Consider the following 115,343-nt stretch of genomic DNA (forward strand, 5'->3'; position numbering starts at 1 on the left):
AGTGTTGAATAATCATTTGTTAATGCAACCAGTACATTTGTTTTAGCAAGTTTTCTAAACATAGTTAAGCAAGAACCTTTAGAGCCTTTCTTGTTAATTTTATAAGGGTTTGCCTTATCCATATTCTTAGGTGCATTCTTCAGCATGAACTCCCTAAGCGTATTGTATGGTAAATGATTTTCAGGATTTCGTATGCTTACAAACAAGTACTCTTTTATCTCACCATATACTCTTTTTGAATATGCTAATTGATCTTTTATGGCTTTTATCATTTCACTGGTTAATATTATTTTCTGTTCTTGTTGGTTTTTGGTTGGCCCTCTTTCTGTTGTGGTACTACCTGGTATTATCAAAACCTTCGGATCATCTAAATTATCTAAATAGCTGCTCTTTAATGTGCAAGCGCACTGAGGTCTCAATGCGGCAAAAATACGAAGCTTTAAAGCATTTACTAAATTTCTATTTTCGTTGTGTTCCAGGGTGATTAATAGCTTTGCTGTAGATTCATTATCTGTGTAGCCTTCATACTTTCTTATTTCACATCTTTTCTTAGATAAATATAAACTTTTGACATTATTAAAAGGGTTGTTCTTATAATTTAGTCTGTCTATTGAAAACTTAAATAAATCTTTAACGCGATGGAAAATGGTTTCTACATATTCCCTTGTAAGATCACTTTTTAATTTCGTAAATGCTAGTTGAATATCATCACTTGTAATATCAATAAACCTTTTATCAACACCAATGATAGTTGAAAATTTTCTAAGGTAGCATGAATATGTTCTAATGGTTCCATCTGAAAATAAACGACGATTACTCTTTTGCTCTTGTTTTAATTCTTCTATATACAGTTCAGCAACTTCTCCAAGCGTTTGACCATATAGGTGATTATCTAAAATTATGGCGCTAAGACTTGCAGCTTCAGCGACTGTCATTGTTTCAAAGTTACCTAAAAGAGTACTTTTTAACCCATCTATTTTAGGAAAATCTGCAAAAACTTTTACGACTCCATTTGGATAAAAAACGTATCTTAAGTTTTTTTCACTGTCATATTTAGACATCCTATGATCTTTTTTTGGTTGACCTGGTTCTGGTTCTGGGTATTCAATTGCTGCAGCGCATTCAGATAATATTAAAATATCTTTATCACTATATGGTGGTTTAATACTGTCGAATTTCGACTTGCTAATACACTCACTTTCACTTTGCTTCTCAGACTCATTTTCACTTGTTATCTTAGATAGTTTTTTAATTTTATCTAATATTCTGCTTATTTTATTTTTCTTAAACTTATTTATAGTTTTTTTCATATTTTATTAAGTCTTTATTACTTCATCTGGGATGAATTAACGTTGTCGCTTTTTTATTATGTTGAATGAGTTTTTTGATTGCTGCAAGAGGGGGAAGCCTTGCCAGCTATGGCTTTAAGCCTATGACTACTAAGATCATTTTGGTGGTGAAATTAAATGGCTTTGTTTAAGCTACTGATATGTCGTTTATAAGCTTATTATCAAATCTGAGCTTTTTGGTGGTGTATTAGTATGTTTTGGGTACTAAACTTTTTTAAATTTTTTTTAATAAAATTTTTTAACGATTTTTGTGTATTTTTTATAAATTCTTTGTAAGTTTATCAAAATTCAATACTTTTCTTCGTTCTACCGTTAAATTTATTTTTGCCAATACTATTTATTATTTTTGAGCGAAAAGTGTTCATTACCTTTGCTGTTGTACGAAAAATGACCCGGCTTTACGCTAAGTCATTATTTAGTTTCTATATGCTCTTTCAGTATACTTTTCGGATGAGTATTTAGCTTAAACAGCAATATCATCAAGGTAACTTTCGATTACAGTTCTACCATCTTTAGTCAGAATTAACTCTTTAACTGATTTTCCTGTATCGCCAAAAGGCTGATTTATGAATTGAATGTATGCACCTTTATGGACAAGAGATGCTTTTATTCGCTCTCTTAGCGCTTTCTTATGTTCCTTATCTTTGATTATTTTTTGTTGGTTTACCTGAAATGCTGTAGGCCTTAACTCTAAGCTTTGAAACTCATGGACTCGTTTTAAAATGCTGACCTCGTGTAACTTAAATACATTGAACTTAAGTTTTGTTGAAGTGCCGTAGAGCTCTTCAGATTTATCGTAGTTAAGCCCATTCGGATCATCAGACTTTCTCAAATGATGAAGTGCTAACCGGGTTAAATCTTCTGCATGCTTAAAGTGGTAGCCGTTTGATACCAACAGCTCTTTTGTATTGGATTTAAAAAAGCTTCTACACATAGTACAAAATGCACCCGCAGAGCCTTTCATTACAATCTGTTCGATATCGCCTTTTACTGCATCAAATGGAGAATAGTCTTTGATAATTTTATCGAGGGAGCGTTTAGAAAATTGCTTCATAGGGTCGCGAGGTTGCAGAAAAATGAACTCTTGATTGCAATTAGGTCGTGCCGATTCCATCCATGCCCTTTGTTCAAGGATAATAGTTCGCATCATTTTTGTTAGTGGGAGTCTGTATTCTTTTTGGTTTTTCATTTCACCACGTACACCTACGATAGATGACGGAAAAGTTATTAAGGTCGGAAAGGTAATACTATTCAGCCATGACCATTTCATTTGAGGAATGTTGATAGGCCTCAAGCCCGTTAAAATCATAAACCTGGCTGCGTTCTTCTGGTGAATGCATGGCGTAGTTGCAAGGTTGATCCACAACTCTGCAATTGAATCTAAGTCAGTGTAGGCTTGACACGGACGGGGAGTATCAACTCGATCCGAAACATAATAATCATCAATGTCAGCAGCAGGATTACGGCCATTGTTAAACTTATTTTTGGCAAACTTCCATATACGCCTTATTTGAGCAAATAGCTCTATGGCTTGGTTGTTGGATTCGCTAGCAATAATTTTATCAATGATTCGCTCAAGATCCCCTGCCGTAATACTTTGAAATCTCGTTTTCATATTAAAGTACTGCTTAAGCTTTTTTACTCTGCACTTATATGTTTTCAATGAACCGGCTGCAAACTTTGTTGGTGCGAGTAAATGTCGGTTTGTCAGGTTCTGCTCATATTCTTTAAAAATAGTGTTTAAATCGGCGAATATCGTTCTTCCCTCCAATATCGTTTTCGTAAGCTCTCTTGCTTTTGCAATGGTGAGTTCTGGTAACTCCCCTAGCTTTACGTTTCGAATCTCTAACTTTTTCGGGAAATTAGAATAGAAGATGACCTTACCTTTTGGGGTGAATACGAGCCGTAAATTGTGTTGTTGCTCATATTTAGACAAACGAACCAAGGGCTTATTTTTAATTCCTTGTTTTAAAGCAACTTTTCTCTCAAAATTTGAAATTATTTGAATCGCAGTAACACACTTTTTTATGTACAACATTGAAAAAGGTGCCTTCGTCTCTTTCCAAACTGCTTTTGCTTTGATGTATTCGGCTTTTGTAATGGGTTTATTCGTGTTTTTCATTTCTCTAAAACTCAGGTTTATTAAGCCCTGCAGGCCTGTCGTTTGATCTAGATCAACAAAATTTAGAGTGGGGTAAAGTAGAATGCGCGACCGCTTTTGTAACGGCTGCTCATAAACAGAGTGTGCTACGAATTGTGTTATTATTTATCGAATATTTTTCAAACTAAGCTTGTTTGAAAAATATATGTGTTACATACCGACTCATGTAACTATTTGTTTTATAGTGATTTATGTTCGAGGTCATTAAATGGCATTACTCATCAATAACAAATGTATTAACTGTGATATGTGTGATCCTGAGTGCCCGAATGAGGCTATTTATATGGGCGCGAAGATATATCAAATAGACCCAAATAAATGCACTGAGTGTGTTGGGCATTATGATAACCCTACATGTGTGAGTGTGTGTCCTATTGATTGCATTAAGCCAGATCCAAATCATCGTGAAACTTTAGATGAGTTGGCTGAGAAATACGTTAAATTGACCTCCCAAGCTTCTTAGTTAAATCACTTTTCTTAATTCTTTTTGCTTATCTTAAAGTAGCGCCCTGCGATAATTGTTCTACAATTTTATGAACAACAACACGTTAATAAAAAATCAGGGCGTTTTATGTGGTTTAGTAAATCCTTACAGGCTGAAATTGATGCGTTAAAAGCTGAGCTTTATCCGTTAAAAGATCTCACTTCAGGTATTGATGAAGAGATGTTGGTACTCAGGCTGCGTGCTGATGGCACAATGGCTTATATTAACCAGAATTTTTTAGATGAATTAGGCTACTCGCACAACCAGCTAATTGACTCGCCTTTCCAAGATATTATTACTGAACAATCTCGAAATACTGACCAGTTTAAAGACTTAAAAAACGCCATTGAAAATCAACAGCATGGAGTAGGGCACTTACAAATAACTCGCTATGACGGCAAGCTTGAGTGGCTCCGTTTGATTGCACACCCGGTACACACAGAGCAAGGTGAGCTCAATTACTTCGCTATTTACGGCACTGTGCTTACCGATGCCATTTCTACTTCTCGTGAACAGCGCGACACTATAAATGCCATCTATCGCTCGATGGCGGTTATTGAGTTTGACTTAGAGGGTAAGGTTATTAACGCAAATGAACCGTTTTTAGAGAGCATGGGTTATAAAAAAGAAGAGATAGTAGGTAAGCACCATAGTATGTTTTGTGAACCTGAACTGGCTGAGTCAGCTGAGTATGAGAAGTTTTGGCAGCGCTTAAGACGTGGTGAGTTTGTTGTTGATCGCTTTAAACGTGTTGACCGTCATGGCAATGAAGTGTGGCTTGAAGCTTCATACAACCCCATTTCAAATGATTTTGGTGAGCTTTACAAGGTGATGAAGTTTGCCACTGTGATCACTGAGCAAGTTAATCGTGAGCATGCAATTTCACAAGCGGCCGAAATTGCGTATGGCACATCAACAGAGACTGATAGGCTCGCTCAACAAGGGGCTGAGGTGTTACAAAACACCATGACAGTGATGAATGAATTAGCCCAGCAGATGGAGCAAGCAGCCCAAGAGATTTCAGCCCTTGATAAACAGTCACAGCAAATTGCAGCCATTGTGCAAAGTATTAGCAGCATTGCAGAGCAAACAAACTTGCTGGCGCTAAACGCAGCAATTGAAGCTGCCCGTGCCGGTGAGCAAGGTCGAGGTTTTGCGGTGGTTGCTGATGAAGTCAGACAGCTTGCTTCAAGAACCTCAAAAGCCACCGAAGAAATTGTTGAAGTGGTAAATAATAATCAGTCACTTACGCAAAATACAGTAAAGGTTATTGAGCAAGGTAAGGTGAAAGCTGAGCAAGGCGTGTCTTTATCAAATGAGTCTGGTCAAGTGATGGAAGACATACAACACGGTGCCCAGCAAGTGGTTGATGCAGTGGGGCAATTTGCTAACCAACTGAATCACTAATCTTTGTAATACTAGGTTTTAAGCCGTGTAAACTATCTATGTTTATATTGGGTTTTACAATAACCACGGGATATATCTGGATGGCGTAGTTTTAAGTGTTTGGTTTGCCTACCCGCTGCGCGTTTTCGCCAAAGTTTAAAACTCGAGCTTGTTAATTGCTCACGCATTAGCGCGATAACGCTTTTTTCATTTAAACCAAACTGTTGGTTTATTGCTTCAAACGGGGTTCTATCTTCCCACGCCATCTCTATGATGCGTGATATTTCATGATCTAAGTGCTGCATTACGGCTCCTTTTTGTAGCTTATACGTATTTGCAGCAGGTTTAGATTATAAAATATCGTGTTGCCAGTGCTCTGCTAAAAAGTCGATGAACGCTCTCACCACATTTTGTTGGAAGTTACGCGATAAATACACCGCCCATAAGTGAGAGCCCATAGTAGTATGCTCTGGCAGTACTTTTACAAGCTCACCTGATGCCAAATAGTCATTGGCGAGATCGCATGGTAGGTGAGCAATCCCCATTCCTTGTTTTGCTGCTTTTAAAAGCACGCCCATATCGTTGGCAACAATGTTGCCCTTAACCGTGACTTTTTGTGTGTTGTCGTCGTGTTGAAATTGCCAAATAGTGTGTTTGTTATGAACAAGGCAATTATGTGCGGTTAAGTCACTCGGCTCATTAATCGGTGGGTTTGCAGCTAAATAATCGTTAGAAGCACATACGGCGGTTGCGATATACATTAGCTTACGGGCAATAAGACCTTCATCGGGCTGGTGGATGTAACGCAAAGCGATATCAACGCGGTCATCAACCAGCTGCGATAAACTATCAGAAAGTAACAGTTCAAAGCGCGTCTGTGGATGGCGCTTGGTGAACACTTCAATGGCATCAAACAGTTTATGTTGGCCAAGCCCAATCGGAGAGGCAACTCGAATGGTACCTACCAATTCGTTGTTATGGCTGTGTGCTCGGCTTTGTAAATCAGACACTTGATTTAATATTTGCTGGCAATAGCTAAGGGCTTCTTCGCCTTGAATTGTTAAACTCACTTTGCGTGTTGTGCGATGAAACAATCTTAAATTTAGCCACTTTTCTATATCTTGAATATGTCTAGAAACTTGTAATCGGCTTAAACCTAAATGCTCAGCGGCTTGAGTAAAGCTGCCTGTACGGGCAACTTCGACAAAGCTAGTAATTGAATTGAGTTTATCCATTGGTATCTTCAAGTGAAACAATGTGTATCTATATAGTGTATTTATCAGTAATTAGTGAACAAGTAAACTGCAATCATTGAAACAAACAACGGAGAATTCCTCATGAAATTAGCAGTTATTGGCGCAACAGGTTGGATTGGCAGCCACATTACTTCAGAAGCAATCGCACGTGGTCATCAAGTAAATGCATTAGTTAGAGGCGCAGGTAAAGTAACCCAAGATAACGTTACTGTGACTGAATTTGATTTAACTAAAGACGAGATCGCAACTGCAGCTGCAGGTAGTGATGTTGTTATTGCTGCAATTGGTGGTCGTGCTTTAGGTAACCATGAAATTGTGGTAAATACAGCAAAACAATTACTAAACGCACTTGCAGGTACTAACACACGCATTTTATGGGTGGGCGGTGCAGGTAGCTTAGAAGTCGCACCCGGTGTAACACTGGTATCAAGCCCAGACTTTCCTGCTGAATACAAAGCAGAAGCCATAGCTCAAGGTGAAGCACTTGATGTATTTAGAGCATCAACAGCAGATACAGCTTGGACTTTTGTATCACCAGCTGCGGTCATTTACCCAGGTGAGTCAGAAGGCCCGTACCGTGTTGGTGGCGACAGCTTCTTTACTGATGCAAACGGCGAAAGCAAAATATCAGTCACTGATTATGCTAAAGCGATGCTTGATGAAGCACAATCGGCAGCTCATTTAAATCAACGTATTAGTATTGCTTACTAATAGCGAGCCTTTCTTCAGGCTCATAAAATGGTATTCTTTAGCGATGTGTTAAGTTACCTATTTAATTTATGAGCCTGTTATTTTCTATTGCACTTGCAACCATACCTGCCTTACCCGAACCCGTCGCGAACAATGCTGTTGCCAAAGTTGTTATTGATGAACAAGCCTACTTCCTAAGCTTTATGGGCTTGAGCTCAGGCAAAGCACATACCGATGTTCACAATAAAGTGTGGGTCCTTAAAGTGGGCGATAAGGCGTGGCAAGCAGCTAAAGCCGTACCAAGTACATTGCCTCTTACTGGTCGTTTGGCGAGTACCGCAGTGGGGGTTGGTCAGCATGCCTATGTATTTGGTGGGTATACGGTAAGTGCCGATCATCAAGAAATCTCAACACCCGATGTATATCGCTATGATGTGCTCTCTAATTCATATACGCAACTTGCCAATATGCCAGTGCCGGTGGATGACAGCGTGGCGCTTTCGTACCAGCAGCGTTATATCTATTTAGTCAGTGGTTGGCATAACGATGGTAATGTTAACCTTGTACAAGTGTATGATACGCAAACAGATACTTGGCAACAGGCTTCGCCATTTTTAGGTCAACCGGTGTTTGGCCAAGCGGCGGCAATTAGTGGAAACACTATTTTGGTGTGTGATGGCGTTAAAACACAGGCGAATGCTGATAAACGTCGTTCTTTTGCTGCGGTTGCACAGTGTTTAAAAGGCACGATTGATGCTGATAACCCATTAAAGATAGATTGGCGTACCGTGCCACACCCAACAGGTGTTGCCCATTACCGTATGGCAGCAACCAGTTTTAATGGCGACATTTATATGGTGGGCGGCTCTGATAACCCATATAACTACAATGGTATGGGGTACGATGGTAAACCAGCGCCAGCGAGTGATCATGTTTGGCGCTTTGATGTTGATAAAAACACGTGGCAAGTAATGCCAAAAGCCGATACCGCGAGCATGGATCATCGAGGTTTATTAGAGCACCAAGGAAGTTTGTATCGTCTTGGTGGTATGGATAATAATCAACAAGTGACAGCCGATGCACTTGGTTACAAGGTAAAGTTATCTCTATGAGTACACTCTATATTACTGGCGCGGGTGTGAGTGCCGCTAGCGGTATACCGACCTTTCGTGGCGAGGATGGTTATTGGACCATTGGCAGCAAAAATTATACGCCGATGGAAATGGCAACGCGTGCTATGTACGAAAATAATCCCCGCGAATTTTTAGCTTGGTATTATCATCGCTTTGCAACCTATCGCCATCACGGTCCTAATGAAGTGCATCATTGGTTGAGTGATAAAAATCTCATTACGCAAAATATCGATGGCCTTGATGGTAAAGCAGGTAACACCGATTTTATTGCTATTCATGGTCGCTTAGATCAAATGACACTGTTTCACCATCAAGGTGACGATGTGATGGCTTTTAACGCGCCGTGGGATAATGTCAACGAAGACAACCTCCACAACTCCTTGCTTGAGGTGTTCAATATTGATAATGAAAGCCCCAAGCTTAACGAATCGTTTAAGCCTTACGTGTTGTTATTTGACGAATACTACACTGAGCTTTATCGAATTTCAGAGGCGCAACAGCGTATGCTCGATGCCGATAAAATCGTCTTTATCGGCACCTCGTTTAGTGTCAATATAACGCAAATGGCACTCGATATTGCACGCAGTCAAGGCACGCCAATTGAGGTGGTTGACCCGGATCCTGCTCATGTATTTCATTCCAATGTGACATACCACAAGATGACTGCGCTTGAGTATGTTCAGCAGCAAGGATAAAAATAAGGCGCTTATATTAAGCGCCTTATTTGATTAATTTTCAGCTTTTGTTTCTGTGATGTTTAACCGAGCTTGTAAGGGATCCGGTAAAAACTCTGCAGTCCCTGATTTACTCATTTGCAGTATAAAAGATTCATCATTTTTATATGCTTGCCAAGTCGGTAAACCCGGGCCATTTGGTGTGCCTAATTTAATAAAATTAGTCACATAACGGTGCATTATTTTAGCGGCTTGCTTATCTTGCTCAGTGGTTACATGCCCATATTTCGCTGCCACAGTATTAAAAAAGTACGGAATTTCGCTAGCGTGCTCTGCACCGGGTTTATCTAAAGTTTGCGCCACATAACCAAAACGATATAAAAAGGCATCTTTACCCATATCTGTCACACGTTTTGCAACGAACCTTGCAGGCTCTTGCATTAAAGCATCTTGCCCAACTTGGTAATTGAGTAAAGGCAATGGAGTTTCGCCGCTTGCATCGTAAGTCATTTTTGCTTGTGTACTGTGCGGAGCAAAACTTGCGAATAACGCCCCTTTAGAAGCAAAATTAGCAAAGCCTAAATCCATATCTGTTGTGCCAACCATGGTCGCAACATGGCTAAATGTGCCTTTACTCAAGCGCGCTTCTGTCGCCGAATTGATGATGGTGCCATCAATAATTGGCCCGCCAACGTACGTAGGCTCATCATCATTTTGTCGGTTTAATGTGCTCAAATTTAGGTTATCAACCACCTCTTCGGCAGGTAACTCACGTAGTGCAGCAAGGGCGTTTTCATCACTGCCTAAAATAGTGTGTTGTTTTGCAAAGTTTTCGCCAATTTTTTCGGCGCTTAGCACAGTGTCATCATCACTAGTTAGAGGCAACTGCTTAAAAAGCTCTCGTCCACCCGCTGACATAATAATCGCTTGTTGGAATAAGCCATTAGCTGCAGGGGTTTGCATCATCGCGTGAACCGATGCGCCTCCTGCAGATTCACCCATGAGCGTCACTTTTGCAGCATCACCACCAAATTGAGCAATATTTTGTTTAACCCATTCAAGGGCCGCAATTTGATCCATTAAAGCGTAGTTGCCAAGCGCATCGTTCTCAAAACGACTAAGAGCAGGGTGCGCAAAAAAGCCAAATCGGCCTAGGCGATAATTAAAGCTAACAAAAATAACCCCTTGTTTAGCAAAGCTTTCACCTGAGTAAACAGCGGGTGATGCGCCACCATTTACAAAGCCACCACCGTGTATCCATACCACAACAGGGTAAGGGGTATCGCTGTGTTTAGTGGGTTTAAATACATTTAAATAAAGGCAATCTTCCGAAGGAGTTGTTGTAAGTGGTGCTGCATCGGCTGCAAACGGCTTTTGCATACAGTCAGGCGCGTAATCGTTAAGTACTTTTACATCTTGCCACTTGGGCACGGGCTCTGGTGCTCGCCAGCGTAACTCTCCCACCGGAGGTGCAGCATACGGAATGCCTTTATAGGCAATAAAACGCCCTTCATTTTGCCCTTGGATGAGCCCGCCAGTGACGGCGATTTGATCTGATTGAGGTTGTTCTTGGCAGCCTTGCAAAAATACGGCAGAGCCTAATAGAAAAGATGAGTAGAAAATCGATTTGAGAATACGCGAGGTCATAACAAAGCCTAGGCTGTTTGGGTAAGGCTTATAATATTATATATTTGCTCATTGTTTAAGAAAAAAGCGCTTGAGTGTTAGAACTGGCAGTTGGTTAACCTGTTAATCATTAAGAAAAAAGAACCATTTTGTAATTCTATTTCTTGTGCTACTGAGCTAATATTTATTTAACTACCCTAATAACTGGTGTTTCAATGTGGTTTAGTAAAAATAAAGATCAACTCATTGATGCCTTGCAGCATGATGTTGATAAAAGTCAGCAATATTTAGCTGGGATCAGAGAAAATATTGCTTATATCGAATTTACACCAGATGGAACTGTTCTCGAAGCCAATGATTTGTTTTGTAAAACAATGAAAGTGCAAGCTGGCGATATTATTGGTCAGCATCATAGTAAGTTTTGTGCGCCTGAATATAGCAGCTCAAAAGAGTATCAAACGTTTTGGCAAGATATCGCTAGAGGCCAAGCAAAGTCAGGGGTTTTCTCGCGCATAAATGGTGCCGGCGAAGATATTTGGCTGCGTGCAACGTATTTTCCTGTTCGCGGTGATGACGGCAAGGTGCGCTGTGCAATTAAGTTCGCTTCAGAGATTACTAAAGAAGTCGAAAAACTTGATGAAATGTCGGCAATCTATGATGCCGTTAATAAAAGCACCGCGATGATCCGCTTTACGCCGGATGGTCATATTATTTCTGCAAATGATAATTTCTTAAATGTTGTAGGTTACAGTCTCGCTGAAATCCAAGGTCAGCATCACAAACTGTTTTGCTATGATGACTTTTATCAAAAGAACCCCAACTTTTGGCAAGAGCTTGCAAACGGGCGTATTTTCTCTGGGCAATTTTCTCGTAAAAAACGTGATGGCAGCCCGCTTTACTTAGAGGCAACCTATAACCCTATTTTTAATAAACAGGGTAAAGTGACACAGATCATTAAGTTTGCATCTGATGTCACTGCCAGAGTTAACAGCACCGAAGAAGTTAAACATGCAGCAGAAAATGCCGGCCACACGTCTGAAGAAACCTCGCAAGTCGTTACCAATGGTCAGCAACGAATTTTAAGTAGTGTTGCGTCTTCAAAAAAAGTGAGCGAGCAGGTTCATCAAACCCGTGAACTGTCGGATGTGTTAGCGCAGCAGTCATCACAAATAGGTGAAATTGTTACAACCATTAATAGCATCGCAGAGCAAACAAACTTACTAGCCTTAAATGCAGCGATTGAAGCTGCCAGAGCCGGGGAGCATGGTCGCGGTTTTGCAGTGGTTGCCGATGAAGTAAGAAATTTATCGCAACGTACTTCTGTGTCGACCAGTGAAATATCTGGCCTGATTGGTAAGACGCAAGAAATCGCAGCAAAAATGACGGCTCTTATCGAAGAAATCGAAGCTCTGTCTGGTGAGTCTCAGCAAAATGTTGAAGAAGTCAGCATGATCATGGAAGATATTAAAACCGGTGCGGATAAAGTGGTAGATCAAATATCCGAAGTAATTATTCGTTACGACACATTATAAAAACAAAAGCCCGCAATGCGGGCTTATTAATGAGGTATTCCAATATTATTCAGAAACAGTGAAAGATACGTCTAAGTCTTCACCTGATGTTACTGTAATTGGTTTTACTTGATAAAGCGTAAATGCTTCGTCTTGCGTTTCTACGTCATCGATGTGCGCAGCGCAGGTATAAGCAAGTTGATAATCATCAGGTTGAATGAACGCAAGTTCAAATTCGTATTGGTTATCTTCGCTATCGAAAACAACATCCGCCGTTGCAAGAGGTGCATCTAATGGTGTTTCGTCTTCGTTAACTTCATAGTTGTCCATTGGCATTTCAACATCGCTGCTGTATAGGTAAACAGCATGACCGAATGAGCCATCTTCTAGTGCGATATCGATATTATCAGTTTCACAGTTAGCGATAAGTACGTCGCTTACAGTGCCTTCGATATCTTCAGATTCAGCAAGGTTTTCTAAGCGAACACCGCGTGGTTTTAAGAAGATCTCATCACTATTTTGTGGATCAACTAGTGACTTTTTAAGGTCAAATTCAATAACAAAGTCGTTACCAGCTTGGTTAAGGGTAAAGCCATCAAGTTGGATTTCACCGATACCATCGTTGCCTTTACGTTTAACAACCAGTGGTGCAATGCTGTCATCTTCGTAAACAACATGCGAAGTCATGGTTAAATCGTTTGTGTCACCATTGATAACATCTGCACGGATCCATTGATAATCGCCAGCAGCTACTTCTTCATCTTCTAATAAAGAAAATATATCATCACCTGTGTAATCTAATAAGTTAACCATTTCTGGCATGGTTTCATCATCATCTTCACGGGTCTCAAAAGTGAACTCTTCACCATCTTGGGTTTTCAATGTAATTGAATCAAACACAACATTAACAGCTTTTAAACCTGTTACAGGTGCATCAGACACACCTAACGTAAACTGTGCAGTTTGCGGCTGAGGATCAACCGAATCGTTCTTGTCGTTATCTGAGCCACAACCAACAAGTGCAAATAAAACGGCGCTGCTAAGTAATGTAGTTTTAAAGTTCATCATTTCTTCCCTTTGTGTTCTAAATTTTACTAATAGTGTAATAACTAAAACTTAATGTAACTTGAACTTTTAATAATAAGTTTCGGTTAACACCTTTGTACCTTTTATGTAACAAGTTGAAAGCCGCAAAAAACTACTAATAAAAATTAGACTGCTTTTAAGTAAATCCATTTTTCTTCCACATTTTGCTGACACCATAACAAAAAATAAGAACCTAGGAATGAAAATGAAGGTTATTGACTTGGAAAAGCGCTTTGAGCTTATGGGCTGGGCATTATTAAGTGCAATTAATGTGCTCTTACTGATGGGCTTTATGAGTAGTAAATCAGAGGTAAGTAATTTACTTTTTAGTTTTTTACTGTGCACTGTTTCCTTACTAATTGCTCTGTTGGTGTTTAATTCAAAGCGTAATTTAACGGTGTGCCGTCATGGTGTGCATTACCGTAATTTATTTGGGCAATGCCGCCATATGCACGCAAGACAAGTGCAGTTTATTCACCATTACTCATTTTTTGGTTTACGGTTAGTACTTATTATGGGTGAAAAATATATCTGCTTTGCACCGTTTTACAGTCTCAGCGATAAGCAACAACAGCGTCTTAAGCGCTACGATAATGACTTGTTCGATTGGTTAAAGAACTTACAAAAAACCAATGATTTTTGTTAAGCAGGCCGCAATGCCTGCTTAACCATCAATCAGTTATTAGGTTTTATAACGGCTTACATTTTGTTCTAACTGCGTTGCCGTGTCTGTTAGTTCATGCATGTATGACGTTGCTACATCGGTATCATTAGCGGTTTTGTTAGCAATATCGACAATGGTCGTCATGTTTTGATTAATCGCTTCAGACACTGACGTTTGCTCTTCAGCGGCTGTGGCAATTTGTGCATTTTGTGATGTGATGGTGTTAACCGAAAGCAGTACTTCATTAAGCGCTTTTTCGACTTCGCCTGCCTCATTAACACTAGTTGCACTGCCAGATTTAATTGACTGCATAATGCTATTTACAGTTGTTGTTCCTTGCTGTACTTGCTCGATCATCGCCTCTATCTCGTGAGTACTATCTTGCGTGCGTTTTGCTAGAGTTCGCACTTCATCAGCTACGACAGCAAAACCACGACCTGCTTCACCTGCTCGGGCAGATTCAATAGCTGCGTTCAGTGCCAGTAGATTTGTTTGCTCGGCAATATTTCTGATCACATCAAGCACACTACCAATTTGACTCGATTGTTGATTAAGCTGATCCACCGCATTAGCCCCTTCATCAACTTGTTTGGCAAGGCCATTAATCACTTTTATGGCAATGAGCAATTGATTGTTAGCTTGCTTAACTAAATGATCGGCATGTTCAGCAGCCGTTGAGGCCTCTTGGGCGCTGCGGGCAACTTCCATTGACGCCGCCGACATTTCGTTTATTGCGGTTGCAACTTGTTCACTTTCTTCATGTTGACGATTAATACCTGCGTGCATATTGGCAAGTAGCTCGTTGAGTTTGTGTGATGCTTGATTCATCGATTGCGATGATTGGCGAATATCAATAACCATCTTACCAACGTCATCGGCAAAGCGGTTAAACGAACTGCCAAGCTTGCCCAGTTCATCGTCCCGTTTCACCATTAAACGTTGGGTTAAATCGCCATCACCTTGTGATATATCGTTCATTGCTAGTACGGTTGTGTGCAAAGGGCTAGTAATACTGCGCGATACTACCACTGCAATCGCTGCGGTAATTGCAACTGCGAATACTGAAGCGATAACGGTGTTTATAAAGGCATTATCGATACCTTCATTAACCCGTTGCTCTGTCACTGCAACTTGTTGCTCAAGGCCACTGATCCAAAAGCCCGTTCCTAGCACCCAGTTCCATTTTGGTACCAAAGCGGCATAACCGAGTTTAGGGTTCACACTGCCATTGGTATTTTTCCAAGAATACTGCACATAACCACCGCCTTTCTTCGCAGCATCAATGAGCTCTCGTATCAGATAAACCCCATTAGGATCTTTAAAATCATATAGGTTTTTACCCTCAAGTGAGGCGTTAACGCCATGGGCAATATTGACACCTTTTACATCATAAACAAATACATAGCCTGTATCGCCAGCATCATCAAAACGCAAATTACGCAAAATGCTTTTTGCTTGGTTTTGCAGCTGTTCAGTATTAGAGCCATCATCTTGTGCGATGAGATGAGCAATCGAACTCATGGCAATTTTTTGATAGTTACTGACTTCTGCTTTTCGGTCGTTTTCCATTTGTGTAGCAAAACTTTCAACGGTTTGCGCACCACTGTGTTTTGACTGCACATAATTGTAGAGTGTCAGCATAATTGCAATGAGTAGGGGGGGAAGTAGGGCTAGAAAGAGTACCCGTTGCTGTATTGATAGCGCCATTTATCGCTCCTAATAAAAATCCGCAGTACTAGTTTAGTACGTTTATAGATTTTTATTAGTCGACTTTATGATTATATCAATTGGCTATAAAAGCAGATCTAGGCGACTTGCTTATAAAAATACACCGTTGCGTCAAATTCACCGGATGAACTTTTCGCAAAACCAGGAATCGTGCCAGCTTCAATATAATCGAGTTTGCGATACAAATATGAAGCAGTGTCACCTTGGCGGGTATCAAGAATTAATAATTGAATACCTAAGATACGGGCGTCGGTTTCTAGGCTATTCATCAATTGTTTTGCAATTCCTTTGCCTTGATGTTCGCTGTGCACCATGAGCTTTTCAACCTCGCCGCGGTGAGTGCCATTGGCTTTAGCGCACAAAGAAAGCTGCACTGAGCCAATCACCGTATCACCATCAAGGGCAAGATAAAGCCTGCGGTAAGGCGTTGCTAAATCCCCATCGACCCCTTGCCAGTAGTCATGTGCTGACTGTAATGATAGCGGGGCAATAAAGCCGATTGACGCGCCACTGGCAACGCTATCAATCAGTAAACTATTGAGTGATTTAGACACTCCTTTAATAGAGTGTACTGCTTTAATTTTCATTATTTATTCTTGTTGAAATGGATACACAGAGCCTAAGTTAAGTAAGCTGGTTAACTCATCAAGTGCCTGGTAGCTTTCGGTTAAAAGCATTGGATCGGCAAAGTCGTCGCTACTTAACGAGTCACGGTAATGCTTATTCGCCCAACTCACTAATTGGTTATATTTTTCTTCGCTGAATCGTACACCCGGATTGACCGCGGCTAGTTCGTCAGTATTGAGCGCAACACGCAAGCGTAAACAAGCAGGCCCACCGCCATTTTGCATGCTTTGGCGCAAGTCAAAAAAGCGCACTTGCTGAACTGGGTTATCTGCCAAAATCATTTCTTGAATGTAATCGTGAACAGCTTGATTACGCTGACATTCTTTAGGTGCAACCAGCATCATGCTGTCATCACTTAAGGTAATTAATTGGCTATTAAATAAATAGCTGCCTACAGCATCTGTTATGCTCACTTTATTGGTTGGCACTTCAATAATATGGAGTGGCTTGTTGCCAAGATAAGCTTGTTTAATTTGTTTTAACGTATCAGCTTGATGCAAAAAGGCTTGTTCGTGGCATAAAAGTACATTGCCATTGGCCACAGCGATTACATCGTTATGAAAGACACCTTGGTCTATTACATCAGGGTTTTGTTGAATAAATAACTGATTTTCTGGCTTTAGCTCATGTAAACGAGCAATTGCTTGCGAAGCTTCAAGAGATTGTCTTGCAGGAAATTTAACGGGTTTTGGTAAGGCGCTATTAAAACTACTTGCACCATAAACAAAGATCTCAAGCCCTGCATCTGCATGGCTGTCGCATAATCTATTATGATTTGCGGCGCCTTCATCACCAAAAAAACCTTGATCAGGTAAGTGCGTATGATGGCTAAAGTAACGCTCATCATTAAACATGGCTTTTAATAATGCTGTAGTTGTAACAGGTTCTAACGAGCGGTGAAATTTGTTATTTAAGTTAGCTGCGGTAAAGTGCATTTTGCCATCAAGCGTATCGACTGAAGGCGAGATAGTGCCAGCATTGGCTGTCCACATAGCCGATGCACTGTAACAAGCTCGCAGTAAAACAGGGTCGGCTTTAAATGCTTTTTCAATAATTTGGCTATCGCTGCCTGTAAAGCCTAAACGCTTTAGCACGTTAATGTCGGGGCGAGCATGAGGTGCAAAAATACCTTGTTCTAGCCCTAACTCGTGCATTGCCTTCATTTTTTCAAGGCCTTGTAGCACGGCCTCTTTAGGGTTTGAATGCGAAGAGGCGTGACTTAGTGAAGCGACATTGCCATACGATAATCCCGCGTAATTGTGAGTAGGCCCCACTAAGCCATCAAAATTTACTTCTACTGCGTGCATACTTAATCCATCATTATTGTGCGTGTATTTTAACCATACAGAAGTTATTTAGCTGAAGCTAGCTAACTCCATTTCTACATTACGTAGACTTTGTTGAAGGCGCTTCTGAGTGGCAATTAAATACGCTTTTTGTTTGTTCTGTTTAACTTGTTGCTGTCGTGCGGCTTTGTATAACACGCGCTTAGGAATGTCGTACTGCTCAGACGCTTCGGTGATTGTTAGTTGATGAACCGAAATTTTTTTAAGTGCTTCAATAAATGCGGGGTCATTATTTAACATAGCGGCGCTCCAAATCAGCCACATTATGCGGATCGTTTGCTTCATGCATATGCCATGTGCTGATGTCTAATCGCCAAAGTAGATAAAGAGTGTGAAAGAAGTTAGTCACGTTAGTCTCCTTGTTAGTGCCAGTTCATACTCACTATTGGAAGATCTGTGCCAAACCTTTATTAAAATTAAATACATTAAAAATCAATTGGTTAATATTCAGTGGTAAGGGCGTCCCTAAAAACAGGCACTAAAATAGTGAAAGGCAAGCGTAGTAATGCACTTTAATGATGCGTGTTATTATTGTTGAGTAAGGAAATAAGCGATGTGAAATCGCTGCTACAAGCTGGAGCCTCGTATCTCGTAACTTGAATCTTAATTTTTGTTTCGCGCACCAAGCAAGCGTGACGCCTACAGGTAGTACCGGCTTTATGCCGCAACATGGTTGAGGTAGGAGGATACGAGAATAAAACGCGATGTGAAATCGCTGCTACATGCTCGCACTTCGCACCTCGCTTCTTTACTCTCGTAACTTGAGTCTTAATTTTTTGTTTCGCGCCAAGCAAGCGTGACGCCTACAGGTAGTACCGGCTTTATGCCGCGACATGGGTGAGGTAGAGGAGATACGAGAACAAAACGCGATGTAAAATCGCTTCTCGCAGCTCGCTCCTTTACTCTCGTATCTCGTTTTTCGTAGCAGCGGCTTTATGCCGCGTCATTGGTGAGGTAGGGGCGATAAGAGAGTAAAACGCGATGTGAAATCGTTGCTACATACTCGCACCTCGCTTCTCGAAACTTTCCCCTCGCACCTCGTACCTCGCACCTCGCTTCTCGAAACTTTACTCTCGCTAACTTTCCCCTCGCACCTCGCACCTCGTATCTCGCAACTCGAAACTAATTCATTCCTCGTCACTCAAACCCCTCCAACACAAGCTTTCCGCGAGCTTTGTGAGACTCTAAAATCCCATGGGCTTTAATAAGGTTTGCTACGGTTATCTTACCTAAATGCTCACCCAATGTTGTTTTGATTGTGCCGTTATCAACTAAGCTAGCAAGCTCTGAAAGAAGCTGATGCTGGGCAATCATATCATCGGTTTGGAACATTGAGCGGGTATACATAAATTCCCAATGCAACGAAATACTTTTACGCTTTAACTTTAAAATATCAAAGCTTGCAGGGTCGTCGATCAGTGCCAATTTACCTTGTGGCTTGATCACTTCCATAATGCTATCAAGATGTTGGTCGGTGTGCGTTAAGCTCACTACGTAATCAAATTCATTCAAGTCGGCCGCAAGACGTTGCTCGTTAAGGTTTTTGCTATGATCAAGCACATGATCAACACCTAAACCTTTAAGCCAGTTGGCGCTTTCTTCTCGTGCAGCGGTACCAACAACCGTTAAATTGGTAAGCTGTTTGGCAAGCTGCACTAAAATTGAGCCTACACCACCTGCGGCACCTATCACTAATACAGAGGCTGGCTTATTGTTTTGAGATTTTTCAATCTGTAAGCGGTCAAACAATAACTCCCATGCCGTAATACTGGTTAATGGCAGGGCGGCTGCTTCACTATTACTCAGGCTTGTTGGTGCAAGACCGACAATGCGTTCATCAACAAGTTGCAGCTCAGCATTACTGCCTTGGCGCGTTAAGTCGCCAGCATAAAACACACGATCACCGACATTAAATAACGATACTTTATCGCCAACAGCTTTAACCGTCCCCACGGCATCCCAGCCAATAACTTTGTAGCCACTGTCTGGCGACACATTAGCGCGAATTTTAGTATCAACAGGGTTAACTGAAATTGCTTCTACGGCGACAAGAATGTCGTGACCTGTCGCAACGGGATCAGGTAATTCAATCGCTTGTAGTGATGAGTCTGATAACGTTGGGGTTGCTGTAGTGTATCCAAATGCTTTCATGATGGTTGGTGTCCGTATTGATGAGTTTTGAACACTATAGCGTATAGAATTATATTAAAAAGGGTTTAGATACCAGCTCGCAATAATACGTAATCATTTTGAGGGAGCAAACCTGTCGCTACCAGCGTTAAAAATTTCTCATTTAGAACAACTAAATAACGAAATTTTTGCCTTGTTATCAACGAGGTTTTCTTGCCTCAAAAAGCCCACTTTATTAAGCAAGCTGGTATTATCCAAATTCACTTTCAAATAATTTTTGTTAATTAAGGTCACTATTTACTAAATCGAGTAATTCAATCAGTTGCAGTGCTTGTTGTTCGTTAATGCTTGGGAAGCGACAACGAATTTGCGACGGTATATCGGCAGCTTGATCTTGCATCGCCTTGCCTTTGGCTTCGAGCTGCACGAGTCGTTTGCGTTTATCTTGGCTATCTTTGATGATCGACAACAATGCTTTATCGCTCATTTTTTTCAAAATTTGCGTCATCGCACCACCATCAATGGCAGTTTTTTCAAGTAATTCAGCAATGCTGATCTGATCTTTTTCCCACAGCGCCATCATTACGACGTATTGCGGGTAGGTTAAATCTAATTGATTGAGAGAATCTCGATACGCACGGGCAATCCCATTCGATGCCATATATAAGCGATGGCATAGCTGGTTATCTAATTTTAGTTGTGGGTATTTCATACTCGATCCTCAAAATTCAATACGAGTATTTTAATTTGCATACAAAGTATTTGCAATCCCGAAAAAGCTGATCTAATATATTTTGCATGCAAAATATATATTCACTCAATTAGGAGAGTAATCATGAAAGAACTACAAAGCGTCGCATACACAGCAAAAGCAACAGCAACAGGTGGCCGTGAAGGCACAGCAAAATCAGATGATGGTCGTTTAGATGTGGCACTATCAACTCCTAAGGGGTTAGGTGGTGATGATGGTCAAGGTACAAACCCTGAGCAATTATTTGCAGCAGGTTACGCGACTTGTTTTATCGGTGCATTAAAGTTAGTGGCTGGCCAAGCAAAAGTTAAATTACCAGCAGATACTCATATTAACTCTGAAGTATCAATTGGTCCTATTGAAGGTGGTTTTGGTATTGCTGTTAAGCTTGCGGTATCGGTAGGTGATCTGGATAAAGACACCGCTCTTGCACTTGTTAATAAAGCGCACGAAGTATGCCCATACTCAAACGCAACGCGCGGTAACATTGCTGTAGAGTTATCAGTGATCTAATCGCTATTTATCAAAATAGGCCGTGCTTTATGCACGGCTTTTTTGTTTTTCAGCAATCGATTTTGCTAAATCACCAGAACCAGTAAGCGCAGATACTAGACCTTCGCGTGGTTCACTAAATTGTATTGGCTTTATCTTGCTTGCTCGGGCTGCATCGAATACCGGCACTTGGCTCATTGCATATTCCGACAATGCGGTAATGGTTAATGATGGGTTTACCCCTAAATTACCCGGTATGATTGAGCCGTCAATAACTCGTAGGTTTTGATAGCCGAACACTTCTCCAGAGCTATCAACTACGCCGTTAGAGGCATCAGTTCCCATGGCGACTCCACTCATTATATGCGCCGTCATTGGGGCACCAAATAGCACTTCAGATAAGGCAGACCCCGGCACGCCACCGAGTTTTTCGGCGTAGAGTTTGGTTGCTTCTTCTGCTTTTGGAAAACTAACGCTAAGCGGCGTGTCATTGTCTTTTTGCACCGCAGTAATGCCGTTTTTAAATAATCGATACCATTTACGTCGCCATTCTAGGTGAATAAACGCCTCGGATTTTTGCATCACCAAAAATAAAATCGAGCTGCGGGCTTTACCTTTTGGCCGTAATACTTTGGCTGTTTTTATTGGATGGCGCAGTGTATTCACTAAGAACTTAGCAATACGCTTGAGGCCTTTTCCAGTCACCATAGGAACGTAAGGTAAATAAAGCCATGTGCCATCGGCGCCTTCTCTAAAGCGGCAAATTTCAATGTTAGTGTCTTTGTCGACCGAAATAAATGAGCTGATCGCAACGCCATCATCAACTTTTTTAGTGGTGTTATTCGCGGTGGTGAGGGTTTCTGAATTAGTGCGAATTTGCTGACCAAGCCAAGCTGAAATATTGGGCAATGTTTTGTCTTTATCGCGCATTTTTAAAAGCAAAGGCACGGTGCCCATGACCCCTGCGCTTAGCACAACGCCTCGTGTTGTTAGCGTATAAATATGGCTATTGCGATGACTGGTATCTTTAATCTTAATTTTGTATCCGGCGCTGCCATCTGCATTGAGCGGGGTGATTTTGATTACTTCAGAGCTTGGCCTTATCTCTACGCCATTGCGCTCAGCAAAGTATAAATAGTTTTTCATTAAGGTGTTTTTGGCATTATGGCGACAACCTATCATGCAGCTACCACAGTAATGGCAGGTATTTCGCCTTGGACCATCGCCATTAAAGTATGGATCGGGTAGCTCTTTGTTATAGGCTTCGCCGGGTTTTGCAAAAAGTACCCCAGTGTTCACGGTTTTGAATGAGTCACCTTGACCCATCTGCTCAGCAATGTCTTTTAGAGTGTGATCGGCAACATTGGTATAGGTATTTTTGGCACTACCTAACATGCGCTGTGCAAGGCCGTAGTAGGGCATTAGGCTGTTTTTCCAGTCTGATTTTATTCGTGTCCACGCTGGAGATTGAAACACTTCATCATCAGGAATAAGGTGCACATTGGCATAAATTTGTGAGCCACCACCCACACCCACACCATGCAGCACAGTAACTTTGCTGGTAAACGAAAATTGAATGCAGCCTTTTAGGCCAATTTCTGGCTGCCACATATAATTTTTGATATCTAGGTTGGTCTTTGGAAACTCCTTATCGTCGCGCCGTAGGCCTTTTTCGAGTACTAAAACCCGGTTGCCTTTTTCGCTTAGGCGAAGCGCACTAACAGAGCCACCAAATCCAGAGCCTATAATAATTTGGTCAAAATCAAATGTGTGTTGCTGCATTATTATCACCTGTTGGTGTTTATTATTATGAATTTAATTTACTTAAAAAGGCTAAAAGCTTATCGGCAAATCTGCCGTAAGGCGGCATTAAAAATTTCACGCTCGAAAACTTGGCTTGATAAAACACCGGACGTAATTTTGAAAAAGTTAAAAAGCCTTCATAGCCATGGTAATGCCCCATACCACTGGCACCTACGCCACCAAAAGGTAAGTCGTGCTGACCGACATGAAAAAGGGCATCATTAACGCTTACACCACCCGACATCACCTGCTCAATATAAAAGTTAATAAGCTGTTTGTTGTAGCTAAACGGGTAAAACGCTAAAGGCCTATCTCGCCCTGCAATATAATCAACGACCTGCTGCGATTCTTGATAGGTTTTTACCATTAAAATAGGGCCAAATGTCTCGCGGGTATCAATGCTCATACTGTCATTGCTGTTTAAAATTAATGTCAGAGGCAGTTTTCGCGTGTTGGCATCTGCCTCTTGGTCGCTAAGCGTAATAACGTCAGCGCCTAGTTGTTTGGCTTCTTCAATACAGGTTGTAAGGCGTTTAAATGCGCGGTCATCAATAATGGCTGTGTAATCTTGGCTATGAATATCTGGCACATGTTTCTTCGCCCAGCGTGTGGCTGTATCGATAAATAGTGCAAGTTGAGACTGATGCACAAATACATAATCAACATTGGTACAAATTTGCCCCGCGTTCATTTGCTTTACATACATGATGCGCTCAACAGCTTTTTGCATCGGGTAATCAGTAGCAATAACAGCAGGAGATTTACCACCTAACTCAAGGGTTACAGGCGTTAGATTTTGCGCTGCTGCAGCCATCACTTTTTTACCGGTTTCACCTGAGCCTGTGAACATCAAATGATCAAAGGGGAGCTTTGAAAAGGCGATGCCTACTTCACTTGTCTCACAGTAAAATTTCAGCTTTTCTGGTTTGAAATAGTGGCCTACAAGCTCACCTAAAAGCGCACTTAAATGCCTAGAGTTTTCAGACATTTTAACCATCGCCTTGTTACCTGCTGCAAATGCAGCAGCTAATTGACTAAAGGCTAAATTTATCGGGAAATTCCACGGCACAATTAACCCCACAACACCAAGCGGCTGGGGAATAACTCGGTTTTTTGCCCCTAAATACATACGATGATCAACATGTCGCTTTTGCACTTTCATCCACTTTTTAAGGTGCTTTAAAGTGCTATTGATATCTGCACAGGCATTAATGATTTCAGCAAGTAAGGTTTCATGGCGAGAGCGATTACCATAGTCTTGATTAATAGCCTCGATAATACGTGCTTGGTTCTCAGTGACCATGGCTTTTAACGCAAGTAAGTGTTCACGTCTTTGCTGGTAGTTTTCAATACCCTCAGCTTTAGCGTGGCTGCGCTGCGCGACTAAGTCGGCCATTAAAATGTTGTCTATGTTTATCGGTTTTGCTGCAATGTTCATCTGTATGTTCTGTTTGTCAGAGTTTGTTCTAGCATAAATAAATCGCTTGCAGTTAATTTGACTTTTTGGGACACTGAAATGACTCTTTAGGACAAAAGGCACACTGCGTGGAAAGTTTAATTCGCTCTTCTAGTTTAGCTGGGTTTGAGAATTTAGTGAGGCAATATGGCGTAAATCCAATTACTTTGTTGGAGAAAGCAGGTATTTTACCCGCACAGTTACGCGACCCAGACAGTTTTGTTGTTTACGCTCATTACCTTGAATTACTTGAACTTGCAGCCCAAGCCTGTGATGAGCCATGTTTTGGCTTAAAGCTTGGCGCATCACAAAGTATGAGTACGGTAGGCTTGATTGGTGCTTACATGTCGCGCCAGCCTACGATTCTTGATGCCCTTAATGTTGCTCAAAAATACATCTACCTGCATGCCGAAGGCATTGTGCTAAACCTTGCCCTGCTTGGGCAAACGAGTTGTGAGGTCCGTTTTGTCCGACTGTCTGACGAAAAACACGAGTTTGAGCAAAAGTCTCAGTTGGCAGTGTGTTTGGTCAATAAAATATTAAAAGAATTAGTTGGCCCGAAATGGCGCGCCGATAAAGTGTGCTTACGGCAATCTGTCGCAGTGAAACAGCGGCCATTATTTAATAAAGTGCTTAATTGCGAGGTTGAGTTTAACAGTGACGTTGATGCGATTTACTTTTCAAGCGCATTTTTATCCTATAAACCCCAGCTCAATGATGCCATTTTAGACACCCTAATAGCCGACCAACTTGAGCTACAACGCCTTAATAAACTCCCCGATGAAATGCTGCAAATAGAAAGTGCGATGAAAATGTTGCTAGCAACCGGTGAGTGTAATAAAGAAAATACCGCGAAAAGTGTAGGGCTACACCCCAAAAAGCTTCAGCGAATATTAACTGAGCATAACACCAGTTATCGGCAATTGTTGGACGAAGTACGAAAGTCAGAGGCAATGCGGCTATTACAACAAAAGCATATCAATATGACCGACTTAGCACTGCGTTTAGGCTATGCGGAGCTGTCGATTTTTAGTCGTCGCTTTAAGTTATGGTTTGGTATGTCACCCACCGAATGGCAGCAAAACTTGGGCTAACTTAACAAAGCGGCTCAATCACAGTAAAACTTCATACTTTTTTTCTAATTGTCCCTGTGTAGTCATGCAAATGGTCTAAACTATTAGTAAACCTACAATAAAAACAGGAAATGTCGATGCGGCAGTTAGCATTAGCGAAAAAGTTATTATGGCTTACGGTAGGCAGTATTTTTATTACTGTGTTTGTTTTATCAAGTGTTTTATGGTGGCAGCTGTCAAGCAGCAACCAGCAGCTAGCTGAGCAATCAGAAAAGCTGATTGTTGCAGAGGTGGAGGATAAGCTCGCTTCAAATGCCGCCGCATATGGTGAACAAGTTGCTGGGTTTATTAACGAAGCGTACCGAGTGCCTTATTCATTTGCCGCAATTTTAGGCGATCATGATGCGGCAGCTACCTTAACCCGAGATGCTGTGGTTGAGTTGAATCGCTCGTTACTACAAAAAAATGATATTCTTTCATCTATCTACTCGCAATTCGAAGCAAATGCGTTTGATGGCCGTGATGCTAACTTTATCAGCGGTTACGACCACTCTGTAGCAGGTGCTGGCACATTAGAAATTTATTTTACGCGCAATCGAGATGGTGCCATTGAACAACAGGTGGTTGACGATGTAGCTGAGAAATATGTCGACACCCTTAATGAATTTGGCCAGCGGGAAGCTGAGTGGTACTTGTGTGTAAAAGACACCAAAGTGCCATGCATTATGGAACCCTACCTATACGAAATCACCCCAGGTTATTCTGAAATGATGACCTCTCTAACTGTGCCCATTCTTCGTGATAACGAATTTATAGGTGTTGCTGGGGTTGATTTAACATTGCCTGTATTTCAAAGCATGACCGAAAAGCTCTCAAAAGAGCTGTATAACGGTAAAGCCCGTGTTACCTTACTAAGTTCACTCGATTTAGTGGTTGGTAGTAGCCATTACAAAGATAAGCTAGGCAGACCGTTAAAAGAGGCGGTGACTAAAAGCATTTTAGACAATTACGTAAAAGCGAAAAAACAAAGTGGTGTATTTAAAGCTGGTGATGAGTATTTAGTTAACTACCCAATTAGCATTAAGCTTGCGAAAACACAGTGGAACTTATTGATTGAAGTACCCGCTGAGCTTGCCCTTGAAGGGCCGCATGCACTGGCAAATAGCATGAGTGAAAATGCCAATACACTAGGCGGTTTAATCTTGGTTACAGGTATTATTATTGCTGGTGCCGCCTTTGTTATCATGACCTTAGTGATCCGTACCATTGTGGCTCCATTACAGCAAATTCAACAACGCGTTGATAACCTTGCCAGTGCTGAAGGTGACCTAACCCAAACCTTGCATGTTGATACCCACGCTGAGCTAATCGCATTGGCAACTGGCTTTAATGCGTTTCTTGCTAAATTACGAGATTTAATTGGTGAGCTTAAAAATGTATCAACGCAAACCAAAGAGCAGGCTCACTTAGCGACCAGTGTTGCTGTTGATACTAAGCACAACGTTCAAGCGCAGTTCCAAGAAATTGAGAGTGTTGTGACCGCCATGAATGAAATGAGCGCAACAGCCCTCGAAGTAGCAAGAGCCTCAGAGCAGTCAGCGCAACAAGCCGATGAAATAAACAGCCTTGTGGTGAGCAGTGAATCGAGCTTGTCGTCTGCGGTTACCCAAGTTAAAACCATGTCAGATGAAATCAAAGAGGCCAATCAAGCGGTTGAAAAAGTTGCGGCTCGCAGTAACGACATTACACAAATTTTAGATGTGATTAGAACAATTGCAGAGCAAACAAACTTACTTGCACTGAATGCGGCAATTGAAGCAGCAAGGGCCGGTGAACAAGGCCGTGGCTTTGCGGTGGTGGCTGATGAAGTAAGGGCACTTGCTTCAAAAACACGTTCATCAACCGATGACATCAGCGGCCTAATCGACAGCTTACAGCTTGAAGTAGGTAACGCGTCTAAGGTTATTGAACAAGGAGTTGTGCGTGCACAAACCGCGGTAGATGAAACCTCCGTTGCATTTGATGCATTACACGAAGTTGTCGTCAAAGTGGATGAAATCACGCAGCAAATTACCCACATTGCAACGGCTGCAGAAGAGCAAAGCTCAGTCACAGAAGAGATAAACCGCAACCTGACATTAATTTCAGATGCGGCATCGCAACTAGCTGAGCTATCTACCCAAGCCGGAGATGGTAGCCAAACCCTCAATGCACTCGTTGCACAACAAGATGATGAGTTGAATAAGTTGAAGACGAAGTAGTTTTAAGGTGCTAGGTGGCAGCTGCTAGGCGCTAGGAGCTAGGAGCTAGGAGCTAGATACAAGGTTCGAGGTTCGAGAAAAACGCGATGTAAAATCGCTGCTACATGCTCGTGCCTCGCACCTCGTTTCTCGTATCTTTACTCTCGTAACTCGTAACTCGTACCTTATACCTTGTTTCGCGCGCCAAGCCTACAGGTAGCAGCGGCTTTATGCCGCGACAAAGGGTAAAAATATCGTTATGCGATGAAGTAATCGAATCTGAAATCGATTAAGGGTAGTTATACATCGCTCGTAATTGTTAGATATTTATTTTTACCAAAAGTAACGTAATAAATGGGTAAAAATAGACCCGATAGTAAGTTTCTGCTCATAGTGTTCGAAACAGTTACTTTATTTGATTGAATATCTTTGACAGAAAGTTTAGGGCTAGAGCACCAATCAATGGAGAACCAGATAAATTCAGCGTCATCAGGTATTGTGTAGTTGGCTAAAGAGTTGGGTTTGACTTTGCCTATTTTTTTAGAGTCGGCCCATAAAGTGTAATCTCTAATTTTATCATGATATTGTTTTGGTCTGTTTACTTCAATTTCCATTTGAACCTCACAAGGATAGTAATTCCATTAAACTTAACGGGCTTATAGCTCGTTTTCTTCTATAGTCAGTGTATTTTTATCAGAGCCGTTAATTAATTACTAGTCGTATAGTCCAAGGAATCTTAGGCTCATTCTCGCACCTCGCACCTCGCATCTCGTAGGAATGACTTTAGTCATGAATAATTAACCTCCACACAAAAGTTAAGCCCTTGGACGTAGGCGTGAAACTTGTTTCGCGCGCCAAGCCTACAGGTAGCAGCGGCTTTATGCCGCGACAAAGGGTAAAAACACCGTGATGTAATGGTTTGCTTTCACTATTGCTCTATGATTCGCTTCAGAAAACTTCGCTTTAATTTACATTCATTGAATAAGCTGGTAGTTAACTTAAAACCTAGTTTAGCTTCTTGCTTATTTGCACCCGTAAAAGTTAAAGAGTCATTGACACTACCCATCCCACCAAATGCTGCTAGTGAATGATATATACTCTTTTGAGGTTTACCCATATAGAGTAACCCTAACGATTTTTGAAAATAATTAGCCCAATGCTCTTCATTATATTTCCGAAGTAATTTTATGAGATTTTCTAAATTATCTTGATAATCGACATAATTAGATTTCATGAAAGTACTCGTCATTCGAAACATCTCGCTAATAATATTAGGCCTTGTTAGAGATAAGCAGAATTATCTTGGTTGCCCACTTTTCTAAAAGATTGCTAGGTGCAAAAGATAGGAAAAGACCAAACAGAGGAAATAGCGAAGTGAAAATTACTGCTCCAACTTTTGCTGTAAAATCCTTTGTTGGCACACCATTTATTTCAATGGCTGCATTTGGGTCTTGCGCAGCCTGAATAAAAAAGAAGACTAAAATACTCCCAATAATAATTAGCATAGCCCCAGCAAGGCGGCTTAACCCAACGACAACATCTACTTGTTTCTTTAATTCTTCATCCATAACCATCTTAATTAGAACATTTTTATAGCTATTTAAAGCTCTTTATTAATTGCCTATTTTTATCAGAGCCGTTAATTAATTACTAGTCGTATAGTGAAAGGAATCTTAGGCTCATGATCGCACCTCGCACCTCGCACCTCGCACCTCGCACCTCGCACCTCGCACCTCGCACCTCGCACCTCGCACCTCGCACCTCGCATCTCGCATCTCGCACCTCGCATCTCGTAGGAATGACTTTAGTCATGAATAATTAACCACCACACAAAAGTTAAACCCTTGGACGTAGGCGTGAAACTTGTTTCGCGCGCCAAGCCTACATGTAGCAGCGGCTTTATGCCGCTTTATTTTTGGGGTAAGGGAGATGTGTGATAAAACGCGATGTAAAATCGCTGCTACATGCTCGCACCTCGCACCTCGCTTCTCGTAACTTTACTCTCGTAACTTTACTCTCGTAACTTTACTCTCGTAACTTTACTCTCGCATCTCGTTTCTCGTAACTTTACTCTCGTAACTAGCAACTCGTAACTCATTCTAACTACATTGCGCCTGGTTACGTCCTCGATTTTTGGCTTGATACAACGCTTTGTCGGCACGTTTTAACATTGATTCTATATGCTGATCGCTTGCTTGTAAGGTGCTTACGCCAATACTCACGGTGAATTTAACGTGTTTGTTGTCGGCGATGATGTCTTGTTGTTCGATATCGGCTCTGATCTTTTCTGCGATAGCAAAGGCTGTGTGGTTATTTGCCATAGGTACAAACAAGACAAATTCTTCACCACCAATGCGTCCCGCAATATCTGATGCTTTGCTATGTTGGATGAGCTTATGTGCGGTGGTTCGTATTACTTCATCGCCAGTAGCGTGGCCAAACTTGTCGTTTATAGCTTTAAATTGGTCTAAGTCTAACAGTAATAAGGAGCAGGTACCTTGCGCGTCATGATATTTTGCAAACTGCTGATTAACCTTTTCGAAGAAACCACGGCGATTATAAAGTTGTGTTAAATGATCTGTCACAGATAAGGCTAATGCTTCATGCTTAGCACGTTCTAGTTCATATGTTCGTTCTTCTACTTTTTGTTCGAGCATGGTGGTCAGCTTTTGTTGCTCTTTCTTGCGCTGAATAAACACAGCTTGAATAAGCAATACCGCTGAAAGAGTAAATAAAAAGAAAAACTGCATGGTCACTTCTGCTGTTTTAGGATGATGATAATAAAAATACCCCCAGCCTTGATTACTTCCGACCCAAGCTGCAAAAAACACCAGCATATTCATGCAGCTGGTTGCAGTTGGTGATAACCGCGTAGCTGCATAAAGCAGCGGAAACAACAGTAATGCAGGTTGCAAAAATGGTAATGTCATAGCTGTGTATGCGGGGCCAAAAATAAAATAACACAACAAAACCACGGTCAAAGTTAGCAACAGAAGTTTAGAGAACTCACTAGGCGTGACCGGGTGCGGCCAATTTCGCCATAAAAAGTAAAGGGCAGGGGTGAATACAATCGCCGCTAAGGCATTGCTAATGCTCCAATTTAATATGCCAACATAGAAGCCATTAAACCACTCGATATCAACTAGTGAGTATATGCCCACACCGAAAAGCGCAGAAATCACGCCAATCGCTATGCAAGCAACAATAAACACTCTGGCTAAACTTGTGACGCTTGTCAGCAGTGTGTGTTGTTTAAGTTTTCGGTTAATTAGCCAAAATGCAGTTAAAGCAGCGAGTGTATTACCTGTGGTTGTCGCGGCATTTATTGCTATGTGTTTAAAAGTGAATGGATTTAAGTCGCTAAGATAAAAGTAACAAAGCACAACTAAACAGGTGCCTGATGCAACGCCCAACCAGGCTTTACGACCAAATAACATCAAGCCTGCTAATGCGACTCCTGCTGGTGGCCATACCGCCAGTGTTTTTAACACTTGCATAGTAAACAAGCCAAACAGCAGATAAACAGAGCAAACAATGATATTAAATTGCCAAGGCTTGAGCTGTGTGTTCATACATCCCTTTATGTGCTTATGTAAGAAAGCCACCGTTCGGCGAGTTAGCATTAATTAAACTACTAATAAATTAGTATATTAGTAGTTGGAGAATAGGCAAATTCGATTAATCTAAAAGTAGTTTTTATCTTATTGTTTGCTATTCATACAATTTATTAGACTAATAGTTAATGTGCTCAAAAAACAACCCGAAGCTTATTCTTTAAAAGAGTTCACTATCAGTAAGTATATAAATATCAATGCGTTAAGGTTATTTTTTGATGTTCTCAACTTATTAAAAACACCTATTTTATAAATTCATACCCGACCATTTGCCTAATCGTGTTTTGTATCTGGCTGCTTTACCCTAACTGCATAATAAAAACTCACACAATTTTTCAAGATAGGCAGTAGGAGAACCCATGAATACGAGGCAGCAATCAGCGTCAAAAACGCTTGCTGAACAAGGATCGGATACTCATACCGACCAGCAAAGCTATCAAGCACTTCATAAACCAAGTAGTGAATTTTCGAGTCGTGACGAATACCTTGAACACGAATTACAAATTATGCAGCCTAAGCGCTGGCGTCCTAACTTACCATTTCGTGATTATCGGTTTGAATTAGAAGACTCTATCCCTGCTATGGCAGGGACCATAGGCAAAGTGGTCATGGTGGGCGCAATTGCTGCAACGTTTGCAGCGCCACTAGGCTTAGGTGAAGGCTTTATTCTAGAAAACGTGCGCTATGAGCTGTTAATTGTATCGATCTTCATTTTATTATTTTCGGGCTTCTTTCTACCAACAGCAAACTTAGCGGGTACGCATGGGCCGCTTATTCCTTTGATCCCGATAGTGGTTGCTGCGGGTGGCCACCCAATGGCCTTTGGTTTACTGATAGGGGCGTTTGGTCTGTTACTGGCACTTAGTAAAGGCGGAAGTTTACTGGCGGGGTTAACCAGCCGAGGCGTGTGTGGAGGTTTACTGCTCTACCTTGGTTTTATTGGCACGATTTCGCAGGTTAAAAAGCTGTTTGCATGGGCTGAGGGTATTGATATGACCCATATTGCTTTCATTGTGATTTTGTCGACTATCGTGTTGTATGCCTTACTTGAGCATTACAAGAAACGTTGGTTAGCCGTGCCATTAAGCTGTTTACTTGGCGGTTTAATTGCATTTTTACTGGGAGCGCCGTTTGAGTTTAAGACCGCCCCGGGTTTACCAAATATGAACCCAATGTATTGGTGGGGTGAAAACACTGGTTGGATGCTGGGTTTACCGACCCTAGAGAGCTTTGTTGTGGTATTGCCATTCGCGGTGCTTGCGGTTGCTATGTGGTCACCTGACTTTTTAGGGCATCAAGTATTCCAAAAAATTAGTTACCCAGAACGCACAGAAAAAGTACAAATGAATATTGACGATACCATGTTCAGTGCTTCAATCCGCCAAACGTTTGGTTCTTTGTTAGGCGGCTCTAACTTTACCTCTTCATGGGGAACCTACATCGTGCCAGCAGCCATCGCTAAACGCCCAATTCCGGCAGGTGCGGTATTAACGGCGTTATTTTGTATTATTGCCAGTATTTGGGGTTACCCAATGGATTTAGCCATTTGGCAACCCGTGCTATGTGTAGCTTTGATAGTTGGTGTGTTTATCCCACTTCTCGAAGCTGGCATGGAAATGACCCGTGAAGGTAAAACCACGCAATCGGCTGCAATTGTGGTGTTTTCATCGACTTTAGTGAATCCTGCATTTGGCTGGTCATTAACTATGTTGCTCGACAATCTGGGCTTAATTGGTTGTAAAGAGCGAAGCTCTGAGCTGTCTCCAATGAGCCGTTGGATCATTCCATTAGTGATGTTTGTTATCTTAACAAGCGTGATGGCAATAGTAGGGATGCTGCCAGGTATTCCAGCATTAATGGCTGACTTTAGGCATTGATAAAAAAGGGTAAGGTGATAAGCGCCTTACCCTTTTTTAAAGCTTTTATTTAAACTTAACTGTTTTTTCGCTGCGGGTGTAAGTTCGGGTATCGGGTTTTGTCCACTGGCCTTTTTTAAGGTAAGAGGTCGACACCACAAAGCTGTTGTCTTTAAACTCGCTTGTCGATTTGACCTTAGTGATCCCTTCTTTATTACCCGTTACATTTTCATAAGCAACAAACTGAGTAGGGCTAAGTACATTCATAGTGCCTTGAGTATAAAACCCTGCCGTAGTGAAGTAATAAAACACCAAAGACTGCTTTTTATTGTCCCAAAAAATCATCGACTCACCACCATATTCACCTTCATTGATTGAGTGAATGGTTTTTATCGCCGTGCCATTGAGCGCGCGTTGCCAGGTGCTCACATCTTGCACCGCAGGTTTACCTGCTGCGACATTAAAGTTTGACTGCCACGTGCCTAAGTAAGGCTCAAACACTTTTAGCTTGTCATCAAGTTGTTGCTCTGCTGCCATAACAGAAAGCGAACATAGACAGATTGATAGTAAAAGTGATTTTAGGTATGCCATAATAGCGCCCCGATAAAATTAATTTGTTTTGCAGAGTATAGGTGATAGTTCATTGATTAAGAAAACATTAATTACATTTTCATTGTTGTTCTTAGCGCTGCTATGGTTGGTATCGTGGCAACTTAATATTACCTACTTTATTGCAGGCACTTACAGCGTAGCGAGCTTAATAAGCTTTTTGGTATATGGCTGGGATAAACGTTTAGCGATGCAACATGGCGAGCATGTGATAAGAGTACCTGAGCGTACACTGCATATTTTAGGGTTAATCGGCGGCTGGCCAGGTTCATTAATTGCACAGCAATGGTTAAGACACAAATCTAAAAAACGCAGTTTTATTGCCGTACTTTGGTTAACAATTATTGTTAATTGCAGTGCACTGTTTTCACTGTATTATTTGCAGTTAATTTAAGAGCACAAACAGTCGTGTATTAATCTCTTTCTAACAGCACTGCGCCGCTGTGCTCTTCACCTAAATAATCGTCTTTGTTGTAGATAGGGCATTTGGCCATTGATAAACAGCCGCAGCCAATGCAACCGTTAACACGCTCGCGCAATCGCTGCATGTATTGAATTCGTTCATCTAATTGCGTTTGCCAGACTTTAGAAAGGGCTGCCCAATCTTGTTTAGTGGGTGTGCGCTGCTCAGGTAAAGTACTTAACGTTTGTTTAATGTCTTCAAGAGTTATGCCCATAGTCTGCGCAGCTTTTATAACGGCAATTCGGCGCAATACATCGGGTTTATAGCGGCGCTGATTACCGTTATTACGCCAGCTGCGAATAAGTCCTTTAGACTCATAAAAATGCAAGGTTGAAACTTTTACGCCACTGCGTTTTGCCACAAAGCCAACCGCTAGGTTTGCATCAATAAGTTTCTTTTCTGATCCAGCCATAATTTGCTCCAAGGTGTTGACCTAAAGTTAGCTTGAGGTTTTACGCTGCGCACATCATAAAAAAGGAGTGATAGTCATGCAACAAAAACCAATAACAAATACGGTAATTATTTATTCAAGTGCGCGAAAACAAGGTAATACGAGTTTACAAGTTAATGATTATAAAGCGCAATATGGCGGCGATGTAGTATGTCTAGATGACTATGTTATCTCGCCTTATTGCTACGATAAACAATATAAAAATGATGACTTTTATGCGGTATTTGAAGCGCTGTTGAATTATCAACACTGGGTGCTTGCATCGCCTGTGTATTGGTATAACACCACACCGCAGTTTAAAGCATTTTTAGACCGGATCACTGATTACATGGATGATGAAACACTCAGGCCAAAACTGAGAACACTGCGTGAAAAACAGTTTTCATTGCTCTCAAATGCAGGATCTGCTCACGCACCTAACGCGTTTATCGAGATGTTTAAAAACACCTTTAATTACTTAGGCATGACCTTTAAAGCGCACCAACATATTGATGCTAGTTAAACGTGTTTAAACAAGGTAGGCTAGAGTAAAAAACAGCAGGAACTTTTATGAAATCAACACTGTTAGGTTTATCTTTAGCCTTATTATCTTCATTTAGTCATGCAGAGCAAGCTGAGCCTGCTATCAAAGGTTTTGGTTTTTATTATGATGTGCCAAACCATGCACCAATCTCTGATCAAACGGTTTTTAAAGTGGCATTTGATGTAGCTGATGCGGCAGAAAAAGGGGCGCAGAATAACAAAATGAACTCATTAGCACGGTTCATTAATATGCATATAGCTCATGGTGTGAAGCCAGAGAACATTCAACTTGCTTTAGTTGTGCATGGTGGCGCAAGTGTTGATGTACTGGAAAACAGTTTTTATAAACAGCGCTTTGACAGTGACAATAAAAATCAGCAATTGATCTCACAATTGTTGGCACATAACACCGTTGTGTATGTGTGTGGGCAGTCTGCAACGCACATGAAGGTAAAACAGCAACAGCTTATTCCAGGTGTGCAAATGGCGTTATCGGCAATGACCGCGCATGCACAGTTGCAGCAGCAAGGTTACACATTGAATCCATTCTAATGAATATCTTATGTTTCGGTGATTCAAACACTTATGGTATTTCGCCCGTCGATGGTAAGCGCTTTGCTGCCGATGAGCGTTGGCCTAGTTTACTGGGTATTAAATTAGGTGCCGGCTACCAAGTTATTGAAGCTGGCCAGCCTAATCGTACACTGGTGAACGACCCGCCTTTTAGTGGTGACAAACTGGGCATTAAATACTTAGAGCCCTACTTAGCGGCTTATCATTTAGATGTAATTGTTATTCAGCTCGGCACGAATGATTTAAAGCGCCGTTTTGCACTGTCGGCTGCTGATGTTGCCAATGCCCTAGAAGCACTTATTTTAGATATAAAAAACTACTATCTGCACCGCTTATTGCCCAAAATAATGATACTAAGCCCGCCAGCCGTGTATGAGGTAGGCTCCTATCAATCTATTTATGCTGGAGCGGCTGCAAAGTCTAGCGAGCTAGTTGAGGCTTTTTCTGAAGTGTGTGTGAAACAGCAAACTCTGTTTTTGGATATCACAGCAATCGCTCCGCCTTGCCAGCGAGAAGGTGTGCATTTAACTCTTGAATCGCACAAGTTTATAGCACAGCACTTACATTGCTTAATTGAAAAACAAAAAAGCCACAGGTTATAAAACACTGTGGCTTGGGTATTGATTGCAAAACAACCAAGGGATTTAGGAGAATCGCTTAAAACTCGTAGCTAATGCTTAAGCGTGTAGTACGAGGCATAATGTAACGACCATTCGGTGCATCAGCATTACGAGGGTCACCTTCAGTGATACCTTGCTCGTCAGTTAAGTTATCAACTGCTAGCTGCACTTTAATACCTTCCATAGGCTCAACAATTAAACCAATGTCTACTTTTTCGTAACCTTCTAAAACAACCGTGTTTTCGTTATCGCCCCAACGATCATCAACCGCTGAGATTGTGCCGTATAAGGTTGCATACATTTCGCTTACTTCAAAGTCATAGCTTGGTGTTACACGTACTTGCCATTTTGGCTGACGTTGGCTTTCGTTACCTTCGTTGCTTGGACTTTCAGTGATTTCAGTTTCTTGAAGCGTTGAGTTTAAGTTAACTGAGAAACCAGATTCGTGGTTGTAGTTATAATCAAGCTCAATACCGTAGGCTTCGTTTGTTAAGATTTCAGCTGGTACACCTGGGCGACGAACAAAGGTGTCACCTTTTACTTCGTTAGTGAAGAATGTTGCATAGAAATCGGTGCTATCAGTTAATAGCTTATAACCAAACTCTGCTTGTGTTACTTCTTTAATTAGCTTTTCGCCACCTTCGTAAGCATCAAAGTTGTCACGGAAGTCATCGAAGTAAGGCATTTTGTAACCGCGGTTTACGCGCGCAAACACACCCATGTCATCGTTAATTGAGTAGTTGATACCCGTTGTCCACGATGTTTTGCTTTCGTCATATTGAACAGACTTATCGATTACGCCATCAAGGCCTTCATCAACCGAGTATTCCACTTCGTGGTTTTCAAAACGAACACCGGCATCTAGTGTAAAGTCATCGTTGAATTTATATTGAGCCGTTGTGTAAAAGGCATTGGTGCGTGCATCGCCTGTAGAGTTGATATCGTAGTTGAAGTCACAACCATCAACACTTGCATTACACTCGATGCCGTCTAGCATTTCGCCGCCTGCTTCAAGCACGTGATAGGCTGTGTTACCTAAGCTCCACCAGTCATTTGCTGATGTGCTTGCTGTGTAATAACCAAAGGCCAGTGATAAGTTATCAAGCTTTTTAGCGAATGCTAAATCATTAGTGAATGCGCTAATTTCTTTTAATACCACCCAACGACCAAGTTGTTGAACCGCTGTGTCTGCATCGTATTCTGTGCCAGTTACTGCACCTGTTGCTGTTTCACCGTTATCAGCCACTGCACCAACGGTTGTTGCAGAGCCTGCCGGTACTAAGCCGTACGTGTTTGCATCACCTTTGGTAATGTTGAAGCGATCTGTGAAGCTCCAACCGTTATCGAATTCAAGTTTGATGCTACCGCCAGAAACATGACCTTTCCAACCACGGCCTTCACCTAAGTCGATTTGTTGCTCGTCATTATTTGCGCCTGTGTAGATAGTCGCTTGGCGATTTAAAGAACCCAGCTGCGTGTAGCTTGCATCAACACCGTCAACATTTAGTGGTGTTGGTAAGTACCAAGCACCATGGTCGTCTGTTTGACGGGTGTATAAGTTAATGGTGCCGTTTTCTAATTCTTTAGTGATATTAATTGTGAACTGGCTGCCTTTTTCTGATGTGAATCCAGCATCCCGAATACCTGGAGAGCTTTTAACATAACCACCCACCATGAAGAATAAGTCATCAGAAATCTCACCACTAACCATAGCGTCAATGCGTTGAAGGTCATAATCTGAGGTTGTGTATTTGAATACACCTTCAGTATCTTCACTACCACGCTTTAAGCGAAAGTTAGTTGTTAAACCTGGTTGGCCATTTGACACAACAGGGTTTGGACCACCGCGCAGTGCTTCCATTGTTTCGATAGTTTCATCTAAACGAAATAACGACGAGTTTTCTAAAAATGACAAAGTAGGCGCAGGGTAAATTGGCGAACCTTCAAGGCTTAATGTTAAAAATGGTGCATCACCACCACCAGGGAAACCACGTACAAATACGTTCGCGCCAGACTCACCACCCGAGCTTTCTACCCACACACCCGGCACGGCTTTGAATAAATCAGCTGTACTTTTTGGCGATAATTTAACAATTTGATCTGCATCGATATTGGTTACTGCATAGCCAGCATCAATTTTACGTACGCCAATACCTGCTGGTGTACCCGATACAATAATACGTTCTACTTTTTCTTTAGCTGGTTGTTCAGTTTGCTCTTCGGCCATAACTGTTTGGCCACTCAAAGCTAGCAAAATTGCAGAGGCTAGCGCACTGCGTGTGTATGTAGTTGTCATTGTGTGTTCCCATTTTTTATGTTGTTGAAAGCAATGTATTAGCGAATATTTTGCAATTGTTAACACCTTGCTTTAATAAACCATAAAGATTTATGCAAACGTTTGCAATTTGTTTTTCAATTTTTTGTCCTTTTTTTACACACAGGGTGAGTTGGTATGTTTTGCTTACTGAAAAAATATTATGCTCTTTGGCGGAGCGATTTGGTCAAAATGGTGGTATATTGCCAGCATATGTTTTAAAGGAAAGCAGTGTTTCAGTATCATGAATGATAGAAAATTAAAGTTAGCTGATCTTGCTAAATTAGCCGGTGTTTCTACGTCGACAGTATCCCGTGCGCTCAATGATAACCCATTGATAAAGCAGGAAACTCGCGACAAGCTTCAACAGTTAGCAAAAAAACATAACTTTAGTTTAAACACGGCTGCTAGCCGCCTTCGCACCCAAAAAACCAATGTTGTTGCGGTTATTATTAACCTCGATGGTGATACAGAACAGTCTATTAACGACCCTTTCTTACTTAAAATTGTTGGTGAAATAAATTTAGCGCTAAATAAATTTGGCTTAGAGTTATTGCTTTCTAATTCGTTTATGGCCAGTGATGATTGGGCAAATTACTTTATTAATAGCCGCCGTGCCGATGGCATTATTGTGGTCGGCCAAGGTAAAAGCCAAGCAAATATTGAAGCTGCAGCGAGTGCTGGTGTTCCTTTAGTTGTGTGGGGCGATCCAAAAACACCTAGCAGTTACCCAATTGTTGGCAGCGATAATTATTTAGGTGGTCGCCTAGCGACTGAGCACTTATTGGCAAATGGAGCTAAAAACATATTGTTTTTAGGTGACCCTGGGCACGCTGAAATTAGTGAACGCCACCGTGGTTATTTAGATGCTATTAATGAAGCCAAAGCCACTCCTCACGTGGTTTCTATCGATATTACTAGTAGTGCTGCTTATAAAGGAATTAACCAATTGTTGGTAGAAAAAGGGCTGTGCTTTGATGGCATTATGGCATGTAGTGACATGGTGGCTTTTGGTGCGATGAAAGCCCTGAAAGAGCGTTACATTAGTATTCCAAATGACGTTGCCCTCGTGGGCTTTGATGATATTGCCATGGCAGATATCAGTCATCCTTCTTTGTCGAGTATTAAACAAAATACTCAACGCGCTTCAGTTATTCTTGTTGAAAAGTTGTTAGCCCAGTTAGCAGGGCAGTCGGTAGAATCTCAAGTTGTTGAAATAGAACTAGTAAATAGGCAGTCGAGCCAGCGCTAAGCCTATTGAATGTTAGCAATATGTGTAATTTTAAATGCAAACGTTTGCATTTTGTTTTGCGCTAAACTAGACTGAATAAAAATAATCATAGGTTGAAGTGAATGAATCCTATAAGAATAACTATCGCGCTGGCATGCAGCTATTTTGTCTTTGCTATTATGCTCAATAGTGTGGGCACTGTTATTTTACAAGCAATCAATAGCTTAGATGTAAGCAAAACTCAGGCGTCTGTTCTTGAAGGATTTAAGGATCTTAGTATTGCCATTGTGTCATTTTTAGTGGCGTCATTTATCCCTCGTATAGGCTATAAAATTGCCATGCTTGGCGCTTTATTACTGGTTGCAGTGACGTGCTTGGTTGTTCCGATCATTGCCGACTTTTGGGTATTAAAAGCGCTCTTTGCCGCAATTGGTTGCAGCTTTGCAGTAATGAAAATCTCTGTTTACTCTGTTATTGGTCAAGTGACTGATAATGCTAATAAACATTCAGCGTTATTAAACACCATTGAAGGGGTGTTTATGCTAGGTGTGCTGTCGGGTTATTGGATTTTTGCGTTATTTATAGACGCTGATGACCCGCAAAGTAACCACTGGTTGAATGTTTATTACTTACTAGCTGCAATTGTAGCTGTGGCGTTTATTTCTGTAATTGCGGCACCTATAAAATCACCAGAACCAAAAACTAATCAGCAATCGCAGCTTCATGATTTTATTGACATGTTAAAGCTGACTTACCAACCCCTTGTGCTTATTTTTGTTGTTAGTGCATTTATGTATGTACTAATAGAGCAAGGCGTGGGCACTTGGCTGCCGACCTTTAATAACCAAGTTTTAAAATTGCCTGTTGATGTCAGTATCCAACTTGCTAGTTTGTTTGCAGCTGCGTTAGCGCTTGGTCGTTTGGTAGCAGGGCAAGTACTTAGGTTTATTAGTTGGTTTAGTTTATTAATGGGCTGCTTGGTCGCTATGGGTGTGCTCGTATTATTGGTGCTGCCTTTGACTCACGATGTAGATGGTAGCCAAGTTAAAAGTGTATTTGATGTGCCTTTTGCAGCATACATGCTGCCGTTGATTGGCTTTTTTATGGCACCGATTTACCCGTTACTTAACTCTGTCATGCTGAGCTCATTAGTGAAGCACAAGCACGCTGCTATGACAGGTTTAATTGTGGTTTTCTCTGCATTAGGTGGAACAACAGGTTCAATTATTACGGGCTTTGTATTTGATAAATTTAGCGGTCAGCATGCATTTTATCTCACATTAGTGCCAATAGCCTTGCTATTAATCACGGTTTCAATCTTTAAAAAAATCACCCTAAAACCACAGTATCAAGCGGCTTCAAGCGCAGAATAAGGGATTGTCATGAACTTCGTTAATAGCCAATTATTTAAAGATGTACAGCTTGCAGAAGTGTTTGCTGATTCAAAAATGTTTGCCGATGCAGTGCCAAATTTATCTTGGCAAAGTGCTTGTGACTTGTATCAACTTGTAGGCCCTTTAAAAGGTGATGAGCTGCGCGAATTTGTTATGTCGAACTTTTTGTTTACTGATCAGACTATTCCGACAGCGAAATTAGATACCACTTCGGTAAAACAGTATGTTCTTGATTTATGGCCATATTTGCATCGCAATGCTGATACAGATTTAGCAAGCTCACTAATGCCCTTGCAGTTTGACTACATTGTACCGGGTGGTCGTTTTCAAGAAATTTATTATTGGGATAGTTATTTTACAGCCTTGGGTCTAGAAGATTGTGGCGACCTAGCCACCATTGAAGCCATGGTTAATAACTTTATAGACCTACAAGAACGTAATGGCTGTATTCCAAATGGTAACCGAGTTTATTATAGCTCTCGCTCGCAACCACCTGTTTTGGCGTTAATGATAGCGATGCTATGGGACGCAAAATATAAACAAGAAGCAGATTTAACTTGGCTGGCAAACGCTGTACAAGCACTTGAAGCTGAGTATCAATTTTGGATGCAAGGCTGTAACGACCTAAGCAGTGAAACACCTGCCATTAGGCGCGTTGTTAAAATGCCTAATCAGGCAATTTTAAACCGCTATTGGGATAGTGTGGCAACACCTCGTCCAGAGTCATTAAAAGAAGATTTACATGACGCTGAAGGGCTAACAACTGAGCAGCAGCAAAGTTATTTTCAACATATTCGTGCGGCATGCGAGTCTGGCTGGGATTTTAGTAGCCGTTGGCTTTGCGATCATAATGACTTAAAAAGCATTGAAACAACCAATATCATACCGGTTGATTTGAATAGCTTACTGTATAACTTAGAGCATACGTTATCTCGTTTTTATCGGTTACTTGGTGAAGAACAAAAGAGCCAGTCGATTGCTGAGCTGGCTACACTGCGCTTAGATGCAATTAATACCTATTGTTGGAATTCTGAGGCGGGTGTTTATCGTGATTACAACATTAGACTCAATCAGCAAAGTAGTGTCGATTCGATGGCAATGGCTGTTCCTTTGTTTGTAGGTGCTGCATCTGTACAACAAGCTCAACAAGTGAAGCAAAAACTGATGAGTGAGTTTTTAAAACCTGGTGGTTTAGTGACAACATTGTGTAGCACATCACAACAATGGGATAGTCCTAACGGTTGGGCGCCGCTACAATGGTTCGCTGTAAAAGGTTTAACAGAGTATGGCTTTGTCAGCGAGGCACAGGCGATCATAAAAAACTGGCTGAGTATGATCGAAATGCGTTTTGCAGAAGATAAGTGCCTCCTTGAAAAATACAATGTGTGTGAATTAGTCAGCCGTGCAGGTGGTGGAGAATACACAGTACAACAAGGATTCGGTTGGACGAACGGTGTAACTTCACGTTTTTACAAACTACTTGATGACTCGCTGTAAAAGGGGAGATGTGAGTTTTATTTGTTTACATTGTGTTAACTTTAGCGTCTAACCATTCAAATGGGTTAGCAATGTTGTAATTTGCCTAAATAAAGGCTTATGAACGGTTGAATCATGTATCCGAATTAGGTATTGTGAATAAAATGTTTCAAGGAAGAAATGAGATGATTCAACCAACTTCTGTATTTCTAAAAACACAGCCAAGGTTACAAAACCGCAGCCAAAATTATCAATATTTAATTAAAATACTCGATGCGTTTTTTATGCGCGTGAAAGTTGATGCAAGCTTGCCTCAAGAGTCTATGCGCGAAGAGTTTAACCTTTATTTGATTGATAGCACTGACGCACATTGGAAAGACTTACTACCTGCAGAGTTAGTGCAACTTGCTAAGCAACATTTAGTGGTTATTTTTAATGCGGACGCTAATGCAATTTGCGAAAAAAACTTACTTTTAAATGGCATTAAAGGGGTGTTTTTTGCAGATCAATCACCTGAAGATATTTTTGCAGGGCTGGTCAGAGTGATCAATGGCGAGCTGTTTTTTAGCCGTAAAAGTATTTCTACTACCTTTAACCATATGCTATCTGCAATGTCTCGCAGCCAATTCAATGCTAGTAACGATTCGGTAAATACAGATATTGACCTCAGCTTACTGACTAAACGAGAAAAATCAGTGATTCACTTACTTGCCCAAGGTGCGAGTAATCGAGATATCGCAGAGCGTTTAAATATCAGCGATCATACAGTTAAGACCCATCTGTACAGTGCATTCAAGAAAACGGCATCGCGTAACCGCGTGGAGCTGGCTAATTGGGCACAAAATTACATGGCAGTGAGTTTGTCTTTACAAAATACACAGTGACAAACTATAGCCAGTTTAATCCCAGTGGTAGTGTTCGCTATTAAAGCTGGTTTAGCACTTGCTCGATGCTTAAAAATCCAGCTTCGAGCAAGTATCCTTCAAAATCGTGTTTCCGTTGAGCTTCCATTATTCGATACTCAGTTCGATTTAGATGTGAGCTTATTCATAAAATACAGTGGAATACAAAGTATTAATAATCCCAGCCATTGCCATAATGGCGCAAAAAGAAACACTAGTGCTGATTGTGCATCATGAGAAAAATAGATTGAACCTATGGTCACAGTACCAAATAAGACACACATAATAGTGACAATAAACGTGGCGATTTGTGCCACTCTTGTTTTACTGTGTTCAACCATCCACGCCATTAATAAATAGGGCGAAATACCCCATAAAACAAAGCCAATTGGCAGGCTTTTTGAACTGTCAAAATTATCAATGGTGATAACCAGGGTAATCAGTGCGGCTAAAACAATAAGAGAATAAGCGCATTTGGAGAAAGTAATCCATTTCATAAATAAAACTTAATTGACTGAATGCTATAAGTATTTATTTCGATGGGTAATTTAGCAGAAAGTTCAAATTGGGCGCTGTGGTGTTCAGCGCCACACTTATTCAATTAGACTGCTTTTGCAGACCAAATGCCTTTGTTAATACCTTTTAATACAAGGTCGCTAAGCGCTTTTTCAATTGCTTGCGTGACGCAAATACTCATAGGCTCATTGTCGGTGAATCCGGCTTCTGCTTCTGCAAGACGTTTGTAGCTCACATAGCGAAAGAAGCCTGCGCGCATTTCTTGGCTGAGTACTTTTTTGCTTGTCGCAACGGATAACAAAACTTGGCCTGTACGAACATCGACAGCGCGTAAATAAATTGAGATTGCATCTTCACGATATAACTCTGATGCGCCAATCCCGAAGTATTCCATACCAATCCCGCCGGTTTTGATATTTGTGTCGTAACTAATAATACCGCCTTCTAAGATTATTTTTGCTGTTGTGAGCGGTGGTAATTCAGGTAGCTTATCGTTTTCGGCTTGCGCAGCGCGAATAATTTTACGCTCAGTTAAGATATTTTGTAGACCTTCGCGTTCTACCGGAATAAACCAATCTGATTCATGCAATGCTTGCACTAAAATAGAGTTAGCGCCTTGTGTTACTGCGGTAGAAAATGAGCTTACATTTGCCTGTGGTTTGTATTGCCCAGTTTGGTCACGAAATGAGTATACTGATACAGGAATGCTTCCCATTGGTTGAGGAAGGGCCTGCAAAGCCTGGAATGTTTCGGTTGGCTCAAGAGAGTCTGCTAGTTGTTTGGTCGGCGGGATTAAATTGCCCATTGATGAACAACCCGACAGAAGTAATACCATTGCTGCTAATGTGAGTGTCTTCATTATCCAAACCTCGGTACTTCAATTACTGTCACTGTGCCATCAGAGGTGTTGGTAATTCTAACGGTGATTGTGTCACTGGTACTGGTGATAATTTGAATTTCATAATCACCCGTCATAAAGGTTGAGTCACCATTAAAGATGCTGTCGTCGATTTCGTCACCAAATGCCATATCTGTGATTTCTCGTACCATTCTATTTAAGTAGGTACGCTCTAACGAATCTTGAAATTTTTCCCCGTAGGTTTGTTCGATAACCGGCGCTTTGTGCTTGTTTTGTGATTGCGCTTTATTAAGTAGCATGCTGGCATTTAATGGACTGCCACCAAAGCTTGGGTTAATTGGGGTATAAACGAGTTCGGTTGCCCAACTAGAAAGAGGGCAGAGGATTATTATTAGTGTTGTTAAGTATTTCATTTTACCATCCATTTTTTGCCATATCGGGTGTTGATTGCTGCATTTGACTGCGTGCCATGGCATCCATCACGCTATACATGGCTTGTTTTACACGTTCATCTAATGGCTCTAAGCGACGTCCTAGATAGGTGACGTACACTATTTGGTTATTCATTTTTAAGACAAGTCGAGTCCCCGCTCGGGGTAATACCGTTTCTTTTATTTCGATATTAAAACCTGCTGTTGAAGGTAAATCGCGCCATAGGTTGGCAAACTCAAAATAAAATTGATGGCCAAATCGGCTAATACTTCTATCGAGTACTAAGCCATCGATTTCGAGGTCTTCGCCATAACTAGCCGTACTTTGAGCTGCAAGCACGATGCAACATATGCGTAGTAAGTTTTTTATTTTCATAATGGAATGAGGGAGCAAGGCTCCCTCTTAAGCGATTATTCTTGGGTTACAGTTGCGGTATTGCCATCACCTAGTTGAGTGATAACAACTGTGCTGTTAGAGCCAATCATTGAGCCTTCAACAAGGTTTGCGTTGCCGTCTTGTACAACGACAAGTGAGTTACCCTCACCACCTAGCAAGAATGCACTTTGACCTATACCTACAACAAAGTTTTCTGAGCCTGTTTGGCTAATATCAACAGAGTTGTTGCTACCTTCCATAATCAGGTCGATGGCATTGAGTTCACCAACTTGTGTGAAAGCAACTTGGTTGTTGTTGCTATCAAGCACGCTTGCGAATGTTAATGCAGCTTCGTTAAGGTCACCCAGCTGATTAACTGAAATGTCATTATCGTTTGAAGAGAGTGAGTCGTCTGGGTATGAAGACTGGACTAGTACAGTGTTTTCATTGCCGCCTTGAGCAATATCAACGTTGTTGTCGCTACCATTGAAGTTAGCAACGTGAGCACTGTTTGCGTCACCAATTTGGTTAGCAACAAACTCATTGCTATCGCCAATAGCACCTAAGTACACATCATTACCGTTACCATTTTGGAATGCAGTGAGTTCGTTGTCGTTGCCAATAGCATCTAAGCCAGCGGTATTACTGTCATGCTTTTGATTGACCAATAATGTATTGCCATCACCAACAATCACGCCTGATTCAAAGCTGTTGCTGTTGCCTTCTTGATCAGACTTAACCTCGTTGTCATTGCCTGTGATTTCTGCAACTAATGCGCTATTAGAGTCACCATCTTGCTCAAACTCGACTTCGTTATAATCACCATGCAGCGAAGTAAGCTCAGCGCTGTTGAAGAAACCTGTTTGGTCAATAGTAATTTCATTGCCGTTGCCAATTACTTCATCAGAGGTAAACGCATTGAAAACACCCTCTTGCATTACTTCGATGCTGTTGTCATCACCTCTAATTACATTGAACGTTGCTTCATTTAGTAAGCCGCTTTGCTCTGCGCTGATTGTGTTGCTGTTACCCTGTAAATCAAAGTTGTAGAACCAATGGCCACCATCACCTTGCGTTACAGTTGCGCTATTTTCATCACCAACCATGACGTTGATAGCTTCGTTGTTAACACCAAAGAATCCTGCACCTTCTTGCTCAACGCGAACAGCATTGCCAACACCAACGGTTTCAGATAATGCGCCATTCATGGTGCCGTTTTGGCTGTGCGAAACAGTATTATCGTCACCTGTGTTGTAGATAAGAGATAAGTTAGATGTTTGTGCTTGGCTTACTTCAACCATGTTGCCATCACCTACACTGACAGTTTCTGCACGATGACCTGTACCTTGTTGAGCAATAACCGCATCGTTACCAACACCGGTAACCGATACTTGATCTAGGGTAATTGAGTTTGATACACCCAGTGTTGAAACTTGGCTTGCAAGCTCAGTGCTAGATTGTGTTTTATCATCTGTGTTTGCACTTGCTGCAAAGCTTGAACCTAACGCAATAGTAATTGCACAGGTAAGTAGAGACTTTCTTAACTTCATGATTATTTCCTTTAAATTATTATTAATCAAAGCTCTAAAATTATTATTTTCGCTTTTAGAACCATGTACCAGCATGCCTTGCCGGATTAATTTCTGTGATATTCAACTGTTAGCTAACAATCAGAAGTGAATGAAGCAACTTTGTTATTTGCGACTCTGAGGTCGAACAAATAACAAGGAAATTACTTTAGACAGATTTGGAATAATATAAAATCACCAGTTTTTGTGGTTTTTATAAATTATTTATTTTCAATTGGTTATGCGTTTTTCTTTGGGTGTAAGTATGGTTTTTAATTTAAAAGCAGTAAAAAAGTTGGAGAAATATTAATGGATCATTGAGGGTGCTTTTTTCACAAAAAAGTGTGAATTGGACGTATTTTAATTGATTCAATCCGCAAAAAAGTATGGATTTAAACTTAGCATCATTTTTTTTCTTGCCTGTTATCTGCAATTTGCCATTTATGAAATATGCCACGTGATATTCATCATTCAGAAGTAATGAGCTTTGGTGGTCGGATCATAGTGATTCGATCAGTTCAACAAATTATGGATAGTAAATATGAAAACTAAATTATCTGTATTAAGCCTAGCCTTATTACCATGTTTAGGTGCTGCACAAATCAGCACACCAGCAAAAACAACTGTCGTTGGTGCAAGTGAAGACTCAGTACTTGTTATGTATAAAAAAGGCACCTCTGCTGCAATGCGTGCCCATGCTCGTAGCTTAGTTAAAGCCACCATCAGCGACATCAACAAAGATGGTGTTGATGATAACTATTCAGCCATTTTGTCTGGCCGTTTAGCTAAATTTAAAATTGCAGGTATGAGCAGCAAAGAAGCTATCAAACGCCTACAAAACCACGCTGCTATCGAATATGTAGAGCCTGACTACCGTGTATCGATTGCCAGTGTACCTAATGATCCTGATTTTTCTTCGTTGTGGGGTTTACACAACGAAGGTCAAACAGGTGGTGTCGCCGATGCTGACATTGATGCAGTTGAAGCATGGTCAATCTCAACCGGTAGCCGCGAAGTTGTTGTTGGTGTAATTGATACCGGTGTTGATTACAGCCACGAAGATTTAGCTGATAACGCATGGATCAACCCAGGAGAAATTCCGGGTGATGGTATCGATAATGACGGTAATGGTTACATCGATGACGTGCACGGTATTAATGCGATTACCGACTCAGGTGATCCAATGGATGACCAAGGCCATGGTACTCACGTATCGGGCACAATTGGTGCGTCAGGTAACAACGGCACCGGTGTTGTTGGTGTGAACCATGAGGTATCAATTGCGGGCTGTAAGTTCTTAAGTGCAGATGGTACAGGTTCAACTTCTGATGCAATTAAGTGTATCGATTACATGGTTGATCTTAAAAACCAAGGCGTAAATGTACGAGTTTTAAATAACAGCTGGGGTGGCGGTGGCTTTAGCCAAGCACTGGCAGATGCTATTACGGCAAGTGAACAAGCCGATATTCTATTTGTAGCAGCAGCGGGTAACGATGCGGTTGATAACGATCAAAACCCTCATTATCCGTCTAACTACGAGCATGACAGCGTATTATCAGTTGCCAGTACTGACAACAGAGATAACATGTCGAGCTTTTCACAATGGGGTTTAACAAGTGTTGATTTAGGCGCACCAGGTAGTGCAATTTTATCAACGGTACCGGGCAATGGTTACGCTAGCTATTCTGGTACATCAATGGCAACACCGCATGTTGCTGGTGCAGCTGCATTAGTGCTTTCGATCAACCCTGATTTATCAGCGCTTGAACTTAAAGAGTTGCTAATGAATAGCGGCGACCAAAATGAAGCGCTGCAAGGCAAAACAGTGTCTGGCAATCGCTTAAATGTGAATCAAGCACTTGAGCAAGCAGATCCAACTCCAAGCTTCAAAATCTCAGTGTCGCCAAGTTCACAGCAAATTACTGCTGGTGAAACTGCAACATATACCTTTGAAATTGGTTCAATCGCCCAGTGGGATGGTGTCGTTAGCCTAGCACTTCAAGCTGATTTAGCGGGCGCAACACTATCGCAAACAGAAGCTGTACCTGGAGATGTAGTTACACTAACGGTGCCAACACAAGAAGCAACAGCATGGGGCAGTTATAGTTTTGTTGTTGATGCAACATCAGGTGAGTTAGCTAAACAAAGCAGTGCGTCATTGTTTGTTAACCCTGTTGGCTTAAATGACTTTACTTTCTCAAATGAAACACCAGTGTCTATTCCTGATAACAATGACACGGGTATTGATTCGGTGATTACGGTAGCTGATGAACTTACTGTGTTCTCAACGGATGCAAGTATTGATATTACTCATACTTACATTGGTGATTTAATCGTCACATTAACGTCGCCGCAAGGAACAACTGCAACACTTCACAGCCAATCTGGCGGTGGTGCTGATGATCTAGTACAAAGCTACTCGCTGGCTAACTTTAATGGCGAAGTTGCGACAGGTGATTGGGTACTTAATGTCAAAGACGTACTGTCTGCTGATACCGGTACTTTAAACAGCTGGTCACTGACGTTTAGCGCTATTGGTGAAGTGAGCCCGCAGCCTCCACAAGCTGGCTTTGCATTTGAAACATCAGGTTTAGATGTCACTTTCACTAATACCAGCACAGATAGCAATGACGATATTGTTGCTTGGGCGTGGGATTTTGGTGACGGTGCATCATCAACAGATGCTGATCCTATGCATACTTACGCACAAGCAGGCAGCTATGAAGTGACGCTAACTGCGACAGATAGCGAAGGTCAAACAGATACGTTCACGCAAACTGTTGTGGTATCTGATGTTGAAATTGAGCTATCGGTTAAACGTGCTAACAAAACACGTTTAGGTACTATGCGTGTTGATTTAAGCTGGCAAACTGTGGCTGATCAAGTAAGCATCTACCGTAATGGTGAACTACTTGAAACAGTAGCTGATCGTGGTTTCTATCGCGATGTAGAGCGTAAAGCTGAGTTACCAAGCTATGAATATCAAGTTTGTGTATCTGATACTGTTTGTTCTAACCCAGTGACAGTGTCCTTCGACTAACATTGTTTCACTGCTCAAAGCCCAGTTTCCCCACTGGGCTTTTTTTATTTGTATTACAAAATGAAGTTTTCGCTAAAACTGTGTATAATTTGCGCCCTTTAAATATCTGTTCACGTGTCGTATTAATGTGGGGTTGTGAGTGAAAGCATTGCTGAAACAGCATGGTGTAATTTTTATTCTTCTAAGTATGCTAACCGGGTTAATGGGGGCATTTGTTAACCCATTGATGAGCTTATTCATTGTCGAAGGGCTGCAAACACCGCCCGTGTATTTAGGTGTTTATATGGTGGCGGTCACCATTACTGGGTTAGTTATTAGTCAGTGGTTAGGTGGCATGGCAGATAAAGGCACCAGTGCGCGAAAGTTATTTATGGTGGCTGTATCAGGTATGGTGTGTGCGTTAGTGACCTTTGCGAATGCCACTGCATTTTGGCAAGTATTGCTCGCAGGCGTGTTGTTTCTTGCGATGGGCAATGCGGCAATTCCGCAAATGATGACCGTGGCAAGACAATGGGCGGGGCGTCAACAGAACATCGACATTACCAGTTTTAATTCCCGTTTACGTGCAGCTATTTCCTTTGCTTGGGTGGGCGGCCCGCCGCTTGGTTATTTGTTAGCCGCTGGAGGCGAGTTTAGCCGCTCGTTTTACTTTGCTGCGGTGTGTGCCTTGGTTGCACTTATCTTTGCATTTAAGTTTATTCCTGACTACAGCGCTAAAAAATCGCAAAATGGCTCAGAGCCTGCAGCCGCAGCGAGTTTATCATTTTGGTTGTTGGGTTTAGCTATTATGCTTGGTTCAACGGGTAATATTATGTATTCATCGGCACTGCCGCTTTATAGCATTACTGAACTAGGGTTTGCTGAACATACGCCCGGGCTGTTTATGGGGGTAGTGGCACTGTTAGAAATTCCTATCATGCTGTATGGGGCAAAGCTTGCTAAAAAATACAATAAAGTTGCGATGCTTGCAGTGGCATTTTGTTGTGCAATTGTATTTTATTTAGGGGTGTTTTTTGCCAGCCAAGTATGGCATTTAATCGCGTTGCAAGTTTTAAACGGCCTGTTTTACGGTATTTTTGCGGGCATTGGCTTAACCGTATTACAAGATCAGCTCCCCGAACGAATAGGGTTTACTTCTGCGTTTTACACGAACGCCATTAAACTGGGTGTTATGTGCGGGGCAGGGGCAACAGGGGTTGTTGCACAGTTTTATAGTTTTAGGTTTGCAACCCTTGGCTCTATGCTAGCTGCAAGTTTAGCCCTTGGATGCTTAATGTTGTTTAGCTATGTAAAGCGCCAAGAGCAGCAAGAAACTGTTATGCCAGTACTGCAAGAAGGCTTAGTTGAATAACTAGCTTAAATAGATAAAAAACCGAGCATTGAGCTCGGTTTTTTGATTATGAGTAACTAATCATTAGCCATTAGCGATTTGATCTAGTAAATGCATGACTCGTTCACTGGCAGCTTCCATCTTATTAATGTGATTAATAGCTGCGTCTTTATTGCCAGTTTGCAGCATGACTAACGCTTCAACACCATTGCGATGAACTTCACGATGTGGCTCTTCTAATTGACGAAATGCGTTATGTTGTTTGAAGCCATTTGATTGCTCTGAATTGTACCATTTACCTAATCGGCACATGGTGTGATCTGAAAAGTCATCAATCGACTTGTTACTTGTGCCATTGGCAACTGAGTAAACTTCACCTTTCCAAACAATATGATCTAGTTTTACGGTTTGCACAAATGAGCGTGTGGCTGCATTAATAATGGTTTCTTTCATTGAGCTACAGTGATTCATGATAGAACCATAGTCATTGTTTAGCGTATCAAAACTGGTTGAAAGCTGAGTGTTATTTTGCTGGATATCTTCAACCGAGGTCACCGTTTCGCCAGTTTTATTGATGATCTCTTTTACCAGATCAGATACTTCTTGGGCTGATTTATTGGTGTTGGTTGCAAGTGTACGAACTTCGTCGGCAACAACGCTAAACCCACGACCAGCCTCACCAGCACGGGCAGCTTCGATTGCGGCATTTAGCGCAAGTAAGTTGGTTTGATCAGAAATTTTAGAAATGGTTGATACAAAGGTGTTGATGCTATCGGCCATATCAGACAGACCCGTAATGTTACTGGTCATGCTGCCCATTTTGCCTGCCATATTCGCCATTTCACTGACAATATGTTGCAGGGCGTTATTTGAGTCATTTAATAGTTGGCTTATTTGTAAAGTAACTTGGCTTTCTTCTTCGATAACAAGGTATGAGTCGAGTACAGTTTGGCGTACGCCCTCAATTTGCGTGATACATTCAATCGAACTATTCAATAAGTTGGCAAGGAACAGTTGGTCTGCATCATCAGCTTGCTGATGTAATTTTGCTTCTAAGCGTTCGTTTTCGTCACGTAATACGTGATTATCGGCTTTAAGTGCCTCAACTTCAGCTAATAGCGCGTTGTATTGATCTTGGAGTAAAGAGTGGCTTTTGCTAGAGACAAACATGTATGTTCCTAATTCATATGGTTAATACTTATACCAACCCTGATTATAGATCAAAGTATTAACTTATTATCAGTGTTTTTTATTAGAAAGAGGGTAATTACGACTATTTGATTAAGTGTAGTAGAAAAAGCTGACTATTAAAGCCGAAAAAGCCCAGTAAAAACTGGGCTAAAACGAGGGAGGAGAGTAATTAATAGAAAGAATATTTTAAAGTAAGCGACGTTGTACGGCCGTTAATAGTACGGGCGCGGATAATGTCGTTATCTGGTACTGAGCCTTCTTCTGCTTCTGTGATACCTACGGTGTCGAACAGGTTGTTCACGTTAAGCGATAGACTTAAGTTTTCAGACAGATTGTAACTTACAAAACCATTCACTTGTGTATAGCCATCAAACTCAAGGTCGTTACTGTCTTGTGCGTAAGCATCTGTTGTACCAATAAAGCTAAGACCAGCAGCACCTTTATCAAAGTTGTAAGTTGCCATTAATGAGTAAATAAGGTCAGCTTGACGACGTGGTGTATTACCGACTAACTCTGGTGATAACGCATCTTTAGCAATTTCTGCGTCCGTCCAAGTAAAGTTACCACGGAAATCCCAATCACCTACGTAGTAGGTTGATTCAACCTCAATACCTTTTGCTTCGTACTCGCGGTCAAAGAACTTTTGTGATGTTGCTTCGAAGTTTTGCTCTTCAGTCTCTGCGTAGAATGCAGTTGCAAATACTGATAGTGAATCAAAACGTTTTTTCACACCGATTTCGTATTGATTTACTTCATCAATTGCATCGGCTTCGGCAACCGAACCATCTGCTTCTACTTTACCGAATAGTAAGCGGTCTGCATTTGCGCGGCCGCCTTTACTTAAACGGGCAAATGTCGCAAAGCTTGGATCAATTTGGTAGTTTGCGCCAATTGAGTATGAGCTATAGTGCCAGTCATAGTTAACAATGCTTGGGTTCGCGTTATCAATACCAACAACACTTTGCTCAGGAATTGAGATAGTACCGTCGCCATTCATATCAATTGTTGATGTTACGGCACCTGCGTAGTTACCGCGCGCTTCACCTGAATCATAGCGAGCACTTGCATCAATGCTTAAATCGCCAAACTTAGTGGCTAAGTTAATGTAAGGTGCGCGTGTTTCGTATTCTGTGTCGTAGTTACGCTGACAGCAGTTACCCCAGTAAGGTGTACCATAAGCGTACAAGCCATTATCTGAGTAGCTGTCGCCATTTGCAGCGTAAACGTCAAGTAATGCAGCGTTGTCGCCTTTTAGCTCCATAACATATGAGTTCCAAAGCCACGACATATCAATCGATTGGCTTGATGCAAAGTAACCAAACGTAACGCTAGTTTCATCAGAGAACGACTTAGTCAGCTTAAGGTCATTAACAATTGAACCCATGTCGTTTAGCGTTACATCGAAAGTATGAATACGCATTGCTAAATCGTCATCGCCATAGGTTTCGCCTGCTGAACCACCATTAGCATAAACAAGCGATGCACCATCACCAGCAATACTAGAAGCAATAGAGCTTGCGCTTGCAACTTCAGCTGGAATAAGAGAAATAAAGTTACCGCTTACTGATGATGTTCTAAAGCGGTTTTCGATGCGCCAGTCGTTTTCTAAATCAAATGCTGCTTCAAAACCCACTGAGGTAACAACTGGGTTCATACCGTCGGTCATATCGCCTGTGCTGATTTGGTTATCACCATTTAAACGCAGAGTTTGTGTGAAAAGCGCTGAATGGGGCGTATCTGATTGCGCATCGAAACCTGGGATTGAATCGCCATCTGAGTACATAGGCATAGGTAGGTAACCTACGCTCTTATCATCGAGGTGTTTAAAGTAAACGCGAACATAACCAGCATCAAATTCTTTAGTTAGGTTTGCCTTAATTTGGCCACCTTTATTTGATGTATAACCGGTTTCACGTGGGCCTTCACCTTGGCGAACGAAGCCACCAATGTGATAGCGCACACTGTCGTTTAAATACGTACCATACTCAAAGTCTGTACGAATTGAATCATAATCAAGGCCTACAGTGGTCGATACACTGCCTGATTCGTTCTCACCCGTTTTTGAAATAAAGTTGATGATACCACCAGGGGCATCACTTGCTGCTGTTGATGCTGAGCCACCACGGATTGATTCAACACTTTGCACTGTTGAATCTAAGCGCATGAAAATGTCTGCGTTACCAAAGGCAATATCGCCAAACTGCATAACTGGTAAGCCATCTTCTTGTAGTTGCAAGAATTTAGCACCGCCCGATGCAACCGGTAAACCACGTACTGCGATATTTGCGTTACCTTCACCACCAGTTGATTCTGAACGAACACCCGGGATTGTTCTAAATGCTTCTGCAGTAGAACGAGGTGTTGATACTTCAATTTCAGCTAATGTAACACTGCTAACCGATGAGCTTGATGCCATGATGGTTGTACGGCGTGGTACACCGGTTACAACGATAGTTTCAAGGCCGCTTTTTTTAGCCTCAGGTTGTGCTTGCTCTTCTGCGTGTAAGTTTTGGCTTACTGCTAGTGCAAGCGCGCTTAATGTATAAAGGGCATGTTTGTGTGTTGTCATAATGTGCCTCGTCTCAATCCCAGATGGTTTGTTGTCTAAATTGCTATCTTAATCGATTAAGTAAAGATAACAATAATTTTACACAGTGCAAGTCTTTTTAGCGAAAAACTTGCACAATTTATGTTCGATAATTGATTTTTAACGATTTTTATTTAGTGGCTTAATGCGCTGTGCTGCGCTAAAGCTTGCTCAGCAGGGTTTCGTAAGTAGTTATATAGCATGGCTAAAAACAGTATACATGCGAAACCTGTTGCGAGATAAAAGCCGTAACGAATGTGGCCAAAATAGTCACTGATCACACCCATTAATAATGGGCCTGCTGCCGCAGAAAAGGCAGTAAAAAACAAAATAACCCCAGCAACTGCACCGTGCTGTTGCACCGCAAAGCAAGAAATACCTTTTGAGTTTAAAGTTGGGTAGATCATCGACATGAATAGCCCAGATAAAGGGAGTAAGAATACAGCCCAGTCAACACCACCGAAGATTAAACCAAGATAACACAGTGCAATTCCTAAGCTTAAATACAGCATCGCCGCTTGCCAGCTGAAGTGATTTAACAGCCACACCGCTAAGAAACGCCCAGCAGCGCGTAATATGAAAAATAAAGTCAGTGCATAAGTTGCCAGTAATTGCCATGGGCCGTTGTAATCGCCAAGTAGAGTAGGCATCCATACATAAATAGCCACTTCGGTTGCAACATAAAGGGCAATCGCCAACGAAAAGCCCAGTGCATAAGGGTTTTTCATCATACTCATGGTGGTTGCAAGAGAGGCTGGTTTGGCGTGCTCTTCAAGCTTTTTAGGTTTTGGGTAATCTGCACGCCAAGCAATTAAGGTTAAAATTAAACATAAAACCCCAGCGATAACGTAAAGGTAGGTCCAGCTTACCTGTTGGGTGATTAAAAAGCTGACAAGGGCAGGGCCTACAATGGCGCCAACACCAAAAAAGCCTTCGACCAAATTCATGGTTTTTGTGTGCTCTAAATTGTTTTTAGAAATATCACCTAACAGCGCCAAAGCACCGGTTTTAAATAACCCAATAGCAAGACCAATACAGCTAAGTAACACTACAAATATGCTAAAACTACTGCTAACGGCGAACAGAAAACAACAAATGGTGAATATGCCGAGCCCCAGCATAATGGTTTGTTTGCGACCAAAACTGTCGGCCAAAAAACCTAGAAACAGGCCACTAAAAGCAATAAGTGCCATAGGTGCATAATGGAAAGCACTGGCTTGGGTCATGCTTAAATTAAATTCTTCGATAAGCTCAGGAATGATCATACCAACCGCATCAGAGGTCATCGCAAACATAAAAAACATCATGTATGTCAGCCATCTAATGGTTTGCAAAGGATCGTGTGTTCTATTCATTGTTGTATCCCCACCGAAAGGTCTGCGCCTTTACTATGTATATTAGTGTATAAAAACTATAAAAACTGCTTGAATAATTTGCTGTCGTGGTTAAAGATATATCTTAATCGATTAAGTTTCAACTTGGTATTAACAATTATGATCAACAATAAAGTGCAATTAATCACCTACGCAGACCGTATTACTGGTCAAGGTATTGATGAATTAAGTAATTTATTAAATGGCCCACTTAACAATGTGTTTGCAGGTGTACATTTGTTGCCATTTTATAATCCGATTGATGGCAGTGATGCTGGCTTTGATCCTATTGATCATAGTGAAGTAGACTCGCGCCTTGGTAGCTGGGACGATATTAAAGTGCTTGGTGCAAACTATGACCTTATGGCTGACTTAATTGTTAACCATGTTTCAGCACAATCTTTCCAATTTAAAGATGTACTTGCTAAAGGCAAGCAATCTGAATTTTGGGATTTATTTTTAACTAAAGACGATGTATTCCCAAATGGCATGTCTGAGGCTGAGCAACAAGCGATTTACCGTCCGCGTCCGGGTAGCTGCTTTACACCTATTGCGTGTGGTGATGGCCAAACCTATGATTTTTGGACCACATTTACCGATAACCAAATTGATATTAATGTGAAATCAACTGCGGGTATCGAGTATTTAAATACGGTGCTTGGCAAATTTGCTGATAATAATGTCAACATTATTCGTTTAGATGCAGCAGGCTATGCGATTAAAGAAGCTGGCACAAATTGCTTTATGTTGGATGAAACTTTTGAGTATTTAAATAAACTTTCAGCGCAAGCAAATGAAGCAGGTATGGAAACCATTGCCGAGATCCACAGCCATTTCCAAACTCAGGTTGAAGTCGCAAAGCGTGTAAATATGGTTTATGACTTTGCTTTACCTCCACTTATTTTACACAGCTTGTTTAGCAATGACGCGCAAGCTTTACTGAATTGGCTAACCATTTCGCCGCGAAACTGTTTAACGGTACTTGATACCCATGATGGCATTGGCATCATTGACGCAGGCCCTATGGGTGATAAGCCGGGTTTATTAAACGCAACAGAAATTGATAACTTGGTTGAAACCATTCATGAAAAGAGTGAAGGGCAAAGCCGCTTGGCAACTGGTGCAGCAGCAAGTAATGTCGATTTATATCAAGTTAACTGCACATACTACAATGCCTTGGGCGCAGATGACTTTGATTACTTATTAGCGCGTGCAATTCAGTTCTTCGCGCCAGGTATTCCACAAGTTTATTATGGTGGCCTGTTCGCTTGTGAAAACGATATGGAATTATTGGCCCGCACCAATGTAGGTCGTGATATCAATCGCCCTTACTTAAATGCGCAAGACATTGATACTGCGCTTGCTAAACCTGTGGTGAAAGGGTTGATTAAGCTGATTCAATTACGTAATGAGCATCCAGCATTTAACGGTGAGTTTATTGCAAAAGGTGAAGGCAGTGTGTGTCGTTTAAGCTGGCATGATGATACCAGCTCAATCGAGTTAAAAGTTGACTTTGCTAGCCGTGAAGTGATTATTGTTGATCACCGAGACGGCGAACAAAGCATTGTTAATTTGGCTGACTTTTTAGCTTAACTACTTTGACCCAATTGCAGTTGATAGTCGATTTCGGCTGTTTGCTGCTCTTTCGATAGAAACAAGGTCGCAGCAATGCGGCCTTTTTCTTCGCTATTTTGATGGACAGTGGTGAGTTTTGGCACAAATCGTTGACCTTCATCTATGCCATCAAAACCAACAATTCTGACATCTTCAGGAATCGATAAGCCCATTTTTAATGCTTCGCGCATGGCGGCAAGAGCGATTAAATCACTCATGCACAACAGTACGTTTGGTCTTGGTGTGCTGCTAAGCGCTTCTTTGGCGGCAATGCTGGCATAGCGCTCACTGCTTTCTGGAATATTCCATGTTCTATCATCACCCAAGGTGATGCCAGCGTCGCTGATTGCTTGGTGATAGCCACGCAGTCGTTGATGAGCAATCGACTGACCGGCTTCAAACTCATTATGTTCGTATACTCGGCATAATACGTCGTTATCGAGTAAGCGCAGGCCTAAAATAGCAACCCGATCATCATTTTTTTGTAGTGCATGTTTGGCAATATCGAAACTAGCTTGTTGGTTATTTACGTTTACAGAGGCATCACGACCGATGTTAAAATCAACCGTTACCACATGTTTTGCGACCTGTTTTAACTGTTCAACAAGTTGTTTATTACGAGGGCGACCATAACAAATAAAGCCATCAACAAAATCGACTACGCTATTTAGGTTATCGTTGTTACCTGAAAATAATAAAAGATTAATGCCATTTTTTTCGAGCACCGCCGATACACCGCGCATAAAGCTGCTAGCAACCGGATCAGATACCATATATTCAACGCTGTCTGGCAATACTAAAGCAACAATATTAAAGGTGCCTCGGCGTAATGATTGCGCCGCCTTGTTTGGGCCAAAATAGCCGAGCTTTTTACAGGCCGCCAAAATTTCTTCGCGGCGTGCTTTCGATAATTGATCAGGACGATTAAAGGCATTTGATACGGTGGCATTTGAAACGCCTAACTCTTTGGCAATACTTTTTAGCGTCCAAGTTTTTGGCTTTGTCATTGTAGGTTCTTAATCGATTTACTTAATGGTAAATTACCATATAAAGAGTCGAAAAAAAGTGTTTTTAGTCATAAAAATAGGCGTACCATAAAAGAATGAGTTCGAGTGTGAGAAAAAGGCGAATAGTGAGTGATTTCTAAGTTACCAAAATGGGTTGAGATTGGCGCATTTATTTTGGCGCTGGTGGCTGGGTATGTGAATGCGGTTGGTTTACTTAGCTTTGAGCATCAAGCGGTATCCCATTTATCAGGAACTGCAACCTTGCTTGGCGCAGACCTCATGCATGGCAATAGCCTTGATGCTTTTCATTTATTAGGTGTATTACTGTCATTTTTAGTTGGGTCTGGTATTGCTGGGTTCTTGCTGCATAGTTCAGCACTTAAACTCGGTCGTCATTACGACACGGCATTATTGATTGAAGCAGGGCTTTTACTGGGCGCACTTTGGTTATTGTTTAATGGCTCGGGTTACGGGCACTTTTTAGCCTCTGCGGCATGTGGTTTACAAAACGCTTTAGCAACAACTTACAGTGGTGCAATTGTTCGTACCACCCATGTAACGGGGATCTTCACTGATTTAGGCATTATGTTTGGTCGCGTTTTACGTGGCGAGGCGCTTGATAAACGTAAGGCTAAACTGTTTGGCTTAATCATTTTAGGGTTTATTTTTGGCGGCTTAGCAGGGGCATGGTTATTTGCAAAAATGAGCTTTGCTGCGCTTTATGTGCCAAGTGCTATTTGTATTTTACTTGCCTTGACCTATCGTGTTTATTCTCATCGCAATCCAGAACTTAATGGTTAGCGATACTTTTAGGTGTTGCGCCAAAGGCTTGTTTAAACACACGGCTAAAATGGCTTGGGTTATTAAAGCCTAATTGGTAACAAACTTGGCTAATCGCCTCGCCTTTTTCGAGCAGTTTATACGCTTTTTGTAAGCGTAATTGTTGTTGCCAAAGAGCGGGCGTAACACCAAAGGCTAACTTAAATTGCTGATAAAATTTACTGCGGCTCATACAGGCTATCTTACATAACACATCGATATCAATATTCTCAGCAAGATGCTGTTCTATATAACTTACTACATGGCTTAATGGGGTTGCGAGCTTGCCTTGCTTACAACTTGCTATCATTAAATCTCGGCTTTGCTGCTGTAACAGACGGGTTATGAGTTCATTGAGTGATAAATCAATTAAGTAATCGCGGTGTTGTTCATTTTCACTAAATAGGGTGATCATTCGCTCAAGCAGTTGTTGAGTCTGCGGATTATGTTGGGCGTGCACTAACTTGGCTTGATATTGGAAAAAGTCATCCTGGGTAATTTGCTGGTTAAAATTAAGAGCATCAACTACTTGGCTTATTTTATCGGTACTGATTTCAATCGCTAAACAGGTTGTTGGCTGATTGAGAGATGCATTGGGAAAGTCGATTAGCACCCCTTGTTCTGGGGCAAGTACAAATGATTGGTTTGGTAAAAACTCTTCATGATAATCACTGTCGGCAACATGCATGATTTTTTTACCGCTGATCATGCCACAAAATAATAATTCAGTGGAATGTAACGCCACTTTTTGGGCATCTAAATAGGTGTCGTAAATACTTAATTCGGCATGTTCGCCTGCAAAACTGACTTTATTTTCAATAAGCACATCAATACGTTGTCGTTTTTTATCTAAACTTCTATTACTAACTGATGTGTTCATTGTTGCCTCGCTGTCGTCCTTAATTCTGGACAAATAGTCAAAAAGTCTGGACTAGGAATCAAGTGTGTTTTCAGTAACTGAGCTAACTTCAATTGTTAGCGGTTCATTAAACAATAACCTACCGCATAATTTAGTCAATGCTAAATAAAACACAACAATTTGAAGAGAGAACACATTATGATTTATGCAAATCCAGGTAGTGAAGGCGCAAAAGTTAACTTTAAAGCGCAGTATGAGAATTATATTGGTGGCCAGTGGGTCGCCCCTGTAAAGGGAGAATACTTTGAAAACATCAGCCCAGTAAACGGTAAAGTGTTTTGTAAAGTACCTCGTTCATCAAAAGAAGATATTGAACTGGCACTTGATAAAGCCCACGATGCAAAAGCGGCATGGGGAACAACTTCGGTCACCGAGCGTAGCAATATCTTATTAAAAATTGCTGATCGTATTGAACAAAACCTAGAAATGCTGGCAGTGGCCGAAACCTGGGATAACGGTAAAGCAATTCGTGAAACACTTGCGGCAGATGTGCCTTTAGCGGCTGATCATTTTCGTTATTTCGCAGGTTGTGTGCGTGCGCAAGAAGGCTCAATCGGTGAGATAGACGAAACCACGGTTGCCTATCATTTTCATGAGCCACTAGGTGTAGTAGGGCAAATTATTCCTTGGAACTTTCCATTGTTGATGGCTGCGTGGAAACTTGCACCAGCCCTTGCTGCGGGTAACTGTATTGTTTTAAAACCGGCTGAACAAACGCCAACGTCTATATTAGTGCTGCTTGAAGTGATTGGAGACTTATTGCCTGCCGGTGTTCTAAATGTGGTAAACGGCTATGGTAAAGAAGCGGGCGAAGCGCTGGCAACTAGTACTCGAATCGCGAAGATTGCCTTTACTGGTTCAACGCCAGTGGGTTCACATATCTTAAAATGTGCTGCTGATAATATTATTCCTTCGACGGTCGAGCTAGGTGGTAAATCACCAAATATCTTCTTCAACGATGTAATGGAAAAAGACGATGAATTTTTGAGTAAAGCGATTGAAGGGGCTGTACTTGCGTACTTTAACCAAGGTGAAGTGTGTACGTGTCCATCGCGTCTATTTATTCAAGAAGATATTTACGAGCAATTTATTGAACGTGTTCTTGCCCGTACTTTGCAAATTAAACGAGGTAACCCACTTGATACTGAAACCATGGTGGGTGCTCAAGCATCACAAGCTCAGTTTGATAAGATTCTAAGCTACATCGAAATCGGTAAAAAAGAAGGGGCCGAAGTCCTCGCTGGCGGCGAAGTGGAGCAACTGTCTGATGAGTTTAACGGCGGTTACTACATTCAACCAACACTATTAAAAGGCACTAACGACATGCGCGTGTTCCAAGAAGAGATTTTTGGGCCAGTAATTTCAATGTCGACTTTTAAAGATGAAGACGAAGCATTAGCCCTTGCTAATAGCTCAGAATTTGGTTTAGGTGCTGGTGTGTGGAGTCGAAACATGAACCGTGCTTATCACTTTGGTCGTAAGATTGAAGCGGGCCGTGTTTGGACTAACTGCTACCATATGTACCCAGCACACGCTGCGTTTGGCGGCTATAAAAAGTCAGGTATAGGCCGCGAAACACATAAACTCGCCCTTGATCATTACCAACAAACTAAAAACCTATTAGTAAGTTACAGTGAGAATCCACTGGGCTTCTTTTAAAAGCAATTTCTTATTGTTGTCGAAACTACCCAAACGCCACATCTAGTGGCGTTTTTATTTTATAGCGGGCATAAAAAAGCCCGGCGAACACACAAGCCAGGCTTTTCGACAACAATTTGGTTGAGTCACCGCAAGTGCAGTGACTCGGGATAAAAAAGCTTAGAGAACACACAAACTAAGCTTTTGACAACAATTTGGTTGAGTCACCGCGTGTGCAATGACTCGGAATAAAAAAGCTTAGAGAACACACAAACTAAGCTTTTGACAACAATTTGGTTGAGCCACCGCGTGTGCAGTAACTCGGAATAAAAAAGCTTAGAGAACACACAAACTAAGCTTTCGACAACAATTTGGTTGAGTCACCACAAGTGCAATGACTCGGAATAAAAAAGCTTAGAGAACACACAAGCTAAGCTTTTGACAACAATTTGGTTAGCGCAAACACTCTCAATGGTGTGAAGCTGTTTAGCTTAAAAGCGCTGATGGGTTAACTTTAGAGTAATCCTTCTAAACCGACAAACGATTAAAATAAACCTGATAGATGAATTTTTTTAATCTATTAGCATGTGAAGTGTTTTTTATTTTCACAACAATGCCTTAGTGATTAAATAGGGTGTTTTTTAAACATAATAACTATTTAAAATGGATTTTTATGAAACGCTTGACGCTTTACTCATCACTCATCTTTATAGCGCTAAACGTTAGCCCTTTTGGTGTGAACTTATCTCGCGCCGATGAGGGCAGTACAGTCACTCACTCTGAAATTAATTGGTCTGAACTTGCTATAAAAGATGTTGATGCGGCTTATCAGTTGTCGGTTATCAATCACCCAGGGATGCATGATGTACGTAACCCAGGTTTTGCTAAAGTGATTCTGCCGATAAAGGTCTATGTAAATAGACCCAGAAAAAAAGGCTTTTACTATCAATCTGATATTAAATTCAATGAACTTGAATGGACCACACAAGCGCTTGTTAAAATGATTGCTGAGTTGTAATTAAGCATTATCTTTAGTAAAGCGTTTGGTAGACCTCTGAGGGAGGGAGTTGAAGTGTTGACCTTGCGTGAAGAAGAACAACACTTTTTAAATTAAATTGTATATTAACAAGCTAATTCTGTAGTAGGCTCTTCTGCTAACCAGTTTAGAGCCGCTGTTTTTGACTTAAATACACTCATTACCATGCCAGCTCGTTTATACAAATTGCAGTAGGTATCGCTAAGCAAACTGCCGCCTTCAAGCCCTTCTTTTATGACTAAGGCTGTTTTAGCCGGTGCGATGCCTTTTCGTCGAAGCTCAACAAAATACACCATTAGTTTTTCAAGTGCCCCGGGGGTTGCCATACATGAGTTTTCAAACTCAACCAGTTCAAACCATTGACCATAATCAGCGCTGAGTTTGTTGATGTAATCTTTTTGCATAAAAGAATGCGCGTCAATAATCTCTTCGTTGAAAGGCCCTGTGGCAGTAGTTAAAAGCACATGCTCACGTTGATAAAACTCTACGAGACCATGGGGTTTAAAATCTTTGAATGGATAATGATTAGTTGATACTTTTTTATGCATCCGTTCAATCCCTGAATATTTATTGAGCTATTGATGATAGCAGTGAAATAAATTAATTCAATCTTTAGGTTTAATTGGTTGTTAAAATAATAACAAAAGTATTAGTTTGAATTACCAAGTAGAACCCGCCTGAATGTAAATTGCATTCTGTTCAGGGCCATGGGCTACATCTAAGCCAATACTAATACCGTAATGTTCATCAATTAAATAGCGAAAGCCTGCACCTACAGTATCAATGGTTTCAGCTTTCGATAAGTCAGAAAAGTTATCGGCTGCCCAGCCCATACCAGTAAACACATTGAGCTTTATTTTGTGAGTGATTTTATAGCTCGCTTCTGCTTCGGTAACAAATACATCGAGACCTTGATAGCGAGTTGCAGACACCCCCCGCAGGCTAATACTTGGCGGAATATAAACCGGTAAGCGCTTTTCACCACGGTTGTTAACTGAGTCATACTGCATGCGCAGGGCAAAGTTGAATTTATCGGTGTAACGCCAGTAATTTAAGGCGGTAAGCTTTAGACTGGTGTAATCAACCTTACTGCCAATAGCCTCATCATAATATAAATACTCAGCCTTGTAGTTAAAGCCTCGCTCAGGATTAAGGGGGTTATCTCGGCTATCGTATTCTATTAATGGGCCAATACCTGACGTATTTACATCAAGTGAAAGGTGGTCTTTGATAATATCGTTTTCGAGCAGAAAATCTTCGATAGGGTTTTCGGCTAAGCTTATTTCTACTTTACGATAAATCTGTTTAAAGCCGTAAAAGAAGTTACTGTCGTCATAGCGCAACTTAAGGTTTTGAAACACCGCTGGGCCTTCAATATTCAACGACAATGGTGTGAGTAGCTTGATCTCGTCGAAGGTATAAAAATCAAGGTTTATACTCGCCCAGCCAACAATCCCTTGATAGCGAATACGGTCTTCATCCCAAAAGGTAATGTGGCCAACAGCACCGCCTTTGGTGCCATTTTTAGTGCCCATTAGGCCCACTAAACTAATGCTTTGTGGTAGGGTAGAGCCTTCTTTTTTCTTCTTTTTGGCTTTCTTTTCGTTGTCATGAAAAAAAAGGCCAACAACACCAAGCCCCGGTCCTACAGCTGGCTCTGTAATAAAAGTCGGTATGGGTAAAAATGAAATCGGTTCATCAACTTTTTGTTGTTGATTACTTAATTGCTGCTCTGCAGGTTTTATTGCATATTCATCGTAACTTGATGCAAAGCTTTGTGTGCTTAGCAAACTTGCTGTAAGCATATTTATTAGTACAACTTTTTTCACTTAATCCCTTACCTTGTTGTTTCTTGTTACTTCAAATTTTATAGCTGATAATTAAATTCGAGACGATGATCGCCATCCATAAAATCAACGTTTTCATTCCAGTTTGCGAAATAGCGTAGATTCATACGCGGGTTAATTTGGTAACTTGCTGCAAATTCATGAGTCAAAATATGGCTTTGGTTTAGACCATAATAGTGATCTTTATAGTTATCGCTACCGCCGATAGTTGTTAGCCAAAATGGATTGTAGTTAAGCCAAATTTTATCGTTAATGGTTATTTTTGCGTACATACCGACTAAACCATAAGCACCCATAATGGAATAACCGCTGTCACGACTGCCGTCATCTTCTAGGGTATTTTCACCGAGTGATGCACCCACACCAGCTAACGGGTAAAAGGTAAAACGCCCTATAGGTTTTAAAGCTTTTATAAAGCTATAAGAAACATCCATACTTTCGTCAGCGACAAGGTTGGCATTGAGGTTATAGTTAGCATCAATCTGCGTTGCGCCCATGGTAGTTAGGTCAACAGAGAAATTACGAAAGCGAAAAGAGTCAATAGAATCTGTCGTTTTGCTATCGCTTTCCCAGCCTAGCGCATCGCCATATATGCCCTTTACTTCAAAAACATTCATGCCAGCAGTGGTTGCTATACCTGTATCGTATGCTTGGCCAACTTTAAAGTTGAGCCCTTTATTTGTAACACCGACTCCGGCTTGTGTATAAACAGCCAGAGGATCTGACATGTCTTGTACTTCTTTTTGCTCAGCCGCATGGCTTGAAGCTGCAATCATAAGTGCTAGTAAAGAGGGGAATCGAAGATAAGTCATGTGTTTTCCTTACACAAAAGGTTGAATAATAAATGCTTGGTTTAGTTTATTTAAGTTGAATTTAGATACTTTTGGCTTAATAAATATTCGACTTCAGCCTCTAAAGAGGCAACAATTTATTCCTTTCTAAAATAAAAATAGCATAAAAATAGTGACAAAGGCGAGCACAAAAAGCGAACAAGCCTCAGTAAATAAAACGAGGCTATCAAAAAGCACTTAAGTATTGTTTTACTATTGTTTTTCAGTGGCTTAATACAATTGTGTGATTTTTGTGGAAATTTGATTTAAATCGTTTTTGCCGCTTTTAGAGACTAGACTGGTTTGTTTTTTAATCTATACTGAAAGCTGCTCATCTGGAGTAAAAAGTACTATTAATGAAAAGGGATGATTTATGAAAAAATTAATAGCGGCGGCTATTTGTGGCTTAGTTTCAACGGTAAGCCTTGCTGCAGATAAACCAAACGTATTAGCCATAATGGTTGATGACGTTGCGCCAATCTCACTCAGTGCATACTCGCACGGTATGACCTACCCAACCCCTAATATTGATCGCATTGCTAACGAAGGTGCGCTGTTTACAGACCACTATGCTCAACCTAGTTGTACAGCGGGTCGTGCTGCGTTTTTAATGGGGCAATTACCAATTCGAACAGGCTTAACAACTGTAGGCCAACCAGGTAACCCACTTGGCATTAAAGAAGCCGATCCAACCTTAGCTGAATTTCTAAAAGATCGCGGTTATATGACTGCGCAATATGGTAAAAACCACTTAGGTGATTTAGATGAGCACTTACCAACAAAGCATGGCTTTGATGAATTTTACGGTAACTTGTACCACCTCAATGTATCTGAAGAGCCAGAACAAGCGGATTACCCAAAAGATCCTGAGTTTGTGAAAAAATTTGGTCCACGTGGTGTTATCGAATCTTACGCCAATGGCAAAATCATCGATACTGGCCCGCTTACTCGCAAACGTATGGAAACCTTTGACGAAGAAGTGTTAGAGCGCTCACTTAACTTTATGGAACGTGCAGTTAAGGCGAAAAAGCCATTCTTTATTTGGCATGCGTCTAGCCGTATGCATGTTTACACTCACTTAAAACCAGAAAGCCGTCATTTAGCGACGGGCATTAGTTCGGAAGAAGATGTATTTGGTAGTGGCCTGATTGAACATGATGGCCATGTTGGCAAGCTGCTTGATAAACTTGATGAGCTTAAAATTGCCGATAACACCATAGTTATTTACACCAGTGATAATGGCCCTGAGCAATCAAGCTGGCCTGATGCGGGTACAACTGAGTTCCGCGGTGAAAAAATGACAACCTGGGAAGGGGGCGTGCGTGTGCCTTTCTTAGTTCGTTGGCCAAACAAAATACCTAAAGGCTTAAAGCTAAATGGTATTTCTTCACATGAAGATGTTTTCCCAACTGTTGCTGCTGCTCTAGGTGAAAAGAACTTACGAGAAAAACTTAAAAAGTCAGACAAAGTTTATATTGATGGTGAAAACAACCTAGCTTATTGGACAGGTAAGGCGGATAAGTCTGCACGTAATTATTTCTTCTATTACTATGAGTCTCAGCTTACAGCAGTTCGTTTTGGCCCATGGAAAATGCACTTTGCAACTAAACCAAATGGTTTATATTACGAAGACATGGTAACTCACAGCATGCCTAAACTATTTAACTTACGTAAAGATCCATTAGAGCACTATGATGGAGTAACAGGTTTCCACCAAATCATGCGTAAGAGTTGGTTGTTACAACCAATCATTGCTAAGTTAAACGAACATGTACAATCTTTTGTAGAGTTCCCACCGCGTCAAGAGTCAGCGTCTCTTAACGTGAATGAAGCAATCGAAAAAGCAAAATCACTAAACTATGGTCATTAATTATTAACCATAAGTTGAGTTGAAAAGGGCCTACTTGGCCCTTTTTTTAATGCTTAATGATTAATGCTATTCATCATTTCGAGCTGTTTCACAAACTGCTCAATTTGCTGGTTACCCGGTACCAAGCGGGCTAGGTTTCTGGCATAAAACAGCGCTTGGCTGTAGTTCTCTTCTGCCACATACCACTGCGCCAAACTGTAGCTGATATCTGGGTTATTGGGTGTTAGATTAAAAGCACGCTCAAGGGCTGATATTGCAGCTGGCATATTGCCTAAATCTTGTAATAGCAGTGCGTAGGTAAACTGATAGTTGGCATTTTCTTGTGCAAACTGTGCTGCTTTTTGTAAATGAGTAAGGGCGGTGTTTTTTTGTTTTGTGCGAATAAGGCTCATTGCCAGAGCATAATGAATATCGCCACTTTCTGCGTTAACGTCTAAGCCTTGTTTTAAGATAGCTTGTGCTGCTTTTTCATCGCCTTGATTTCGGTATAAATCTGCTAAATTGACATAAGCGGGAGCAAAAATAGGCTCAACACTGATTGCTTGTAGGTAATGTGTTTTAGCTTGCGCTGGCTTTTGTAGTGTGAGCGCCAGATTACCTAAATTGGTGTGTGAAAAGCCACGCTCTGCTTGGTATTGTTGAATGCCTTTATACTCATCAAGGGCTGAATTTAAACGTTTGCTGTCTTGCTCGTTGAGCCCCGCAGGGAAGGGTTGAATTAACATACCAGCAAGTGCTCTTGCAGCTTCGGCTCTGATAGGTAAATGCTCATCATCTAAAAGCGGGTTTAATAAGCGCCAGCGCTGGTTAATATCAAAAGGCATGGCCGCTTCAATGGCTGCTTGGCGTTTTAATGGCTCGCTGTCTTTTACTGAGCGAGCAATCGCAACGACAGCGTTGTTATCAGGGCTTGCGGCTAAACGGCTTAATGCTGAAGCGCGAATAATGTCAGGAAAGCCTTTATCTTGCACGATTTTGGTCAGCATGGTTGAGGCATTAGGTAAACGGTTATCGGCGGCATAAAACGCCTCAGAAAAATGCGCAGTGCCAAGGTGTTTTGAATTTGGATGCCAGTCTTTTATTTTGGCAACCGCCCACTGCGGCGTCTTATCTTCATGGCAGCTATTACAAGCATTTGGGGCATTGGTTTTTAATGTTAAGTCTGGGCGTGGTACCCGAAAGCTGTGGTCGCGCCTTGCATCAACTTGCATATAGGTGGTGGCAGGCATATGACAATCAACACATTGGCTACCAGTACTTGCCATTTTGTGACCGTGATGTTTCGGCGTATCGAACACCTCTTGGCTATGACATTGCGTACAGGTTTTATTGCCCGGTAGCTTTAATTTACCCGAATGAGGGTTGTGACAGTTACTACAGGTTACCCCCGCGTTGAACATTTTACTTTGTAAAAATGAACCCCATACATAGTCTTCATCCCACACTTGACCATCAACATGATAAAGCTCAGGAGTGAGTAATGAGCCTTGAAAGCTTTGTAAAAAACTATGTGGGTCTTTGCGGTCATCAAGTTGTGAGCGGCGAGCATGACAGGTTGCACACACTTGCACTTGCTCGCTTTTTACTAGTGGCTGCACGCTTTGCATACTGCCATCGGCCTGTTGGGTAAAAAGCGGAGTTTGCTTTTTAATATTATGGGTAAAGCCTTTATCGGCAATACTGCTATCGCCATCAGCCCATTTTAAATGAGCTTGTGGATCGCCATGACACGCTTTACAGCTCACGTTAATGCTTGAATAACTCGAATCAAAGCTATTCGTTTTAAGGTCAAATTGCTTTTTGAAATCAGTTGAGTGGCAATCGGCACACATGTGATTCCAGTTTTGGCCTTTTTGCGACCAGTGAAATAGGTCGTGTTTTTTCTGCTCAGGGTGCAGTACAAACCAGCGCTGGCCGCCTTGTGCTTTACTGCGCGAGTCCCATGCAAATGGAAACAGCTGAATGTGGCCGTTGCCCATATCAAACATGTATTGCTGCAATGGCTCATAGCCAAATGTGTATAAAACCGGGTAGTCAGTTAGCTTGCCATCAAGGTTTGGCATACTTATAAAGAGTTGTTGGTCTTGTTGATAAAAGCGCGCTTGCTGGCCTTGGTAGTCAAGGGTTTGTCCGTTGAAATTACCAAGCACCGTAGTGGCAGTGGCTTTTTCCATAGCATGAAAATGATGGGATGTTTGCCAATCTTCAACTTGGCTTTGATGACAGTTAATACACTGGGGTTCTGCAAACGCATTAAATGCGAAAAAGCTGCATAACAGCCAAGCCAATCTCATCACTGAATAAATCCTTTTTATTTTTACCACATGCACTTAGAGTTATATCAGTTTGTTGCTTATAAGCAAAGTCGGCTTATTAAAACGAGGGTATAAAAAAGCCCGAGAAACTCGGGCTTAGTAAGTTATAAACTTTTCTTCGGTGGCAGCGCGACGTTAGCAAAGATAAGCCCCGCTACTAATGACATGAAAATCAAAAAGGTTTGCTGGCCAATATGGTCTGCATAAACGAAATCTTGGCCTTCAATAAGTGAGTTCAAGCCAATATAGGTTTTACTACCAGGTACCAATACGATTAGTCCTTGCATAGCTACAATTGAGGCTGGAGCATTAACAACGCGGTTGAATAAGTTGCTAAAAACGCCCACGGCTAATGCGCCTACAAATGTGCCTAATGTGTAGTCTAGGTACATGGCTGAACCAATACTTGTACCATACGCTATAAAGCCAGATGCAATAGACCAAACAGCGTGTTTTAGCTTGGTTCTAAAAATCACGATTAGGCTGCTACATAGCATGAATATAGCTAGCCAAGCCGTCCATTTAGGTAAAGGCTCGGGTTGCACAAAGTCACTTTGGCCAAAAATAGCAAAACCAATGCCGATACCAATAAAAGCACCAAAATATAGCTTAAACAGCAGCATGAATGAGTCCATCACCCGAGCAGTACCAGACACTAAATGTCTTGCTGCTAACTCTGCTAAACCTAGGGCTAATGCTAAGCCGGGAATAAATACAATGATGGCAGAAAGTACCACTAGCCGTATGTTAATTTGGGCGTCAATATAGACACTAATAGCACAGGCTATAATCGCAGATACAATGGCTACTAATGGTTCAAGCATATGTGCAACACGTTTAGAGCGTGTTGACCAAAGCACAAATAAATACACCACTAAGGTAAGAAGTGCTGACCAAAATACATCATTCCAGCTAGTACCCATCAGCATGGCAAATGCACCACCAGAGGTTGCAAACGCAACGCCAGTCATAAATTTATTATATGGGTTTGGCATGGTGTAAATAATATCGAGCTGTTGATCGACCTCTTGTAGTGTCAGCTCGCCATTAAGCATTTTGTTTACTAAGTCATCGGTATCTGCCAGCGAGCCTAAGTCATGATCGCCCGGATCAACACGCGCAACATGGGTGTACTCTTCTTCATGGCCATCTGTCCAGATCACAAATGTCACTGATGTTGGCGACATAACAAAAGATGATTTCAAACCGAGGTAAGTCGCAACTTCCATTAAGTGCGCTTCTAGTCGGTATGCAGGTGTACCGTATTTATGAAGCATTTTGCCAAGCTTCACGATAAATTTTCGTTTTTCAGTAAACGTTGCGGTTTTCAAAGGCGTTTTGAACCAAAGGTTAAATTGTTCAGTTAAGGATAGACCAAAATTCAATAAGATATAGTCTAATAGCTAGACTATATCGCTTAAATTGACCAGCGCGATTTTAGCGACAAAAGCCGCTATGTCTAGTGTTATTTACGGCAAAATCACTTATTTTTTGCTTCAATCCACTGCGCCATGTATTGGGTCGAACGCATGGTGTGATGCTTGAGCATTTGGCCGGTAAAATTTTGCTGTCTATGCTGCGCTAATGAGTCACTAATGGCGGTGATTTTAGCGATTAACTGCGACTGAAGTTTTGATTTATCATAATATTTTTGCAATAACTTCTGGCCATTTTGCTGTGCCTCAGTAAATAACGCTTCATTTTGATAAAGTGCCACTGCTGCATCTGCAAATTGCTGTGCATCTTCACAGATTGCGCCTGACCAAGGCTCATTTTGATGCATGCCTTCACTGCCAATAGGAGTTGTTACGCTCGGCGTTTGCATGATCATCGCTTCGAGTAACTTACCCTTAATACCAGCCCCAAAACGCAGTGGCGATAAACATACTCGGGCATCTTCCATCACTTGATAAGCATCATCGGCCCAGCCTTTGATTAAGAAGCCGGTTTTTGGATTGTTAAGGGCTGTAGCCTTTGGTGGCGGGTAAGAGCCATAAATGTGGAGTTCGGCATCGGGTAATTGTTTGCGGATCAGCGGCCAAATCTGTTGTAAGTACAATACCGCATCCCAGTTTGGCGCATGACGAAAATTACCTATGGTCATAAAGTGTTTACGCTCTGAAAATGCTTTGGTGCTGGTGGGGATATGCTGTAAATCAACCAAAAATGGTAGGTGGTGAAGCAGAGCGTTATCGACTTTGAAAACGTCATTGAGTAACTGCATCTCGTAATGCGAGATAATTAAGCTGATGTCTGAGCGTAAAATAGCGGCAATTTCTCGCTTTGCAATATCGCTGTGTAAATCACTATGGCTGAATTCTCGGCCTGCTTTATGAGCGTCGTGACGGGCATTTCTTAGACACTGTAAATCTTCTGTATCGAGAACTTTAAGTGCGTTAGGGCAGTATTTGTCGACTCGCCAACCAAACTGTTCTTCCATCATAAAGCGATCAAACATCACAATATCAGGGTTATACGCTTGCACGTACTCATCAAAGCTTGAGCAGTTTAATGCAATGACCTGTGTGGTAATGCCATCTTCGCTGAGATCCACCATGTGTTCGGTTTTTTGCGCAGGGCTTGCAAATTCGACTTGCCAGTTTTCTGTACGAAAGGCACGCAGGAGTGACATCATGTGGGTGCCGGCTGCCGACGAATTAGGCTCAGGCCATACATAGCCGATCACTAACACATTTTTCATTGACTTGAATCTCGTATTTTTAAGTTAACATCCACCAAGGTGCGAACTGGCGGTGTTGATTTATCTAATAGTTCTTTTAGCACCTGACAGGTGCGTTTACCGATTTCATCGGCATTAATGGCGATGGTTGAAAGGGAAGGCAACATTAAGCGCGAATCTTCTAGGTCATCAAAGCCAATAACTTTAATGTCTTTACCCGGCTCTAGGCCGTGTTGGCGCATAGCTTCAATCGCGCCGTAAGCAATCACATCATTAAAACAGACAATGGCTTTGGTATTTGGCGCTTGTTTTATAAGGGTATTAAAGGCTTCTCGGCCACCTTGGCGGTTTGTCGGGGCCTGAATAACAGGTTTTTCGTCAGTAATATTAAATTGCTCAAGCGCAGCTAAAAAACCACTTAAACGTTCATGATAATCAGATATTTCTGCGGTGCCGCCTAAAAATGCTACTTCTTCTATGCCTTGCGATAAAATATGGCTGGTCGAAATGTGTGTGCCTTTTTTGTTATCAGGCAAAATACACGGCGCAGCTGAAAACGGAATTTCACGCATGATATTAATAACCGGAAAACCACTATTTATTAAATCATCTTGCCACTGTTGCTCAGTCCCCGGTGCCGGACACATAATAAACGCCGATACGTTGTATTCTTTTAGGGTTTTCACCACTTGAGTTTGCCTTTCGACACACTCCGCAATATTCACCAGCATTGGCAGCATGCCAAGCTCAAAGATGTGTTTTTCGAGGCCAACAGCAAGCTGAGCTGAATACGGGTTGGTTAAGTCATTTATAACCAACGCGACTAGGTTTGATCGCTTGCTACGAAGTGCTGCAGCATCGCGGTTATACACATAGCCAAGCTTATCAATGGCAGCCAGTACTTTTTCTTTACTTTTTTTACTGACCTTATCACTGTTGGTAAGGACCAAAGACACGGTTGATTTTGAAACTTGTGCTTGTTCAGCTACATCCCAAATTGTGACTTTGCCTGTCGATTTTTTCATTTTTATTAGCAAAAAGTGGCGAATAGAGTGCTTTTATTTTAGCGTAATTTAGCTGTTTAAGTCACTGATTGGCTGCCAAAAGGGTCGAAACTCTTTATGAAATGCTGCAAACATGTTCTACTTGTTTACAGAATCGAAAATAAAAACGAAAAAGGAACGAACATGAAAGCATTTAAACTGCTTTTTGCGCTAGTTATTGGCGCAGCTGTTTGCACACCCAGTTTTGCTAATCAAGGTTATCAAACTCCATCGGCCGCACTGGCTGCTGTGGTTGATGCTAAGCTTGCACCGAGTAGTTATTTATCGAATGATGGCCAGTGGCTGGCGTTATTTGATAGAAAACGCATCGATACCTTACAAGACTTAGCCAAAGAAGAGTTGAAACTTGCGGGTATTAAGCTTAATCCTGCTAATTTTTCGCGCTCAAGAGTACGTAATAAATTTACATCTTTAGTGCTTAAGCATGTTGAAACCGGTTCTGAAATTGTTGTATCTGGTTTGCCAAATGGCATTTTACGCTCACCAAGTTGGTCAAGCGATAGTCAATACTTGGCGTTTGTGGTTGAGCAAGCATCGAGTGCTAACCTATGGGTTTACAATGTAAGTACTAAGCAAGCCCGCCAGTTAAGTGATACACCTCTCAATTCAGTGTTAACGCGCACGCCTTATACTTGGTTGCCAGATAGCAGCGCCATTGTAGCTAATGCAGCGGTCAATATTGGTAAAGCACGTATCAGCAACGACAGCTCGAAGGTTGTGCCAGTTATTCAACAAAGTAGTGGTGAAAAAGCGCCTGCGCGTACTTATCAAAACTTACTAACTAGCCCATATGATGAAGCGCAATTTAAGTTTTTTGCACAAAGCCAGCTGACTTATATTCCGCTTAGTGGTCAAGGCCAACCAATTGGTCAACCGGGCTTAATTAAATCGTTTTCGGTCTCACCTGATTCAACCAATATTTTGGTTGGCATGATTGATGAGCCTTTTTCTTATCAAGTGCCTTACAGCCGATTTGCTGCAACTTGGCAAATTTGGGGAATGCGTGGCTATACGCTTGCAGAGCTTGCGAAGCAGCCTTTAGCAGATAACATTCCACAAGGTTATGACAGTGTGCGTACTGGTCGCCGCGAATTTCAATGGCGAGCAGATCAAGGCGCTGAAGTAATTTGGGCAGAAGCACAAGACGGCGGTGATATGAAAACCGACGTGCCATATCACGATTACCTTTATAGCCTAAGAGCACCATTTAAACGTGATCCTAAGTTATTTGCTAAAGTTGAACGCCGTTTTGATTCAATTACTTGGGGCAACAGTAATGTTGCTCTGTTATCTGAATGGCGCTTTAGTGACCGACAAGTTCGCACATTTGTTATTCAACCTCGTAATGCAGATAAAAATCGTGTGCTATTTTCTGAGCGCAGTTATAACGATGCCTACAAAAACCCAGGTTACCCAATTTACGAAAAAAATGATTTGGGCGCTGATGTATTAAAAGTCGTTGGCGGACGCTATCTTTTCTTACGCGGTAACGGTGCATCTGAAAAGGGCAATATTCCGTTTTTAGACCGTTATGATGTAAAAACCAATACCACAACACGCGTTTGGCAATCAGAAGCGCCATACTATGAGCGTGTGCGTGCCATGCTTGATGATGAAGGCGAGCGTTTAATTACGATTCGCGAATCTAAAACTGAGCAACCTAACTTCTTTATTCGTGATTTAGACGATAAAACCCTGACTCAACTTACGACTTTTGAGCACCCTTATCCAGAGTTTAAAGGGGTGACTAAAGAGCTAATTCGATACAAGCGTGATGATGGTGTTGAGCTTAGTGGTACGCTTTATTTACCTCCGGGTTATGATTCAACTCAAGGCCCGTTACCGGTTCTAATGTGGGCTTATCCGCTTGAATATAAAGATAAAGCCGTTGCATCACAAGTGCGTGAATCGCCGTATGAATTTACCTATATCGGTTATTGGGGGCCGATGCCTTATCTTGCAAAAGGTATTGCTGTATTTGACGACCCGAAAATGCCAATTGTGGGTGTTGATGGTAAAGAGCCAAACGATTTATTCCGTGAGCAGCTGGTTGCAAGTGCTAAGGCTGCGGTAGATGTACTTGTTGAAAAAGGTGTGGCCGATAAAGATAACATTGCCATTGCAGGTCACTCTTATGGTGCCTTTATGGTGGCGAATTTATTAGCTCACAGTGATTTATTTAAAACCGGTATTGCCCGCAGTGGTGCTTACAACCGCACCCTAACGCCATTTGGTTTCCAAGGTGAAGAACGTGACTTTTGGCAAGCGCAAGATGTGTACTCGGCAATGTCACCGTTTTTCCACGCTGAAAAAATCAATGAGCCTATGCTGATGATCCACGGTCAAGAAGATCCTAACTCGGGTACCTTCCCAATGCAAAGTGAGCGTATGTACGCTGCATTAAAAGGCCTAGGTAAGGAAGCCCGCTTAGTGATGTTACCTTATGAGGCACATGGCTATCGCGCTCGTAAGAGCTTGCTGCATGTACTTTGGGAGCAAGAGCAGTGGTTAGATAAATACTTATTAAGTGACGAAAAACCCGCAGAGCCAGTTGCCGCTGAAGGTGTCACTCAGTAATTAGTAAAATATTAAAAATCCCCGCCTTATAGCGGGGATTTTTGTATTGCCTACTTGCATATTCTTATCCATAGATAAGCGGTAAGCAAATAAGAGGAAATGTTGTTCATGTGCGCACATTTAAAGTCATAGAGTTGGCTAATATTCAGGCCAGTTACCAGCAAGCATTATTTTTGATAGTGTAACAAGTCTACATACTTACATTGATGAACAAGTAGGTGAACAGCACTTGAAGGGAAGATATAAATCGCTAAGTTTTTATATACCCAGCTAATTTTAGTCAATTAAATTAGGCCTTTGATGCGGTCGTTACAAAACAAGGATGCTCATGAATAAGTTTATAATTCTAATATTATTTTTAATATCGTCTTGCTCATTACATGCAAAACAAACCAAAAGTTTAGAATTTTCTAAAGTGCTAGATAAGGAGATACCTTTAATTCTTGAAAAAAACAAAGCGCGTGGTATTGCTATATCGATTGTTCAAGGGAAAAAGGTGCTTGGTTCATATTCTTATGGCTATGCTGACGCTGAAAATAGAACCCCAATCACACACAAAACTTTATTCAATGTTGGCTCCATTTCTAAAGTAATTACAGCTTGGGGCGCAATGAAACTAGTTGAACAAGGTAAAGTTGAACTTGATAAACCAATTAATGATTACTTAAAAAGCTGGAAAATACCGAATTCTCAGTTTGATGCTAACAAAGTAACTTTACGTAATATTCTCTCTCATACTGCAGGGCTTTCATTAAGTGGGTACAATGGATGGAGCGCTGAAGATCCATTACCTTCTCTTGTAGAGTCATTAGAAGGCGATAACACGGGTGATGGAGCCGTTAAAATTATTCATGAACCTGACACTAAATGGTCATATTCAGGTGGTGGTTACACGATAGTTCAGCTGTTAATTGAAGACCTGACAAATCAATCTTTCAGTAGTTTTATGACTGAAAATGTTCTTTTACCCCTCGGAATGACAAATTCTTCTTTTGATATCAACAGTATTTCTCCGGCAATGCTGGCTAGTCCTTACGATGAGAATGGCAACAAAACAGCTATGGTGTATTTCACAGAAACTGCTGCCGCTGGCTTCATAACAACTGCAGATGATTTAGCTAAGTTTAATCAGGCAGTGCTAAAAAATGAGCAAGGTAATTATATTGGTTCAAATATTTTATCAAATCAGCTTATTGCAAATATGATTCAAGCTCAGCCTCACACAGGTGGGCGATGGAGTATGAGTTATGTCGTAGACTCTGAGAATAAGAGTCTAGGTTTTGCAGGGTTTAATAGAGGCTGGACATCATTAACTCGCTCTGTGACAGATAAAAATATTGGTTATGTAATATTAAACAATAGTAGCGTTGGTGGAGTGAATAATGAAATTGATCAACTTCTGCTATCTGTAATTAAAGGTAGTTAAACTGAAGCGCACATAGCAAGCATCTTAGCTCTGCGTAATCGGTTTTAATTGCTCGCTTAACCAATCAATAAACACTCGGGTGCGCCTTGGTAAATGGCGTCGATTTGGGTAGACGATATTCATAGGCATGGGCGGCAAATTATAGTCAGGTAAGACTTGGATAAGTTCACCACGGCTGAGCTCGTCGAGAACACCATGACGTGGCACTTGAATAAGACCAAGCCCAGCTAAGCACGCTGCTTTGTAGGCATCCGTATTGTTAACTGTAAGCTGCGATTTCATGGCGAGAGTTTGCCAATCGCCTTGTATATCTTGGTATTCAAAGCCGGGGTCAAGCTGGCCGAGTGTTTGGCTATAGCGAACAATGTAGTGCTCAGCTAAATCGCTAAGTTCTGTGATGTTGCCATAGTTTTTAATATAACCTGAGCTTACACAGTTAATCATCGGGCAGTGGCCAATTTTTTTCGCAATTAGCGATGAGTCTTCTAAATTACCGACTCGCACTACACAATCAAAGCCTTCTTCAATTAGGTTAACTCGTCTGTCTGAACTACTCAGTTCAATCTCTAATTGCGGGTGTGCAGATAAAAAGCTGTCTAGATTCGGTAGCACTAATCGCCGACTAATTGGCTGTGGCATATCTACTCTAAGACGCCCTGATAACGCTTCGTCTTTTTTATGAAATAGGGTTTGTAGTTCGTCTATATCAGCAAGCATATCTTTGCAGCGCTGATAAAAAACCGTGCCTTCGTTAGTAAGCGTAACTCGTCTTGTTGTGCGGTTTAGAAGCCGAGCACCTAAGGTATCTTCGAGTTGTTTGACCAACTGCGAAACAGATGATTTAGGCATGCTCAGTGCAAGTGCTGCAGCCGAAAAGCTTTTTTGCTCTGCAACCTGAACAAAGGTTTTCATGGCATTTAGTTCATTCATGATTGTTTGTTATTTACGAACAGTTAATTCAATTTTACATGGTTTATCTGAATTTGCAGTGTAAATATACTGGTTGCTCACAATTACTTCAAAGTAAAAGGGTAAACACGATGAGCAACAAAATTGCAGTGATCACAGGTGGTAATCGCGGATTAGGTAAAAATACAGTTTTAAGTTTGGCACGTAAGAACATTGATTGCGTATTTACTTACAGAAGCCATAAAGATGAAGCGCAGCAAGTTGTAGAAAAAGTCGCAGCGCTAGGGGCAAAAGCCGTCGCCATTCAACTTGATGTGAGCGATATTTTAGGTTTTGCAGAATTCAAACAAACACTTGAAAGTACCTTAGCAACACAATGGCAAACGTCTCGATTTGATTATTTAATCAATAATGCAGGCCATGGCAGTGATAGTGCATTTGCTGATACCAGTGAAGCTATGTTTGATAATTTGATGAATGTACATGTAAAAGGGGTGTTTTTCTTAACGCAAACATTGCATGAGATGATCAATGATGGCGGGCGTATTATCAACTTATCTTCAGGGCTGACACGTTTTGCATTACCAGGAAAAGCGGCCTACGCCACCATGAAAGGGGCCGTTGAGGTATTAACCAAATACATGGCAAAAGAACTGGCTGGTCGCAATATTGCCGTGAATGTCGTCGCTCCAGGCGCAATTGCCACTGATTTTGGTGGTGGTGCTGTCCGTGATAATGAGCATGTTGCGCAATTAGTCAGTTCATTTACAGCTATGGGGCGCGTTGGCCAAGCTGATGACATTGGTCCTATGATTGCGCAGCTACTCGGTGATGAAAACCGTTGGGTGACCGGGCAGCGCATTGAAGCATCGGGTGGTATGTTTTTATAACCCTGTTAGCAATCGCGTGTTTGTTTGCTTATTTAAGTGAATGTGATTTAATCGCTTTCTCTTTTTAAGCAATAAACATGTGATTGCATTTATGCTCGATTTAGCAGTACTCGCGGTTTTTATTCCGACCTTTTTCTTTGTTTCTATTACACCTGGTATGTGTATGACGCTCGCCATGACGTTAGGGATGAGTGTAGGCGTCAGACGTACGCTATGGATGATGGTCGGCGAAGTGTTAGGTGTAGCCACGGTAGCCATTGCTGCGGTGATTGGGGTTGCCAGTATTATGCTTAATTACCCTGAGTTATTTGCCTTTTTAAAATACTTAGGTGGTGCGTACTTAATTTACCTAGGGGTTAATATGTGGCGCGCTAAAACCAGCTTTAAACCAAACGATGATACACAGCAGCAAATTGGTCGTGGGCAATTGTTTTCGCAGGGTTATATTACTGCCATTGCAAACCCAAAAGGGTGGGCATTTATGATTTCTTTACTCCCTCCGTTTATTAATGTTGATTTAGCGGTTGCCCCTCAGCTTGCGGTATTAGTGAGCATTATAATGCTGAGCGAATTTATCTGTATGTTGATTTACGCAACAGGCGGTAAAAGCTTAAGGCTGTTTTTGGATAAAGGCGATAATGTGAAGTGGTTAAATCGTATTGCTGGCGCGCTAATGATGTGCGTGGGCGTTTGGCTGGCGCTAGGTTAATACTAATTTGAATAATACCCATCCGAATATGGCAAATGGGTATTATCCTTGTAGCGTCTTAATCAACTAACTCAACTTGCTTAGACACATGGTTAAAGCACAGTTTTAACGTATCAATGGCAGTTTTTGTTTTTGCCGCTAAGCTGTCTCTGGCTGGTGTTACGGCATAAACAGTGTAATTTGGCATTGCCCACTCGGGTGCGATTTCAACCAGCTCTTTTGTTTTTAATAAATGCCTGACTTCTGGCTCTGGTAATACGCCATAGCCAACACCATCACACACTAATTTAATTAAGCTTTGCATATTATTTACGGTGATCTTTGCTTTCGGTAACGGCTTGCTTGCCAGCGTTGACGGGTTAAACGCATTACTGTCGGCGTTGCTGTGGGCGATACGGGCAAAGTTGCCAAGGTCTTCCCAATTGGCTTTATCGAGTTTGCTAATTGCATGGTCTTTATGAGCACATAGCTTTAACGGCCAAGTTGCTAATTTACGAGCAACGAGGTTTGAGTCAGTTAATGGGCCAATCGCAATCGCTAGGTCAGCGCCGCATTTGATCATATCAATTGGCTCATCAGTCAAAATTAACTGAATACGTAAATCATCAAACTCGTTAATTAAGCGATCTAATGGCTCGCTTAATAGGCCGCCGCCAAAACCCACTGGCGCAACTAATTTGAGCTCGCCACTGGGCTTATTTTGTAATTGTTGCAATTGCGTACTGGCCTGATCCGCCAGTGCCAGTATTTTTAAACAGCTTTGATAATACAGGTGGCCCGCTTCGGTTAAAGTCAGTTCGCGCGGGCTGCGGTTAAATAGGCTCAATCCGATTTCTTGTTCTAATTGCTTAATGTGTTGACTGACAGCCGATGTGGTCATCGATAACTCTGCAGCTGCACTGCTCATGTTGCCTGTTTCAACAGTACGAGAAAATACACGCAATGTTTTTATCAGCTTGGAATTCATGGTTCAGGCCTTCTTAATTCAGTTTTAAGAAATCGTAAATTGTGAAAATTGGGACTTCTCATTAGTATGCAAACGCTAATTATTATCATTTATAAACAAAAAGTCACGGAGTATTATTATGACGAGGGTTGTTTCTTCTGTTTTACCACTCACCGCTGCTGTGTTAGCAGGTCTTTCCCATTTTGCATACGCTGATGACAAAAAACAAGACATGGAAGTAATAGTTGTATCGGCTTCCGGTTACGAGCAAATGCTTAAAGAGGCGCCAGCCAGTATCAGTGTTATCGACCGTGAGCAGCTTGAAAAACGTTTTTACCGTGATCTAACCGATGCGATGACCGACGTTCCCGGTGTGGTTGTCACAGGTGGTGGCGACAGAAAAGATATCAGTCTTCGCGGGATGGCAAGTCAATATACTTTAATTTTAATTGACGGCCAGCGCCAAACCTCACGCGAAACTCGTCCAAACAGTGATGGCCCAGGTGTAGAAGGAGCATGGACTCCACCTATTTCAGCGATTGAGCGTATCGAGGTTATTCGCGGTCCTATGTCTTCACTATATGGCTCAGATGCAATCGGTGGTGTTATCAATATTATTACCCGTAAAACACCAGAAAAATGGTACGGTGAACTGCGTTTAGATAGCACGATTCAAGAATCAAGTGACTCGGGTAATATCAACCAAGGCAGTTTCTTTACTGCGGGTGGCTTAATTCCTGAGTTATTAGGTATGCAGTTATCAGGTCAGTTTTCAAAGCGTGACGAAGACGATTTTGAAGCCGGTTTTCGTGGTAAAGAGCAAAGCAATATCAAAGCAAAGTTTATCTTAACACCCTCTGATAGCCATGAAATTATGCTTGAAGTAGGCTCTGCAAAACAAAAACTCGACGAAACATTAGGTAAAACAGTTGCTCCTTTAGCTGAAGGTGAAAGCTGTGGTCGACGTGGTTGCCCAGAGTCATCAACCACAGAGTACGACCAAGAAAGCTACTCACTAAGCCATAATGGTTTTTATGATTTTGGCTCATCACGCAGTTACTTAAAGTATGACAAATTCGATAATACCTCTCGTGAAATGTACGTCGAAAATACCGATGCGCAAACAAGCTGGACTTTACCATTTACCAATCATAATGCTGCATTTGGTGCGTCATATTTAAAAGAAGAGCTAGACGATTACACCAGTAACCGCATTAGTGACTTAACGCATGTTGAGAACGAGCAGTGGTCAGTATTTGCAGAAGATGAGTGGGCTACAACCAAGCAGTTTAAACTCACTACCGGCCTTCGTTATGACCATGATGGTAATTTTTCAGGCCATTTCAGCCCGCGTTTATATGGTGTGTATACAGCAACTAAGTCGCTGACGGTGAAAGGCGGCATCTCAACAGGCTTTAGAGCGCCGAATATTCGTCAATCTACCGCAGCTTGGGGGCAAGTGAGCCGAGGTGGTAATATTTACGGTAATCCAGATTTAAGCCCTGAAAAATCAGTAAACTACGAAATGGGTATCTACTATGATGCCAGCCGTGATTTATCGCTTTCAAGCACCGTATTTTACAACGAGTTTGAAGATAAAATTACCCGTATTTCGTGCCCACTCACCCAGTGCACCGATGGACCAAACCAGTTTGGTTCGATGCCAACGACCTATGTCAATGTGGATGAAGCCGTTACGCAAGGCTTTGAGTTATCAGTATCTTACGACATTACCAGTGAGCTTGATGTAAGTGCCAACTACACCTACACCGATTCTGAGCAAAAAACCGGTGAATACAAAGGCAGCCCACTTAACCAATTACCTAAGCATATTTTACAAACATCAGTTAATTGGCGCCCGGTTGATAAACTAGGTACCTGGCTGCGTGTTCATTACCGCGGCGAAGAAAGCCAGCCTACAACAGGCCCGTCGCAAGACAGCTTAATTGCGCCAGATTACACCTTGGCTGATATTGGTGGTAACTATGATTTAAGCCGCAGCATTAAGTTAGGATTTGGTGTTTATAATCTGTTTGATAAAGAAATCACTGAAGATGAATACGGATATGTTGAAGATGGTCGCCGTTATTGGGTTTCTCTAGGCTTTAACTTTTAAATAATTATTAAGTTATTCGTATTTGCAGGTTTAACCACTAAGTTAATTGGTGGTTAAACCTTATTTTAGTAAAGCTTAGGGTGTTATCTCAACGATAGCGCCGTAGTGTTGAATGACTTGCCCTGCAATATAATTTCCTTGTTTTGCGCATTTTTCAATAGCTTGATCCTGCAGCCAAGCCGATAAAAAACCAGCATTAAATGCATCTCCTGCCGCTGTTGTATCAATGACTTTATTAATTTTATTGGTAGGATAATGCGTTGCATTTTGCTGTTCTAACGTACTGTATTGGCAACCATTTCCACCATCTTTAATTACAAGTTCTTTAACGCCTAATTGATGAAGCCACTCTCTACAAGCTGAAATATCTTTGCAACTCCAAATCATTGCTTCATCATCAAACGTTACCAAAGCCAGGTCGGCTAATAGCGCCATCCGCTTATTAATATCCTGACAGTATTGCATCGAGTGCCATAACGAAGGCCTGTGATTGCTATCATAAATTATTTTTACACCTGCGCGTTTTAAGTTTGTCAGCTCGTTAAGTAATGCATAGCAATCATCTGGGGGCAAAATCGCCAAGCTAATGCCTGATAAATAAACAGCATCAAACTCAGTTAATTTATTGATGATATTATAAAACTTGGGCTGCTGAACAAGGTGTTTTGCTGCAGAATTATTGCGCCAATATTGAAAAGAACGCTCGCCATGTTGGTCTGTTTGAATCATATAAAGGCCTGCGTGTCTTTGCTTATCTTTGAGAACAAAGTCGCAATTTATTTGATAATCCTGCCAACGAGCGATCATAGCATGGCTTAATGCATCTTCACCCATGGCAGTTACATAACAGACATCGACTTTTTCGCCTGCTAATTTCTTTAGGTAAATTGCGGTATTCATGGTGTCACCACCAAAGTTTTGTTGCATGGCTGTGAACAGCTCGCCAGACAATTCCACCATACACTCTCCAATAATGGCGACTTTTTTAGCCTGCATTACAGAGTGACTCCTTTTTTCCAAATGGCGACTTCACGAATATCATTAACTTCGTTACATGTCGGCTTGCCGTTTACTATCTCAACTAATAAATCGACAAATTCCTGATGCACTTCAGGCATGCTTTTACCGCTGACTAGCACACCGGCATCAAAGTCTATCCAGCGCGTTTTTTTATTTGCCAGCTCTGAGTTAGTAGCAATTTTTAAAGTCGGCACAAAGCCACCATAAGGCGTACCTCGACCGGTTGTGAATAACACGATATGACAGCCTGCAGCGGCAAGTGCGCTGGTGGCAATGGGATCATTACCTGGTGCATTAAGTAAATTTAAACCAGCGACACTTAAGCGTTCACCATACTCAAGCACAGCCTGTACTTTGCTTGTGCCAGCTTTTTGTGTACAACCCAACGACTTATCTTCTAATGTACTAATTCCGCCTTTTTTATTGCCAGGAGAGGGGTTTTCGTAAATAGGCTGATTGTGTGCTTTATAATAACCTTTAAAGTTATTAACCATGCTGACAAGTTGATTAAAGGTTTCTTCATCTTTACAGCGAGACATGAGTAATGTCTCTGCACCAAACATCTCGGGGACTTCCGTAAGGACTGTCGTGCCTCCTTGGGCAATTAAGTAATCAGAGAAGTAGCCAAGCATAGGGTTAGCTGTGATCCCTGATAGGCCATCACTGCCTCCACACTCAAGGCCAAACTTTACTTCACTGAGCTTGCCGGTTTCTCGCTTATCGTGTTTAACGACGCTGTAGATTTCTTCTAGCAGAGCTACGCCATCTTCAACTTCATCATCAGAGTGCTGTGAAATTAAAAACTTAATTCGTGATTCGTCTATTTCACCTAAACCCGCTTTAAAAGCAGCTAATTGGTTGTTTTCGCAACCTAGGCCAACGATTAACGCGCCACCGGCATTAGGGTGTAAGGCCATATCTTGCAATAAAACTTTTGTGGTTTCTAAATCATCGCCTAACTGAGAGCAGCCAAATTGATGAGGGAATATGTGTACGCCATCAATTTCAAGATCAGCATGGTTACGTAAAAACTCATCTTTCATTTGTTTTATCATGCCATTCACGCAGCCAACGGTTGGGATCAACCATATCTCATTGCGAATACCAATCTCACCATTGGCACGACGGTAAATATTAACATCAGGTGATGGCTCCTCGGGGGCTTGTGCAACAAACTCTGGCTGATATTGGTATGTTAATTCATCATGCAAAGTTGTTTTGATGCAATGTGTGTGCACCCATGCGCCAGGATTAATATCTTCAAGTGCAAAACCAATCGGGGCGCCATATTTAATGACTCGCTCACCCTTAGCAATTGGCTTAAGCGCAACTTTATGACCCTTATCTATGTCTTCTAACGTTGTAAAAGAAAAGCCTTCAAATTCGATTCTTTCATTTGCATTGATTGGCTGTAAGGCAATGGCTACATCATCAGTATTATGAAGTCGTAATAGTCTGCTCATGCTTATGACTCCAATAAGTTAATTAGCGTTTGTTCAACTGAGCTTGATAGCATTAGGCTTAGTTGTTCAGTTACTTTATCTGTAAGGCCTGCAATTTCATTTAAGTCTTTATCCCAATGCCACTTTGCAGCTAACACTGAGCTTACTAGCTCATTGGTTGTTATTGATCCTTGCTGATGTTGTTGCCATTGCTCGTTGAATAAAGCCAACCACTCTGGACTGTCGGCTAATTCAATTTTGTCGCCATTTCGCTCGCCACGATAAAACAATATTTGCCCAGCTATAGCTGTTGCAATGAGTGGTGGTACAGTTTCGTTGTCGCTAATATATTGTTCTAATTGAGGTAACAAGCGTGTTTTGAATTTAGTCATGCTATTTAATGAAATAGACATCAGTAGGTGACATATATAAGGGTTTCTAAAGCGGTTTAATACGTCATTAGCGAAAATCTGTAACTCTTCTTTAGGCAAGGATAGAGTCGGGATGATTTCATCAAATACAAGTTTAGTAACGTATTTTTCAAGCAGAGGTGAAGCGAGAGCCTCGCCAACCGAATCAATATTTGCCATATAGGCAAGTGGAACCATAGCAGTATGCGCACCGTTCAAAATAGCCACTTTTCGTTGTTTATAAGGCGCAATATCGTCAACAACCTTAATATTTAAGTCACTTCCTTCAAGGTGTAATACATCAGCTAAATGTTGTGGCCCTTGGATCACAAATAAATGAAAGTATTCTGCTGTTACCATAAAGTTGTCGTAATAACCGCATTGTTGCTGTAAAGCTTGATGTTCATCGCGCGGAAAGCCCGTCACAATACGGTCAACGAGAGATGAACAAAAATGATTGTGCTCGTTAAGCCAGTTCACAAACTCGCTTGGTAAATCCCATAACTGACTGTACTGCAATACAATCTCTTTAAGCTTTTCGCCGTTATAATCAATAAGTTCGCAAGGAATTATGATCATGCCACTGCTGCTTGCACCATTAAAGTGCTTGAAGCGGTGAAATAACCATTGCGTTAGTTTTGCAGGAAATGCCTTTGCAGGTGTATCAGATAACTTGTCCTCGGGAATGTATTCAATGCCGGCTTCTGTCGTATTCGAAAAAATGACTTTAAGGTCGCTGTTCTCAGCAAGCTTTAAATAGTTATCAAACTCTTTGTAAACCGGGATTTCTTCGTTAACACAGCTAATAATACGCTGCTCAGAAACAGCTTTGTTTTGCTCATTGATACCACGAATAATACAGGTATATAAGCCATCCTGTGTATTAAGAAGCGGCAGCGAGTCGTAGTCGATGGGTCTGATGATAGCAACACCGGCATTTAAACCTGTTTGTTCGTTAAGCTTATCTATTTGCCAATCGACAAATGCACGTAAAAAATTGCCTTCTCCAAACTGCATTATACTCGTTGGATATTTGTTTTTATTAAAGTTTTTACGATTTAAAGTTTGCATTTTTGTGCCCGCTCTTAGCATTGTTACAGTGTATTGCAGAACATAGTAGTTAATTTTGCCACCGGTGGCAAATAAGATTTGACAATTTGCTACCGGTAGTCAAAACTGGCCTTTAACAAATAAGTAATACAATTAACGTTTGTTTATAGCTTTCCATTTAAAACTCACATAAATTTTTAAATGGTTACGCAGGTCATAGCTTGGATTGCCGTGTACCTTAATGAAATATAAAGGATTATATAAGACAACATGAACACACAATTGAACACACAAAGAAGACACAACAATGCATAAAAATCTTCTGAGCACGCTATTTCTCTGCTGCTGTTTACTTTTTATCAGTGCTTGCAGTGACGACAACAAGGTTATTCGCTTAACAATGGCGCATACATTAGATACTCGCCATGTCACCCATCAAGCCATGGAGTATATGGCAGAACGTTTAGCTTATTACTCTGATAATCAGATGGAAATTGTGATTTATCCCGCAGCACAATTAGGCACGGAAAGAGAGTTAATAGAGTTATTACAAATCGGTAGTTTGTCGATGACAAAAGTATCGTCAAGCCCACTTGAAGGCTTTGTGCCTCAAATGAAAGTATTTGGGGTGCCTTATTTATTTCACGATAGTGAGCACTTTTGGAAAGTACTTAATAGTCAGCTTGGGCAAAAATTGCTTGATGACCTAGCTGTAGCTCGTCTTAAAGGGCTTGGCTATTATGATGCGGGTAGTCGCAGTTTTTACACAACAGATGCTGCTATTAGAACGCCCGATGACTTAATCGGTAGCAAAATTAGAGTTGTAACTAGCCCAATGGCTATTGCTACTGTGCAGTCTTTAGGTGGCGCTGCCACTCCCATTGCGTGGGGTGAACTTTATTCTGCCCTGCAACAAGGTGTTGTCGATGGTGCAGAAAATAACCCGCCTAGCTATTACCTATCTCGTCATTATGAAATTGCGAAATACTATACCCTAGATGAACACACTTTTGTGCCTGATATCGTAGTTGCTAGTCAAAAGGTTTGGCAGCAATTAACGACTCAGCAGCAACACTGGCTGAAGTTGGCAATGCAAGATTCTGTTACCTATCAACGTAGTTTGTGGCAATCAGCATCTGATCAGGCATTACAGGCCGTTGTTGATGCGGGTGTTGAGGTTATTTACCCAGATAAACAAGTGTTTCAAGAGAAAGTAGCCCCTTTTCATGCCTCATTCAAAGGCACGCCTATCGCCGCACAAATTGCGGCAATAAAAGCGATGCAGGAGGCGTTATGAAAGAGTTTAACGCGAAAATAAATCAGCTCATTGAATGGGTATTAATTGTTGCGATGTTTGCCATTGTTGCAGTCGTTAGTTGGCAGGTGTTCTCACGCTTTATTTTGCGATCTCCTAATTCTTACACTGAAGAACTTGCTCGCTTTTTACTTATGTGGATAGGCGTTTTAGGTGCTTCGTATGCCTATCGTACCCGAGCACACTTAGGGCTAGATCTTTTCTATCAAAAGATGATTCCAACGATACGTCGTAAGTGTTCATTTTTAATTGAGTTTTCAGTACTGATTACCGCGCTCAGCCTATTAGTTTATGGAGGCGGTATGTTGATGAACTTAAGCTTTGCATTAGATCAACGTTCAGCAGCTCTTGGGATCAATATGGGGTTTATTTACGTTGCTTTGCCAATTAGCGGCGTACTTATCACACTTAATTGCATTGAAAATATCATTTATTTTTTTAAACAAACACAGGAGCAAGAATAATGGAAATGACAGCCATCTTGTTGCTTGTTTGTTTTTTCACACTGCTGCTAATCAATGTACCGATCTCGATTAGTATTGCTCTGTCGACGTTGTTAGCACTGGTTTTGCACATGGATTTTACCCCAGCGGCAACGACCATTGCGCAGCAAATGATAGGGGGAATAGACAGCTTTGCACTACTGGCCATTCCGTTTTTTATTTTATCGGGTCTGATCATGGGGCAGGGGGGCATTGCTAGGCGTTTAATTGAATCTGCTATGGCTATGGTCGGTTTTTTACCGGGCGGTCTAGCGCTGGTCAATGTGATGTCGTGTATGATGTTTGGCGCAATTTCTGGTTCTGCAGTGGCGGCCACATCGGCGATAGGCAGCTTTATGGTGCCAGAAATGAAAAAGCACGGTTACAGTGAAAACTTCGCCGCCGCGGTTACGGCCAGCGCAGCAACCACGGGTATGCTAATACCGCCAAGTAACATCTTAATTATTTATGCTATAGCAAGTGGCGGTGTGTCGATCGCGGCGCTGTTTGTTGCTGGGTATTTACCAGGTATTTTACTGGGCTTAACACTGATGTTGGTTTGTGCCTTCTATTCTTTAAAAAACAACTACCCTGTAGCAGCACGTTTACCACTTGCTTTGGTTTTAGAAAAAGTGATTGCAGCCATCCCTAGTTTACTACTCATAATAATCGTTATTGGCGGTATCATAGGAGGTGTATTCACAGCCACAGAAGCCGGGGCTGTCGCTGTATTATATGCATTGGTTTTAGCTGTTTTTGTGTATAAAGAATTATCGCTTGATGAGTTACCTAAACTACTGCTAAAAGCCTGTGAGACAACGGCAATCGTGATGCTCATTATTGCCGCCTCTAGTGCGATGTCGTGGGTTTTATCATATTCACACATTCCGCAAATGGTGAGTCAATTTTTCTTAACCTTAAGTGATAACCCATTACTAATTTTGTTATTAATCAATCTCATTTTAATATTAGTGGGGGCTTTTATTGATATGACACCTGCTGTGCTTATATTTACTCCGATCTTTTTGCCCGTTGCAGCACAGTTTGGCATGTCACCAGTGCAATTTGGGGTAATGATAGTGCTTAATTTATCAATCGGTTTGGTATCGCCGCCGGTTGGTAGTGTATTGTTTGTCAGCTGCGCAGTAGCAAAAACTTCGCTTCATAAAATCATTAAGCCAATGCTGCCTTTATATTGCGTGATGTTTATGGTGCTTATGTTGGTGACCTATTTACCTGCCATAAGTGAGTTTTTACCTCGCTTACTAGGGTTGATTGATTAATAAAAACAATTGCTTTGCTACAGTTAACAGCTTTTATGGATAAAAGCTTGGTGCTACTATAGCTAAGTTAGTTATTTCGGAATCTTCTATGTCAGTGACAATTAATGATATTGCCCGCTTATCGGGGGTATCAAAACGTACCGTTTCGCGTGTGATAAACAGCTCACCTGCGGTAGGTGAAGCAACACGCGAAAAAGTGCTTGAGATAATAAAGCAAACAGGCTTCTCGCCAGATAAGCAAGCCAGAGGTTTAGCCTCAAGCCGTTCGTATTTGTTAGGGCTGATTTATGATAACCCTGATGCACTCTATATTGATGAAGTGCAACGAGGAGCACTGAGTGTCTGTGCTGAATTAGGTTACGAGCTAGTGGTACATCCAGGCTCTGCAAAACGTGAAGATTTTGTTGATGACTGCTTACGCTTTATTGCTCGTTCTAAATTAGATGGCGTCATTATCTTGCCTCCGGTATCAGAAAACAAAGAGCTCGCTGCGGCTTTAAGAGATATTGATTGTCCTTACGTAAGGCTTGCATCAGTTGATTTGGATGACGCTGATAATATTGTTGTATCTGACGAGCGTGCAGCAATGCGTGATATGGCAGACCATTTAGTTGAATTAGGCCATCAGGACATTGGCTTTATTTCTGGCCCACAAAATTATCGTTCATCAATAGAGCGTTTAGCTGGCTTTTTAGCTGAATTGCAGGTTTATGATGTAAATTTACCCTCAGAATATATTGTTGAAGGCAAGAATAGTTACGACAGTGGTTTAGAGTGCGCCAGGGAGTTGTTAAACAAACAACCTAGGCCAACAGCAATCGTTGCTAATAATGATGAGATGGCTGCAGCTGTGCTCCGTGTGGCTAACAACCAAGGCATTAAAGTGCCAGAACAGTTATCGGTGGCGGGGTTCGATGACAATATTCTCGCATCTCGGATCATTCCATCGCTGACAACAATACGCCGACCTGTATTTAATATGGCATGCTTAGCCGTACAAAAGTTGATTAATCGCTCTCGTAGTAATCAAGACAAACTACCTATGCCCAAAACAGTAACGCCGCACCTGGTGACACGCGAATCAACATCTCGAGTTCCTGAGTAAGCACGACATTATGTCAGTAATGCCGTGCTCGATTTTTATAAGTTATACGCTTTTTTAACCAACCCGTAAGTCAGTTGATAAGCAAGCTCGTGGGCTGTTTCAATCGTTATTTGATGATTTGTAACAAGCTCTGCTAAGTAGCGGCAATCAACTCGACGTGCTACATCATGCCTTGCTGGAATCGATAGAAAAGCTCGCGTGTCATCATTAAAACCGACCGTATTATAGAAGCCAGCGGTTTCAGTTGTTTGCTGACGAAAACGTAACATGCCTGCAGGGCTATCATGGAACCACCATGCAGGGCCTAGTTTTAAACTAGGGTAGTGACCAGCAAGCGGTGCCAGCTCACGACTGTAAGTCGTTTCATCTAGGGTGAATAAAATGATTTTTAACTTTGGATGATTACCATATTTACTTAAAAGAGGCTTAAGGGCATTAACATACTCGGTTTGACTTGGAATATCTGCGCCTTTATCACGCCCAAATTGATTGAAAATTGGCTGGTTATGATTACGATGTGCGCCAGGATGAATTTGCATCACAAGGCCATCTTCAATACTCATACCTGCCAGCTCCGTTAGCATTTGGCCACGAAATAGCTCTTGCTCTTGTTCTGTAGCGTTACCTGTGCGACATTTTTTAAATAATGCTTCACATTCAGATAGTGATAGATCAGCCGTAATCGCACTTGGGTGACCATGGTCGGTTGCAGTTGCTCGACCTTCTTTTTTAAAGTAAGCGCGACGAATTCGGATCGCTTCTAAATAACCTTGCCAAGTACTGGTATCTTGGTCTGTTAACTCACCAAGCTTAGCGAGATTGTCTGTAAAGTCTTCTCGGCTCGCATCCACAACATCATCAGGCCTAAATGTGGTTATAACTCGTTTGGCCATGGCTGTATCAGCCATCTCTTTATGATGTTCAAGTGAATCTAATGCACCTTCAGTTGTTGCTATGAGCTCTATATTAAAGCGATCCATTAATGCTTGTGGTTTATAAGCATCTGTTGCAAGTTCAGCGGTGATTTTATCGTAGTATTGTTGTGCGTTTTCAGAGTTAAGTTTTTCTTTAAAACCAAATACATCACAAAAAACGGCATCTAACCAATAGCCACTTGGAGTACCTGCAAAAAGGTAATAGTTATCTGCAAAAATCTGCCAAGCTTTTTTTGGATCTGCATTTTTTGATCTTGTTAAATCGCCATCGATACCATGCTCAGGAATACCAAGCTCGGTTAATTCAATACCTTGGCTGTAAAGCATTCTAAATACATAGTGATCTGGTTTTATAAAGAGTTCAGTGGCGTTACCAAAGTTAGGGTTTTTATTAAACCACTTTGGGTCTGTATGGCCATGTGGGCTGACTATAGGAAGGTCTTTTATTTCTTCATAAAGCTCTCGGGCAACACTAACAATTGCCGGGTCACTCGAAAATAGCCTATCAGGGTGAAGTGAAAGCGGCTGTGATTTAATTGACATAAGGTTCCTCAAAATCTTGCGTTGCCAGCGGTGGCAAAATTTAAATATGTAATGACTAAACTTAATTAGCAGTGAGCAACTTAGGCACGTTAGTTGTTTTTTAATGGCCTAAGACTGTTATTTATGCAAACAACTTTAGCAAACATTGCCACCGGTGGCAATGTTGTTGCGCGTAGATAAATTTTGCGTATTTGAAATGAAAAAAGCACCAACCCTGAAGGTACAGTGCTTTATTTTCTAACTTGATGGGGAAATCAAATAAACCGTCCTTGGTTTTGCTAAATTTAGTTAGAAGCTATAGCGGAACCCTAAGCCGAATGTACGGCTATAAATAGAGGCTGAGTCGTTTAGAACAGTTGGTAGTTCGTAGTATTGACGATAAACCTCATCTGTTAGGTTTGTTGCATCAAATGTCACAACTAAGTCTTCAGTGACATCGTAACTTACTTGGAAGTCTAAACTTTGTTCTGGTCTACGATAAACACCTCGTGGATGCGCGAAACGACCTGAGCCATAGCGATTTAAGAATGAGTCACGCCAAACGTAAGAGAGGCGAGTGCTGAAATTTTCTCGCTCATAAATTAACACACCACTATATGAGGTATCTGATACACCAAATACGCTTCTGTTTGTGTATCCTGTTAACTCACCTTCGTTGCTGAAGATTGGAATATCTTGATCCGAATCTAAGAAGGTACCACTAGCTTGAAGGCCAATGCCATCTAACCACTGTGGAACAGATTCTGGGAAGTAAACTAAGCCAACTTCAACGCCTTTAAGAACACCATTAGATGTGTTGCCGGGTTGAGAAAGTATATAGTCTTCCATCTCACCTGTTTCTGGGTTTGGAAATTGAGCTTGGCGTAATGAATCAAAAACAAATCCTTCAATATCTCTGTAGAAGTAGGTCGCATACGCTGAGCTACCTTCATTAAAGTAGTATTCTAGTGAGAAGTCATAGTTCGTAGATTCAACTGGGCGTAGGCTTTGATTACCACCGCTTGCGTTACCGTAGCCAACGTTTGTAGTGTCTGGACGTAAATTGATAAAGCTATTTAATTGGCCAAACTCTGGACGGCGTAAGGTTTGCGTATAAGCAAAACGAGTAATTAAATCATCACTTAAATGATAGCGTAGCGTTAAGTTAGGCAAAAATTTTGCGCTACTATTTCTGCCAGTACTTTGTACTATGCCACCAACTTCTCCATCCCAGTGGTAAAAGTCCATGTCAGCGCCTGCGTAGGTATAGCGAAGACCAATATCACCGTCTAATCGATTACCAAAAAGTTGTGTTTCAAATTGGCTTTGCACATACGCAGCCCATGATGTTTGGTCGATATCGAAGTTCTTTTGTAGCGTCATTCGACGCTCGCCATCTGCGCTATCGTAGAAATTAAACGTATCACGATACTCTGCACGGTTTTGCCATAAATTTTTTGCATTAAAGGCAACCCATGATCTCGGCAAATCACTTTTCCCATCAAAGAAATCACTATTTACGTAGTGCGCTTCTGAGCCTAGAGATGCTAATGGAATAGGGTTAAATCGATTAGAATCACGACTGCTGCTATCAGCTGTACGTTTATCATATCGAACACCTGCTTTCGCTTTTGTAAAGATACCCCAGTCAACATAGAAGTCGAGGTCAAGCGTGAATGTTAAGCCATCACCATTATCCTCACCGCCGTTGTCGAACATGGTACTGGTGGTCCATAAGCTTGGATCGGTTAAATCAAGTGGAGTACCAAACTCTTCATCGTAAACAGTCCATGCCATGATGCCGTCTTCATGATTGAAGTCTGCCATGACAAATGGAAAACGAGTATTTGCCTGCATAGCAACAAACTCACGTTCGTATTTACTTGTTTGATAGACTAGCTCAGATTTTAGTGTTGCATCTTCAGATAGCGCCCATTTACCACCTAATGCAAACATGTAGCTATCAGTTTGGCTCTTAGAAAAGTCGCCGCTGGTAAATGCACCTGAGTCACCCCAAGCACGAGATTTGATGACATTTGTGCCTTCAAATAAGACAGGTTGAGTCACGGTTTCTACCCGTGAAGAATCTGCGTATGAGAATAGTAGGTGGTTATTACTTTCGTTGCGGTAGCCATTGTAAAATGCTTCGAAAATATACTCTGATGTATCATTTGGTGCCCATTGAAATGACAGGTTTACTGCAGGGCGTTCACGTTTACCAGTTAGATCTGACTGGTTTAATGCGTCACGACTTAGATAGTACTCAACCTCACTGTCAGTTGCAGGGTCATACATGGTTGCCCCTGGCGTTCTGTCCATACCGTGTTCAAGGCCAGTTGGCCATGGGTAAATGCGATTTAAGTTATCAGCTCTAAATGGTACGAAACCACCTGGTGCACTATTTTCATCTCGGTAGCTGGTGCTAGCAAATGAAAGGTTAATTAATGCGCCTACATCACCAACTGATGACTCCCAACGATTGCTGGCAAGCACACTTACGATAGGATCGGTTTCTTCAGATTGGTCTTGATAAACGCCACGGGCATTGACCACAACCTTTGAGCCTTCAAAATTAAATGGGCGTTGGGTGCGAACATTAAGTTGACCCGCAATACCGCTCGCTAATTGGCTGGCATTTCGTGTTTTGTATACCTCTACACTTTCAAGTAGTGCCGCAGGTATATCTGCAACAGCAAGTTGACGCCCTGCTGCGGTGAACATTTCGCGGCCATTAATTGTTGTTGTAACATCGGTTAAGCCACGGATTGTAACAGTATTTACTTCACCCGATGCGCGGTCTGTTACCTGTACACCCGTTACACGTTGCAGCGCCTCAACAAGGTTATTATCAGGAAACTTACCAATATCTTCGGCAACAATCGCATCAACAACCTGAATTGATTGGCGCTTGATATTAACGGCTTTATTTAAGCTGCTTCGGATCCCAACAACTTCAATTATTTCAAGGGAATCATTGTTGTCATTTGCTTGAGCGTTTTGTGTTTGCTCTGCAGCGTCATCTGCTGCATAAACACATTGCCCAAAAAGGGCCATACAAATTGTGCTGGCTAATGTCGTTTTCTTAAACATTTAAAATAACCTCCAAAATTATTTTAATGCGAATCAATAACAGAAGTTATTTGATTCAGTGTTAAATCAGCATCATTAGAGAAACTTCTAATGTTCGACAAGGTGCTGATATCGTGTGTTTTTTTATTAAGTGTATTTTCCCTGCAATTTTGCCACCGGTGGCATTTTTAGCCAAATAGTTGCACCGCAAGTAAGCATGCCAGGCTTGTTGTGTTGTCTTCATCCCCCTAACCACGCTCCTAAATTTTATAACACAGAAAATTTAGTTGTTTAAGTATTATTATATTCTTTTTAATGATTTGTTACTTATTTTTGCTTGTTATTTAAATAAGCTCTTTATTATCAATGGTTTATTTTTTAAGTGAATTTTCAAATAAAGAGCTTAAGTGTGTAGTTACTTAGCTATTCGTATTATTTCTTACGTCAGAAAGAGAGTGCTCAGTTGTTGTGCAAGGCTTAATTTCTTTTTGGTGCAAGCTAGGTAGTAAATGACGTATTTATTAATTTATTAACTAAAATCAAAGTTTTAAGTCGTTTTTTGGCTTTAGATATGATTAGCAAAACAAGCATGCAAGGAGAGTGGGATTCAAAATGCTACCGGTGGCAATTGTATTATGATATGTATATAATTAGTGGTAATATAAGCTTGTGTAGACTTAAAATTTTCTAAAAACATTATAATTTCAACAGTTAGAGGAACACATATGAGGAAGGATTATTTTGGCCGGCTTGAAAAAAAGCTAAGGTTAATAAGCAAGCCTGCATGGTTTGAAACCAGTATATTAAGAAATGCGTTTATCGCTTGCTTGAGCTTCTTGGTTATAGCCTGTAATAGCCAACAAAGTGTTGACACTCAGCTTGATGATGACGCAAAAACAGACATCATGATGTTAAGTGGTACCGGCAGTGATGATGCAGTGAAATGGGACTTTTACTGTAGTGAAGGGCAAAATTGTGGTGAGTGGAGCAAAATAGATGTTCCTTCTAACTGGGAGCAACAAGGCTTTGGTAACTATGATTATGGCTACATCCCAGATAAACATAGCGAGCAAGGTATATATCGTCGTGATTTTACCCTACCTGCTGATTGGTCTGGTCGCAAAATTGAAATTGTTTTTGATGGTGTGATGACAGATGCCACTGTGTTTGTGAACCAACAACAAGTGGGGCCAACCCACCAAGGTGGTTTTTATCGATTCAGCTATGACATAACGCCATTTTTAAAAAGTGGTGAAGCTAATGAGCTAAAGGTTGTGGTAGATAAAGTTTCGGCTAACAAAAGTATTGAAGCAGCAGAACGCGCAGCAGACTATTGGGTGTTCGGTGGTATCTATCGTCAAGTCTTTTTGCAATCTTTGCCACAATCTCATATTGATTGGGTTTCATTAGATGCAAAAGCGTCTGGTGAATTTAAAATGGATGTTTATCTCGAAGGACTTGATAAATCAAATGCTTCTGCTGTTGAAGCACAAATTTTAGATTTAGATGGCAACCCTGTAAGTGAAACGTTTAATGCCACACTTGATGGTAACAAAGTGCACTTAGCCACTAATGTTGACTCTCCTGAGCTTTGGAGCGCCGAGACACCTAATTTATATCAAGTACGTATTGATTTAAAAGAAGGCTCTAAAACTCTACATAGTTTCGATAAAACCTTTGGCTTTAGAACTTTTGAATTACGCCCACATGACGGCTTATATTTAAATGGCGAAAAAATTATCCTTAAAGGGGTTAACCGTCACAGCTTCCGTCCAGCAACTGGACGTACTATGACTAAACAAGCCAGCATCGATGACATTAAGACGATGAAAAGCATGAACATGAATGCTGTTAGAATGTCGCATTACCCACCCGATGTGCACTTTTTAGAAGCGGCAGACCGTCTTGGTATTTATGTTATTAATGAGTTAGGCACATGGCAAAAGCCAGTTATTGATACGCCATCAGCAAGACGCCTAGTTGCACAGCTTGTTAAACGCGACCAAGCACACCCAAGTATTTTATTCTGGGCGAACGGTAATGAAGGCGGTTTTAATACTGATGTTGATGATGATTATCACCTTTATGACATTCAAAACCGTCCAATTCTTCATCCTTGGGAGTTGTTCCGTAATATCGATACTGATCATTACCCAACTTACTCGGAACTAGTAGCTAAAAAAGCCCGTAATGAAGTATTTTTCCCAACCGAGTTCTTACATGGCTTGTATGATGGTGGCCACGGTGCAGGTTTGAGAGATTTTTGGGACTTCATGATGTCAACTCCTGTTGGTGCCGGTGGTTTCCTATGGGTGTTTGCTGATGAAGGTGTTGAGCGTACAGATCAAAATGGCCGTGTTGATACCGACTTTAACCATGCGCCAGATGGTATTGTTGGACCTTATGGTGAAAAAGAAGCGAGCTTTTTTACAATTAAAGAGATTTGGTCACCAATCCAAGTTGAAAACTTAAAGAATGGCCAGTTACTTGCCGGTTCTTTTGACGGTCAGTTGCAAGTTAAAAACCTGTATGACTTTGTTGATCTATCAACTATGTCGCTCGAATGGCGTCTATATCAGCCAGTGACTGCGTTTTCTGATAAAAAGCAGCTTGTGGCGAGCAATAAAGCCACACTACCTGCAATTAAGCCAGACTCGACAGGAACAGTACAATTGAACTTACCTGACAATTGGCAGCAAAATGGTTGGTTAGAGGTTGAATTTTTTGACCAGCAGCAGAATTCAATTTGGACAGATGCTTGGCCTATCCAAAGTGCAGCTAAACTTGCAAAATTAACTCAAGAGGAATTTGAAAATCAGGCATCAGCAACTAAACCAGCTCAAATTGTTAGTCAAAACGAATCTGAGTTAGCGGTTAAGGCTGCTGATAGAACAATTATTTTTGATGCAACAACAGGTCTATTAAAGTCATACAGTAAGCAAGGTCAAACTGCGGCGTTGACAAATGGTCCTAAGCTACTTCGTTCTGATAACTCACTAAATAAAGGGGTTTATAATGGTATTGGTTCATGGCTAACTCATGATCCAAATGCTGAGAAAGAAGCGCAACAAGATAAAAAACCGACAGAATTAAAGTCTGAAATTATTGCTAATGATTTAGTGATTGAAGTGATGAACCCGCCAGCAGGCATTACAAAGCTAACTTGGACTGTTCATCCTGAAGGTCATTTATCAATGGATGTTGATTACTGGCTTGACGGTGAATACATCCTTCATGGCGTTGGTTTTAATTATCCGAAAAAAGCAATTGAGCATAAACGTTGGTTAGGTGATGGTCCTTACCGTGTATGGGCTAACCGCTTAGAGGGCGTAAACTACTCTGTTTGGGAAAATGATTATAATGAAGGCGTTGCTGGCGAGCGCTGGGAATTACCAGAGTTTAAAGGATACTTCTCGGATATTCAGTGGCTTACATTAAGCTCTGAGCAAAGTGAAATCACTTTCTCTACTGCAACTCCAGATCTATATGCGCGAGTTATGCAGCCTGATGATGGTGAGCGCCCTGATAATACATTAGCACTTAAATATGATGAAGAAATTAGCTTCTTACACAGAATTAGTGCAATTGGGTCTAAGTTCCATGCAGCCCACCACCTTGGCCCACAAGGTCGACCTGTGGCAGAAAGAGGAATAAACAATATCAAGCTAACGATATACTAATTTACAAAAAGTTACTCGTTTTAGTAAAAGCGCTGCAGAAACCTGCAGCGCTTTTTTGTTTTAATCCACTAAAGTGCATCAATTAAAGGTGGTTATTTAAGCTTAAAATTTATTAGTGGTGTAGCACTATAGTTATAGGTCGCTTTTTAAATAGTTCTACTACATTGAGTTAGTCATCAACTGACAGACAACAATGATAACGACTATAAAGGCGATATATGCAAAAAGTAACACAATTATGTAAACGAAAATCAGCGTCGTTTACTCCGCTCGCAGTGCTCTGTGCTGCTATTTTCTCACAGCCAAGTTTTGCAGGGAGTTGGCAGCAAAATGTCAGCATTGGCGGTTTTAATAATGTTCATATTTACACTCCTGATTCGCAATCAAGCATAGGCAATGGCCATTCTTTGATGCTGGTGCTGCATGGCTGCGTGCAACCTATTAATAACTACTTAACTGCGAATCTCGAAGATGCAGCCGAAGCCCATGGCATGGTAATAGCTGTTCCTGATGCTATGAATAAAGCAGGCTACAGCTGCTGGTCATATTGGCAAGGAGCAATCAATCGCAGCTCTGGCGATTATAAGAATTTAATTAATTTAGCCAATACACTAAGTGGTGATGCAGCGCGTAATATTGATCCCAAACAAGTGTATATTGCAGGCTTATCATCAGGGGCGGCAATGGCAGCACAAACGGCTTGTGTGGCGCCTGATGTATTTGCCGGGGTTGCACCAAGCGCTGGGCCAACCATCGGCACAAGTTCAAGTGGGGCGATTTCGACTTGCGAAACAGTGTCTGAAAACACCTTTGTATCCCGCTGTGAAAGCTATGCTGGCAGTTATAAAGATCACTTTGCCACACAAATAGCAGCAATTGGTCACGGTACGGCCGATACCACAGTCAATACCTGTTATAACCAACAAAACGCAGATGGCTTTGCTGCTCTTTATGGGGTTAATCAACTTTCAGGCACGACGACAATAAATGATGATGCAACACGTACCGCTGAGCAGTCACTTTGGCAAGACAATCGAGTTGCTATGCTGTGGTTTAATAATTTGGATCACTCATGGTCGGGCGGGCAAGGTGCGTCTGGTGATTATGTGGCGGCAAACAGTATTAATTTTGCAACCTATCTCGGTGAGTACTTTGCGGCTAATAACAAACGAGTTGATCGTAATGCAGGCCCTGAAATTAGTAATTTAACTGCCACAGACAGTAATAATCAGCTCACCATAACAGGCAGTGCAGTCGACCAAGAAGGCAGTGTAACCAACGTTGATATTAACGTGTATAGCCTTGCCGGTGGTGCGGCAAGCTTAATTGAGTCACTCAATGTGCAAGTCGATGCGAATAATACCTTTAGCGGGGTGACAAATGCACTTAGCGATGGACTTTATGAAGTGCGTGTCAGTGCCACAGATAACGAAGCGAAACAGGGGGATGAAGCTAATCTTACGGTACGCGTTGGACCAGAGCCAGCAGCTACAGCACCACTACTGAGTGATACTGCGGCTAGTGTAAACGGGCAGTGCGCTTCAGTGACGGGAACGGTGATTGATAATAATCAAAACTTAAGTACTGTCGTGGTCAGTTTTAGCAATGGTGATGTGACAGCTACAGTGAATGGGCTTGAGTATTTTGCTGAGCAATGCAATCTGGCTGGTGGCAATAATACCGCAGTGATCACCGCAACTGATGATACTGCGCTTACATCAACAGATAGCATTAGTTTTGTCATCGATGCTGGCGTGACAGGCGATTACAATCTTCATATCAACGAAGGCCATATTAGCTGGGGCGAAGGTTATTCTGCCTGTTATTTAGCGTTTGGTACCGCTGCATTTACTATGCGTGAATATTCAGCGGGCACAAATCAATGTCAGTGGATTGCTGATGATGATTCAAGTTGTGCAGGGCCATTACAAGCATGCAAAACCACCACAGAACCGACTAATGACGCAGACAACGATGGTGTGCTCGACGGCACAGATAATTGCCCGAATGTAGCGAATGCTGATCAAGCCGATAACGATAATGACGGGATTGGTAATGTGTGTGACAGCACTCCTGATGGTGAAACGAGTGACTCCGACAGTGATGGTGTCAGTGATAGCTTAGACAACTGCCCGCTGGTGGCCAATAGTGATCAGCTTGATAGTGATGCAGATGGTGTGGGTGATGCGTGTGACTCAACACCGAATGGTGATTACCAATGCAGCGAAACTACTTCAAGCAACTATGCGCATGTGCAAGCAAATCGCGCAACCACGAATGGTTCTTACGCCTATGCGGTGGGCTCAGGTGATAATCTAGGGCTTTATAACACTTTTTATACCAGTACCTTAGCGCAAACTAGTGCTGGGTATTATGAATTAGGTAATTGCCCTAATTAATAGCTGTGTGTCGCCCATACGGGCGACACTTTTTCTAAGCAGCGTTTAGAACTTATAAGTCAGGGTGAGGCTACCGTTTGTTGGCGCGCCATAATAACCCACAGTTTGTAAGCTATTGATGTACTGCTCATCAGTAATATTATTAACGTTTGCCTGTACTGCAACTTGGTCATTAATATTCCAACGCGCGAAGGCGTTTAGCAGCGCGTAACTACCTTGCTTAACATTGTAATCAGTGCTTTCGATTTTAGATTGCCAACGGCCATTTAAACCAACAACCACTGCATCTGTTAACGCATAATCTACTGTTACACCGACAACATCGCGAGGTGCCCATTTATTGGTGTCATCACCATTTTCATCTGTTACATCAATATGCGTATAAGATGCGACGATATTCATAGCGTCGGTGATTTTACCTGTGACTTCAAATTCATAGCCTTCTGACTCAATAGACACACCTTCATAGTAATAAATACCATCTTCAGTGAGGCCCGCATATTGCGCAAAGTTATCTTGCTCAGCAGTAAAATAGGCAAATGTTGTCATTAGGGCATCATCAAACCAAGAAGCCTTAACACCGGTTTCAAAGTTAGTGCCTTTGGTAGGTGCTAAGTATTGGCCGTTGTAATCAGCTTGCTCTTGCGGCTGATAAATATCTGAGTAACTAGCATATAAGTTTAAATCGTCGTTTAACTTATAGGTAAAACCAACATATGGGCTTGTCTCGCTCTCATCATTATCGATAGATGCACCTGCATTCATACCTGAGCGTTCAAATTCAATAGCGTTAAAACCAACCACGGTAAATAATTTATCCGTAATATTTAACTGAGCAGAGCCAAAGTAACGGGTTAGCTTTTGTTCAATATCTGAATACAGAACCGGCGTTAACCAATCAGGTTCAGGGATCGCATCTAAATCATATGGAAATGCAGGAGTTGGTCCGGCCGCTGGTGTATTTGCAAAATCAAATGGGTGCTGATACATCACATCATCACTTTTTGCATGGCTTACCCCAAAGCTTGCTTGGTGCTCTTTACCAAACAACTCAAAGGCACCAAATGCTTTGATTTCAAATAAATCAGCATCGATTTCACTATCATAACGACCAGGAGAACCACTTAGACCAAGGTTAGTATCTTTATCAATAGTGCCATATGCATAAAAAAGTTTGTCTTGCTCTTCAAAACCGCGAAAGTTGTAGCTCGCTTGAAGTTGCCACGCGTTTGCAAAAACATAGTTGTATTCAACAAACGCTGAGGTGTTAATGGTGTCCCACATTGTCCACTCTTGAGTGGTTGTGTCGCTGACATCCCATTTAGCTTGAGTGCCATCTGTGTAGTTATAAACAAGGCCGCCCCAGGTGTTGCCATCGGTATCTGCATCTTGATATGAATAACCAATAGTAACCGTTGAGTTATCTGTAAGCTGACCATCTACCACTGCAGAGAAAAACTCGCGGTTGTTCTCAAGGCCATCTAGGTATGACTCTTTATCTTCTGCAGCAGCCACAAAGCGTGCAGCCCAGCTACCAGATTCGGTTAGTAAAAGAGAATAGTCAGCTTGTAAACGTTTAAAATCCCATGAACCAACAGATACACCAATTTCGCCGCCGTTTTCGTTTTTAGGGCGTTTGCGCACATAATTAAGCGTGCCTGATGCATTACCTACACCAGTGAGTAAGCCATTGGCACCACGAATAACTTCAATTTTTTCGTAGCCGTATGCTTCCATTGCGCCGGTAACGATACCCCAGTCATTCGGTAAGCCAACGCCATCGATTTGTGTATTCTTAATTTCAAAACCACGTGATGTGTAGTTGGTACGGTTAGTTTCCCATTCTTCAACATTGATACCAGGTGCTAAGCGTAAAGCATCATTAATGTTAAAAGCGGAATAATTCTTTAGTTGCTCAGCAGAGATCACACTGATTGATTGCGGAGTTTCATCAATTTCTAGCGCTAAACCTGTCGCTCCTTCACTAATACGGTTTTGTCGAATACCCACAATTTCGATTTTTTCGAGATTGGCCTCTACGTCAGTCGTTTGCTCTGCAAAACTGATTTGAGGGTAAAGTGCACAAAGAATAGCGGTTGCAATAGGCAACTGAGTGAATTTCATTTTTATCTCCGCGTGTTATTTAGCAAATTTTTATAGGGTTATTGTTTTTAATAAGGAAACAATCGGCGGGTAAGTTATCACAACTGATAATAGTTATCATCACCATTCATCGCAAAAGTGATATGTTAATACAAATAAGTGTAACAAATTATGTTGAAGAGTTTTGTCTATATGAAAAGGCAAGTTTATACCAATTCGCTTAATTAAGTGGTCTATTTTGAGGCAATAAAACCTCGTTGGTAACAAGGCAAAAATTTCGTTATTTAGTTGTGCTCGGCAATTGCTCCTGCATTGCTCTACCTTCTGCATCCATGCAGTCGTAAATCAGAAGTTTTTAACGCAGGTAGCGACAGGTTTAATCCCTCAAAATGATTAAGTATTATTGCGGATTGTTATTACTAATTAGATATGAAAAAGGCGCCTTGAGGCGCCTAGATTTAGGAGTATTTATTTTCTGCGGATACTAAAGTTATCTGGACCTCTGGTTGTAATAGATTGAGCAAGGCTCACTTCCTCTATATCCATTACTTGTACCTGTTCTTTGGCATGAACCACTTCAGAATCTAAAGATTGATCTTCTTGTAAGAAATAGAAGTGCTCACCAATTTGAGCTCCCTCATGGTTAATACCGGCTTGATACAAGCTATATTGTTTGTTACCTGCGCGAGTCTCAAGAGTACCTGTCGTACCTGAGCCAGGAAGAATCGCAAAGTAAGCAACATGTTCATTACGGTGGCCTTCATTTAAAGTATCTTGTTCAAAAAATGCGGCACTAAAACCTGCATTATTTAAGCCTGCAACGCGCGTATAAACTGTATGAGGGCCATTAAAAGTTTGTGTTTGCAAGAATATATGTGGTTTTGCAGTAAATGCTTCGCTAAATTCTACCGCTTTATAAACTTTAGTATCGTTTAAATTAAAGCTGCCAATTTCAACGATAGTGCCATCGCTCATTGTGTAGCGACCTTCGTCCATCGTTAAAAAGTCAAACGACTCAGTACCAGGGTGACCTTTACCATCTTGCAGATATTGCCACTCTTGGAAAGATACAGAATATCCCGCTGGTGATACGTCAGTTAAACGGTTTGCACCACCGTGTTTACCATTAAATGTTGGCGCAGAGGTAAATACAGCTGGTGCGGTAAATTCTTGATCACCAAAGTCATAACTTTTCCAGTTGCTATCTAGCTGTTTAATCACTGCTTCTGAATAGTAAGGGATTAATTCACTTGGTAATGAGCAGCTAGGCTCTATATCACATGCTACAGCATTTTGCGTATTGGTCGTTAAGTCGTTAATACGAACTGGTAGTGTTGCTACAAGGCAGGTTTCGCCTGAGTACGGATCTAAACGGTATAGCTTAGATTCATTTTTATCGCCATGGTCATTGATGACAGAGCGGCTGATCACAAGGTCGCCATTGTTATTAACTGTCGCACCACCTACCGCGATTAGCTCATGTTTTGAAAGCTCGGTAGCCGCAAAGCTTGTGCGGTCAATACTGTAAACTGAGGTTGTGGTTATTAGCAAAAGCTCGCCATTTTTAACGACTAAATCAGCGCGGCTTAAGCCATCAATGTCGCTAAAATCTGCAAGTACAGTTGCTTCGCCAGTGTTTTTATTAATGCTGTATAGCTTGGTAAAACTAACTGCAAGTAGTGAATCAGAGCTTGCATCATAGGTCATACCAATTACAGATTTAGTTGTACCAACCACAACATGTTCACCTGTTGCATGATCTAAATAGGCTAAGCGACTATATTTGAATTTATCGGCACGAATAGGTAGGTGAGAATACTCCTCATCACTAACATTAAGGTGACTAACATCAACTTTGTACTCTAGCGGAATAGGTGAAGAAGCATAATAAGTACGATTTGTTGAAGCATCATAGGCAATTGCTGCAGAGCTAAACTGAGCGATTGAATGTGCCGTAGCCGACTTGTTTTGCTCGTCAAGGCTAAATACAACACCGGTTTCACCACGGCCCGAGTTCATTGCAAAGATTTCGCCCTGACAGCTAGCTGCAACAGCATTTGATGTAGCGAATGTACTTGCAACCGCAAGGCTTGAAAGTAACAAGTTAGTTTTTATCGACATAAGTAAATCCCACTATTAGGTTTATTCCGACACAAAGAGATAAGACCACTTTGTATTAATAGTGAGCATTATAGTAAGAACCCTCACTTTACGAATGCCGATAAAAGCTGTTTTTGAGTCTAAAATTTAGTCTTTAAGTATTAAAAAAAGCATTTAAAATGTTAATTTAGCTGTTTTTCTGACTTTTCTGATCTTCTGGATTACTCGACATCGAGCTGCCAACCGATGTGATTATAACTAATAAGATAGCAAGCCAATGCTGTAATCGCCGGCTCTAGGCTCATCATGATGCTAAAGTCTTGTTCGGGTATATTGCGAAGCGCCATCATGTCTAGCGTATATGCTAGACATGATGGCGACTAAAAAATCCAGTGGTAGTACTTCTCAACTCAGTTTGCTTTTCCAAGGCACAGTGCAGTTAATAAGCCTGTAAGGAGGAAACTTGCAATAGCAATGAAAACACCTGCAACTAAACCATAAATGAGAGTTAGTAATATTGTTGCAATAATTAGTAAGCACGGTGATAAGAGGTTATAGGTTCTTATTGTGCTTCTAATCAGTAAATTACTACCTAAAAGTAATATTATTGCGGCAATAAGGAGAAGTAAATTCATACTGTTAACTCCTGCTTTAACTTTTTCGTTTTAGAGATACCTTGAATATTCACTTTACAAAAAGCGCCATATAACACGGTAACGCCGATTACAAAAAAGCTCATATCAACGACACTCACTAACAGGTTAGCTGCGCTAAAAGCGTGACTTGATGAAAGTATTAGATTAAGAGGTAAGATGGCCGAACATGCTACACCAATGACTATAAGCGTGATTTGTAAAAAGCGCTGATAGTTCAATGGTAATAGAGCCAATAAAGACCATGCTAACCAGCTATAAAAGAATAATGGAGCAAATACCTTGTTATGCAAGGTACTATCGACAAGGTTATTTAATAGTATTTGAGCAGGGAATAAAATAGCACACGCTAATACAAGGCCACCGCAAGTACCAATAATAACTCTGTTCCAGCGCTTATACGCTTGTTGACTGAGTGTGGGGTTATTGCCCCGGCTGCGTTTGGCAAGCCACATCATCATACCTGAGAGCGGTAACAATGCAGTGCTCAGCCCTAGCAATACCCAAACCAATTTAACAAACAAGCCTGCAAAATTACCAAAATGAAGCGGAAACAATAACTCTAGTACTTTGATTGATGCCCCTGGTATATCGCCAAAACTGCTCATTGATTTTACAAATTCACCAGAGCCATGGTACTTCAACAATTGTGAAGCCACTTGCTCACCACCAATTAGTCTCATGTAGACTTCTGCATTTGCATCATTATGCGCCATTATAGTGAGATCAATTATCTTTGCTTTTGGGTAGCGTACTTGTGCATCTAGCAAAATAGCATTTATATCTGTGGCTTGAAATTGTTCGCTGATAATGGGTTCTGGAATGGCTGTGAACTTTTCAATCAATTTCTCTTGATCGCCGCCAAAGCTAACAAATGCCGCTGCGGGTAGCAAAATAACGGTAGCAAGCCCTAAAAAAGCACCTGTAAAACCAATGACTGCATGGAATAAGCTGCCCCAAATCCCCATAATTTTATGGCCATCGTTAATAATGACATCAAGCGGTTTTTTGCGCCTAAATGTGAATAGCTCTTTAAATAACTGTCGATGTATAAATAAACCAGTCACTGTAGAAACAAGCAATGTTAACCCTAAGAATCCGGTTAAAATTAAGCCTATAGGTCTACCTAAATGTAGGTCTGCATGAAAATGCCCGATAAATGATGGTGCATCTGTTTTTCTGTGTTCGTAAAAGTAACTCGTTGCCCCATAATATTCATTCACTAATTGATAACTACGCGGATCAAACTGATAAGCATAAGCAGCCGCTTCACTGTAGTTTTCATCCCCATGGTGTGATTCAAACAATACGGTTAGTAAATGTGTATTGTGCCCCGTTGGTAAATACACATGAATATTTTCGCCAAACTCTTTTGGCACAGTTTTATGGTATTTATTAATTATTTCAGTGATTTTTTCGCTTGGAAGTGTACTGAGTTGATGTAGCTCTGGATTTGCCCAAATCTTTAGTTCTGGGCGGCTTAACACTGCTAACGCACCAGTGAAGCAAACAATAAACAGCAAGATGGCAGTCACTATACCGACCCAGCTATGCATTAAGAAAAGTTTTTTCAAGCTGATTGATTTCATGACTGCCCCCCAGTCAATGCTAAGTAGCTCAGACAACCATGACTTATCAAGATAAATAACATCAATGCAAAAGGGTGCCACGCTTTTTCAGCCATATAGGCATATATAAACAAGGCTGTCCAAATTAAAGGAAACAACATTATTGGAATAAGAATTTGTTCTTCAATAGCAAATGGAAGGTATGTTGTCATCCCTGGAATCATCACAATCGCAGTCAGCAAGGCAAGTAAACAAGCCATAAAATGGCGCCGCTTAGTTGCAGAGAAGGTGTGGTTTTTAGTCATTTTTATGCCCCTCAAAAAGGCGGCCTTAGCCGCCGTATTTTATTAAAAACTTACTTCGAAACGAATACTAGCGGTTCTTGGTGAGCTTAATGTTTGATTGTTAAAACCAGCTGGTTCAAGAGCAACGTATTGTTCATCAAGTAGATTCTCGATTAGTGCATAAACGCCATAATTATCCCATTGATAACCAACTCGCGTATTTACTAACCAGTAGGCTTCATTTCGTGGATCAATAAAAATGCTGTCACTTGTTTCTTTGGGAATAGACAAGCGTTGTGAGCTTCCTGTATAGCTTGCATTGATATTTGCAACGAAACCTTGCTCGTTAAAGTAATCTAAGCCAACAAGTGCAGTCCACTCTGGTGCCCCAGCGAAAGGACGGCCTTGGTAATCTTCCTCTGAGCCATTGACATCAGTAACAAACTCATCAATTTTGGTTTTTGAATAACCTAACCCGCCATAAAGGCTAAGGTTATTTGTAAGTTCATAACTAATTTCTGTTTCAAAGCCTTGAACGTGTGATTTACCGACATTACGAGTTTCTCTATCGTATTGATTACCTGATAGATAAACCGCAATTTGTTGGTCGGTCCAATCAAGGTAGAAAATATTGGCGTTGACTACTAACTTTTCATTTAACCAGACTGAGCGAAATGCAAGCTCATAATTCCATGTATACTCAGGATCAAAAGTAAATGGTGTTGCTTTTGCTACATTGGTACCGACACCGCCTGAGCGATAGCCTTTTTGTACTGTGAAGCTTGTAGAAACATCTTGATTGAAGCGGTATGTTGCGCCCAGCTTTGGTAGCCATGAGTCAAAATCAGCATTCTCTACAGGTTCATCCCCTGATGCGCCATCTGCCATTGCAAAAAGCTGCTGGTTAATACCAGCTACCAATTGGGCAAGCATAGGGTTGGTTGCGAAATCTTCTGGGTTTGGCAGTACAGCTTGAGTTTGCTCTGTGATATGGATGTCTGCAATTGTACCGTTGGCTTGCTCTTCTTTGTCGTAACGAAGTCCGGCAAATATATCCCAGTTGTCGTTAACTTCATAAGTAAAATCAGCAAACAATGCTTTAGTTTTTACTCTTTGAATGTAATCAGAGTTTTGGCCAATAAAAACAGGATCTGCTGCGGCATAAAATTGCAGTACTTGATCAGCTAATGCTGCAGGTAAACCTAGACCTCCGAATTCAGCCGGTGCAGTTAATAATGAACGCACACCTAAATCTGCAAATGTAATGCCTCGCTCACCACCACTACTATCAAAAACATCAAGATCTGAATAATAGAAGCCAATCAAACCCGAAAGTTTATCGTCATCATAAGTAAATCGTAGCTCTTGTGTTTTTGTTTCGTCTTTTCTTACATCTGTTAGAGTCGATTTAGGTGGATTCATACTCGCATCACCATCCCACTCATACCCATAGGCAGCGTCAGAGTAAGTAGTGATAGAAGCAAATGACCATTGATCATTTAGATCGTAATCAAAGTTTAAAATGTATAAGTCAGTATCTGTCCATTCATAAGTCGGCGAATCTAAGTATACGTACCTATCTTTGTAGATATCATTAATAGGGTAGTCTTGATGACCACTTTCAACCATAACCCAGTCGATACCTTTGTCATTTTCGCTATGCATAAAACTAAATTGTGCTTCCAATTCAGGTAATGCAGAAGGTGTATAACGCAGCTTCGCACGATAAAATTCGTTGTTATCAAAGTCAGACTCTTTGCCTGTTGTAACATTGGTATTGTAGCCATCAAAGTCGCGTTTTTCACCGCTAACACGAAATGCTAACTCGTCTTCAATTAAGCTGCCACCAAAAGCAACAGCGGCCTCTTGTGTTCCATACTCGCCAACCCCTAAGCGGCCTTTAAAATCAAACTCATGCATAGCATCACGGGTTTTCATTACCACTGCGCCTGCTAAAGAATTACGTCCTTGTAAAGTTGATTGCGGACCTCGTAATATCTCGACTTGGCTAATATCCCATGTTGAGAAGCCGCCCTGTTGCATCATTCGATATGGAACAGGGGCGCCATCAATATAAACACTAGCCAGTCCTCCAGAGCCGCCGCCAGTGACATTAAATGCATCGATTCCACGAATATTAAACCCAGCACCATCGGTGCCTGATGTATTAGGTGTCCGCGCCAATACATCGTAAAAATCATTTAAGTTTTCACGTTCTACTGTTTGACTCGTTATCACGGCAACACTCGCTGGTGTTTCTTGTAAAGTTCGGTCTATTTTTTGCCCTTTAACAACAATTTTTTCAATGTCAGCGTCATCAGCTAAAGCTGTTTGCGCACATAATGAGAGGGTTAAAAAGCTCGCTATGGCTGCAGCTATCTTTGTTTTTCTTACGATAAGCATTCTGGTTCCGTTATTTGTGCGGTAATGAGAATTGTTTGTATTATACAAATAAGTTTCATTATTAACAATTTTAAATAGCTTGTAAGATAAATTTAAACTTGTGGATTAAATAAAATGAAAAAGGCGCATCATGCGCCCTTAAATAAAGATAGGTGGAGAGTTTATTTGTCGTTTTGTTGGGTTGACATTGAGCTGCCTACTGAGGCAGTTATTACTAATAAAATAGCGAGCCACTGCCACACGCTTAAAAACTCAGAGAGAATTATAAAGCCAGCCAGTGCTGCAATCGCGGGCTCTAGGCTCATCATAATGCTAAAGCCTTGCGCTGGCATATTACGTAGTGCCACCATTTCTAAGGTATAGGGCAGTGCACTCGACATGACTGCCACTAAAATACCGAGCGGTAAAACTTCCCAACTCAATAGTGCAACCCCTTGAGAAGCAGCACCATAAGGCACAAGTACAATAGCGGCGACGCTCATACCCATAGCAACGGTCATTCCGCCTGAGCCTTGGTTTCCGGTCTTTTTGCCAAACAATATATAAAACGCCCAACACGCTCCCGCCGCAAGGGCTAAAATAACACCTACAGGGTCAAGGCTGTCTTCGCCTTTCATATCTGGGAGCAATAAAATTATGCCAGCAATGGCGCAGGCTACCCAAAATAGGTCGCGTTTTTTACGTGACGAAAGAAGAGCAACCGCAAGGGGGCCAGTAAACTCTAGCGCAACACCTATCCCTAAAGGAATACGTTCAATCGCGTAATAAAACAGAATATTCATGCCACCTAAACTTAAGCCATAAACGATGATTGGCATGCGTTGCCCCAAAGGTGGAAATGCGCGCCAAGGTTTAAACACAAGGCACAAAATAGCAGCTGAAAAACCTAAGCGCAGTGCTGTGGTACCTTCAGGGCCAATTAAAGGGAATAATTGCTTTGCAACAGAGGCTCCAGATTGAATGGTAACCATTGCGAGAAGCACGCAAATAACAGCAATAAAAAACGGTGGAATGGTGCGCTGCATCACTGTCCTTATGAAAGTTAATAGCTCAAGTTTGCGGCGATTCTACTGATGTTTTATTGGAGAAGAAATGTTTTTCGTTAAACGGACTCAGATTTTCGATAAAGCAAAATTATGGGTATCAAATCGCTTTGATACCCATACTCAGAATGCTTAAACTCGACTTGCTTGTTCAAAGGCTGGCATGATGGTTTGCGTGGCCTGTTTTTGATGCTGGCGTTTGGCCATTTTAAAGAAAATAGCAGCAAATATAGCAGCGACAATGTCGACCATATAACTTGAGTAAAAGAGAGGGTTAACGTCACTTGAGGCAAGTTTTAAAAGTGTAGATAACACCATTAACGTACACAGGCCCGCTAGCATGTAAAAGCCAGCAGTGGTTGCCTTTTGTACAGGCTTTAAGAAGCTATATATTACAAAAGCAAAAAAAGCTGCGTAATAACTGTATAGGGTGGCGTAGTTTGTGTTGCTCACAATAGTAGGTAGCCATTTGGCAGCAACGAGTGTAAAAGCGACGGCTATCATTGACCCTAAACAAACGCCAATGGTGAGCCTTGCCATAAACAAGGTACTGCGTTTATTGGGATCTTTTTTGAAGCGTTTGTCTATCCACAGTAGATTACCCGAATAGAATAAGAAGGCACCTAGTAACCCCATAATGAAGTAGCCCCAACGACCCCAATCTCCACCATAGGTGCCAAAATGGAGTGAGAAAATACTGGCAACCATGTTACCCCACACTGCATCTTCGCCTTGCGGGTAGCTTGAGTTAACCACTTCTAGTGTGTAAGGGTTCATAAATAAGTAATCGGTATCCGGGCCGCGTACTACCGCATTATTATTACTCATCATAAACACCGCAGAAGGTGATGCTGAATTTAAATTACTATAGCGAATGTGGATTGGCTCATAGCCGGGGGCATAGTTTTTCGCTGCGAGTACTTGCTCATCAATACGTGGTAAGTTTTCAATATGAAAACTTTGCGCGGCAGGTGTAGGGCGCTGAAACAATGGCTTACCATCATAAAATTGCGCTAAACCACCATAAATAAAATCATGAAACGCAAACACCACCACAGTAAATGCAATGACTAAGTGAAATGGTAAACTGGCGATACCGATAAGGTTATGGCTATCGAGCCAAAATCGACTAGGCCCTTTTTCTTTACGCAGTGCAAAAAAGGTTTTAACTAATGTCGGCAGTAATATAATTACCCCTGAGACCAAAGCTAAAAAGTACAAAATACAGGCAATGCCAAGAATATACACACCAGATTGGTCATGGCCAATTTCACCAATAAAGCCTGCTGTACGGTGTAAATAATCAACTAAATCGGCAAGTTCGTTTTCGGTTTGTGCGCTGACGTTTAAACTGCCATCAGCATTTAGGTGGGCGAAGTTAAGTTGTTTATCAAGCTCCATGCCTCGGGCATTGCCTTTGATATACCACGAAAGAGGTGCATCTTGGGTATGTAAATCAAGGTTAAAGCCTTTAGCAAGTTGCTCGCCTCGCTCATTAATCGCAGTATCTACCAGTGTTTGGTAGTCATAATTAGAGCTGGTGATTTTAGGAGCTTGTATAGGTGCTGCCCATTGCTGGATTTCATGCTTGAACATGGTCAAACTGCCCGCATAAAAACCAATAAACAGCACTAAACCTGCAATAATGCCTGTCCATGTATGTACACCTTGATAGGTGCGAAGAATATCCGATCTTACTTTCATGATGCACTCCTTAGCATAAAAAACACGCCATAAAGCAGCACAGTTAAGCTGCCAAGGACAAGCCAAGCCTGCTTTGCTGAGTTGAACAAATAACTAAAACTAAAAATGGTTAGCCAAACAGGCGTGATCATCCACATGTTAAATTGCACTTTATCGCGAGCATCAATGCCTCCTGGGCCATACCAAGCAAAAAAAGCAACGAAAATAAATGAGAGTGCCAGCCCTAAAAATGCACCTGCTAGGGTTTTTCCTAACCAAGTCGGCTGGCGTTTAGATGAGCTTGTCATGAATTATCCTTTTCTTTGCAGCAGGCTAGTAAAAGGGATCAGCATCAACATTAGCATGATGCTAAAGATGATGAAGAAAACGGTTGCCGTGGTTGAAAACTGTTGAAGGGCAAGTATTAGTGCGCAAACGGTTAACGTAATTGAAAGTAATCGCCATTGTTTTTTAATTGGTTTTTTTAAGAATCGCTGCTGCTTTCTGGTGCAGTAGAAAATACTGACAGCGAAAACGACCAGCAGGGTAACGGTAAAAATGAGCATAAGATTATAGTTGTAGTTGGTGTTAAATGTCATTGTAAATGATAACTAAACTCA

General features: G+C 41.4%; 90 protein-coding genes (1 of these 90 cut by a window edge). 37 read left to right on the forward strand and 53 right to left on the reverse strand.

The genetic code is table 11. The annotated features are described in order from the left end of the window. Both MTF66_RS02860 and MTF66_RS02865 read right to left on the reverse strand, forming a co-directional pair. Positions 1-1,310, reverse strand: the 5' portion of a protein-coding gene (locus MTF66_RS02860) for a hypothetical protein (RefSeq protein WP_248526312.1). It extends 277 nt beyond the left edge of the window; the window shows 1,310 of its 1,587 coding nt (coding positions 1-1,310); its start codon is at positions 1,308-1,310; its stop codon lies off the left edge, out of view. A gap of 502 nt (positions 1,311-1,812) precedes the next feature. After that, positions 1,813-3,471, reverse strand: coding sequence for an integrase family protein (locus tag MTF66_RS02865; protein WP_248526313.1), 1,659 nt, complete (start codon positions 3,469-3,471; stop codon positions 1,813-1,815). Between the two features lie 247 nt (positions 3,472-3,718). Between MTF66_RS02865 and MTF66_RS02870 the strand changes: the two genes are divergently transcribed. Beyond that, a complete protein-coding gene (locus MTF66_RS02870) occupies positions 3,719-3,973 on the forward strand; it encodes a YfhL family 4Fe-4S dicluster ferredoxin (RefSeq protein WP_054562570.1) in 255 nt (84 codons plus the stop codon). A 108-nt stretch (positions 3,974-4,081) separates the two neighbouring features. Beyond that, on the forward strand, positions 4,082-5,401 hold the full coding sequence (locus tag MTF66_RS38645) for a PAS domain-containing methyl-accepting chemotaxis protein (protein ID WP_282454006.1): 1,320 nt from the start codon (positions 4,082-4,084) through the stop codon (positions 5,399-5,401). 32 nt (positions 5,402-5,433) lie between these two features. On the opposite strand, the gene MTF66_RS02885 is transcribed toward MTF66_RS38645, so the two are convergent. Then, positions 5,434-5,685, reverse strand: coding sequence for a TIGR03643 family protein (locus MTF66_RS02885; RefSeq protein WP_058584633.1), 252 nt, complete (start codon positions 5,683-5,685; stop codon positions 5,434-5,436). A 45-nt stretch (positions 5,686-5,730) separates the two neighbouring features. Then, positions 5,731-6,615, reverse strand: a complete 885-nt coding sequence (locus MTF66_RS02890) for a LysR family transcriptional regulator (protein WP_248526314.1) — start codon at positions 6,613-6,615, stop codon at positions 5,731-5,733. Between the two features lie 102 nt (positions 6,616-6,717). Between MTF66_RS02890 and MTF66_RS02895 the strand changes: the two genes are divergently transcribed. The 3 genes from MTF66_RS02895 (at position 6,718) to MTF66_RS02905 (ending at position 9,154) form a co-directional block, all read left to right on the forward strand. Beyond that, entirely contained in the window at positions 6,718-7,347 is a 630-nt protein-coding gene (locus tag MTF66_RS02895; protein WP_248526315.1) for an NAD(P)-dependent oxidoreductase, read from the forward strand. 68 nt (positions 7,348-7,415) lie between these two features. After that, positions 7,416-8,438, forward strand: coding sequence for a kelch repeat-containing protein (locus MTF66_RS02900; RefSeq protein WP_248526316.1), 1,023 nt, complete (start codon positions 7,416-7,418; stop codon positions 8,436-8,438). Beyond that, positions 8,435-9,154 carry a Sir2 family NAD-dependent protein deacetylase gene (locus MTF66_RS02905; RefSeq protein WP_248526317.1) on the forward strand — a complete coding sequence of 240 codons (720 nt, stop codon included), beginning with the start codon at positions 8,435-8,437 and terminating at the stop codon, positions 9,152-9,154. The genes MTF66_RS02900 and MTF66_RS02905 overlap by 4 nt, the downstream gene beginning before the upstream one ends. Before the next feature lie 33 nt (positions 9,155-9,187). Here MTF66_RS02905 and MTF66_RS02910 read toward each other — a convergent pair whose 3' ends face one another. Continuing rightward, positions 9,188-10,780 (reverse strand): carboxylesterase/lipase family protein, encoded by a 1,593-nt coding sequence (locus MTF66_RS02910; RefSeq protein WP_248526318.1) that lies wholly within the window; start codon positions 10,778-10,780, stop codon positions 9,188-9,190. Positions 10,781-10,974: 194 nt separating this feature from the next. Between MTF66_RS02910 and MTF66_RS38450 the strand changes: the two genes are divergently transcribed. Continuing rightward, entirely contained in the window at positions 10,975-12,291 is a 1,317-nt protein-coding gene (locus MTF66_RS38450) for a PAS domain-containing methyl-accepting chemotaxis protein (protein WP_282454007.1), read from the forward strand. Positions 12,292-12,336: 45 nt separating this feature from the next. Here the strand turns inward: MTF66_RS38450 and MTF66_RS02925 are convergent, their stop codons facing one another. After that, positions 12,337-13,335 carry a DUF4382 domain-containing protein gene (locus MTF66_RS02925; protein WP_248526489.1) on the reverse strand — a complete coding sequence of 333 codons (999 nt, stop codon included), beginning with the start codon at positions 13,333-13,335 and terminating at the stop codon, positions 12,337-12,339. A gap of 226 nt (positions 13,336-13,561) precedes the next feature. On the opposite strand from MTF66_RS02925, the gene MTF66_RS02930 reads away from it, so the two are divergent. After that, complete coding sequence (locus MTF66_RS02930; RefSeq protein WP_248526319.1) at positions 13,562-14,002, forward strand: hypothetical protein; 441 nt, start codon at positions 13,562-13,564, stop codon at positions 14,000-14,002. A 36-nt stretch (positions 14,003-14,038) separates the two neighbouring features. Here the strand turns inward: MTF66_RS02930 and MTF66_RS02935 are convergent, their stop codons facing one another. From MTF66_RS02935 to MTF66_RS02960, 6 genes are all read right to left on the reverse strand, one after another. Further along, on the reverse strand, positions 14,039-15,727 hold the full coding sequence (locus MTF66_RS02935; protein ID WP_248526320.1) for a methyl-accepting chemotaxis protein: 1,689 nt from the start codon (positions 15,725-15,727) through the stop codon (positions 14,039-14,041). A 98-nt stretch (positions 15,728-15,825) separates the two neighbouring features. After that, positions 15,826-16,335, reverse strand: a complete 510-nt coding sequence (locus MTF66_RS02940; protein WP_248526321.1) for a GNAT family N-acetyltransferase — start codon at positions 16,333-16,335, stop codon at positions 15,826-15,828. A 3-nt stretch (positions 16,336-16,338) separates the two neighbouring features. Beyond that, positions 16,339-17,682, reverse strand: a complete 1,344-nt coding sequence (gene astB, locus MTF66_RS02945) for an N-succinylarginine dihydrolase (protein ID WP_248526322.1) — start codon at positions 17,680-17,682, stop codon at positions 16,339-16,341. 48 nt (positions 17,683-17,730) lie between these two features. Next, complete coding sequence (locus tag MTF66_RS02950) at positions 17,731-17,961, reverse strand: helix-turn-helix domain-containing protein (protein WP_054562555.1); 231 nt, start codon at positions 17,959-17,961, stop codon at positions 17,731-17,733. An 897-nt stretch (positions 17,962-18,858) separates the two neighbouring features. Then, positions 18,859-19,872: a zinc-binding alcohol dehydrogenase family protein gene (locus MTF66_RS02955; protein ID WP_248526323.1), complete on the reverse strand. Its 1,014-nt coding sequence runs from the start codon at positions 19,870-19,872 to the stop codon at positions 18,859-18,861. A 259-nt stretch (positions 19,873-20,131) separates the two neighbouring features. Then, positions 20,132-20,563, reverse strand: a complete 432-nt coding sequence (locus tag MTF66_RS02960) for a MarR family winged helix-turn-helix transcriptional regulator (protein ID WP_058584648.1) — start codon at positions 20,561-20,563, stop codon at positions 20,132-20,134. A gap of 123 nt (positions 20,564-20,686) precedes the next feature. On the opposite strand from MTF66_RS02960, the gene MTF66_RS02965 reads away from it, so the two are divergent. After that, a complete protein-coding gene (locus MTF66_RS02965) occupies positions 20,687-21,115 on the forward strand; it encodes an organic hydroperoxide resistance protein (RefSeq protein ID WP_248526324.1) in 429 nt (142 codons plus the stop codon). A 27-nt stretch (positions 21,116-21,142) separates the two neighbouring features. Here MTF66_RS02965 and MTF66_RS02970 read toward each other — a convergent pair whose 3' ends face one another. Further along, positions 21,143-22,876 (reverse strand): GMC family oxidoreductase, encoded by a 1,734-nt coding sequence (locus MTF66_RS02970; protein WP_248526325.1) that lies wholly within the window; start codon positions 22,874-22,876, stop codon positions 21,143-21,145. 25 nt (positions 22,877-22,901) lie between these two features. After that, positions 22,902-24,335: a coniferyl aldehyde dehydrogenase gene (locus tag MTF66_RS02975; protein WP_248526326.1), complete on the reverse strand. Its 1,434-nt coding sequence runs from the start codon at positions 24,333-24,335 to the stop codon at positions 22,902-22,904. A gap of 107 nt (positions 24,336-24,442) precedes the next feature. Here MTF66_RS02975 and MTF66_RS38580 point away from each other — a divergent pair, with 107 nt between their 5' ends. Both MTF66_RS38580 and MTF66_RS02985 read left to right on the forward strand, forming a co-directional pair. Continuing rightward, positions 24,443-25,447: an AraC family transcriptional regulator gene (locus MTF66_RS38580; protein ID WP_248526327.1), complete on the forward strand. Its 1,005-nt coding sequence runs from the start codon at positions 24,443-24,445 to the stop codon at positions 25,445-25,447. A 116-nt stretch (positions 25,448-25,563) separates the two neighbouring features. Beyond that, positions 25,564-27,687: a methyl-accepting chemotaxis protein gene (locus MTF66_RS02985; protein ID WP_248526328.1), complete on the forward strand. Its 2,124-nt coding sequence runs from the start codon at positions 25,564-25,566 to the stop codon at positions 27,685-27,687. A 278-nt stretch (positions 27,688-27,965) separates the two neighbouring features. On the opposite strand, the gene MTF66_RS02990 is transcribed toward MTF66_RS02985, so the two are convergent. The 4 genes from MTF66_RS02990 to MTF66_RS03005 form a co-directional block, all read right to left on the reverse strand. Further along, positions 27,966-28,280, reverse strand: a complete 315-nt coding sequence (locus tag MTF66_RS02990) for a hypothetical protein (protein WP_062565816.1) — start codon at positions 28,278-28,280, stop codon at positions 27,966-27,968. A gap of 314 nt (positions 28,281-28,594) precedes the next feature. Then, positions 28,595-28,900: a hypothetical protein gene (locus tag MTF66_RS02995; protein ID WP_248526329.1), complete on the reverse strand. Its 306-nt coding sequence runs from the start codon at positions 28,898-28,900 to the stop codon at positions 28,595-28,597. A gap of 37 nt (positions 28,901-28,937) precedes the next feature. Next, positions 28,938-29,234, reverse strand: coding sequence for a hypothetical protein (locus MTF66_RS03000; protein WP_248526330.1), 297 nt, complete (start codon positions 29,232-29,234; stop codon positions 28,938-28,940). A gap of 531 nt (positions 29,235-29,765) precedes the next feature. Then, the gene (locus tag MTF66_RS03005; protein WP_248526331.1) at positions 29,766-31,238 is read right to left on the reverse strand and encodes a diguanylate cyclase; all 1,473 of its coding nucleotides are present in this window, start codon (positions 31,236-31,238) and stop codon (positions 29,766-29,768) included. 401 nt (positions 31,239-31,639) lie between these two features. On the opposite strand from MTF66_RS03005, the gene MTF66_RS03010 reads away from it, so the two are divergent. Beyond that, complete coding sequence (locus MTF66_RS03010; protein WP_248526332.1) at positions 31,640-33,157, forward strand: DUF3360 family protein; 1,518 nt, start codon at positions 31,640-31,642, stop codon at positions 33,155-33,157. A gap of 45 nt (positions 33,158-33,202) precedes the next feature. On the opposite strand, the gene MTF66_RS03015 is transcribed toward MTF66_RS03010, so the two are convergent. Further along, positions 33,203-33,727, reverse strand: a complete 525-nt coding sequence (locus tag MTF66_RS03015) for a hypothetical protein (RefSeq protein WP_248526333.1) — start codon at positions 33,725-33,727, stop codon at positions 33,203-33,205. Between the two features lie 52 nt (positions 33,728-33,779). Here MTF66_RS03015 and MTF66_RS03020 point away from each other — a divergent pair, with 52 nt between their 5' ends. Then, entirely contained in the window at positions 33,780-34,139 is a 360-nt protein-coding gene (locus MTF66_RS03020) for a DUF1294 domain-containing protein (protein ID WP_248526334.1), read from the forward strand. Between the two features lie 19 nt (positions 34,140-34,158). On the opposite strand, the gene soxR is transcribed toward MTF66_RS03020, so the two are convergent. Beyond that, the gene (soxR, locus tag MTF66_RS03025; RefSeq protein WP_058584655.1) at positions 34,159-34,620 is read right to left on the reverse strand and encodes a redox-sensitive transcriptional activator SoxR; all 462 of its coding nucleotides are present in this window, start codon (positions 34,618-34,620) and stop codon (positions 34,159-34,161) included. 76 nt (positions 34,621-34,696) lie between these two features. On the opposite strand from soxR, the gene MTF66_RS03030 reads away from it, so the two are divergent. From MTF66_RS03030 to MTF66_RS03040, 3 genes are read left to right on the forward strand one after another with little or no spacing between them, the layout of a single operon-like run. After that, a complete protein-coding gene (locus MTF66_RS03030; protein WP_058584656.1) occupies positions 34,697-35,161 on the forward strand; it encodes a flavodoxin family protein in 465 nt (154 codons plus the stop codon). 47 nt (positions 35,162-35,208) lie between these two features. Next, the gene (locus tag MTF66_RS03035; RefSeq protein WP_138624998.1) at positions 35,209-35,733 is read left to right on the forward strand and encodes a DsrE family protein; all 525 of its coding nucleotides are present in this window, start codon (positions 35,209-35,211) and stop codon (positions 35,731-35,733) included. Continuing rightward, positions 35,733-36,356 carry a GDSL-type esterase/lipase family protein gene (locus tag MTF66_RS03040; RefSeq protein WP_248526335.1) on the forward strand — a complete coding sequence of 208 codons (624 nt, stop codon included), beginning with the start codon at positions 35,733-35,735 and terminating at the stop codon, positions 36,354-36,356. Before MTF66_RS03035 ends, MTF66_RS03040 begins: the two co-directional genes overlap by 1 nt. A 55-nt stretch (positions 36,357-36,411) precedes the next feature. Here the strand turns inward: MTF66_RS03040 and MTF66_RS03045 are convergent, their stop codons facing one another. Continuing rightward, positions 36,412-38,670 carry a TonB-dependent receptor gene (locus MTF66_RS03045; RefSeq protein WP_248526336.1) on the reverse strand — a complete coding sequence of 753 codons (2,259 nt, stop codon included), beginning with the start codon at positions 38,668-38,670 and terminating at the stop codon, positions 36,412-36,414. 262 nt (positions 38,671-38,932) lie between these two features. Between MTF66_RS03045 and MTF66_RS03050 the strand changes: the two genes are divergently transcribed. The 4 genes from MTF66_RS03050 to MTF66_RS03065 all read left to right on the forward strand — a co-directional run bounded on the left by MTF66_RS03050 (position 38,933) and on the right by MTF66_RS03065 (position 43,673). Next, positions 38,933-39,940, forward strand: a complete 1,008-nt coding sequence (locus MTF66_RS03050) for a LacI family DNA-binding transcriptional regulator (protein WP_058584660.1) — start codon at positions 38,933-38,935, stop codon at positions 39,938-39,940. A 101-nt stretch (positions 39,941-40,041) separates the two neighbouring features. Next, entirely contained in the window at positions 40,042-41,292 is a 1,251-nt protein-coding gene (locus tag MTF66_RS03055) for a sugar MFS transporter (protein ID WP_248526337.1), read from the forward strand. Positions 41,293-41,301: 9 nt separating this feature from the next. Beyond that, the gene (locus MTF66_RS03060; RefSeq protein WP_248526338.1) at positions 41,302-42,810 is read left to right on the forward strand and encodes a trehalase family glycosidase; all 1,509 of its coding nucleotides are present in this window, start codon (positions 41,302-41,304) and stop codon (positions 42,808-42,810) included. A 164-nt stretch (positions 42,811-42,974) separates the two neighbouring features. Continuing rightward, positions 42,975-43,673 carry a helix-turn-helix transcriptional regulator gene (locus tag MTF66_RS03065; protein WP_058584663.1) on the forward strand — a complete coding sequence of 233 codons (699 nt, stop codon included), beginning with the start codon at positions 42,975-42,977 and terminating at the stop codon, positions 43,671-43,673. 137 nt (positions 43,674-43,810) lie between these two features. Here MTF66_RS03065 and MTF66_RS03070 read toward each other — a convergent pair whose 3' ends face one another. From MTF66_RS03070 to MTF66_RS03090, 5 genes are all read right to left on the reverse strand, one after another. Next, positions 43,811-44,188 carry a hypothetical protein gene (locus MTF66_RS03070; RefSeq protein ID WP_248526339.1) on the reverse strand — a complete coding sequence of 126 codons (378 nt, stop codon included), beginning with the start codon at positions 44,186-44,188 and terminating at the stop codon, positions 43,811-43,813. Positions 44,189-44,292: 104 nt separating this feature from the next. Then, the gene (locus tag MTF66_RS03075) at positions 44,293-45,066 is read right to left on the reverse strand and encodes a CsgG/HfaB family protein (RefSeq protein WP_054562529.1); all 774 of its coding nucleotides are present in this window, start codon (positions 45,064-45,066) and stop codon (positions 44,293-44,295) included. Continuing rightward, positions 45,066-45,491: a curli assembly protein CsgF gene (locus MTF66_RS03080; RefSeq protein ID WP_054562528.1), complete on the reverse strand. Its 426-nt coding sequence runs from the start codon at positions 45,489-45,491 to the stop codon at positions 45,066-45,068. Before MTF66_RS03080 ends, MTF66_RS03075 begins: the two co-directional genes overlap by 1 nt. Then, positions 45,481-45,873, reverse strand: coding sequence for a curli production assembly/transport protein CsgE (locus MTF66_RS03085; protein ID WP_055021612.1), 393 nt, complete (start codon positions 45,871-45,873; stop codon positions 45,481-45,483). Before MTF66_RS03085 ends, MTF66_RS03080 begins: the two co-directional genes overlap by 11 nt. Positions 45,874-45,908: 35 nt before the next feature. Continuing rightward, positions 45,909-47,423 (reverse strand): curlin, encoded by a 1,515-nt coding sequence (locus MTF66_RS03090; protein ID WP_063529713.1) that lies wholly within the window; start codon positions 47,421-47,423, stop codon positions 45,909-45,911. Positions 47,424-47,982: 559 nt separating this feature from the next. Between MTF66_RS03090 and MTF66_RS03095 the strand changes: the two genes are divergently transcribed. Both MTF66_RS03095 and MTF66_RS03100 read left to right on the forward strand, forming a co-directional pair. Further along, positions 47,983-50,481 (forward strand): S8 family serine peptidase, encoded by a 2,499-nt coding sequence (locus MTF66_RS03095; protein WP_248526340.1) that lies wholly within the window; start codon positions 47,983-47,985, stop codon positions 50,479-50,481. Positions 50,482-50,620: 139 nt separating this feature from the next. Next, the gene (locus tag MTF66_RS03100; protein WP_248526341.1) at positions 50,621-51,832 is read left to right on the forward strand and encodes a sugar efflux transporter; all 1,212 of its coding nucleotides are present in this window, start codon (positions 50,621-50,623) and stop codon (positions 51,830-51,832) included. Between the two features lie 63 nt (positions 51,833-51,895). Here the strand turns inward: MTF66_RS03100 and MTF66_RS03105 are convergent, their stop codons facing one another. From MTF66_RS03105 to MTF66_RS03115, 3 genes are all read right to left on the reverse strand, one after another. After that, on the reverse strand, positions 51,896-52,981 hold the full coding sequence (locus tag MTF66_RS03105) for a methyl-accepting chemotaxis protein (protein ID WP_248526342.1): 1,086 nt from the start codon (positions 52,979-52,981) through the stop codon (positions 51,896-51,898). Between the two features lie 190 nt (positions 52,982-53,171). Next, entirely contained in the window at positions 53,172-55,571 is a 2,400-nt protein-coding gene (locus MTF66_RS03110; protein ID WP_248526343.1) for a TonB-dependent siderophore receptor, read from the reverse strand. A 152-nt stretch (positions 55,572-55,723) separates the two neighbouring features. After that, positions 55,724-56,944: a sugar MFS transporter gene (locus tag MTF66_RS03115; RefSeq protein WP_248526344.1), complete on the reverse strand. Its 1,221-nt coding sequence runs from the start codon at positions 56,942-56,944 to the stop codon at positions 55,724-55,726. A gap of 138 nt (positions 56,945-57,082) precedes the next feature. On the opposite strand from MTF66_RS03115, the gene gtfA reads away from it, so the two are divergent. Next, a complete protein-coding gene (gtfA, locus tag MTF66_RS03120; RefSeq protein WP_248526345.1) occupies positions 57,083-58,555 on the forward strand; it encodes a sucrose phosphorylase in 1,473 nt (490 codons plus the stop codon). On the opposite strand, the gene MTF66_RS03125 is transcribed toward gtfA, so the two are convergent. Continuing rightward, positions 58,552-59,583, reverse strand: coding sequence for a LacI family DNA-binding transcriptional regulator (locus MTF66_RS03125; RefSeq protein ID WP_058584672.1), 1,032 nt, complete (start codon positions 59,581-59,583; stop codon positions 58,552-58,554). The genes gtfA and MTF66_RS03125 overlap by 4 nt on opposite strands. A 129-nt stretch (positions 59,584-59,712) precedes the next feature. On the opposite strand from MTF66_RS03125, the gene MTF66_RS03130 reads away from it, so the two are divergent. After that, positions 59,713-60,384, forward strand: coding sequence for a YoaK family protein (locus MTF66_RS03130; protein WP_248526346.1), 672 nt, complete (start codon positions 59,713-59,715; stop codon positions 60,382-60,384). On the opposite strand, the gene MTF66_RS03135 is transcribed toward MTF66_RS03130, so the two are convergent. Then, positions 60,374-61,282 carry an AraC family transcriptional regulator gene (locus MTF66_RS03135; protein ID WP_054562517.1) on the reverse strand — a complete coding sequence of 303 codons (909 nt, stop codon included), beginning with the start codon at positions 61,280-61,282 and terminating at the stop codon, positions 60,374-60,376. The genes MTF66_RS03130 and MTF66_RS03135 overlap by 11 nt on opposite strands. A gap of 177 nt (positions 61,283-61,459) precedes the next feature. Here MTF66_RS03135 and MTF66_RS03140 point away from each other — a divergent pair, with 177 nt between their 5' ends. Both MTF66_RS03140 and MTF66_RS03145 read left to right on the forward strand, forming a co-directional pair. Next, positions 61,460-62,980, forward strand: a complete 1,521-nt coding sequence (locus MTF66_RS03140) for an aldehyde dehydrogenase family protein (RefSeq protein ID WP_058584675.1) — start codon at positions 61,460-61,462, stop codon at positions 62,978-62,980. Positions 62,981-63,632: 652 nt separating this feature from the next. Then, positions 63,633-63,977: a hypothetical protein gene (locus tag MTF66_RS03145; RefSeq protein WP_248526347.1), complete on the forward strand. Its 345-nt coding sequence runs from the start codon at positions 63,633-63,635 to the stop codon at positions 63,975-63,977. A 104-nt stretch (positions 63,978-64,081) separates the two neighbouring features. Here MTF66_RS03145 and MTF66_RS03150 read toward each other — a convergent pair whose 3' ends face one another. From MTF66_RS03150 to MTF66_RS03160, 3 genes are all read right to left on the reverse strand, one after another. After that, positions 64,082-64,543 carry a hypothetical protein gene (locus tag MTF66_RS03150; protein WP_248526348.1) on the reverse strand — a complete coding sequence of 154 codons (462 nt, stop codon included), beginning with the start codon at positions 64,541-64,543 and terminating at the stop codon, positions 64,082-64,084. A 111-nt stretch (positions 64,544-64,654) separates the two neighbouring features. Next, positions 64,655-65,824 (reverse strand): BamA/TamA family outer membrane protein, encoded by a 1,170-nt coding sequence (locus MTF66_RS03155; protein WP_235575485.1) that lies wholly within the window; start codon positions 65,822-65,824, stop codon positions 64,655-64,657. A gap of 38 nt (positions 65,825-65,862) precedes the next feature. Continuing rightward, the gene (locus MTF66_RS03160; protein WP_248526349.1) at positions 65,863-66,654 is read right to left on the reverse strand and encodes a hypothetical protein; all 792 of its coding nucleotides are present in this window, start codon (positions 66,652-66,654) and stop codon (positions 65,863-65,865) included. A gap of 391 nt (positions 66,655-67,045) precedes the next feature. Here MTF66_RS03160 and MTF66_RS03165 point away from each other — a divergent pair, with 391 nt between their 5' ends. Then, entirely contained in the window at positions 67,046-68,542 is a 1,497-nt protein-coding gene (locus tag MTF66_RS03165; RefSeq protein ID WP_058584678.1) for an arylsulfatase, read from the forward strand. 53 nt (positions 68,543-68,595) lie between these two features. Here MTF66_RS03165 and MTF66_RS03170 read toward each other — a convergent pair whose 3' ends face one another. From MTF66_RS03170 to MTF66_RS03185, 4 genes are all read right to left on the reverse strand, one after another. Continuing rightward, positions 68,596-70,836, reverse strand: coding sequence for a tetratricopeptide repeat protein (locus MTF66_RS03170; RefSeq protein ID WP_248526490.1), 2,241 nt, complete (start codon positions 70,834-70,836; stop codon positions 68,596-68,598). Positions 70,837-70,961: 125 nt separating this feature from the next. Next, entirely contained in the window at positions 70,962-72,188 is a 1,227-nt protein-coding gene (locus tag MTF66_RS03175; protein ID WP_248526350.1) for a threonine/serine exporter ThrE family protein, read from the reverse strand. Between the two features lie 149 nt (positions 72,189-72,337). Next, positions 72,338-73,558, reverse strand: coding sequence for a glycosyltransferase (locus tag MTF66_RS03180; protein WP_248526351.1), 1,221 nt, complete (start codon positions 73,556-73,558; stop codon positions 72,338-72,340). Further along, positions 73,555-74,562 (reverse strand): LacI family DNA-binding transcriptional regulator, encoded by a 1,008-nt coding sequence (locus tag MTF66_RS03185; RefSeq protein WP_054553993.1) that lies wholly within the window; start codon positions 74,560-74,562, stop codon positions 73,555-73,557. The genes MTF66_RS03180 and MTF66_RS03185 overlap by 4 nt, the downstream gene beginning before the upstream one ends. 162 nt (positions 74,563-74,724) lie before the next feature. Here MTF66_RS03185 and MTF66_RS03190 point away from each other — a divergent pair, with 162 nt between their 5' ends. Then, on the forward strand, positions 74,725-77,178 hold the full coding sequence (locus tag MTF66_RS03190) for a prolyl oligopeptidase family serine peptidase (protein WP_248526352.1): 2,454 nt from the start codon (positions 74,725-74,727) through the stop codon (positions 77,176-77,178). A 328-nt stretch (positions 77,179-77,506) separates the two neighbouring features. Next, on the forward strand, positions 77,507-78,604 hold the full coding sequence (locus MTF66_RS03195; protein WP_248526353.1) for a serine hydrolase: 1,098 nt from the start codon (positions 77,507-77,509) through the stop codon (positions 78,602-78,604). Positions 78,605-78,628: 24 nt separating this feature from the next. Here the strand turns inward: MTF66_RS03195 and MTF66_RS03200 are convergent, their stop codons facing one another. Next, on the reverse strand, positions 78,629-79,534 hold the full coding sequence (locus MTF66_RS03200) for a LysR family transcriptional regulator (protein ID WP_248526354.1): 906 nt from the start codon (positions 79,532-79,534) through the stop codon (positions 78,629-78,631). 110 nt (positions 79,535-79,644) lie between these two features. Here MTF66_RS03200 and MTF66_RS03205 point away from each other — a divergent pair, with 110 nt between their 5' ends. Further along, entirely contained in the window at positions 79,645-80,403 is a 759-nt protein-coding gene (locus tag MTF66_RS03205) for an SDR family NAD(P)-dependent oxidoreductase (RefSeq protein ID WP_248526355.1), read from the forward strand. 91 nt (positions 80,404-80,494) lie between these two features. Continuing rightward, complete coding sequence (locus MTF66_RS03210) at positions 80,495-81,112, forward strand: LysE family translocator (RefSeq protein WP_054562642.1); 618 nt, start codon at positions 80,495-80,497, stop codon at positions 81,110-81,112. Between the two features lie 58 nt (positions 81,113-81,170). Here MTF66_RS03210 and MTF66_RS03215 read toward each other — a convergent pair whose 3' ends face one another. Further along, entirely contained in the window at positions 81,171-82,079 is a 909-nt protein-coding gene (locus MTF66_RS03215) for a LysR family transcriptional regulator (RefSeq protein ID WP_248526356.1), read from the reverse strand. A 118-nt stretch (positions 82,080-82,197) separates the two neighbouring features. Here MTF66_RS03215 and MTF66_RS03220 point away from each other — a divergent pair, with 118 nt between their 5' ends. Next, positions 82,198-84,174 (forward strand): ligand-gated channel protein, encoded by a 1,977-nt coding sequence (locus MTF66_RS03220; protein WP_248526357.1) that lies wholly within the window; start codon positions 82,198-82,200, stop codon positions 84,172-84,174. 75 nt (positions 84,175-84,249) lie between these two features. On the opposite strand, the gene MTF66_RS03225 is transcribed toward MTF66_RS03220, so the two are convergent. From MTF66_RS03225 to MTF66_RS03235, 3 genes are read right to left on the reverse strand one after another with little or no spacing between them, the layout of a single operon-like run. After that, complete coding sequence (locus MTF66_RS03225; RefSeq protein ID WP_248526358.1) at positions 84,250-85,170, reverse strand: sugar kinase; 921 nt, start codon at positions 85,168-85,170, stop codon at positions 84,250-84,252. Continuing rightward, positions 85,170-86,657 carry a UxaA family hydrolase gene (locus MTF66_RS03230; protein WP_248526359.1) on the reverse strand — a complete coding sequence of 496 codons (1,488 nt, stop codon included), beginning with the start codon at positions 86,655-86,657 and terminating at the stop codon, positions 85,170-85,172. Before MTF66_RS03230 ends, MTF66_RS03225 begins: the two co-directional genes overlap by 1 nt. Positions 86,658-86,659: 2 nt before the next feature. After that, the gene (locus MTF66_RS03235) at positions 86,660-88,117 is read right to left on the reverse strand and encodes a tagaturonate reductase (RefSeq protein WP_248526360.1); all 1,458 of its coding nucleotides are present in this window, start codon (positions 88,115-88,117) and stop codon (positions 86,660-86,662) included. 379 nt (positions 88,118-88,496) lie between these two features. On the opposite strand from MTF66_RS03235, the gene MTF66_RS03240 reads away from it, so the two are divergent. From MTF66_RS03240 to MTF66_RS03255, 4 genes are all read left to right on the forward strand, one after another. Next, positions 88,497-89,393: a TRAP transporter substrate-binding protein gene (locus MTF66_RS03240; protein ID WP_248526361.1), complete on the forward strand. Its 897-nt coding sequence runs from the start codon at positions 88,497-88,499 to the stop codon at positions 89,391-89,393. Beyond that, a complete protein-coding gene (locus tag MTF66_RS03245) occupies positions 89,390-89,875 on the forward strand; it encodes a TRAP transporter small permease (RefSeq protein WP_248526362.1) in 486 nt (161 codons plus the stop codon). Before MTF66_RS03240 ends, MTF66_RS03245 begins: the two co-directional genes overlap by 4 nt. After that, complete coding sequence (locus tag MTF66_RS03250) at positions 89,875-91,176, forward strand: TRAP transporter large permease (protein WP_248526363.1); 1,302 nt, start codon at positions 89,875-89,877, stop codon at positions 91,174-91,176. The genes MTF66_RS03245 and MTF66_RS03250 overlap by 1 nt, the downstream gene beginning before the upstream one ends. Positions 91,177-91,264: 88 nt before the next feature. Then, the gene (locus MTF66_RS03255) at positions 91,265-92,281 is read left to right on the forward strand and encodes a LacI family DNA-binding transcriptional regulator (protein WP_058584689.1); all 1,017 of its coding nucleotides are present in this window, start codon (positions 91,265-91,267) and stop codon (positions 92,279-92,281) included. Between the two features lie 35 nt (positions 92,282-92,316). Here MTF66_RS03255 and uxaC read toward each other — a convergent pair whose 3' ends face one another. After that, entirely contained in the window at positions 92,317-93,759 is a 1,443-nt protein-coding gene (gene uxaC / locus MTF66_RS03260) for a glucuronate isomerase (protein WP_248526364.1), read from the reverse strand. A 288-nt stretch (positions 93,760-94,047) separates the two neighbouring features. Beyond that, positions 94,048-96,828 (reverse strand): TonB-dependent receptor, encoded by a 2,781-nt coding sequence (locus MTF66_RS03265; protein WP_055197278.1) that lies wholly within the window; start codon positions 96,826-96,828, stop codon positions 94,048-94,050. A gap of 704 nt (positions 96,829-97,532) precedes the next feature. Here MTF66_RS03265 and MTF66_RS03270 point away from each other — a divergent pair. Together MTF66_RS03270 and MTF66_RS03275 are read left to right on the forward strand one after the other, a co-directional pair. Then, positions 97,533-100,487 (forward strand): glycoside hydrolase family 2 TIM barrel-domain containing protein, encoded by a 2,955-nt coding sequence (locus tag MTF66_RS03270; protein ID WP_248526365.1) that lies wholly within the window; start codon positions 97,533-97,535, stop codon positions 100,485-100,487. Between the two features lie 218 nt (positions 100,488-100,705). Continuing rightward, a complete protein-coding gene (locus MTF66_RS03275; RefSeq protein WP_248526366.1) occupies positions 100,706-102,886 on the forward strand; it encodes a PHB depolymerase family esterase in 2,181 nt (726 codons plus the stop codon). A gap of 45 nt (positions 102,887-102,931) precedes the next feature. On the opposite strand, the gene MTF66_RS03280 is transcribed toward MTF66_RS03275, so the two are convergent. The 8 genes from MTF66_RS03280 to MTF66_RS03315 form a co-directional block, all read right to left on the reverse strand. Continuing rightward, complete coding sequence (locus MTF66_RS03280) at positions 102,932-105,010, reverse strand: TonB-dependent siderophore receptor (RefSeq protein ID WP_248526367.1); 2,079 nt, start codon at positions 105,008-105,010, stop codon at positions 102,932-102,934. Positions 105,011-105,457: 447 nt separating this feature from the next. Then, complete coding sequence (locus tag MTF66_RS03285; RefSeq protein WP_248526368.1) at positions 105,458-107,110, reverse strand: hypothetical protein; 1,653 nt, start codon at positions 107,108-107,110, stop codon at positions 105,458-105,460. A gap of 610 nt (positions 107,111-107,720) precedes the next feature. Then, positions 107,721-109,331: a PepSY domain-containing protein gene (locus MTF66_RS03290; RefSeq protein WP_248526369.1), complete on the reverse strand. Its 1,611-nt coding sequence runs from the start codon at positions 109,329-109,331 to the stop codon at positions 107,721-107,723. Next, complete coding sequence (locus MTF66_RS03295; RefSeq protein WP_058584698.1) at positions 109,328-109,615, reverse strand: hypothetical protein; 288 nt, start codon at positions 109,613-109,615, stop codon at positions 109,328-109,330. The genes MTF66_RS03290 and MTF66_RS03295 overlap by 4 nt, the downstream gene beginning before the upstream one ends. 42 nt (positions 109,616-109,657) lie before the next feature. After that, positions 109,658-111,997, reverse strand: coding sequence for a TonB-dependent receptor (locus MTF66_RS03300; RefSeq protein ID WP_248526370.1), 2,340 nt, complete (start codon positions 111,995-111,997; stop codon positions 109,658-109,660). Between the two features lie 161 nt (positions 111,998-112,158). Continuing rightward, complete coding sequence (locus MTF66_RS03305) at positions 112,159-113,022, reverse strand: DMT family transporter (RefSeq protein WP_248526371.1); 864 nt, start codon at positions 113,020-113,022, stop codon at positions 112,159-112,161. Positions 113,023-113,172: 150 nt separating this feature from the next. Continuing rightward, complete coding sequence (locus tag MTF66_RS03310; protein ID WP_248526372.1) at positions 113,173-114,744, reverse strand: PepSY domain-containing protein; 1,572 nt, start codon at positions 114,742-114,744, stop codon at positions 113,173-113,175. Then, a complete protein-coding gene (locus MTF66_RS03315) occupies positions 114,741-115,031 on the reverse strand; it encodes a hypothetical protein (RefSeq protein ID WP_119853064.1) in 291 nt (96 codons plus the stop codon). Before MTF66_RS03315 ends, MTF66_RS03310 begins: the two co-directional genes overlap by 4 nt. Positions 115,032-115,343: the final 312 nt, after the last annotated feature.

The sequence above is a fragment of the Pseudoalteromonas sp. 2CM39R genome (genome assembly GCF_023161845.1).

What these genes read in the sequence shown, in the direction of transcription:
- MTF66_RS03030 (WP_058584656.1), top strand. Translation starts at nt 34,697, where the DNA reads ATGCAACAAAAACCAATAACAAATACGGTAATTATTTATTCAAGTGCG.
- MTF66_RS38450 (WP_282454007.1), top strand. Translation starts at nt 10,975, where the DNA reads ATGTGGTTTAGTAAAAATAAAGATCAACTCATTGATGCCTTGCAGCAT.
- MTF66_RS03300 (WP_248526370.1), bottom strand. Translation starts at nt 111,997, where the DNA reads ATGCTTATCGTAAGAAAAACAAAGATAGCTGCAGCCATAGCGAGCTTT.
- MTF66_RS03190 (WP_248526352.1), top strand. Translation starts at nt 74,725, where the DNA reads ATGAAAGCATTTAAACTGCTTTTTGCGCTAGTTATTGGCGCAGCTGTT.
- MTF66_RS03185 (WP_054553993.1), bottom strand. Translation starts at nt 74,562, where the DNA reads ATGAAAAAATCGACAGGCAAAGTCACAATTTGGGATGTAGCTGAACAA.
- MTF66_RS03000 (WP_248526330.1), bottom strand. Translation starts at nt 29,234, where the DNA reads ATGGATGAAGAATTAAAGAAACAAGTAGATGTTGTCGTTGGGTTAAGC.
- MTF66_RS03240 (WP_248526361.1), top strand. Translation starts at nt 88,497, where the DNA reads ATGGCGCATACATTAGATACTCGCCATGTCACCCATCAAGCCATGGAG.
- uxaC (WP_248526364.1), bottom strand. Translation starts at nt 93,759, where the DNA reads ATGTCAATTAAATCACAGCCGCTTTCACTTCACCCTGATAGGCTATTT.
- MTF66_RS02970 (WP_248526325.1), bottom strand. Translation starts at nt 22,876, where the DNA reads ATGCAGCAACACACATTTGATTTTGACCAAATTATTATAGGCTCTGGA.
- MTF66_RS03270 (WP_248526365.1), top strand. Translation starts at nt 97,533, where the DNA reads ATGAGGAAGGATTATTTTGGCCGGCTTGAAAAAAAGCTAAGGTTAATA.
- MTF66_RS03010 (WP_248526332.1), top strand. Translation starts at nt 31,640, where the DNA reads ATGAATACGAGGCAGCAATCAGCGTCAAAAACGCTTGCTGAACAAGGA.
- astB (WP_248526322.1), bottom strand. Translation starts at nt 17,682, where the DNA reads ATGCACGCAGTAGAAGTAAATTTTGATGGCTTAGTGGGGCCTACTCAC.
- MTF66_RS02895 (WP_248526315.1), top strand. Translation starts at nt 6,718, where the DNA reads ATGAAATTAGCAGTTATTGGCGCAACAGGTTGGATTGGCAGCCACATT.
- MTF66_RS03230 (WP_248526359.1), bottom strand. Translation starts at nt 86,657, where the DNA reads ATGAGCAGACTATTACGACTTCATAATACTGATGATGTAGCCATTGCC.
- MTF66_RS03265 (WP_055197278.1), bottom strand. Translation starts at nt 96,828, where the DNA reads ATGTTTAAGAAAACGACATTAGCCAGCACAATTTGTATGGCCCTTTTT.
- MTF66_RS03280 (WP_248526367.1), bottom strand. Translation starts at nt 105,010, where the DNA reads ATGAAATTCACTCAGTTGCCTATTGCAACCGCTATTCTTTGTGCACTT.
- MTF66_RS03055 (WP_248526337.1), top strand. Translation starts at nt 40,042, where the DNA reads ATGAATCCTATAAGAATAACTATCGCGCTGGCATGCAGCTATTTTGTC.
- MTF66_RS03180 (WP_248526351.1), bottom strand. Translation starts at nt 73,558, where the DNA reads ATGAAAAATGTGTTAGTGATCGGCTATGTATGGCCTGAGCCTAATTCG.
- MTF66_RS03080 (WP_054562528.1), bottom strand. Translation starts at nt 45,491, where the DNA reads ATGGATGGTAAAATGAAATACTTAACAACACTAATAATAATCCTCTGC.
- MTF66_RS03045 (WP_248526336.1), bottom strand. Translation starts at nt 38,670, where the DNA reads ATGACAACTACATACACACGCAGTGCGCTAGCCTCTGCAATTTTGCTA.
- MTF66_RS03205 (WP_248526355.1), top strand. Translation starts at nt 79,645, where the DNA reads ATGAGCAACAAAATTGCAGTGATCACAGGTGGTAATCGCGGATTAGGT.
- MTF66_RS02990 (WP_062565816.1), bottom strand. Translation starts at nt 28,280, where the DNA reads ATGGAAATTGAAGTAAACAGACCAAAACAATATCATGATAAAATTAGA.
- MTF66_RS02910 (WP_248526318.1), bottom strand. Translation starts at nt 10,780, where the DNA reads ATGACCTCGCGTATTCTCAAATCGATTTTCTACTCATCTTTTCTATTA.
- MTF66_RS03160 (WP_248526349.1), bottom strand. Translation starts at nt 66,654, where the DNA reads ATGACTTATCTTCGATTCCCCTCTTTACTAGCACTTATGATTGCAGCT.
- MTF66_RS02890 (WP_248526314.1), bottom strand. Translation starts at nt 6,615, where the DNA reads ATGGATAAACTCAATTCAATTACTAGCTTTGTCGAAGTTGCCCGTACA.
- MTF66_RS03035 (WP_138624998.1), top strand. Translation starts at nt 35,209, where the DNA reads ATGAAATCAACACTGTTAGGTTTATCTTTAGCCTTATTATCTTCATTT.
- MTF66_RS03310 (WP_248526372.1), bottom strand. Translation starts at nt 114,744, where the DNA reads ATGAAAGTAAGATCGGATATTCTTCGCACCTATCAAGGTGTACATACA.
- MTF66_RS03170 (WP_248526490.1), bottom strand. Translation starts at nt 70,836, where the DNA reads ATGAGATTGGCTTGGCTGTTATGCAGCTTTTTCGCATTTAATGCGTTT.
- MTF66_RS02975 (WP_248526326.1), bottom strand. Translation starts at nt 24,335, where the DNA reads ATGAACATTGCAGCAAAACCGATAAACATAGACAACATTTTAATGGCC.
- MTF66_RS02995 (WP_248526329.1), bottom strand. Translation starts at nt 28,900, where the DNA reads ATGAAATCTAATTATGTCGATTATCAAGATAATTTAGAAAATCTCATA.
- MTF66_RS38645 (WP_282454006.1), top strand. Translation starts at nt 4,082, where the DNA reads ATGTGGTTTAGTAAATCCTTACAGGCTGAAATTGATGCGTTAAAAGCT.
- MTF66_RS02965 (WP_248526324.1), top strand. Translation starts at nt 20,687, where the DNA reads ATGAAAGAACTACAAAGCGTCGCATACACAGCAAAAGCAACAGCAACA.
- MTF66_RS02900 (WP_248526316.1), top strand. Translation starts at nt 7,416, where the DNA reads ATGAGCCTGTTATTTTCTATTGCACTTGCAACCATACCTGCCTTACCC.
- MTF66_RS03065 (WP_058584663.1), top strand. Translation starts at nt 42,975, where the DNA reads ATGATTCAACCAACTTCTGTATTTCTAAAAACACAGCCAAGGTTACAA.
- MTF66_RS03245 (WP_248526362.1), top strand. Translation starts at nt 89,390, where the DNA reads ATGAAAGAGTTTAACGCGAAAATAAATCAGCTCATTGAATGGGTATTA.
- MTF66_RS03110 (WP_248526343.1), bottom strand. Translation starts at nt 55,571, where the DNA reads ATGACAACACACAAACATGCCCTTTATACATTAAGCGCGCTTGCACTA.
- MTF66_RS03050 (WP_058584660.1), top strand. Translation starts at nt 38,933, where the DNA reads ATGAATGATAGAAAATTAAAGTTAGCTGATCTTGCTAAATTAGCCGGT.
- MTF66_RS03220 (WP_248526357.1), top strand. Translation starts at nt 82,198, where the DNA reads ATGACGAGGGTTGTTTCTTCTGTTTTACCACTCACCGCTGCTGTGTTA.
- MTF66_RS03140 (WP_058584675.1), top strand. Translation starts at nt 61,460, where the DNA reads ATGATTTATGCAAATCCAGGTAGTGAAGGCGCAAAAGTTAACTTTAAA.
- MTF66_RS03290 (WP_248526369.1), bottom strand. Translation starts at nt 109,331, where the DNA reads ATGAAATCAATCAGCTTGAAAAAACTTTTCTTAATGCATAGCTGGGTC.
- MTF66_RS03040 (WP_248526335.1), top strand. Translation starts at nt 35,733, where the DNA reads ATGAATATCTTATGTTTCGGTGATTCAAACACTTATGGTATTTCGCCC.
- MTF66_RS03235 (WP_248526360.1), bottom strand. Translation starts at nt 88,117, where the DNA reads ATGCAAACTTTAAATCGTAAAAACTTTAATAAAAACAAATATCCAACG.
- soxR (WP_058584655.1), bottom strand. Translation starts at nt 34,620, where the DNA reads ATGGCTGGATCAGAAAAGAAACTTATTGATGCAAACCTAGCGGTTGGC.
- MTF66_RS02940 (WP_248526321.1), bottom strand. Translation starts at nt 16,335, where the DNA reads ATGAAAATTAAAGCAGTACACTCTATTAAAGGAGTGTCTAAATCACTC.
- MTF66_RS02870 (WP_054562570.1), top strand. Translation starts at nt 3,719, where the DNA reads ATGGCATTACTCATCAATAACAAATGTATTAACTGTGATATGTGTGAT.
- MTF66_RS03075 (WP_054562529.1), bottom strand. Translation starts at nt 45,066, where the DNA reads ATGAAGACACTCACATTAGCAGCAATGGTATTACTTCTGTCGGGTTGT.
- MTF66_RS03015 (WP_248526333.1), bottom strand. Translation starts at nt 33,727, where the DNA reads ATGGCATACCTAAAATCACTTTTACTATCAATCTGTCTATGTTCGCTT.
- MTF66_RS02930 (WP_248526319.1), top strand. Translation starts at nt 13,562, where the DNA reads ATGAAGGTTATTGACTTGGAAAAGCGCTTTGAGCTTATGGGCTGGGCA.
- MTF66_RS03070 (WP_248526339.1), bottom strand. Translation starts at nt 44,188, where the DNA reads ATGAAATGGATTACTTTCTCCAAATGCGCTTATTCTCTTATTGTTTTA.
- MTF66_RS02935 (WP_248526320.1), bottom strand. Translation starts at nt 15,727, where the DNA reads ATGGCGCTATCAATACAGCAACGGGTACTCTTTCTAGCCCTACTTCCC.
- MTF66_RS03210 (WP_054562642.1), top strand. Translation starts at nt 80,495, where the DNA reads ATGCTCGATTTAGCAGTACTCGCGGTTTTTATTCCGACCTTTTTCTTT.
- MTF66_RS02905 (WP_248526317.1), top strand. Translation starts at nt 8,435, where the DNA reads ATGAGTACACTCTATATTACTGGCGCGGGTGTGAGTGCCGCTAGCGGT.
- MTF66_RS03085 (WP_055021612.1), bottom strand. Translation starts at nt 45,873, where the DNA reads ATGAAAATAAAAAACTTACTACGCATATGTTGCATCGTGCTTGCAGCT.
- MTF66_RS03115 (WP_248526344.1), bottom strand. Translation starts at nt 56,944, where the DNA reads ATGAATAGAACACACGATCCTTTGCAAACCATTAGATGGCTGACATAC.
- MTF66_RS03275 (WP_248526366.1), top strand. Translation starts at nt 100,706, where the DNA reads ATGCAAAAAGTAACACAATTATGTAAACGAAAATCAGCGTCGTTTACT.
- MTF66_RS03255 (WP_058584689.1), top strand. Translation starts at nt 91,265, where the DNA reads ATGTCAGTGACAATTAATGATATTGCCCGCTTATCGGGGGTATCAAAA.
- MTF66_RS03295 (WP_058584698.1), bottom strand. Translation starts at nt 109,615, where the DNA reads ATGACTAAAAACCACACCTTCTCTGCAACTAAGCGGCGCCATTTTATG.
- MTF66_RS02960 (WP_058584648.1), bottom strand. Translation starts at nt 20,563, where the DNA reads ATGAAATACCCACAACTAAAATTAGATAACCAGCTATGCCATCGCTTA.
- MTF66_RS02865 (WP_248526313.1), bottom strand. Translation starts at nt 3,471, where the DNA reads ATGAAAAACACGAATAAACCCATTACAAAAGCCGAATACATCAAAGCA.
- MTF66_RS03200 (WP_248526354.1), bottom strand. Translation starts at nt 79,534, where the DNA reads ATGAATGAACTAAATGCCATGAAAACCTTTGTTCAGGTTGCAGAGCAA.
- MTF66_RS03315 (WP_119853064.1), bottom strand. Translation starts at nt 115,031, where the DNA reads ATGACAAGCTCATCTAAACGCCAGCCGACTTGGTTAGGAAAAACCCTA.
- MTF66_RS03305 (WP_248526371.1), bottom strand. Translation starts at nt 113,022, where the DNA reads ATGCAGCGCACCATTCCACCGTTTTTTATTGCTGTTATTTGCGTGCTT.
- MTF66_RS03215 (WP_248526356.1), bottom strand. Translation starts at nt 82,079, where the DNA reads ATGAATTCCAAGCTGATAAAAACATTGCGTGTATTTTCTCGTACTGTT.
- MTF66_RS02950 (WP_054562555.1), bottom strand. Translation starts at nt 17,961, where the DNA reads ATGTTAAATAATGACCCCGCATTTATTGAAGCACTTAAAAAAATTTCG.
- gtfA (WP_248526345.1), top strand. Translation starts at nt 57,083, where the DNA reads ATGATCAACAATAAAGTGCAATTAATCACCTACGCAGACCGTATTACT.
- MTF66_RS03105 (WP_248526342.1), bottom strand. Translation starts at nt 52,981, where the DNA reads ATGTTTGTCTCTAGCAAAAGCCACTCTTTACTCCAAGATCAATACAAC.
- MTF66_RS02955 (WP_248526323.1), bottom strand. Translation starts at nt 19,872, where the DNA reads ATGAAAGCATTTGGATACACTACAGCAACCCCAACGTTATCAGACTCA.
- MTF66_RS03195 (WP_248526353.1), top strand. Translation starts at nt 77,507, where the DNA reads ATGAATAAGTTTATAATTCTAATATTATTTTTAATATCGTCTTGCTCA.
- MTF66_RS03135 (WP_054562517.1), bottom strand. Translation starts at nt 61,282, where the DNA reads ATGAACACATCAGTTAGTAATAGAAGTTTAGATAAAAAACGACAACGT.
- MTF66_RS03150 (WP_248526348.1), bottom strand. Translation starts at nt 64,543, where the DNA reads ATGCATAAAAAAGTATCAACTAATCATTATCCATTCAAAGATTTTAAA.
- MTF66_RS03145 (WP_248526347.1), top strand. Translation starts at nt 63,633, where the DNA reads ATGAAACGCTTGACGCTTTACTCATCACTCATCTTTATAGCGCTAAAC.
- MTF66_RS03250 (WP_248526363.1), top strand. Translation starts at nt 89,875, where the DNA reads ATGGAAATGACAGCCATCTTGTTGCTTGTTTGTTTTTTCACACTGCTG.
- MTF66_RS03125 (WP_058584672.1), bottom strand. Translation starts at nt 59,583, where the DNA reads ATGACAAAGCCAAAAACTTGGACGCTAAAAAGTATTGCCAAAGAGTTA.
- MTF66_RS03285 (WP_248526368.1), bottom strand. Translation starts at nt 107,110, where the DNA reads ATGTCGATAAAAACTAACTTGTTACTTTCAAGCCTTGCGGTTGCAAGT.
- MTF66_RS03165 (WP_058584678.1), top strand. Translation starts at nt 67,046, where the DNA reads ATGAAAAAATTAATAGCGGCGGCTATTTGTGGCTTAGTTTCAACGGTA.
- MTF66_RS02925 (WP_248526489.1), bottom strand. Translation starts at nt 13,335, where the DNA reads ATGAACTTTAAAACTACATTACTTAGCAGCGCCGTTTTATTTGCACTT.
- MTF66_RS02885 (WP_058584633.1), bottom strand. Translation starts at nt 5,685, where the DNA reads ATGCAGCACTTAGATCATGAAATATCACGCATCATAGAGATGGCGTGG.
- MTF66_RS03090 (WP_063529713.1), bottom strand. Translation starts at nt 47,423, where the DNA reads ATGAAGTTAAGAAAGTCTCTACTTACCTGTGCAATTACTATTGCGTTA.
- MTF66_RS03060 (WP_248526338.1), top strand. Translation starts at nt 41,302, where the DNA reads ATGAACTTCGTTAATAGCCAATTATTTAAAGATGTACAGCTTGCAGAA.
- MTF66_RS03095 (WP_248526340.1), top strand. Translation starts at nt 47,983, where the DNA reads ATGAAAACTAAATTATCTGTATTAAGCCTAGCCTTATTACCATGTTTA.
- MTF66_RS02985 (WP_248526328.1), top strand. Translation starts at nt 25,564, where the DNA reads ATGCGGCAGTTAGCATTAGCGAAAAAGTTATTATGGCTTACGGTAGGC.
- MTF66_RS03225 (WP_248526358.1), bottom strand. Translation starts at nt 85,170, where the DNA reads ATGCAGGCTAAAAAAGTCGCCATTATTGGAGAGTGTATGGTGGAATTG.
- MTF66_RS03005 (WP_248526331.1), bottom strand. Translation starts at nt 31,238, where the DNA reads ATGAACACACAGCTCAAGCCTTGGCAATTTAATATCATTGTTTGCTCT.